This is a genomic window from Microbacterium sp. NPDC089695 (assembly GCF_044749085.1).
Classification (GTDB): domain Bacteria; phylum Actinomycetota; class Actinomycetes; order Actinomycetales; family Microbacteriaceae; genus Microbacterium.
In genome coordinates this window covers 111286-222207 of the sequence record NZ_JBIVHG010000003.1, presented here as the reverse complement: position 1 = coordinate 222207, position 110922 = coordinate 111286, and the positions used below count along the sequence as shown (strand labels likewise).

Genomic DNA, 110922 nt, shown 5'->3' with positions numbered 1-110922 from the left:
TCACGGGCGAGTACCTGGGGAGAGGGGTGGCGGAGTCCCTGGCACGCCGCGCGGAGGCCGATCGTGTCGCGGTGCAGGCGCGAGGTACACGGTGGGGCACTCTGCTCGCGCTCCCCGGCGCGGAGCCGGCGGCCGGTCGCCTCACGGCCCTGGAACAGGGGGCGACGGCGCTCGCATTCGGCTGCCTCGCCGACGACGGCGACGTCGAGTGGTCGCTGCTCGCTCAGCGCGGCGTGATCGACGATCTGCTCGGAGCCCGGTTCACGGATGCCGCCGACATCGCCGCACGGCTCGCGGCAGGAGGGTTCGAGCTCCGGGGGCGACGGTGCCTCGGCGTGGTGGTCGGGGGCGTCGAGTCGATCGCGGCGCTCGCGTATCGCGCCCGGCAGTCGGGACTCGCGGTCGTCGCGGCCCGCGCCGGCGACCACGATGTCGCGCTGCTGTCGGCACCGGCATCCGCGGAGCTCGACGACGCGACGCTGTTGCGGATCGCGGGCTCCGATCGCCCGGTCTTCGCGGGGCCCTACGCCGACGATGTCCCCGGTCTGCTGTCCTCTCTCCGCGCGGCACGCGACCTCGCCGACAGCGAGGGGTCCCGAGGTGGCGCGCGCGTACGACGCGTCGGCGATCGACCGCTCGAAAGACTCGTCGCGACCCTGCGCGATGATCGACGCCTGCACGAGCACAGTGAGCGGATGCTCGCACCGCTGATCCGCTACGACGAAGAGCGCCGTGGAGACCTGCTCGCCGTGCTCGGCGCGCTGCTCGCGCATCCGGGCAACCGCTCGGCGGCGGCATCCGCGAGCCACCTGTCGCGCTCGGTCTTCTACCAGCGGCTCACGCTGATCGCCGACCTCCTGGGCGTCGATCTCGACGACGGCGAGACCCTGGCTGCCCTGCACCTCGCGCTCCTGGCCCGCCGCCGCACACCCGCGAGCGCCTAGCGGCGTCCCCCTGGGCGCCGTCCGCTGCGACACTTCGGGGGCCGACACGCCAGATGTCGCACCGATCCGGCGGTATCGGCTGCGATGTGGCGTGTCGGCCCCCGGAGTGTCCGCCCCGAGACGTCCGACTACAGGACTCCCTGCGCCTCGGTGAGCACGCCGCGCAGGATCTGGCCGATCTCGCGGAACTCCGCGGGCCCGATCGTCAGGGGCGGCGCGAGCTGGATCACGGGGTCGCCGCGGTCGTCGGCGCGGCAGTACAGGCCGGCGTCGAACAGGGCGGACGACAGGAATCCGCGCAGCAGTCGCTCCGCCTCGTCGTCGTCGAAGGTCTCCTTGGTGGCTTTGTCCTTCACGAGCTCGATGCCGAAGAAGTAGCCGTCGCCGCGCACGTCGCCCACGAGCGGCAGGTCGAGCAGCGTCTCGAGCTCGGCGCGGAACAGCGGGGAATTCTCGCGCACGTGGGCGTTCAGCCCCTCCTCGTCGAAGATCGCGAGGTTCTCCAGCGCCACCGCGGCCGACACCGGGTGCCCGCCGAACGTGTAGCCGTGCGGGAACGAGAGGTCGCCGTGCGAGAACGGCTCGTAGATGCGGTCGCTCACGATGGTCGCGCCGATGGGGGAGTATCCGCTCGTCATGCCCTTCGCGCACGTGATCATGTCGGGGACGTACCCGAGACCCGTGCACGCGAACGTGTGACCGAGGCGGCCGAACGCGCAGATGACCTCGTCGGACACGAGCAGCACGTCGTACTTGTCGCAGATCTCACGTACGCGTGCGAAGTAGCCGGGAGGGGGCGGGAAGCATCCGCCGGAGTTCTGCACCGGCTCGAGGAAGACCGCGGCGACCGTCTCCGGACCCTCGAACAGGATCATCTCCTCGATGCGGTTCGCGGCCCACAGGCCGAAGGCCTCGAGGTCGTCGCTCGGCCCGCCCATCTCAGCGGCGCGGTAGAAGTTCGTGTTGGGCACGCGGAAGCCGCCCGGGGTCACCGGTTCGAACATCGCCTTCATGGCCGGGATGCCGGTGATCGCGAGCGCGCCCTGCGGGGTGCCGTGATAGGCGACGGCGCGCGAGATCACCTTGTGCTTGGCGGGCTTGCCCTGCAGCTTCCAGTAGTGCTTGGCGAGCTTGAACGCGGTCTCGACGGCCTCGCCGCCGCCGGTCGAGAAGAACACCCGGTTCAGATCGCCGGGCGCCTCGTCGGCCAGCCGGTCGGCGAGTTCGATCGCGGCCGGATGCGCGTACGACCACAGCGGGAAGAACGACAGCTCGGATGCCTGGGCGGCGGCGGCCTCGGCGAGTCGACGTCGTCCGTGTCCGGCGTTCACCACGAACAGCCCGGCGAGGCCGTCGATGTACTCCTTGCCCTTGGCGTCCCAGATGCGGTGCCCGTCGCCCTTCACGATGATCGGCACGCCGGACTTCTCCATCGTGGACTGGCGTGTGAAGTGCATCCAGAGGTGGTCCTTCGCCATCGCCTGGAGCTCGGGCTCGGACGGGATCGTGCGGTTCGTGCTCATCTGGTCCCCCAGTTGTAGAGCTGCTTCTGCAGCTTGGCGTAGATGAAGGTCTCGGTCGACAGCACGCCGTCGATCGGTCGGATGCTGTCGTTGATGAGTGCGAGGAGGTCCTCGTCGTCTTCGCACACGACCTCCGCGAGGACGTCGAACGAGCCGACCGTGACCACGACGTAGTCGATCGCGGGGATCTCGGCGATGGCCTCGGCGACGACGCGCGTGTCTCCCGAGACGCGGATGCCGATCATCGCCTGTCGGCGGAAGCCCAGCTGCATCGGATCGGTGACGGCGACGATCTGCATGATCCCCGCCTCGGTCAGCCGCTGCACGCGCTGGCGCACGGCGGCTTCGCTGAGTCCGACCTCGCGCCCGATGTCGGAGTACGACCGCCGGCCGTCCTCCTGCAGGAGCTCGATGATGGTCTTCGACACATCGTCCAGAGTGAGGTTCTTCTTCGACGGCGCCATGATGCGATCTTCGCACCGCATCGACGGCTCGGCAACCGATTCCGCAGATCCGACCTTTCCACGGTGCGAAATCGGGAGTCGACTGGGTCAGGAGTCGAGCGGCCCCAACCATGCGCTCGCGGCCGTCGCGTGCGCCGACTCCGGGTCGGAGGGATGGAAGGCGCCCGCGAGCACATCGCGGTAGAGACGGGAGAGCTCGTTCGACGAGAAGTACGAGCCGCCGCCCGCCACGAGCATGGCCTGGTCGACCACGTGCTTCGCCATCGTGATCGCGCGGTGCTTGAGCCCCGACAGGAGTGTGAACCATCGGGCGCCGTTGTCGGCCGCCTCGTCGACGTCGCGGGCGAGCGCCGCGATCTGCGGCGGCAACGCGTCGTAGGCGAGCGCCATGTCGGCGATGCGCCAGCGGATGTCGGGATCCTGGCTGTACGCCGCACCCGACTTCTTCGACCGGCGCGTGTGCGCGGTCTGCACCGCGAGATCGAGCGCGCGGCGCGCGATCCCGGTGTACACCGAGGCGAGCAGGATCTCGAACACCGAGAAGATGCCGAACACGATCGGGTCCGGGTTCGGGCCCGGATCGATCCGCCGCACCACGTGCGCGGCGTCGGCGGTCGCGCCGTGCAGACGCGTGGTCCTGCTCTGCGTCGCCCGCATGCCGAGCGTGTCCCAGTCGTCGCCCGTGACGACGGCATCCGTCCTGTCGACGAATGCGAACACGAGCTTCGGAGCGTCCGGGCTCGTGGTGTCGAGCCCGTGGAGTCCGAGACGCGTCCACACCGGCGCGAGCGACGTGAAGATCTTGGTGCCGGTGAACGAATAGCCGCCGTCGCCTGTGGGCACGGCATCCGTGTCGCTGCCGAACAGCACGAGGTCGTTGCCGCCCTCGCTGATGCCGAACGCGAAGACCTCGCCCGCGACCGCGCCGTCCTGCACGAACTCGAGCCCTGTCACGCCACGGTCGGAGAACACCTTGGCGACGCCCGTCCAGACGAGGTGCATGTTGATCGCGAGGGCCGTCGCGGGTGCGGCGGTCGCGAGACGCTGCTGCAGGATCGCGGCCTCCGCGAGGCCCAGCCCCGCACCGCCGCGCTCGGCCGGCACGAGAATCGAGAGGTATCCGGCCTCGCGCAGTTCCTGCAGATCCTGCTCGGGGAAGGTGTTGTCGCGATCGTGGATCGGCGCGCGCTCGCGGATCCGCTCGATCAGGTCGTCGGGGAGGAACGTCGCGGGGTCGAAGGTCGCGCCGGCGTCGGTCATGCGAGCGCCTCCCGCAGGCGCCGGATCGAGTCCTCGGGGTTGTCGCGATGCAGCGAATGCCCCGCGCCCTCGACCACCGACATCGTGATCTGCGGGTTCGACGCGAGCACCGAGGCCGCGACCTCGCCCGTGAAGATGCTGTAGACCGCCGGATCGGAGCCGATCACATGCGTCGGCACCGTCAGCGCCGCAGCCTCCGCGGTGACGTCCCACGGCGTGTTCTGGGCGCTGGTCTGCTCCACCGCCCAGGCGCTCGTGCGATGCACCGCGTCGACCTTGAGCTCCCAGTCCTGCGGATGCCAGTGCGGATGCTCCTGCTGCACGAGCTCGACGCGGTTGTCGGCGAACGCCCGCTCCTGGCTCTTGCGCACGATCGTCGCATCCCGGCCGCTCACGAGGATCGCTGGGTCGAGCAGCACGAGCCTGCGGGTCCACTCCGGGGATGCCGAGGCCGCGACCGTCGCGGCCGCGCCGCCGAGGGAGTGGCCGATGACGGCATCCCAGGCACCCCCGCCGAAGGGGAGGGTGGCGGCGAGGTCGGCACCGTATGCGTGCACCGTGTAGTCGAGCGCGCGGGGGGCATCGCCGTGACCGCGGAGGTCGATCGCGGTCGCGTGCCAGCCGTCGGCGGAGAGTGCGTCGCCGAGACGCCACATCAGCGCGCCCGATGAGCCGAGGCCGTGCACGAGGAGGACGCGGCGAGGAGACGAGGGTTCGCCCCAGCAGAGGCGGGGGAGCGTGAGCGGCGCAGGCATGCCCTCAGCCTACGACCGCGGACCCGCGCCGGGATCAGTCCAGCGGGGGCAGGTCTCCGTGGGTCGTGAGCACGCGTGCGGCGGCGGCGTGGCCGGCCGAGAGGCGCGCGGCGAGGTCTGCTCCGTCGAGCGTCGCGGCGAGGAAGCCGGCAGCGAACGCGTCGCCTGCGCCGACGGGCTCGACGACCTCGACCCGCGGGGCCGGGACGAAGACGGGCGCATCGTCGCCGGAGTAGGCGGTCGCGCCGACGTCGCCGTCCTTCACGACGAGCAGGCCGCAGTGCGGAAGGTGGGCGCGCACGTCATCCGCCGTCGCGGTGCCCCAGATGCGCTCGGCCTCATCGCGTCCCACGAAGGCGATGTCGGCGGCATCCGCGAGCCGGGCCAGCGTCTCGGCCGCGTCCTCGCGGCTCCACAGCGCACGGCGGTCGTTCACGTCGAACGACACCAGGGCCCCGGCCGCGCGCGCGTCGACGTACAGACGGTCGACCATGTCACGGCACGAGGACGACAGTGCCGGGGTGATGCCGGTCGTGTGCACGATGCGCACCCCGTCGAGTCGCGAGGAGTCGAGGAAGCCGGCGCCCATGAGGGAAGCCGCGGAACCGCGACGGTAGTAGTAGACCGACGAGGACTCGACGCCCGGGTCCTTGAACATCACGCCGGTCGCGGCGGTGTCGTCGGTCTCGACCCACAGCTCGACGCCGCGGCGCTCGAGCTCGGCCTCGATGCGGATGCCGATCGGGTCGGCCCCCAGGCGCGAGGCCCAGGCGGCGCGGTGTCCGGCCGCGACGAGCCCGACCGCGACGTTGCCCTCGGCGCCGGCGATCCCGATCGCGGCGGTCTCGGTCTCGGCCAGCGGGGCGCCGATCGCGGTGACGAGCCCCATGGACTCGCCGACGCAGACGACATCGACGGGAGACCCCGCGCCGGACACGTGCGGGGTGGGGGATGCAGTGCTCATGAAGGGGTGACCGCCAGGGGTTCGGTATCGGGGCGAGGAGCGGCGTCGCGGTGACGCAGGTCGGGGAAGGAGCGGACGAAGACGACGGCGACGAGGAGTCCGACCGCTGCGAAGATCGTAGCGGCCAGGTAGGCGCCGCGGGGGTCGGTGGCGTCGACGAGGAAACCGGCGACGGCCGAACCCGCGGCGGCGCCGATGAGCTGGCCGGTGCCCGTCCAGCCGAACGCCTCGGCGGTCTCGCTGAACTTCACGCTCGCCGAGGTGATCGCGAAGAGAACGGCGAGGGCGGGCGCGATGCCGATGCCCGCGACGATCAGGGTGCCGCCGAGCCAGAAGACGTCGAGCGAGACCATCGTGAGCGCGAGACCCACCGTGACGATGAGCAGACGTCGCGCCATGGCCCAGGGGCCGATCGGGATGTGTCCGAAGGCGAGCCCGCCGGCGAGGCTGCCGACCGAGAAGACTGCGAGCACGAGGCCGGCGGCGAGGCTGCCGTGCTCGAACGTCGCGACCACGCCGACCTCGACCGCAGCGCAGGCGCCGATCAGCAGGAAGCCGATCACGGCGGCGAGCAGTACGGGCGGTTTCAGCACGACCCGACCCAGCGCCGAGCGGCTGCGCGGGATGCGGACACGGCCGACCTCGGGGGAGGCGATGAACCAGGCGGCGCCGCCCACGAGGATGATCGCGACGAGGAGGAGGCCCTCGGTCGTGCCGACCTGGGTCGACACGAGCGTGATGACGACGGGCGCGAGCACCCAGATGATCTCCTGCAGCGAGGCGTCGAGCGAGAACAGAGGCGTGAGCTGGCGGGAGTTCACGAGCTTCGGGTAGATCGTGCGGACCGCGGCCTGGATCGGAGGTGTCGACAGACCGGCGAGGAGGCCGAAGGCCATGTATCCGGGAACGCCGAGGGGGAGGAGCCCCAGCCCGAGCACGGCGAGCACGCAGACGGCGCTCGTGAGGGTCAGCACCCGGCGCATCCCCCACGCGCCCATCCAGCGGCTCGTGATCGGCCCGGCGACGGCCTGACCGACGCTCGTGGCCGCCAGCACGAGTCCGGCGGATCCGTAACTGCCGGTCTGCTGCTCGACGTGCAGGAGGATCGCGAGCGACATCATGCCGCTCGGGAAGCGCGCGGTCAGCTGCGCAGCGATCATGCGCGCCACTCCCGGCGTGCGAAGAAGGTCCCGGTATCCCGCCACGCGTCAACGGTACCGGCAGCGACGGACGCCCGCGGAGGGGGTGTCGGCGCGACACGCCGCGACACGCCGAGAGGTCGATTCCACAGAAAATCGGATGTCGGTGGCCCCTCGTATCGTGCCCCCTGTGGATGGATCTCTCCCAGCATCCTCTCAGCCGCGATTTCTCGCGGTTCGCGACCCCTTCGCCGGGGCTGTCGCCTGTGGAAGAAACGGTGGAGAACCTGTGTTGTAACAGTGGAGAGCGGTGGAAAACTACACGGATGTAACTACTACCCCTTGTGGTCCCTCCGAATGTCGGTCCCCATATGTAGTATTGAGTTCCCGGTGAGGGTCTACCGGAAAACGTCTGATGATGAGCAGGCCAGAGAGAGTTTGAGGGGAAGCAGAATATGTCGATCACGGTCTACACGAAGCCGTCCTGCGTTCAGTGCAACGCGACCTACCGCGCGCTCGACGCGAAGGGCATCGAGTACGAGATCCACGACCTGTCGGTCGACCCGGCCGCTCTCGAGCAGGTCAAGTCGCTCGGCTACATGCAGGCACCGGTCGTCGTCACCGACGAGGACCACTGGTCGGGCTTCCGTCCCGACAAGATCGACGAGCTCGCCTCCCGACTGGCCTGAGCTCCGGCAGCGAAGCGGGGTTGACGAATGACTGCCGTCGCGACCGCTGCACCGCTCCTGGTCTACTTCTCCAGCGTGTCGGGCAACACCGCACGCTTCATCGAGAAGCTGGGTCTCCCCGCCCGGCGCATCCCGCTCCTCCGACAGGAGGAGGAACTCGTCGTCGACGAGCCCTTCGTGCTGGTCACCCCCACCTACGGCGGGGGTGAGGGGCGCGGTGTCGAACGCGGCGCCGTGCCCAAGCAGGTGATCCGGTTCCTCAACGACGAGCGCAACCGGCGCCACATCCGCGGAGTCATCTCTGCGGGCAACACCAACTTCGGCGAGGCGTTCTGCCTCGCCGGTGACATCATCAGCCGCAAGTGCAAGGTGCCTCACTTGTATCGGCTCGAGATCTTCGGCACACAGGACGACGTTGATCGCGTGAGCGACGGATTGGAACGACGGTGGGCAACGCAGTTGAAGAGCACGCAGTGACCGACACGGTGGCTTTCAAGATGAACCCGGCGTACGAGGGGCTGGACTACCACGCCCTGAACGCCATGCTGAACCTGTACGACGCGAACGGGAAGATCCAGTTCGACGCCGACAAGCGTGCGGCGCGGGAGTACTTCCTGCAGCACGTCAACCAGAACACGGTCTTCTTCCACTCCCTCAAGGAGCGCCTCGACTACCTGGTCGAGAAGGAGTACTACGAGCCCGCCGTGATCGAGGCGTACTCGCATGAGTTCATCCAGAAGCTCAACGACCTCGCGTACTCGAAGAAGTTCCGCTTCGAGACCTTCCTCGGCGCGTTCAAGTACTACACGAGCTACACGCTCAAGACCTTCGACGGCAAGCGCTACCTCGAGCGCTTCGAGGACCGCGTCGTGATGACCGCCCTCGGTCTCGCCGACGGCGACGAGAAGCTCGCGGTCGCCCTGGTCGAGGAGATCATCTCGGGCCGCTTCCAGCCCGCGACACCGACCTTCCTCAACGCCGGCAAGGCGCAGCGCGGCGAGCTCGTCAGCTGCTTCCTGCTGCGCATCGAGGACAACATGGAGTCGATCGCCCGCGGCATCAACTCCGCCCTGCAGCTCTCCAAGCGCGGCGGCGGTGTGGCGCTGCTGCTCTCGAACATCCGCGAGGCCGGCGCGCCGATCAAGCAGATCGAGAACCAGTCGTCCGGAATCATCCCCGTCATGAAGCTCCTCGAAGACAGCTTCAGCTACGCGAACCAGCTCGGCGCGCGTCAGGGCGCCGGCGCGGTGTACCTCAACGCGCACCACCCCGACATCATGCGCTTCCTCGACACCAAGCGCGAGAACGCCGACGAGAAGATCCGCATCAAGACGCTGTCGCTCGGCGTCGTCGTGCCGGACATCACGTTCGAGCTCGCCAAGAACGGCGAGGACATGTACCTCTTCTCGCCGTACGACGTCGAGAAGGTCTACGGCGTGCCGTTCGGCGACATCTCGGTCACCGAGAAGTACCGCGAGATGGTCGACGACCCGCGCATCAAGAAGACGAAGATCAACGCGCGAGAGTTCTTCCAGACCATCGCCGAGATCCAGTTCGAGTCGGGCTACCCGTACGTCATGTTCGAGGACACGGTGAACAAGGCGAACCCGATCAAGGGTCGCATCAACATGTCCAACCTCTGCAGCGAGATCCTGCAGGTGAACACGCCGACCACGTACAACGACGACCTGTCGTACGACCAGATCGGCAAGGACATCTCCTGCAACCTCGGCTCGATGAACATCGCGCTGTCGATGGATGCCGACGACCTCGGCCAGACCGTCGAGACCGCGATCCGCGCGCTGAGCGCGGTGAGCGACCAGAGCCACATCCGCTCGGTCCGCTCGATCGAAGACGGCAACGACAAGTCGCACGCGATCGGCCTCGGTCAGATGAACCTGCACGGCTACCTCGCCCGCGAGCACGTGCACTACGGCTCAGAGGAGGGTGTCGACTTCACGAACATCTACTTCTACACCGTGCTGTTCCACGCGCTGCGCGCCTCGAACAACCTCGCGATCGAGCGCAAGCAGGCGTTCGAGGGCTTCGAGGACTCGACCTACGCGTCGGGGGAGTTCTTCGACAAGTACATCGACCAGGCCTGGGTGCCCGCCACCGACAAGGTGAAGGAGCTCTTCGCGGGCAAGCACATCCCGACGCAGGACGACTGGAAGGCGCTCAAGGCGTCGATCCAGGAGCACGGCATCTACAACCAGAACCTGCAGGCCGTGCCGCCGACCGGATCGATCTCGTACATCAACAACTCGACGTCGTCGATCCACCCGATCGCGTCGAAGATCGAGATCCGCAAGGAAGGCAAGCTGGGTCGCGTCTACTACCCGGCCGCGTTCATGACGAACGACAACCTGGAGTACTACCAGGACGCGTACGAGATCGGCTACGAGAAGGTCATCGACACGTACGCCGCGGCCACGCAGCACGTCGACCAGGGCCTGTCGCTGACGCTGTTCTTCAAGGACACCGCCACCACGCGCGACATCAACAAGGCGCAGATCTACGCATGGCGCAAGGGCATCAAGACGATCTACTACATCCGTCTGCGTCAGCTGGCGCTCGAGGGCACCGACATGACCGAGTGCGTCTCGTGCATGCTCTGATCCGCTGATCCGTCGCTGAACCCGAGAAACGAAGAATCATGACTCCCAACCAATCGATCAAGCTGGTCGACAGCGTGCAGGCGATCAACTGGAACCGCATCATCGACGACAAGGACCTCGAGGTCTGGAACCGTCTGGTGAACAACTTCTGGCTGCCCGAGAAGGTGCCGCTGTCGAACGACATCCAGTCGTGGAACACGCTCACCGCCGAGGAGCAGCTGCTCACGATGCGTGTGTTCACGGGTCTGACGCTGCTCGACACGATCCAGGGCACGGTCGGCGCGGTCTCCCTCATCCCCGATGCGATCACCCCGCACGAGGAGGCCGTCTACACGAACATCGCGTTCATGGAGTCGGTGCACGCGAAGAGCTACTCCTCGATCTTCTCGACGCTCGCGTCGACCAAGGAGATCGACGAGGCGTTCCGCTGGTCCACCGAGAATCCGAACCTTCAGAAGAAGGCGCAGATCATCATGGACTACTACCAGGGCGACGACCCGCTGAAGCGCAAGATCGCCTCGACGCTGCTCGAGTCGTTCCTGTTCTACTCGGGCTTCTACCTGCCGATCTACTGGTCGTCGAAGGCGAAGCTCACGAACACGGCCGACCTCATTCGCCTCATCATCCGTGACGAGGCCGTGCACGGGTACTACATCGGCTACAAGTTCCAGAAGGGTCTCGAGAACGAGACCGAGGAGCGCCGTCAGGAGCTGAAGGACTACACCTTCAACCTGCTGTTCGAGCTCTACGACAACGAGGTGCAATACACGCAGGACCTCTACGACGGCGTCGGCCTGACCGAGGACGTCAAGAAGTTCCTGCACTACAACGCCAACAAGGCCCTCATGAACCTGGGCTACGAGGCGATGTTCCCCTCGACCGTCACGAACGTGAACCCCGCGATTCTGTCGGCTCTCTCGCCGAACGCCGACGAGAACCACGACTTCTTCAGCGGTTCGGGCTCGTCCTATGTCATCGGCAAGGCCGAGGCCACGGAAGACGACGACTGGGACTTCTGAGTCGCGCGGATGAACGATGATTTTTGTCAGGAGGTGGAGATGAGTATCGACGAGACGTCGATCGTGCGCGGTGAGGCACGATCGCTGCGTGCCCACGTTTTGCCCACGCTTCATCGACACGCAGTTAGCGCGATGGGAACGTCGCGCTCCCTGGCAACCCACCTGAAGGGTCCCCACGCATCTGTGGGGACCCTTCCTCGTCGTCGCGCCGCATCAGGCGTGCACTCAGATGGGAAGGAGGTGAAGAGTATGACTACGCATATGCCGCAGGGGCCCGATGGGGCCTGGAAGACGGGCCAGCGCGTGCCGTTCGACGGCAACTGGGCCGATCAGTACGGGATGGTCACGCGCCACGAGCGCGGAGCTACGTTCCCGCCGTGCATCGACCGCAAGGGAGAATGCGCGTACCGCTATCTGGTCGAGGCTGTTGCAGCAGCCTGATCCGGTGAGCCATCTTCAAGAGGCACAGACCCCCGACTACGGTCGGGGGTCTTTGTCGTTAGCGGTCAGATTCCTTGCGGTCGATCACAGCGAGAACAACACTGATCATCCTCCACGTATGCCCGGGCTCGCAAACATCCCTGTTCAGGAGGCGTGTCATCACGACACGGCAGCGGAGCGTGCTGCGCTCATAGCCTGGGCGGCGGCCTTGAGGTCGTCGTCGAACAGATCGGCGTAGACGTCGAGCGTCATCGCCGCAGATGCATGGCCGAGCATGCGTTGCACGGCTTTCACGTGCCGACCGACTCCGCCAGGAGGTCCTTGTGCGGGGCCCGCTGTGGCGATGAGTTCGGCGGCGACCGGTGGTCGGGTCTTTCGTGTACCGGTTCCTCGAGCAGATCGCGTCGAGGTGCACGGTCAGCAGTGCGTCACGCGAGATGCGAGCCATGGCCGGGATCCTCCCTCCGGCCGAGAGGTTCGAGTCGACGTCGCGGGTCAGACGCGCGAAACGCGCGATGTCGTAGGTGGGTGAGAGTATCTCGAACCATGACGACTGACGACCTCATTATGCGGGCAACGAATCTGGGCATGGATCATGCTGAGGACGAGCACAACGGGACGCGCGGGGCGAGGCTCTATTCCGGGCGGCAGATCGCCGATGCGCTCGGGGTGACGGAACAGCTCACCGGCGCACGGTACGTCGCTCTACGGGACGCGTACGGAAGTGGATGGAGTTCGTTCTGGTGAGGGTGGAGCAGCTGCTCTCGTTCGAGTCGAAGTAGCCGGGGCACTCACATGCGAAGGGCGAAACCGTCCGCCGCAAGTTTGGGACTTACGCCGGTCCGCTACTACCAGCTGCTGGTCCGTGCGGCGGACTCGATCGAGGGGATCGCCGCGGACCCCCTCATTGCTCGCCAAGTGCGCGACGTCGGCGCTGCTCGCGCGGCCGCCCTCGCACGTCGTGCCGGCAGGGCTGCGTGACACTCCGCCGCGTGCCCACACTTTGCCCACACGGGTACCAATCCGCACCATCGCTTTACTCCGCTTCCGCCGCTTAATATCAAGGGCATGAAGCAGCGACAGGCGTGCGAGACGAGCCACGACTTCTTCTCGGGATCGGGCTCGTCCTACGTCATCGGCAAGGCCGAGGCCACGGAAGACGACGACTGGGACTTCTGAGTCACTCGCACGACACACGAGAGGGGCGGATGCTGCAGCATCCGCCCCTCTCGTCATCCCGCCCGGGTCTCAGCCTTGGCTCTCCTGGAACCAGCCGGTCGCGTGGTAGTCCGCGGTCGACGCCGTGCGATCCACGGTGGGCCGTGCCCACTCCACACCGTTCGCGAGCACGCGGCGCACGTCTGGGTGGTGGTAGACGGGGAAGTCCTGGTCGCCGGGGGAGAAGTAGAACACGCGGCCGTACCCGCGGGTGTAGGTGACTCCCGAGCGGAAGACCTCACCGCCGGCGAACGTCGAGAGGAAGATCGTCTCCTCGGGCTCGGGGATGTCGAAGTGCTCGCCGTACATCTCCTGCGCGGGGATCACGATCGGGTGGGGCACGCCCTGGGCGATGGGGTGACGCGGCGAGATGGTCCAGACGAGCTCTCGCTCACCGTCGCTGCGCCACTTCAGCGCGCACGACGTGCCCATGAGGCGCTGGAAGATGCGCGAGTAGTGGGCGGAGTGGAGGACCAGGATGCCCATGCCCTCGAGCACGTGACGGTGCACCCGGTCGACGACCTCGTCGGACACCTGATCATGGCCGATGTGGCCCCACCAGAGCAGCACATCGGTCTGCGCCAGGGTTTCCTCCGACAGGCCGTGCTGGTCGTCCTGCAGCGTCGCGGTCGTCACGACGACGCGATCGCCGAGCACCCCACGGAGTCCCTCGGCGATGGTCGAGTGGATGCCGTCGGGGTAGTTGCGGAGCGTGGCCTCGTGGCCGGTGGTCTCGTGCAGGTTCTCGTTCCAGACGAGAACCCTGATCGGGGCGTCAGACATGCGCCTGCTCCTTTCGGTCGTCGAGGTCTTCGAATCGCACGGGCACCGTGACGGCCTCGAACAGACCCGTCTCGGCGGATCGCGTGGCCGCCTCCATGAGCGCGATGCTGCCGACGTTGTCGCGACCGTGGTGCCCGGTCGACTCGCCCGTGAGGATGTCATGGGCGAATGCGTGGAGGCTCCCTGCGCGGTCGACGAGTCCGCTCACGGTGAGCGGAAGCGCGCGACGCTCCGGGTTCGCGGCGTCGCGCACCTCGACGACGTCTCCTGCGCCGTCCTCGATCGGCCCGAGCCGGCTGGTGAAGAAGACCTCTCCATCGGAGCCGTCTATCTGCCATTCGCCCGCCCACGCGGTGGGCTCGCCGCGGCTGACCCAGCTGCCGCGGTACGACACGGTGGCGCCGCTGTCGAGCTCGATGATCACGGCGGCGGCGGCCTCGTCGTCGTACTTGCTGAACGACGGTGCAGACGACTTCGCGAACACGGCGCGCGCCTCTTCGCCCGTCACCATCCGGATCAGGTCGAAATGATGGATCGCCATGTCGTGCAGCAGTGGATGGGGGAACCGGTAGTGCGGATGCGTGCCCACGGGCAGGTCGTTGTCCCACTGGCGGAAGTCGATGTTGATCGCGACGACCTCGCCGACGGCCTTGCGCGAGAGCAGGTCGCGCGCCGCCTGAGGGGCGGGGTAGTAGCGGTAGTTCTGGCTCACGTGGATCAGCAGCCCGGCGTCGTCGGCGGTCGCGACGAGGGCCGCTGCCTCCTCGGCCGTGGCAGCGAACGGCTTCTCGACGAGCACGTGCTTTCCGGCACTCAGGGCCTCGCGAGCCAGCGGGGCATGGGTGACGGCCGGTGTCGTCAGGAGGACGGCATCCGCCTCGACCTCATTCAGCGCGGCCGCGAGCGACGCGAAGCCGAGAGTGTCGGGCAGGCCCAGGTCGGCGAGGGCAGCGTTGCGCGTCTTCTCGTCGGGCTCGACGAGTGCCGCGACGGAGATCAACTCCTCGTTCGGCACCACATTCCGCGCCCAGTTTCCGCCCCAACCGCCGAGTCCGACATGGATCAACCTCACCGACACCGTTGTCCTCCTTCATCTCGTCAACCGCTCACCGCTCGCAGGAGTCGCCCACGCACGGATCGCTCCAGTCTAGGAGTGCGAGTCGGAGGTCTCGCGTTCGGAGCGGGCGCGTCACGCCTCGTCGATCACGACGTCGAAGAACGCATCTCGCGGCTGGTCGGGGTCGGGGCCGCCACGCACGCCGGTGTCGAGCGCGTCGATCCGCGCGAGGTCGTCGGCGCTGAGCTCGATGTCGAACACGTCCAGGTTCTCGGCGATGCGGGCGGGGTTCGTGGACTTCGGGATCACCGACCGCCCTTGCTGGATGCCCCAGCGGAGCATGATCTGCGCCGGGCTCTTGCCGTGCGTCCGAGCGATGTCGACGATCGTCGGGTCCTCCATGACGTTGCGGCGCTCGTCGCCCCAGCCGGGGTAGAACGTGATGCCGCCGATGGGCGACCAGGCCTGCGTGAGGATGCCGTGATCCGCGTCGGCACGCTGCACGTCGCGCTGCGCGAAGTACGGGTGCAGCTCGACCTGGTTGACGGCCGGCACCACCGCCGTCTCCTGCAGCAGCTTCTCGAGGTGGTGCGGCATGAAGTTGCTCACGCCGATCGCGCGGACGCGGCCATCGGCGAGCAGCGTCTCCAGCGCACGGTATGCGGCCACGGTCGTGTCGAAACGGGTCGGCGCGGGCTGGTGGAGGATGAGGAGATCGAGGGTCCCGACGCCGAGCTTGCCGGTCGCCTTCTCGAACGCGTGCAGGGTCTGGTCGTAGCCGTAGTCCGACACCCACACCTTGGTCTCGAGGAACACCTCGTCGCGATCGACGCCGGACCGTCGCAGTCCCTCGCCGACCTCGCGCTCGTTGCGATACGCGGCGGCCGTGTCGATGTGCCGATAACCGACGCGCAGAGCTTCCGCGACGGCGGCCGCGGTGTCCTCCGGTGCGCTCTGATAGACACCGAGTCCCAGGGTGGGCATCGTGACGCCGTTATTGAGGGTGAGATCGATCATGGGATGCTCCTGTCGGTTCGTGACATCTCCAGTGAAGCCGCTCCATGCGCCGAACGGGAGTGGCCCGTGTGCCCGGTACTGCCAGAACCTCCCTGAGCGCGCACGGCGCGCGTACCCTCGAGACCATGGATGCCATGGGTCACCGCAGCGAGGTCCGCGAGTTCCTCTCGAGCCGTCGCGACCGCATCACGCCGGACCAGGCGGGGCTGCCCGCTTACGGCGGCAACCGGCGCGTGCCCGGTCTGCGACGTGAGGAGGTCGCCCTGATGGCCGGCGTGAGCGTCGACTACTACACGCGCCTGGAGCGCGGCGACCTGTCCGGCGCCTCGGACGGCGTCCTCGATTCGCTGGCGCGCGCCCTGCACCTCGACGACGCCGAGACCGCCCACCTGTTCGATCTCGCCCGCACCGCGAACGCGTCGCCCACGGCCCGGCGTCCGCGCAAGCGCGCCGACGAGATCCGTCCCAGCATCCAGCGTCTCCTCGAAGCGATCACGGACGCGCCCGCGATGATCCGCAACAACTACTTCGACTACGTCGCCTCGAACCGCCTGGGCCGCGCCCTCTACGCGCCGATGTTCGCCGAGCCCGCGCCCAACAGCGCCCGCTTCGCGTTCCTGAACCCTGCCGCCCCCGACTTCTACCTCGAGTGGGAGAAGAACACGCAGGAGCTCGTCGCGACGATGCGCGGGGAGGCTGGGCGCAATCCCTACGACAAGCGGCTGTCGGATCTCGCGGGAGAACTCTCCACCCGATCCGAACGCTTCCGCACGCTGTGGGCTGCGCACAACGTGCGCTACCACCGCTCAGGGGTCAAGAAGCTGCACCATCCGGTCGTGGGCGACCTCGAACTGACCTACGAGGCGTTCGAGCTCCCCGCCGATCCAGGGCTCACGCTGTCGACCTACACGGCCGAGCCGGGCACGTCCTCGGCTGACGCGCTCGCCCTCCTCGCGAGCCTGGCCGCGACGGACGAGACTCGAGTGACCCGCTAGCCCGCACGTCCTACTTCCGGTGCGCGGCGTAGTACTCCAGCAGCGCCTTCGTCGACGGGTCCTGCGCCTCGACGGCATCCTCGTCGCCGCCGATCGCCGGGGCGATCTGCATCGCGAGCTGCTTGCCGAGCTCGACGCCCCACTGGTCGAAGGAGTTGATGCCCCAGATCGTGCCCTGCGTGAACGTGATGTGCTCGTACAGCGCGATCAGCTGTCCGAGAACCTGCGGGGTGAGCGCGGGGGCGAAGATCGACGTCGTCGGCCGGTTGCCGGCGAACGTACGAGCAGCGACGAGTGCGCCCGTCGTGCCCTCGGCCTCGACTTCGCCGGCGGTCTTGCCGAAGGCGAGCGCCTTGGTCTGCGCGAGGAAGTTCGCGAGGAACAGCTCGTGCACGTCCTGACCGTCGTCGGTGAGGGGGTAGGCCGGGTTGACGAACGCGACGAAGTCGGCGGGGATGAGCCGGGTGCCCTGGTGGATGAGCTGGTAGAACGCGTGCTGGCCGTTCGTGCCGGGCTCGCCCCAGAAGACCTCGCCCGTGTCGGTCGTGACAGGAGTGCCGTCCCAGCGCACGGACTTGCCGTTGGACTCCATCGTGAGCTGCTGCAGATACGCCGGGAAACGGCTCAACTGCTGCGCATAGGGGAGCACGGCGTGCGACTGCGCTCCGAAGAAGTTGACGTACCAGACGTTGAGCAGGCCCATCAGCACGGGGACGTTGCGCTCGAGCGGCGTCGTGCGCACGTGCTCGTCGACCGCGTGGAACCCGGCGAGCAGGTCGCGGAACACCTCGGGGCCGAGGGCGATCGCGAGCGACAGGCCGATCGCGGAGTCGACCGAGTAGCGGCCGCCCACCCAGTCCCAGAAACCGAAGGCGTTGACCGGGTCGATGCCGAACGCAGCGACCTTGTCGAGCGCGGTGGAGACCGCGACGAAGTGGTGAGCCACGGCATCCGTCCGCGAGGCGTCCGAGCCGTCGATCGCACCGGACGCCTCGAGCCCCGCCCACAGCCAGTCGCGCGCGAGGCGCGCGTTCGTGAGCGTCTCGAGCGTCGTGAACGTCTTCGACGCCACGATGAACAGCGTCGTCTCGGGGTCGAGGTCTCCCGTCTTCTGCGCCAGGTCGGTCGGGTCGATGTTCGACACGAAGCGGGCCTCGATGCCGGCATCCGCATACGGTCTCAGTGCCTCGTAGACCATGACGGGGCCGAGGTCTGAACCGCCGATGCCGATGTTCACGACGTGCGTGACCTTCTTGCCGGTGACTCCGAGCCAGTCGCCCCCGCGCACGCGGTCCGCGAAGGCGGACAGCGCGTCGAGCACCGACTGCACGTCGGCATCCACCTCCTGTCCGTCGACGACGAGAGCCGGTGCGGAGTCGGCCGGGCGGCGCAGCGCGGTGTGCAGCACCGCGCGGTCTTCCGTGGTGTTCAGGTGCGCGCCCTCGAGCATCGCGGCGTAGCGCTCGGCGACGCCGGTCTGCTGCGCGAGCCGCACGAGAGACGCGAGCACCTCGTCGGTCACGAGGTTCTTCGACAGATCCACGTGCAGGTCGGCGAGCGGGAAGGAGAACCGCGCCGCACGGCCGGGGTCTTTCGCGAACCAGTCGCGAAGATCGGGGGAGAGCCCCTCGTGGAGAGCCGTGAGCTCGGACCAGGCGGACGTGTGCGTCGGATCGACAGGGGCGGTCATGGCTCCACGCTACTCCCGGAGCGGGCTCCCGGGGCGCAGCGTGACGGCGGGCACGCCTGCAAGCGGAATACCGGTGTTCGGGGTACCTTGTCCCCTATGGGAAGACTGCGTTACGACGGCACCTCCGAGCCGATCCACATCGACGACGAGACCCTGGCCGTGCTCAAGGTGATCATCGGGACGAAGCTGCGCCGGCAGGAGAGCTTCATGATGACGTGGCGCACGATCGAGGGCGGCGACCCCGAGCGCGTCACGGTGTGGGTGCACCCGGCGATCCCGCTGCAGTTCCTGTTCTCGTCGTCCGAGCCTCAGCACATCGAGAAGAAGACGGTGGAGGACATGATGCACTCTCTGAACGCGACCGGCGAGCTCGTGATCGACGAGCTCGCGCGTCTCGAGCCGACCGGTCTCGACAGGGCCTGATTCCGGGCTCACTCCCGCTCTCCGCGCTATTCCGCCGGGAAGCCCTCACCGCGCAGCGCCCGTGCGAGGTGAGCCGCGTTGCGCGCGGCCGTCGCCGTCGCCGAGGCGACCTCCTCCGGCGTCTCGTCGAGGTCTTTGTAGTCGACCGTGTGCATGGCCTCGCCGTTCCAGTACACCGATCCCTGTGCGGCGATCGTGTAGCCGACGTCGTTGAGCGACTGGAAGAGGATGCCGGCGATGTGGTGGGCCCCGTCTTCGTTGCCCACCACCGCGGCGATCGCGACCTTGTCGAAGAGGATCGGGCGACCATCGTCATCCGTCTCCGCGAGTTCAGCGTCGAGGCGCTCGAGCACCCGCTGCGCGACGCTGGAGTGCTGGCCCATCCACGTCGGGGTGACGAGCACGAGGATGTCGGCGTCGAGGACCTTGCGACGCAGTACGGGCCACTCGTCGTCGTCGCCCATGTCGGCCTCGACCCCCGGGCTCAGCGTGTGATCGACGGCGCGGACGAGCTCGCCGCTCACGCCGTGGCCGGAGAGGGCCGTGAGGATCTGCGACGCGAGCAGGTCGGAACTCGACACGTCGGGGGAGGGCTTGAGGGTGCAGGAGATGGCGAGGGCTGTCGGTTGTGCGCTCATGGCCGTCACGAAACCACGAGGTGAGCGCCCGTCCAAGGGCCTTCCGCCGATCGCGCGGCTGCGCTAGCGGCACGCGGCGGAAGCAGGGCGCGGGCGACGGTATCCTGGATGACGGCCGCTACGACAGGAGATCCCGTGATCCTCAGCTTCATCTTCTTCATGATCCTCTTCCTCGGAGGCATCTACCTGATGGGTCTCGCTCAGTCGCTCGAGGACTTCCAGGCGATCGTGTTCACCGGCGGTCTGCTCATCACGATGCTGTCGCTCGCGTTCATGATGCGTCAGGGCGGCTCCGCCACCCGCCGTTCGAACAACTGGTCGGGCAACGCGACCGAGTAACGGCCGCTCGCGCCCCCGCGACCCTCAGCTCCTGGCGGCGAGGCGCGCTTCGAGGTTCGCCTCCACGGCGGGCCATTCGGGCTCGATGATCGAGTACTCGACGCTGTCGCGCAGCGCGCCGTTGCGGTAACGGCTCATCGCGCGCATCACGCCGTCCTGCTTCGCCCCGAGGCGTTCGATCGCCGCCCGCGACTGGAAGTTGACCCACTGCGTCGTGAGCCCGACGCGGAAGACATCGAGCTCCTCGAACGCATGCCGCAGCAGGAGGAGCTTGGACTCGGCGTTGGTGCCGGTGCCGTGCGCCGACGGACGGTTCCACGTGTAGCCGATGTGCAGACGCGGCACGTCGGCGGCGATGTCGTAGAACGAGGTGAGACCGAGCGTGCGCCCGGAGGCGTCGAACGCCGTGAAGGGGATCATCTCGCCCGACTCGAGAAGCCGGAGGCGGCGGTCGATCTCGCCTGCCAGCCCCTCGGGCGACGGCACGGACGTGTACCACGCCCGCTGCCACAGGTCTCCCTCCGTGAGGGCCTCGAGAAGCCCGTCGTGGTGCGCGCGATCGAGCGGTCGCAGCTCGACGAGGCGACCGGTGAGGGTGACGGGCGCGGGGGTGGAGCGGAAGGTCATACCGTCATCCAACCAGCGCCCCCGCGTCGCACCTCACGCCGACACGGCGCGATGCGCCCATTGCCCGGTGCCCAACCGCGGAGCGACGTAGGTCACGTCGCCCACCCGGCGCAGGAGTCGCTGATAGGCGAGCACGAGATCGACGGCCACCCCGAGGTCGAATGCGATGCTCGCAGGGTGCCCTGAGCGCATCGCCTCGGCTTCGGCGTAGGCGTGCGGGGCGATCAGGAGCCGGGCGGCCCATTCATCGGCCCGGCGCTCCTGGCGTGCGCGGATCGCGGGGTCGTCTGTCGGCTCGTGGCCGAGCACGGCGTGACCGAGCTCGTGTGCGATGACGCTGCAGGTCGTACGCGCGCTCATGCCGGGGGAGACGCGGATCGTGGCGCTCGCGGGACGGTAGCCGCCGCGGGACGGCCCCGGCTGTTCGATGAGGCGGAGGCCGTGCTCGTCGAGGAGCCGGAGGAGCTGGTCCATGGGGCCTCCCGAGGCGACGGTCTAGGGGTAGAGGTCGTCGGTGTCGTCGTCGTGCGGGACGGGCGAGTCGAAGGCGACCTCGGATCCATCATGGCGTCGGGTGGGGACATCGGCGCGGAGCGTAAGCGGTGTCACGGGTGCGAGGTGCTCGCCCTCGGCGCGCAGGCGCTCTTCCGCGCGCGTGATCACGTGGTGCGGTGCGATGCCGAGCACGGCGCTGACCGCGTAGACGATCGGGACCGGGATCGCGCGCTTTCCGGTGACGTAGTTGTCGAGCGCGCTGCGAGCGATGCCGATGTCCCGTGCCATTCCGGCGATGCTGCTGCCGGCCGCGGCGATCTCGCCGCGGAGCTGGCGCCCGACTGCCGCATTGAACTCGTCGCCGTCCGCTCGCACATCGCCCTGTGTCGTCACGCGAGTCACGATAGCACCGGATCAGAGCCAGGATGCCGTCATATTGGTGCATGCAGGGCTTGAACGGGCTCGAACGGGGCGTTACCGTCGTCGAATGACTACTGAAGTGCGACGTGTGGTGGCAGGTGCGGTCGCTTCGGAGCTCGAACGACAGGGCCACGAGGCTCGATGGCTCTCGACGCATGCCGGAATCGAAGCAGGCGACCTCGAGCGGGTGCTCCGGAGCCAGCGCGACCTGACGGTCTCCGAACTCGCCCGCATCGCGCGTGCCCTGGAGGTGCCGATCGTCCGGCTCCTGCCCTGACCTCCGCATCGTGCGCGATAGCGTGGAGCGCATGAAGACCATTCCGTTCGGATCCTCCACCGCCCCCGCCGTCGTCGCCGGGATGATGCGCATCGACGACAAGGACGACGCGCAGATCCGCGAGCTCTATGAGGCCGCCCGCACCGCCGGCATCGACTTCTTCGACCACGCCGACATCTACGGCGGGAGCATGCACTTCTGCGAGGACCGCTTCGCCGCGGCGCTCGACCTCGCCCCGTCCGAGCGCGACGAGATCGTGCTGCAGACCAAGTGCGGCATCGTGCCCGCGCAGGGCATGTTCGACTTCTCCTACGACCACATCATGCGTCAGGTCGAGGGGTCGCTGGCCGCCCTGCGCACCGATCGCATCGATGTGCTGCTCCTGCACCGGCCCGACGCCCTGGTCGAGCCGGAAGAGGTCGCCCGCGCGTTCGACGAGCTCGAGGCATCGGGCAAGGTCAGGGCGTTCGGGGTGTCGAACCACACGCCCCGGCAGATCGACCTGCTGCGCACGGCGGTGCGTCAGCCGCTCGTCGCGAACCAGCTGCAGCTGTCGATCACCCACGCGCCGATCATCGCGCAGCCGGTCGCGGCGAACATGGTCGCCGAAGACCAGAGCATCGTCCGCGACGGCGGCGGCATCGTCGAGTACTGCCGCATCAACGGCATCACGGTGCAGGCCTGGTCGCCGTTCCAGGGCGGCTTCTTCACCGGCGTGTTCCTCGGCAACCCCGAGTACGCCGAGCTCAACGCGGTGATCGATCGGCTCGCAGCCTCCTACGGCGTCGAGCCGATCGCGATCGCGACCGCGTGGATCACACGGCACCCCGCGCACATGCAGGTCGTGCTGGGCACCACGACGCCGGAGCGCGTGCGGGATGCCGCGGCCGGAGCCGACATCGACCTCACGCGCGCCGAGTGGTACGAGTTGTTCCGCGCCGCGGGGCACCTCGTTCCCTAGCGCAGGGCGAAGACGAGGGCGTGGGCGGGCGTGGCGTCGTCTACCCTGAACACATGTCGTTCCTGTTCACGCTCCTCGTGATCGCCCTGATGGTCGGCGCGCTGATCGACATCATCCGCCGCGACGATGCGCAGGTGCGGTTCCTGCCGAAGCTCGCGTGGATCGTCATCGTGATCCTGTTGCCGCTGATCGGCAGCCTGCTCTGGTTCGCGATCGGTCGGGAGTACTCCGAGTCGGGGCTGCGGATCCCGCGCATGCGCCGCATGCGCGCCGCTGCGCCGCAGTCGCCCCCGCGTGACGTGCATCCTGTGCGGCCCGCCGACCTCCGCTCGACCGAGGAGCAGATCGCCGACCTCGATCGCGAGATCGAGGAGTGGCGTCTCCGCGCCGAGATCGAGAAGCGCCGACGCGAGAGCGGGGACTCCCCGTCCGATCCCGGGAGTCCTGCGTCCTGACGGCCGGGGAGCGCTAGCTCGCGACCTGCCGATCGAACGACTCGCGCACGGCCTCCTCCAGGGTCGGGTACGAGAACGCGAAACCGGCCGCGGCGAGCCTCTCGGGCAGCACCCACCGGCTCTTGAGCACCAGCTCGGTCTCGGTGCGGATGCCGATGGCGCCGAGCTCCAGCATCCATCGCGGCAGGGGCGGACCGATGCGCACGCCGAGCACTCGGCGCACGGTCGCCATGAACTCGGTGTTGTCGACCGGATGCGGTGCAGCGGCGTTCACGGGGCCGTCGATCCCGGGGGTCCCCTCCAGGAAGTCGATGATGCGGGCGACGTCGTCGATGTGCACCCAGCTGAAGCGCTGACTGCCGCGACGGGCAGCGAACTCGTGCCCGGTGCCCGCGGCCCGGCGTGCTCGACCGATCGGCCACCGGCCGTCGTGCGCGGCCCCGCCGAGGCCGATGCGGGCGAGCGCGCGCAGCGGACCCAGCACGCCGCCGTGGCCGAGCACGATCGCGCTGCGCAGGGCGATGCGTCGCGTGGCCGGCAGGTCGTCGGTGAAGAGCGCGTTCTCCCACGCGGTGGCGACGTCGACCGAGAATCCGCGGCCGATCTCGCCCGTCGACTCGGTCATGGGTCGATCCTCCGCGTGCCGGTAGATCGTGGCCGTCGACGAGTTGACCCACAGCGCGGGAGGAGCGTCGGCGCGGGCGATCGCCGTGCGCAGTGCGGCGGTGGTCTCGAGCCGCGAACGGAAGATCTCGGCGCGGTTCTCCGGCGAGTACCGGCAGTTGACGCTCTTCCCCGCGAGACCGATCACGAGAGTCGCGCCGTCGACCGCGCGCTCGATCCCTGCTCGATCGCCCCAGGCGAGGTCGGCACCCGACCGCGAGATCGTGACCACCTCGCGCCCCGCTGCACGATAGCGCGGCACGAGGTACTGCCCCATGAATCCGCTGGAACCGCCGATCACGACGCGACCGGAACCTCCGCCGGGGGAGTCGGGGAGTGGGGAGGTGCTCATGAGCGCTCGCTCTCGATCGTGTACTCGAAGAAGCCGGTGTACTCGTAGACGCGCCCCAGCAGCGGTGCGTCGATCGTCATCGCCACGTGGTGCCGCTCGCGCTCGTCGTCCCACCGCTCGACCAGTCCGATGCGAGGTCGCAGGAACGCGGGTGCCGTCAGGCGGATCGGACCGAACCGGAGTCCGACACGGCGGATCGTGAGCACCACCGCCTCGTCGTGCACGTCGATGTCGAAGGTCGTGACGACCGTGCGGCGGGGGCCGATCTCATTGCGCAGCACGCCGTCGCGCGTAAGCTCGACCACGTCGGGCATGACCCAGGTGCGCCCGGGGAGGTCGAACCAGCGGGTGGCGACCGCGCGCCCGCCCACCGTGCGGTTCTCGATGCGGAAGGGCACGTCGCGCTCCCACCCGGCGAACGCGACCCCCGCGGCCTCAGCGATGCGGAACAGCGGTCGCAACCAGCGGTGCCGTGACCCGGCGGTCGTGAACACGCCGCGACCCACGCCGACGCTTCCGGCGGGGATCGTCTGGAAATACCACGCGGTCTTCGGATGCAGCTCGCCGATCCGTGCGCCGAGTGCGCGCTCGTACGGCGAGGCCGAGGTGCTCACGCGATCCTACGGCTCGCGCAGACGCACGAGGCGCTCGTGACCGGTCTCCTCGAGCTCGGCGATGTCGCCGCGCGACTTGAGGAAGTCCGAGAACGAGCGGTACCCGAGCGCCTTCTCGCTGAAGGAGGGGTCCATGCGGCGCATGTGGGTCTTGACCGCGGAACTGTGCAGCCACTCGTCGGCATCCGCCTTGTCATGACCGAGGCGCAGCGCCCGCTGCAGCAGCTCGGTCGCCTCGTCCTTCTCCTCGACCTTGGCGGGAGCGGCCTTCGCCCTCCTGGTCGCCTGCCGGGACTTCGTCTTCGCGGCGGGTTCCGCCGACGCCTCGACCGTCGCCTCGGGGACCGTCTCGGGGGCGGCGGCGGGGACAGCGGCCTTGGTCGGGCGCACGACTCCGGGAAGGGAGTCGTAGGCCTCGAACTCGTCGCACGCGGCCGCGAGGGACTTGGCGGTGGAGCCCGCGACGCCCACGCCGATCACGTAGCGCCCGAGGCGCTTGCAGCGCTGGGCGAGGGGAACGTAGTCGCTGTCGCCGGCGACGATCACGACGTGGGTGAGGTCGGGAAGACGGAACATGTCCTCCACGGCATCCACGGCGAGACGGATGTCGGCGCCGTTTTTGGCGTAGGCGGCTGCGGGGAAGAGCTGCACGAGGTCCACCGCACGGGCGACGAGCTGCGAACGGTACTCGGCGTTCACGGGCGACGACCAGTCGGCGTACGCGCGCGTGAGCACGAGCGTCCCGAACGACGACGCGTAGTCGATGATCGCACCGACCTCGATCATGGCGCGCGCGAGCCTCTCGGCGACGTCAGGGTCGCCGGGGTTCTCGGTGATGCGCTGACGGTCCTTGCCGTACGCGTTGCGCCCGTGGACGCGGTCGTACCAGGAGATCACGATGTTATCGAAGTCCAGGTACACCGCCACGCGGGCGTCCGACACCTCAGCCATTGATCGTCCCTTCCTGCGGGTAGCGCACCCCGATCTGCGCGCGGATCTCGTCGAGCGTCCCCATGATCGCCACGCTCTCGGCGAGGGGGAGGATGTCGCCCTCCAGGATGCCGTCGCGGATCAGCCGCTCCGCGGCCATCGCCTGGTACTCCATGCCGCGGCCCGCGACCTCGGACACGTACTCCTCGGCGACCGTGCCGTCGGGCAGCACGACGCGGAACGACGTCGGGGTGTACCAGACGCGATCGATGTCGATGCGCGCCTCGGTGCCGATGATGCTCGCGACGTCGGGGCCGGCCGCCCGCGACGACGAGAGGCTCGTCGAGATCGCGCCGCCGTCGTGCGTCATGATGGTCGCGACCTCGGAGTCGGCGCCGGTCTCGATGAGACGGGCGACCGCCGTGATGGTCTGCGGTGCGCCGAGGATGTCCCAGATGAACGAGATCGGGTAGATGCCGAGGTCGAGCAGCGCGCCGCCGCCGAGCTCGAGGGCGTTGAGCCGGTGGCTCGGGTCGGTCGGGAGCTTCTGCGTGTGGTCGGCCGTGACCGCGCGGATCTCGCCGAGCGTGCCCGCGGCGATGATCTCGCGGATGCGGACCATGTGCGGCAGATACCGCGTCCACATCGCCTCCATGGCGAGGAGTCCGCGTTCGGTCGCGATGCGCTGCAGGTCTTCCGCCTCGGCGCGGGTGAGCGTGAACGCCTTCTCGACCAGCACGTGCTTGCCGGCCTCGAGTGCGAGCTTCGCGTTCTCGTGGTGCATCGGGTGCGGGGTCGAGACGTACACGATGTCGACGTCGGGGTCGGCGACGAGCGCCTCGTAGGAGGCATGCGCGCGGGGGATGTCGAAACGCGCGGCGAACGCATCGGCCGACTCCTGCGAACGCGAGCCCACGGCGACGAGGTCGATGCCCGCGGTGCGCAGATCGGCGGCGAAGGTGTCGGCGATGAAGCCGGTGGCGAGGATTCCCCAACGAAGACCAGTCATGATCTCAGCGTAGAGGGTGCGGAGGCGTGCTCAGGGGACGAGGACGATCTTGCCCGAGGCGGCGCCGGACTCCACGAGTTCATGGGCTCGCGCCGCCTCGGCGAGAGGCAGCTCCGGTCCGAGTTCGATCGTGAAGTCGCCGCTCGCGAGAAGCGCGACGGTCGCGTCGAGGGCTTCGGCGCGCCACGCCAGCTCCTGTTCCGTGAGGGGGATCGGCGAGCCGCCCGAGAAGGCGCGGATGCCGAAGTCGGCCGCATCCGGGCCTCTGACGATCGTGGCGATGCGGTCGCGGTCGGCCACGAGCGCGAGCGAGGTCTCGATCGCCTCATCGGTGCCGGCGCCGTCGAGAGCCACTGTCACGCCCTGGGGTGCGGCAGCGCGCACGCGGTCGATGAGACCGTCGCCGTAGGCCACGGGGATCGCGCCGAGTTCGCGCAGCTGCTCGTGGCGTGCGGGGCTCGCGGTCGCGATCACGGTCGCGCCCCACGCGACGGCGAACTGCACGGCCGCCTGGCCGACCGAGCCGGAGCCGGCGTGCACGAGCAGCACGTCGCCCTCGGTCACACCGAGGGACTTCAGGGCCTGATACGCGGTGCCGGCGGGGATGCCGATGCCCGCGCCCTCCGCGGCGGTGACGGAGTCGGGAAGCGCGGCGAGCCGTTCGACCGGCACGGCGAGCAGGCTCGAGTAAGTGCCGACGGTGTCGCGGATGGCGACGCGATCGCCGACCGCGAAGCCCTCGACCCCGTCGCCGAGCGACTCGATCACACCGGCGCCGTCGAAGCCGACCGCACGCGGCTCGGTGATGGGCGGGGACGGGCGCTTCGCGCTGCGCAGCTTGCCGTCGATCGGATTGACGCCGGCGGCCACGATGCGGACGATCGCCTCCCCGGCGGTCGCGACCGGGTCGGGGGTCTCGATCAGGTGGAGAACCTCAGGTGAGCCGAATTCCGTGTACACGATCGCGCGAGCCATGCAGCCAGGCTATCCCGCATCCCGCACTCACTCATCTCCTGGTCGTTGAGCGAGGAGCGCAGCGACGAGACGAAACGCGCCGAGTACCGCGAAACGTGATGTCGGCATCCCCGAGTACTGTCATCGCGCATGGGGACTGCGTACATCCTGAGATGCGCCGACGGCACGTTGTACGTCGGCAGCACGGTCGATCTGCCTCGGCGTCTCGAGCAGCACGCCGACGGCAGCGGCAGTGCGTACACACGGCGGCGCCTCCCGGTCGAGCTCGTCTGGAGCGAGGAATTCGCACGCATCGACGACGCGTTCGCGTGGGAGAAACGCATCCAAGGATGGAGTCACGCGAAACGCATGGCGTTCGTCAACGGTGGGATCGATGCAGTACGTGGCTGGAGTGCACGCGAGCGGCAGGGGCGTCGAGCGCGGATGTGACGCGTTTCGTCTCGCTGCGCTCGCTCAACGACCGGGGAGTCCGCTCGCTCAACGACCGGGGAGTCCGCTCGCTCAACGACCGGGGAGTCCGCTCGCTCAACGAGCGAGAGCTCCCGCACTCATCTCGCGGCGAGGGCCTTCGTGATGCGCTGCGGGGACACGGGCTGCGCGGTGCCGAGGCGTTGCGCGAACACGCTCACGCGGTACTCCTCGAGCAGCCAGCGGGTCTCGACGAGCGCGGGGGACGCTCCGTCGTCGAGGGGGATCGTGCCCCCGGCATCCGCGTACAGGGTCGACATGCGCTCGAACTCGGACATGCGCGTGCGGTCCTTGCCGGGCTCGTTCGCGAGGGTCTTCAGGCGGTCGAGCATGCCGTCGAGGTATCGCGGCAGGTGCGCGAGGCGTTCGACGCCGGTCGCCGACACGAATCCGGGGTGCAGCAGCCCCGAGAGCTGGGTGCGGATGTCGTTCAGCGGGCCGAGGAGCGCGAGCGAGTTCTGCGACTTGATGCCGCGTTCGACGTCACGCGCCTTCGTGAGGATGCGCGCGACGAGCGAGACGCACGCGAACAGGTCGTCGACGAGCGCCGACGACACGTGCTCCCGCACCCGGGTGAACTCCGCCTCGGTGCGCACGATGCCCGCGGCCTCGTCCGTCGTCTGGTCGATCAGGCGCTGCACCACGGCGGCGCGGCAGTCCTCGATCAGCGCGGATGCCGACGGGTACGGCGACGCGGCGAGGGCGAGCTTCTCAGCGCTGGTGAGATGCTCCTGCACATAGGACGACGGAGAGGGGACTCCGAGCAGAACGAGACGCAGGATGCCGCGGCGCATCGCCACGGCGGCGGCGTCCGCGGTCGCCTCGACCCGCACCGAGACCGTCTTGCCCTGATCGACGATCGCCGGGTACCCGCGCACCACGCCGCCGGCGACCCGGGTGTCCAGCACCTCGGGGAGATCGCCGAACGTCCAGGCGGTGAGTCCGTCCTGCTCGATCGACGCGGTCGCGACCGCGGGGGCGGGAGCCGGGCCGCGCCCGGGGCCCGGTCGCCGCGGCGGCGCCGCGATCGACCGCGCCACGCTGCTGCGGGCGCGGTCGGCGAGATCCGCCTGGAGCGATCCGAGGTCGCGACCGGAGCCGACCACCCGCCCGCGTTCGTCGACCGCACGGAAGTTCATGCGCAGGTGTCCGGGAACGCGCTCGTCCTCGAAATCGTCGGCCGACACGAGCTGATTCGCGAGCGGCTGGATCAGGCGCGCGAGCGCCTCCTTCAGCGTGCGGCCGGGCAGCCCGCCGTGGCCCTCGGGGCCGTCTCCGGCGAGCTCGGCGCCGAACTTGTCGGCCCAGTCCGCGGCGGGCACGACATGCCGACGGATCGCCTTGGGCAAGGCGCGCAGCAGCCCGGTGACGAGCTCAGCGCGGAGCCCAGGCACCTGCCAGTCGAATCCGCGGTCCTCGATCTGGGCGAGCAGCGGCAGCGGGATCACGACGCTCACGCCGTCGTCGGGCGCGCCGGGTTCGAAGCGGTAGGCGAGACCCAGCACCTGGTCGCCCTGGGTCCACCTGGTCGGGAAGTCGCTCTGGTCGGCGCGGCTGTCGTCGTCGATCAGATCGGCCTCACGCATCACGAGGAGCTTCGGTGTCGCGGCGAGCACGTCGCGCCACCACTTCTCGAACGAGCGCACATCGAACACATCGGCGGGGATGCGCTCGTCATAGAAGCGGAAGACGGCCTCGTCGCCGGCCAGGATGTCGCGGCGGCGCTCGCGTTCCTCCAGCTTCTCCAGGCGTCGACGCAGTTCGGCGTTGCTGCGCCAGAACGCGCTCACGCGCTTGTCGATGCGGCTCGGATCCCATTCGCCCTCGACCAGTGCGTGGCGGACGAACAGCTCGCGCGAGGCCGCGCGGTCGATGCGGGCGAACTGCACCCGGCGCCGCGGGACGATCTCCAGTCCGAACAGCGTGACCTTCTCGTACGCGACCGCAGCGCCGGCATCCTTCGACCAATGCGGTTCGGTGACCTGCCTCTTCGCGAGGTCGCCGGCGAGGGCCTCGGCCCACGCCGGGTCGATCGCGGCGACCGTGCGGGCGTAGGTGCGCGACGTCTCGACGACCTCGGCGGCCATCACGGCCCGCGGGCTCTTCTTGCGCAGCGCCGAGCCGGGGAAGATCGAGAACCGGATGCCTCGGGCACCGCGATACTCCGCCTGCCGGCGCTTCTTCGGGTCGAGGCCCTTGCCGGTGTTGCGCTCGTCGAGGATGCCGATCTGCGACAGGAGCCCGGCGAGCAGTGCGCGGTGGACGGCGTCGGGATCGCTGGTGCCGCGGGCGTCCTTGTCCGTGACCAGGCTCCGCAGCTGGCGGTGCACGTCGAACCACTCGCGCACGCGCACATAGTTCAGATGCTCGGAGCGGCACAGGCGGCGGAAGGCGCTCGACCCGAGCTCGCGCTGCTTCTCGCGCAGGTGGTTCCAGAGGTTCAGGATCGAGAGGAAGTCGCTCGTCGGATCGGCGAAGCGCGCGTGCAAGCGGTCGGCCTCGTCGCGAACGCTCTGCGGCGCCTCCTGCGACGGGCGCTCCCGCACGTCCTGGATCGAGAGTCCGGCGACGATCGCCAGGACATCGCGCGCCACCGAGCCCGTCGATGCGCGGCCGGCCTCGACGAGCATGCGCGCGAATCGCGGGTCGATCGGGATGCGGGAGATGTCGCGGCCGATGCGGGTGAGGCGGGGGGAGTCGCGGGAGGTGTCGATCGCCCCCAGTTCGGTGAGCAGGTCGAACGCGGCCTTCACGCCCCGCGAGTCCGGGGGCGTGAGGAACGGGAACGCCGAGATGTCGCCGAACCCCAGCGACAGCATCTGCAGGATGACCGAGGCGAGCGATGTGCGCAGGATCTCGGGCTCGGTGAACTCGGCGCGGCGCTCGAAGTCCTCCTCGCCGTACAGGCGGATGGCGATGCCGTCGCTCGTGCGTCCGGCCCGCCCCGAGCGCTGATTCGCCGAGGCCTGGGAGATCGGCTCGATCGGAAGCCGCTGCACCTTCGAGCGTGCGCTGTAGCGGGAGATGCGTGCGGTGCCGGTGTCGATGACGTAGCGGATGCCGGGAACCGTGAGGCTGGTCTCGGCGACGTTCGTGGCGAGGATGACGCGGCGCCGTACACCGGCCACACGGCTGCGTTCGAACACGCGGTGCTGCTCGGCAGCGGAGAGCCGGCCGTACAGCGGCAGGACCTCGGTGGGCGAACGGTCGTGCGCGTAGGCCCCGCGCACGGCGTCGGCGGCGTCGCGGATCTCCGCCTCACCGGGCAGGAACACGAGCACGTCGCCGGGCGCCTCGCGGTCGAGTTCGCGCAGCGCGGCCACGATCGCCGAGACCTCGTCGACCTCGTTCTGCGCCGCGGCATCGTCGCCCTCGGCATCCGCCTCCTGCGAGCGGTAGCGGATCTCGACCGGGTACGTGCGCCCCGACACCTCGATGATCGGCGCCGGGGTGCCGTCGACCGCGGCGAAATGACGCGCGAAGCTCTCGGGGTCGATCGTCGCCGAGGTGATGACGACCTTGAGGTCGGGGCGTTCGGGGAGGATGCGGGCGAGGTAGCCGAGCAGGAAGTCGACGTTGAGCGACCGCTCGTGCGCCTCGTCGATGATGATCGTGTCGTAGCGGCGCAGCAGACGGTCGCGATTGATCTCGTTCAGCAGGATGCCGTCGGTCATGAGCGCGATGCGCGTCTCATCCGAGACCTTGTCGGTGAACCGCACCTTGTAGCCCACGAGCGTGCCGAGCTCGACCTGGAGCTCTTCCGCCACCCGCTCGGCGATCGTGCGCGCGGCGAGGCGCCGCGGCTGCGTGTGCGCGATGCGCTCGCGGCTCAGCTCGAGGCAGATCTTCGGCAGCTGGGTGGTCTTGCCCGACCCGGTCGCGCCCGCGACGATCACGACCTGATGATCGCGGATGGCGTCGGCGATCTCGTCCCTGGCGGCGCTGACGGGCAGCTCAGGGGGGAACGAGATCACGGGAGAGGACATAGCCCTCCATCGTATGACGGTATGCCGGTCCCGCGGCACGCCCGGGCGGCGGCGCGCGGCCTACTATCGTCGGGTGACCCTCGCCCTCGCCGCCCCCGCGCACTGGTTCCGCACGTTCGGGCGGCCGCCCCGCATCCTCGGCCTCGACGTCGCCCGCGGGCTCGCGATCCTCGGGATGGCGGGAGCGCACATCGGCGAGACGACGCCGTTCGATCCGTTCGACCCCGGAACGTGGCTCGATCTCGTCCATGGACGCTCGTCGATCCTCCTCGCGGTGCTCGCGGGCATCTCGATCGCCCTCATGACGGGACGCGGCGAGATCCCCGATCCGGCCAGGATGCCGAGCATCCGCCTGCACCTGCTCGGCCGCGGCGCCGTCATCTTCGTGATCGGCCTCGCGCTCGAGATGCTGAACACCCCGATCGCCGTGATCCTCACGCTCTACGGGCTGCTCTACGTGGCGGTGATCCCGTTCCTGCGGTGGCGGCCGGGGACGCTCCTCGTCGCATCCGGGATCCTCGCGCTGGCAGGTCCCGCGCTCCTCGCGCTCGTCGGCGTGCTCGCGATGTATCCGTACGGTGCGGGGATCAGCCTGGTGCTGTACGGCTCGTACCCGATCACCGTGTGGCTCGCCTTCGTGTTCGGGGGCATGGCGCTCGGGCGGTTGCGGGTGGAGCGGATCGAGACGGCGGTCGTGGCGCTCGGCGTCGGATTCGGGCTGATGGTCATCGGCTACGGCCTCGGCCTGGTCGGTGCGATCGCGGGGGTGGGGTCGTCGGATGCCGGCATGGGGGCGGGCTCGGCGAGCGGATGGAGTTCGTACCCGGAGGCTCTCGCCGACGCCGATCCGCTCGGTGCTGTGCTCCTCGCGATCTTCGGGGTCGATCCGCACTCGGGCGGCACCGCCGAGATCCTCGGATCGGGCGGGTTCGCGCTCACGGTCATCGCCCTGTGTCTGCTGCTCAGCCGTCCGCTGCGGTGGCCGCTGCTGCCGCTCGGTGCGCTGGGTTCCATGCCGCTCTCGGCATACAGTGCGCACGTGCTGTCGGTCGCGCTCATCGGGGGGCCCGGCGGGTTCTTCCAGAGCAACGCCTTCTGGGGGTGGACGGTGCTCGGCCTTCTGCTCGTCACGACGCTGTGGTCGATGTTCGTGGGCCGCGGACCGCTGGAGCGCCTGGTCGGCCGCGCCGCGATCGCTATGGCGAGTGCGCCGGGCGTCCGCGCCGTCAGATGACGTCGCGTGTCATCGCACGCGACAGGGCGGATGCCCGTGGGTAGCGTCGTCGGCATGACAGCCACCTACCGCGTCGTCGCCGTCTCGGGATCCCTGCACGAGCCGAGCAAGACCACGGCTCTCGTGCGGGCGATCGCCGGGGCCGTCGACGAGCGCGCCGAGGTCGAGATCGAGCTCATCGAGCTGACCGACATCGGTCCGTCTCTCGCCGGAGCGCTGCGTCGCGATCAGCTGCCGCCCGCGGTCGAGGAGAAGCTCGTCGCGATCGAGTCGGCCGACCTGCTGATCGTCGGCAGCCCCGTCTACCGGGCCTCGTTCACGGGCCTGTTCAAGCATCTCTTCGACTTCGTCGGCCAGTACGAGCTCGTCGGCAAGCCGGTTCTGCTCGCCGCGACCGGCGGGGGAGAGCGGCACGCGCTCATCATCGAGCACCAGTTGCGTCCGCTGTTCGCGTTCTTCCAGGCGCTCACGCTCCCGCTGGGCGTGTACGCGAGCGACACCGACTTCGACGGCTACACCATCACGTCCGAGGTGTTGCGCGCGCGCATCGACCTCGCCGCCGACCGCGCCCTCCCGCTCGTCGGCTACGCGGCCAGCCGGCCGACGGAGACCCTGCTCGTCTCCTGAGCGCCGTCGTCTCCACGGGCGTAGCGTGAGGGCATGACGAACCGGCTCGCCGACACGCTCAGCCCGTACCTCCGCGCACACGCCGACAACCCGGTCGACTGGTATCCGTGGGGGCCCGAGGCCTTCGCCGAGGCCGCCCGACGAGACGTTCCGGTGATGATCTCGATCGGGTATTCGACGTGTCACTGGTGCCACGTGATGGCACGCGAGTCCTTCGCGGACCCCGACACCGCGGCGCTCGTGAACCGGGACTTCGTGGCGGTCAAGGTCGACCGTGAGGAGCATCCCGAGGTCGACGGCGCGTACATGGCTGCGGCGTCGGCGTTCACGCAGAACCTCGGGTGGCCCCTCACGGTGTTCGCGACACCCGCGGGCCGCACGTTCTACGCCGGGACGTACTGGCCTCCGGAGGCGCGTCCTCCGCTGCCGGCCTTCCGCGATGTCCTCGCCGCCGTGCACGAGGCGTGGACGGTGCGGCGCGAGCAGGCCGAGGAGTCGGCGGATGCCGTGACCGAGGCACTCCGTCAGGCGGCGGCGACGTCGCCATCCGATCTGCCCGACGCTGCCGCGCTGGCCGCGGCGGCCTCGGCGATCGCACAGCGCGAGGATGCCGTGCACGGCGGTTTCGGCGGTGCACCGAAGTTCCCCGTCGCGACGGTGCTGTCGTTCCTGCAGGCTCCGGTCGTGCGGCGCGACGCCCCGGATGCCGCGGCGGCCGCCGACCGTGCGCTCGCCGCGATGACGGCATCCGCTCTGCACGACGAGGACGGCGGGTTCTTCCGCTATGCCACGCAGCGCGACTGGAGCGTTCCGCACTACGAGCGGATGCTGACCGACAACGCCCAGCTGCTGGATTCGGCGCTCGAGGCGGGCGACGCCGGGACGGCGCGCGGGATCGCGTCGTTCCTGCTGCGCACACTGCGTCGCGTCGACGGCGGCTTCGGTGCCGCGCAGGATTCGGAGTCGTGGATCGACGGCGCGCGCAGCGAGGGCGGCTACTACCTGCGGCCGGTCGACGAGCGAGGCGTGCTGCTTCCGCCCGCGGTCGACGGCAAGGTCATCACGGGGTGGAACGGACTCGCGATCGGCGCTCTCGCCCGCGCCGGTGCCGCGCTCGGCGAGCCGGCCTGGATCGAGGCGGCGGCGGAGGCCGCCCGCCGCGTGCTGCGCGTGAACCGCGACGCGGAGGGGGCGCTGGTGCGGGCATCGCTCGACGGCGTCGCCGCCGCGGCCGCCGCGACGACGGGTGATGCCGCGCTGCTCGCCGACGGGCTGCTCGCGCTCGCCGTCGCGACCGGCGTGGCCGAGTGGGCCGTGCAGGGACTCGGTCTGCTCGACGAGGCGATCGACGGTCTGACGGGTGATCCGCTGCTCGCGGCGCAGGGCATCGCCCACGCTCCGGATCAGACCGACGGCGACCTGCCCTCGAGCGATGCCGCCGTGGCGTCGGCGGCGCTCACCGCCTGGCGGCTCGGCGCGGGAGACCGTTACCGCGACGCGGCCGAGAAGCGGGTGCGCGCGCACGCGACCTCCGCGACGGCGCAGCCCTTCGCGCACGGCAGTCTGCTGCGCGTGGCGGCAGGGCTCATCGAACCGCCTCGGCAGATCGTCGTCGTGACCGACGATGCGCGCGGAGCACTGGCCGAGGTCGCTCGTCGAGCGGACGCCGACGTGATCGCCGTCGTGGGTCCCGCTCAGGCGCAGGCGTTCGAGGACGCCGGTCTCGAGCTCTTCGCGGCCAAGGCGCACGCACGAGAGCAGGCCTTCGACTGCCGGTCGTTCGTGTGCCGCCTGCCGGTCACAGACCCCGAGGACATCGCCCTCGCCCGCTGATCGCTCCGGTCATCCCCGGTTGCGGGGGTGCTCTTTCGCCGTGCGCTCGTTGCCGCGGCGGTAGTCGCCGGTCAGGCGCGCCATCAGCAGCTGCGGATCACCGCTCTCGACGTCGTCGAGGAACCGCGTCGCGCGCTCGCCGCGGAGCACGGTCGCGACCCGTCCGCGATGACGGATGACCACGTCGTCGCCGCGCACCGCGTACTCGAAGCCGGAGGGTTCGCCCATGACTGTCTGTCCTAGACCCAGCCCGGCAACCAGTTGTGCAGCAGCCAGAACTCGTAGGGCACGCTCATCCCCGTCCAGACCGGGTAGTAAAACGCCGAGACGAGCACGACCACTCCCAGGAAGATCAGGACGGCGCGTTCGCCGGAGCGGCGGCGAGGCAGCGGCTCGTTGCGGCGCCCGGCGATCCGCCGCAGCACGACGGCGAGCGCGATCACGAGGAACGGCGCCATCGCGACCGTGTAGAACTGGAAGATCGTGCGCTCGGGGAACATCAACCACGGAATGTAGATGGCGGCGAGGCCGACGAGTGGGAACGTGAGTGCCGGGCCCGGCGTCGGCCGACGAAGGATCCACGCGCGCACCAGGACGTAGACGAGGTAGACGGCGGCGGCGACGCTCGCGTACCAGATGACCGGATTCGGGATCGTCGAGATCACCGCGATGCAGTGGTCCACGCCGCAGGGCGCAGGGTCGGAGTCGACCCAGACCGCGGTGGGACGCAGCAGGAACGGCCATTCCCACGCGGGGCTCGCGTACGGGTGCCCGCGAGTGAGGCCCACGTGGAAGTCGAGGATCGCCTTGTGGTAGTTCCACAGCGCGATCAGGGGGTTCGGATCGCTGTGGCGGGAGTACCCGCCCGACGTGACGAGCCACCCGGTCCAGCTCACGAGGTAGGTGAGGAGGGCGGGGAACACGAGCAGCACGAACGACACGGGCCCTTGGCGGAAGGCGGCGGCAGTGGGCCACAGCACGACGCCCGCACGACGCCGCGCGAGCGCATCCGTCACCACGACGTAGAGTCCGAAAGCGGCGAGCGCGTACAGGCCCGACCACTTGACGGCTGAGGCGGCGCCGAGGGCGACACCCGCCGCGAGAAGCCACGGACGTCGCCACAGCACGCGCCCCCACATCGGGTCGGGGGCGTCGGCGTCCGGCCGTTCGAGCGCGGGGATCGTCTGCTCGCGGTCGTACAGGATGAACAGGGCGCCGAGCAGCAGGAAGAACGTGAGCGGGCCGTCGAGCAGGGCGGTGCGGCTCATCACGATGCTGAGTCCGTCGATCGCGAGGAGGCCGGAGGCGACGGTCGCGACGACGATCGACCCGGTCAGGCGACGGGCGACGAGGTAGACGAGCAGCACGGTCGCGGTGCCGAGCAGGGCGGTCGCGAGACGCCAGCCGACCGTGTTGTCCGGCCCGCCGATCGCCATGCCCAGCGCGATCAGCCACTTGCCCAGCGGTGGGTGCACCACGAAGGACCCGACGTCAGACAGGGGCAGCTTCTGCAGCGTGATGAACGCCTCGTTCGCGCCCTCGCCCCAGGTGCCCTCGTAGCCGAGCGTCCACAGCGACCAGGCGTCCTTGACGTAGTAGGTCTCGTCGAATGCGAGCTGGTGCGGGTGGCCGAGGTTCACGAGGCGCAGCACCGCGGCGACGGCGGTGACCACGAGCGGGGCGAACCAGCGCAGCATCCGGTTCCAGTCGGGATCGCGCAGGATGCGGTCTCGCAGCGCCCCGTAGCGCGTCAGCCGCTCCTCGGGAGGGGGCAGCAGCGGTACGGGCTCGGTCACCGCTCCAGCCTAGACAACGCGCCTAAGCTGGGCGGGTGATCATCCTCGCCGCCACGCCGATCGGAAACCTGGGCGACGTGTCGCGCCGCCTCGTCGAGGTGCTCGAGAACGCCGAGGTCGTCGTCGCGGAGGACACCAGGACGACCGCGCACCTGCTGCGGGCGCTGGCTATTGAGAACCGTCCGCGGCTCATCGCGCTGCACGACCACAACGAGAAGCAGAAGGCCGCCGAGCTCGCAGCCCTCGCCGCCGAGCAGGACGTCGTGGTCGTGAGCGACGCGGGGATGCCGGCGATCAGCGATCCGGGGTACGGCGTCGTCGCCGAGGCCGTCGCACAGGGGGTCACGGTCACCGCGATCCCCGGGCCGAGCGCCGTGCTGATGGCGCTCGCGATCTCGGGTCTGCCGACCGACCGCTTCACGTTCGAGGGGTTCCTGCCTCGCAAGCCCGGCGAGCGGCGTTCGGCCCTCGCGGCGTTGGCGGCAGAACCGCGCACCATGGTCTTTTTCGAGTCGCCGGCCCGTCTCGCAGGCGCCCTGGCCGACATGGGCGCCGCATTCGGCGACGCGCGTCGCATCGCGGTGTGCCGTGAGCTCACCAAGCTCTATGAGGAGGTCCGTCGCGGAACCGCGGCAGAGCTCGTCGAGTGGGCATCCGCCGGTGTCAAGGGCGAGATCGTGGTGGTGGTGGAGGGTGCTCCGCGCGTCGCCGCGTCGCCCGAGAGTGCGCTCGCGCAGGTGCAGGAACTCGTCGCGTCCGGCATCCGCTTGAAGGATGCGTGCGCCGAGGTCGCCGCCGCCACGGGACTCTCGTCGCGGGACCTGTACCAGGCGGCGCTCGCCGCCCGCCACGGATGAGCGCGACGTCCCGCGCGATCGCCGCAGCCTACGACGCGCGTGCCGAGGAGTACACCGCCATCGCGGGCGAGCTCGCGCAGATGGATCCGCGCGACATCGCGACGATCCGGGGCTGGCGCGACGATACGGCCGGCGCGCTGCTGGACGCCGGGTGCGGACCCGGTCACTGGACGGCGTTCCTCGCGGAGGGCGGACGGGAGGCCCGTGGCGTCGACCTCAGTGCGGAGTTCGTCGCGGTCGCGCGGACCCGGCATCCCGGCATCCGGTTCGAGGTGGGGTCCTTCCGCGCACTGCCCGCAGAGGACGCCTCGCTCGCCGGCATCCTCGCCTGGTACTCGCTGATCCACACGCCTCCTGAGGAGGCGCCGCTCGCACTGGCGGAGTTCGCGCGCGTCCTGCGGCCTGCCGGCACGCTCCTGCTCGGCTTCTTCGACGGGGAGCCGGGCGAGCCGTTCGCGCACGCGGTGACCGCGGCGTACTTCTGGTCGGCGGAGGCGCTCGGCGAGATGCTCGCGGACACGGGGTTCGAGGTCGAGTGGAGTGAGATCCGCGACCGCATCCCCGGCGAGATCAGTCGGCGTCCGCACGGGGCTCTTCTCGCTCGCCGCGTCTGATCCTTCCGGCACCCGGGTTACCCTGGTGCACACCCGAGCGAGCGACCGAGGAGGAGTCAGCGTGAGCAGGAAGGCGACGGTCTACGACGTCGCAGACCGGTCCGGGGTCTCGATCGCGACGGTGTCGCGCGTGCTGCGACAGCCGGATGCCGTGCGTCCGGCGACCCGCGAGCGCGTGCTCTCGGCGGTCGCCGAACTCGGCTACGTGCCCAGCGGAAGCGCGCGCGGACTGGCCGAGCGCCGCACGGGCGTGCTCGGCCTGTACTTCCCGGGCTTCGATGCGGCCGAGGACGCACCGATGCTCGACGTCTTCGGTGACCGTCCTGCTCCGCCGTTCACCGTGATGCACGAGTCGGGCGATGCCGTGCCCCAGCCCGCCATGCTGTTCCTCGACGAGGTGCTGCGCGGCGCGGAGCTGGAGGCGTGGAAGCGCGGGTTCGTGCTCATGATCGGCGTGGGACGCGACGACCCCTCCCGCGAGACCGTGCGCGACATCGCCGGCCGGGTGGACGGGCTCATGGTGCTCGCGCAGAGCGTGCCGGACGACGTTCTGGCGCGGCTCGCGCAGCGCATCCCGGTGGTGGTGCTGTCGGGTCCGCCGCGCGGAGACAGCTACGACCATGTGACGGTCAGCAACGCCGCGGCGATGACCGAGCTCACTCGTCTCGTGCTGCGCGACTGCCCGCCCGGCCGGCTCGCGTATCTCGCGGGACCCGAGGATTCCCCCGACGGCGCGCAGCGCTGGGAGGGCTTCACGGCTGCGCTCGCCGAGGTCGGAGCGACCGCCGATGCCGTCACGCTGCTGCGCGGCGAGTTCACGCGTGAGTCCGGACGTCGCGCGGGCGCGGAGCTCATCGAGCGGGGGCTCCCGAGCGCCCTGATCGCGGCGAACGACCAGATGGCGCTCGGCGCGATCGACGCGTTCCGGGCGGCCGGAGTGCGGGTGCCCGACGACGTGCGGGTCACCGGATTCGACGGCATCGAGGCCGCCGCGCTCGCCCGCCCGGCGCTGACGACGGTGCGTCAGCCGATGATCGACCTCGGCCGGGCGGCCGTGCAGCTGCTCGCGCGGCGCCTCGAGCACCCGGACGCCGAGCCGATGACGGTACGGCTGCCGCTGCAGATCCTGGTCAGGGAGAGCTCCCGCGCGTCGTGAGCCGGCGCTCAGGCCCGGTCGTGCAGCGTGATGCGGTAGCCGTCGGGGTCGGCGAACGTGAACGTGCGGCCGAACGGGCCGTCGATCGGCGCCGCCATGATCGGGTGTCCGTCGTCGACGAGGGCGTCGTGGATCGCCTGCACCTCGGTCGCGTGCATCCACAGCGCGGTGCCGACGCCCGGGTGCGGCGGGCCGTCGAGGTCGGTGCCCTCGACGATGTCGCGCAGCGCGAAGGCGATGGGCGTGGTCGTGAAGACGACGGCGTGCGGAGGGCCTGCTGGGGAGCGGACGAGTCCGAGGTACTTCTCGTAGAAGGCCTGGGACGCAGGGAGGTCGCGCACCTGGAGGGAGACGAAATCGGGGCCGGTGACGGGCATGGGCGGAGTCCTTTCGTGTCAGTTATCTGACATTCGACTCTATGTCAGAATACTGACATGCGTCAAGACGGAATCGATCTGGACACTTCCCTCGGCTACCTGCTCAAGGAGGCCTCGAGCGCGCTGCGCGTCGCGATGGAGGAGGTGCTGCGCCCGCTCGGCATGACGGTCACGCACTACTCCTGCCTCGAACTCCTCGCTCAGCGGCCCGGGCTCTCGAACTCCGAGCTCGCGCGGGGTGCCTTCGTGACCCGGCAGTCGATGAACGTGCTGCTGCAGGCTCTCGAGCGCGACGGATTCGTCACGCGACCTGACGAGGCCCCGGTCGGCAAGGCGCTGCCCGCGCGCCTCACGCCACGGGGGCGGCGCAGTCTGGAGCAGGCCAGTGCCGCGATCCGCGGCGTCGAGCAGCGCATGCTCGCAGGCCTCTCGGCGGATGATCGAGATGCCGCGCTCCGCAGTCTCCGGAGCATGGTCGACGCCCTGCGCGCCGGCCGCTAGGGCGCGCACCCCTCGCGCGAGGGGTTGCATTCCCCAAATGTATGCGCTTACACTCGGTGATGCGGCTCCGGTCGCAGGGTGTTCCGACGTGCGGAACCCCTTCATGACACAGACGACATGAGGTGGCAGCGTGGCGAAGACGCACATGCTCCGACGCTGGCGGAGAGCCGCGATCGTTGGCCTGGCGGCAGCGGCCGTCGTGCTCAGCGGATGCAGCATCCAGATCAGCTCGCAGCCCGATCCCTCCATCGGCGATGACACCATGCTCATCAACGCCGACAAGGGCAACCCGTTCTTCACGCGGAACTTCAACCCGTATCTGACGAACACGCGTACGGCGTCGCGGTGGATCTACGAACCGCTGATCCTCGTGAACCCGCTCGACAACTCGCTCAACCCGTGGCTCGCGAGCGAGTGGTCGCAGCCCGACGCCCGCACCGTCGTCATGACGATCCGCGACGACGTCGAGTGGTCGGACGGCGAGAAGCTCACGCCAGACGACGTGGCGTTCACCTTCCAGCTGCTGAAGGACAACCCCTCGCTCGACATCAAGGGCGCGTGGCAGCACCTCGAGAGCGTCGAGGTCGACGGCGACGACGTGATCATGCACCTGCAGAGCGACGACGCCCCCGCGCTCCCGATCCTCGGGCTCACCATGATCGTTCCCGAGCACATCTGGGCGGATGTGAAGGATCCCGGCACCTTCCGCAACGAGGATCCGGTCGGCACCGGACCCTTCGTGCTCGGCAACTACAACGACCAGCAGTACTCGGTGGACAAGAACCCCGATTACTGGCAGGCCGACAAGATCGAGATCGAGCACATCATCCTGCCCTCGACCAACACCCAGCTCGACACCGTGACGCGCGGCTACGACTGGTCGTACTCGTTCATCTCCGACGTCGAGGGCACCTGGGGCGCCGCGAGCCCGAACAACGAGTGGTGGTTCCCGCCTGTCGGCGTGATCGCGCTGCTGCCGAACCTCGAGGTCGCGCCCTTCGACGACGTGAACGTGCGCCGCGGCATCGCGCTCGCGCTCGACCGCGAGGAGATCGCCGAGACGGCATCCGAGGGGTACATGGAGCCCGCAGGGCAGACCGGCCTCATCCTCCCCAACCAGGAGGAGTACCTCGACCCGTCGATCCCCGACGGGGGAATGATCACGCAGGATGCGGATGCCGCGCTCGCGGCCTTCGCGGAGTCGGGCTACACGCTCGACGGCGACCGCCTCGTGGGCCCCGACGGCGAGCAGCTCGAGTTCTCGCTCACCACCGCCAACGGCTACTCGGACTGGACGCGCGCCGCGCAGGCCGTGCAGCGGCAGCTCGCCGCGGTCGGCGTGAAGGTCAGCCTGAAGCTGCCGCAGCCCGCCGGCTACCAGAGCGCGATCAGCAACGGCGACTTCGAGATGGCGATCGGCGGCATGGGCGGCGGCGACGTCTACCAGGCCTACAACAACCTGCTGTCGAGCCAGTTCTACGTCCCGTCCGGGGAGGCCACGGCCAACAACTTCGAGCGGTACCAGTCCGACGAGGTCGACGCGCTGCTCGCCGAGTACCGCGAGACGATCGACCCCGCGCGGCAGACCGAGATCACGTACGAGCTGCAGAACGTCGTGTACGACGAGCTCCCGGTGATCGGGCTCTACTACGGCGGGAGCTGGGGGCTGTTCAACGACGCCAAGTTCACGGGCTGGCCCTCGGCCGACGATCCGTACATGATCCCGCAGAACTACGACTCCGCGCCGCTCATGATCTTCACGAGGCTCGAGCGCGTGAAGGGAGACGACCAGTGAAGTACGTCCTGCAGAAGGTCGGACTGTTCGTGCTCACGCTGTGGGCCGCCGTCACCCTGAACTTCTTCCTCCCGCGCATGATGCCCGGGTCGCCCGCCGACGCGGCCATCGCGAAGCTCGCGCAGAACGGCCCGGTGTCGGATGCGACGCGAGCGGCGATCGAGGCGCAGCTCGGCGTGCCCACCGGTTCGCTGTGGGATCAGTACGTGTCGTACCTCGGACAGGTCGTGCGGCTGGACTTCGGCGTCTCGTACACGTTCTACCCGCAGAGCGTGTCGAGCATGGTCTCGACCGCCCTGCCGTACACGATCGGCCTGGTCGGCATCGTCACGATCCTCGCGTTCGTGATCGGCACGCTGATCGGCGTGACCGCAGCCTGGCGCCGCGGCACCTGGCTCGACTCCCTGCCCACGCTGACCGGATCGTTCCTCAGCACCTTCCCGTACTTCTGGACGGCGCTGCTGCTGCTGTTCTTCCTCGGGTACGTGCTGCACTGGTTCCCGACCACCGGCGCGTACGCCGCGACGACGACCCCCGGCTTCACGGGCGACTTCATCGCCGACCTCGCGCGGCACGCGGTGCTCCCGGCTCTGACGATCCTGCTCACTTCGCTCGGCGGCTGGATCATCGGCATGCGCAACGCGATGATCAACACGCTCGGTGAGGACTACGTGACGTTCGCGGAGGCGAACGGCCTGCGCGGTCGTACGATTGCGCTCCGCTACGCCGCCCGCAACGCGATCCTGCCGAACCTCACCGGCTTCGGGCTCACGCTCGGCGGCGTCGTCGGCGGATCGATCCTCGTCGAGCAGGTGTTCCAGTACCCCGGTATCGGATACCTCCTCTTCAACGCCGTGATCGGGCAGGACTACCCGCTCATGCAGGCGCTGTTCCTGATGATCACCGTGAGCGTGCTCATCGCCAACTTCCTCGTGGACATCCTCTACGGGGTTCTCGACCCGAGGACTCGCCGATGACTACAACCATGAACGTCAAAGTCCCGACCGACCGCATCGCGGCGCCCAGCCCGTGGCGCTCGTTCGGCCGCATGGTGGGCACGCTGTGGGCCAACGGCAAGGCCCGGCTCGGCCTCATCATCCTCGGACTCTTCGTGCTGATCGCGGTGTTCGCGCCGCTGCTGGCGCCCTACGGCCCCAAGGACAACTCCTTCGAGCGCAACGCCGACGCCTCGGCCGCGCACTGGCTGGGGACGACCGCCGCGGGTGAGGACGTGCTGAGTCAGCTCATCTACGGATCGCAGATCAGCCTGCTGGTCGGCCTCGCCGCCGGCATCCTCTCGACCATCGTCGCCGTGCTGATCGGCCTCAGCTGGGGGTACATGCGCGGCTTCGCGGGCGAGGTCGTCGGGTTCATCGTGAACCTGTTCCTCGTGATCCCCGGGCTCCCGCTCATGATCGTGATCGCGGCCTACCTGCAGAACGGCGGCATCCTCATGATCATCGCGGTCATCGTGGTGACCGGCTGGGCATGGGGCGCGCGCGTGCTGCGCAGCCAGACGCAGTCGCTGCGCGGCAACGACTTCGTCACCTCGGCGCAGTTCTCCGGCGACAGCCGGGCCCGCATCGTGTTCCGCGAGATCCTGCCGAACATGACGTCGATCATCGCGGGCACGCTCTTCGGGGCGGCGACCGCGGCGATCCTCGCGGAGGCGGGGCTCGAGTTCCTCGGTCTCGGCGACTCCAGCATCGTCAGCTGGGGCACCATGCTCTACTGGGCGCAGAACTCCAACTCCCTGCTCACGGGGCAGTGGCTGCTGCTGTTCGCCCCCGGTCTGTGCATCGCACTGTTGGCGCTGAGCCTCACACTCATCAACTTCGGCGTGGACGGCATCTCCAATCCGCGCCTGCGCGAAGGGAAGGGGCGATGAGCGCCATGACCACGAGTGACATCCTCCTCGACGTGCAGGACCTCTCGGTCGAGTACGCCTCGCCCGGGGCGACGCCCGTCACCGCCGTCGACAGCGTCTCGTTCTCGCTGCGTCGCGGTGAGTTCGTCGGACTCGTCGGCGAGTCAGGGTCGGGCAAGTCGACGCTCGGCTTCGCGCTCACGCGGCTGCAGAAGCCGCCGGCGCGCATCAGCGGCGGGCGCATCCTGTTCGGCGGGCGCGACATCCGCGAGCTGGATGCCGAGGAGCTGCGCCGTCAGCGCCAGGGCGGTTTCGCGATGGTGCTGCAGTCGGGTATGAACGCGCTGAACCCCGTGCGCACGGTCGGCAACCACTTCCGCGACATCTTCGCCGCGCACGGCCACGTGCCGACGGGGGAGCGCGAGGCCAGGGCACGCGAGCTGATCGGCAAGGTCGGGCTCGACCCCGCGGTGCTCTCGCGCTACCCGGGCGAGCTGTCGGGCGGCATGCGTCAGCGCACGTCGATCGCGCTGGCTCTGTCGCTGGAGCCCCAGCTCATGGTGTTCGACGAGCCGACCACGGCGCTCGACGTGCTCGTGCAGCACGCCGTCATGGACACGATCAAGGAGCTGCAGCACTCCGAGCATTTCACCGCCATCCTGATCAGTCACGACCTCGGCATCGTGCTCGAGGCCACCGACCGGGTGATGGTCATGCACGAGGGGCGGATCGTCGAGGACGCCCCGAGCCTCGACATCCTGCAGCGCCCGCAGGACGAGTACACGCGGATGCTGTTGAGCCATTACGCCGACCCGCGCGCCGAGTCCATCTCGATCCCGGGGTTCGTCGACCTGGGTACGCGTCGTCGCGAGGGCACCTCCCGCACCGACGTGACCGAGACCGTGCCGACCGTGTCGCAGCGCGACACCCGTCGAGCGGATGCCGCGATCGTGCTCGACGGCGTGACCAAGCGCTACGCTCCGCCGCGCCGAGGCGAGAAGCCGGTCGTGGCGGTCGACGACGTGTCGTTCCGGCTCGAGCCCGGTGAGGCGCTCGCGCTCGTGGGTGCATCCGGCTCGGGCAAGTCGACGCTCGCGAAGCTCATCACGGGTGTCGAGAAGCCGACCGAGGGGAGCGTGCGCTTCGGCGACGTCGATGTCGCGTCGCTGGGACGCAAGGGGCTGCGCGATCTGCGCAAGGACGTGCAGATGGTGTTCCAGGATCCCTATGCCGCGCTCAACCCGCTGCACACGGTCGAGTACGCCCTCAGCCGCCCGGTGCGCAACTACACCTCGCTGCGCGGTGCGGAGGCGCGGGCGCGCGTGCTCGAACTGCTCGAGACCGTGGGCCTGACCCCCGTCGAGCAGTTCGCTGCCAAACTGCCGCACCAGCTCTCCGGCGGCCAGCGTCAGCGCGTCGTGATCGCGCGTGCGCTCGCGAGCGACCCGCAGGTGCTGATCGCCGACGAGCCGGTGTCGATGCTCGACGTCTCGCTGCGCGCCGGCGTGCTCGCGCTGCTCGAAGACCTGCGTGAGCGCTGGGGCATCAGCATGCTCTACATCACGCACGACCTGCTGAGCGCACGTCTCGTGACCGAGAACATCCTGGTTCTCAACAGCGGACGCGTGGTCGAGCGCGGCGAGACGGCCGAGGTGCTGCAGCATCCGGAGGACCCGTACACGGTCCAACTGCTGGATGCCGTGCCCAACCCCGCACGCATCTCGCGATAGAGAAACACCCGCACGATCGAAAGGAGCACTCGTGCTCACCTTCCCTGACGGCTTCCTCTGGGGCGCGGCGACCGCCGCCCACCAGGTGGAGGGGAACAACACGACCAGCAACTGGTGGACCATGGAGCACGCTCCCGGCTCGCCGATGGTGGAGCCCTCGGGCGACGCTGCCGACCACCTGCACCGCTATCCGGAGGACATGGGCCTGCTCGCCGCCGCAGGCCTCAACTCGTATCGCTTCTCGGTGGAGTGGGCACGCATCGAGCCGGAGCGCGGGTTCATCTCGCGGGCGATGCTCGACCACTACCGCCGCATGATCGACACCGCGCTCGGGCTCGGACTCGACCCGACCGTGACGCTCATGCACTTCACGGTGCCGCAGTGGTTCCAGAAGGACGGCTTCTGGCGCGCCTCCGACGCGGTCGACCTGTTCGCCCGCTACGTCGAGACGGTCCTGCCGATCCTCGACGACGTGACCTACGTGTGCACGATCAACGAGCCGAACATCGCCGCGATGCTCGCCGGGGGAGAGGATGCCGCGAACCTCGTGGCCTACGGCCTGCCCGACCCCGACCTCGCGGTCGCCGACACGCTGCTCGACGCGCACCACCGCGCCTCCGAGATCCTGCACTCGCGCTCCGGCATCCAGGCGGGATGGACGATCGCCACGCAGGCGTTCCACTCCACGGGCGAGCCGGGAGCCGACGAGATGCTCGCCGAGTACGGCGACCCGCGCGATCACTGGTACCTCGAGCAGTCGGCGGGAGACGACTTCGTCGGGGTGCAGGCGTACACGCGCACGTTCATCGGTCCGGAGGGTCCGCGACCGGTCTCGCCCGACGTCGAGACCACGCTGACCGGCTGGGAGTTCTTCCCCGAGGCACTCGAGATGGGCGTGCGCAGCGCCTGGGAGCGCAGCGGCGGGGTCCCGGTGCTCGTGACCGAGAACGGCATCGCCACCGGCGACGACACCAGGCGCATCGCCTACACGCAGGGCGCGCTCGAAGGCCTGCACCGGGCGATCGCCGACGGCATCGAGGTGCGCGGCTACCAGCACTGGAGCGCGCTCGACAACTACGAGTGGGCGAGCGGCTACCGGCCGACCTTCGGGCTGATCGGCTTCGACCGCGAGACGTTCGCGCGCTCGCCCAAGCCCTCGCTCGCCTGGCTCGGCGAGGTCGCCACGCGCAACGGCCTCTGAGGGGTTCACGCGGGGTTACGCTCGGTCAATGGCCCACGTCATGACCGCGCGTCGCCGCGTCCGCCTCCGCGCGGCGGCGGCCGGGCTGAGCGCGGCCGTGCTCGCGGTCGGCGCCGGCGAACTCGTCGCGGCGATCGTGGAGCCCGCGGCCAGTCCGGTCGCCGTGATCGGCAGCGGACTGATCGACCTCGCGCCCGCCTGGGCGAAGGACACCGCGATCGCGCTGTTCGGCACCGGTGACAAGGCCGCGCTGATCACGGGCATCGCGATCGTGCTCGCGGCGGTCGCGGCGCTGTCCGGCATCCTGGAGGCTCGTCGAGCGGGCATCGGCGCGGTCGTGCTCGGCGCCCTCGGGGCGCTCGCTCTCGTGGTCGCGATGACCAGACCGGGCGCCGGCCCTTTCGCGTGGCTCCCCGGCCTCGTGGCGGGTGTCGTCGCGGTGGTCGCGCTGCGGCTGCTGATGCGCGTGGTGAAGCCGATCCCTTACCTCCGCGCCGAGCCCGAGGAGCGACGGCGATTCCTGCTCTGGACGGCGGGGGTCGCCGCCGCGGGCGTCGCGGCGCTCATTGTGGGAAACGTCGCGCGCGGCGCGACCAGGTCGATCGAGGCGGTCCGCGCCGCCCTCCGGCTGCCGTCGGCCGCACGACCGGCGGCTCCGGTGCCTGCGAGCGCCGACCTCGGCATCCCGGGGCTCGCCCCGATCGTGACGCCCAACGCCGACTTCTACCGCATCGACACCGCGCTGATCGTTCCGCGCATCGACCCGGCCGACTGGCGGCTGCGCATCCACGGCATGGTCGACCGCGAGATCGTGGTGACGTGGGACGAGCTGCTGGCGCTCCCGATGCAGGAGTCGTACGTGACGCTCGCGTGCGTGTCGAACGAGGTGGGCGGGTCGCTGATCGGCAACGCCCGCTGGCTCGGTCATCCCGTCCGCGAGCTGCTCGCGCGGGCGGGGGTCGACGCCGATGCCGACATGGTGCTCTCCACCTCGTCCGACGGCTTCACGGCATCCACGCCGATCGAGGCGCTCACCGACGACCGCGACGCTCTGCTCGCAGTCGGCATGAACGGCGACCCGCTGCCGATCGAGCACGGCTTCCCGGTGCGGATGGTCGTGCCCGGGCTCTACGGGTACGTGTCGGCGACCAAATGGGTCGTCGACCTCGAGGTGACGCGCTTCGATCGTGCGACGGCGTACTGGACGACGCGGGGATGGTCGGACCGCGGTCCGGTCAAGCTCCAGTCGCGCATCGACGTGCCGCGCCGCGGTCAGAGCATCGACCCCGGGGACGCCGTGATCGCGGGCATGGCGTGGCAGCAGCACGTCGGCGTCGAGGGCGTCGAGGTGCGCGTCGACGGCGGCGCCTGGCAGCGGGCCGAGGTCGCGAGTCCGATCTCGGCGGACACCTGGGTGCAGTGGCGGCTTCCGTGGACGGCGACGACCGGATCGCACAGCATCGAGTGTCGCGCGGTGAGCACCGACGGCGACACGCAGACCTCGCAGCCGGCGGCGCCCGCGCCCGACGGTGCGCAGGGGTGGCATCGCATCGACGTGGCCGTCGGCTGAGCGCGTAACCCCCGGTCATACGACGCCTAGAATTGCTCCATGCCCGCAGGCGAATCCTTCTACATCACGACGCCCATCTACTACCCGTCCGACGTGCCTCACATCGGCCACGGGTACACCTCGGTGGCGGTCGACGCGCTCGCGCGCTGGCACCGCCAGGGCGGCGACGACACCTGGATGCTGACGGGCACCGACGAGCACGGCCAGAAGATGCTGCGTGCCGCGGCGGCGAACGGCGTGACCCCGCAGGAATGGGTCGACAAGCTGGTGACCGAGGCCTGGTTCCCGCTCCTGAAGACGCTCGACGTCGCGAACGACGACTTCATCCGCACCACGCAGGAACGGCACGAGGAGCGCGTCAAGAAGTTCGTGCAGGCGATCTACGACCGCGGCTACATCTACGCCGGCGAGTACGAGGCGCTGTACTGCGTGGGCTGCGAGGAGTTCAAGCCGGAGTCGGAGATCCTCGACGGCACGGGTCCCTTCGAGGGCCTCAAGGTGTGCGCGATCCACTCGAAGCCGCTCGAGCTGCTGCAGGAGAAGAACTACTTCTTCAAGCTCAGCGAATTCCAGGAGCGCCTGCTCGAGCTGTACAAGACCGAGCCCGACTTCATCCGTCCCGAGTCGGCGCGCAACGAGGTCGTCTCGTTCGTGCGGCAGGGCCTCAAGGATCTCTCGATCTCCCGCTCGGCGTTCGACTGGGGCATCGAGGTGCCGTGGGACCCGTCGCACGTCATCTACGTGTGGGTCGACGCGCTGCTGAACTACGCCACGGCGGTCGGCTACGGCGACGACCCCGAGACCTTCGACCGTCGCTGGCCGGCGTACCACGTGGTGGGCAAGGACATCCTGCGCTTCCACGCCGTCATCTGGCCGGCCATGCTGATGGCCGCGGGTCTCGACGTGCCCAAGGGCGTGTTCGCGCACGGGTGGTTGCTCGTGGGCGGCGAGAAGATGTCGAAGTCGAAGCTCACCGGCATCGCGCCGACCGAGATCACCGACGTCTTCGGCTCGGACGCGTACCGGTTCTACTTCCTGTCGGCGATCGCATTCGGCCAGGACGGCTCGTTCTCTTGGGAGGATCTCGCCGCGCGCTACCAGGCCGAGCTCGCGAACGGCTTCGGCAACCTCGCGTCGCGCACGACCGCGATGATCGAGAAGTACTTCGAGGGCATCGTGCCGCCGCCGGCCGAGTACCAGGAGCAGGATCTGGTCGTCCAGCGCCTCGTCGCGCGCGCGACGTCGGACGCGGATGCCGCGATCGAGCAGTTCCGCATCGATGAGGCGATCCGCGCGATCTGGACGGTCGTCGACGCCCTGAACGGCTACATCACCGCGAACGAGCCGTGGGCGCTGGCCAAACAGGCAGCGGGCGGGGACGACGAGCGGCGCGAACGCCTCGGCACCGTGCTGTACACGTGCGCCGAGGGGCTGCGTGCCCTCGCCGTGCTGCTCTCGCCGGTGATGCCGCAGTCGACCGAGAAGCTGTGGATCGCGCTCGGTGCGGCCGAGACGCTCGGGCGCGTGCAGGATCAGCCGATCCGCGAGGCGGGCGCCTGGGGGCAGCTGAAGCCCGGCACGAGCGTCAACGGTCTCGCACCGCTGTTCCCGCGGGTGGAGCAGGCCTGACCGCGGCCCGCGCCGGAGACTCCATGCCTGAGACCTACGTGCAGCGCCGGGACGGCGACGGGCGCAAGGACCTGCGGTACCCCGCGGCTCCCGAGCCTCTCGCCGTGCCGGTGTACGACAATCACGCGCACCTCGAGATCCTCGACGGGGATGAGCCGTTGTCGCTGGCCGAGCAGCTCGACCGCGCGGAGGCCGTGGGTATCGCCGGTGTCGTGCAGGCCTCGGGCGACATCGAGTCCTCGCGATGGGCGGTCGAGGCCGCCGCATCCGATCGTCGTGTGCTCGCGGCCGTGGCGATCCATCCCAACGACGCCCCGGCGTACGCCGAGCAGGGGCGTCTGGACGAGGCGCTCGCGGTGATCGACGAGCTCGCGGCGCACCCGCGCACGCGCGCGATCGGCGAGACGGGGCTCGACTTCTTCCGCACCGAGCCCGAGCGCAGGGATCCGCAGTTCGCGTCGTTCGAGGCGCACATCGCGCTCGCGAAGAAGCACGGCATCGCGATGCAGATCCACGACCGCGATGCGCACGATGCCGTGCTCGAGACCCTGGGTCGCGTGGGCGCTCCCGACACGACCGTGTTCCACTGCTTCTCGGGCGACGCCGCGATGGCTCGGCTCTGCGCGGATGCCGGATACCACCTGTCCTTCGCCGGCAACGTGACGTTCAAGAACGCCCAGAACCTGCGCGATGCGCTCGCGGTGACCCCGCTCGACCGCATCCTCGTCGAGACCGATGCGCCGTTCCTGACGCCGACCCCGCTGCGCGGACGCCCCAACGCGCCCTATCTCGTGCCGATCACGGTGCGCTTCATGGCCGCCGAGCTGGGCATCGACGTCGACGAGCTGTGCGGGCAGCTCGCCGCCAACACCCTGCGCGTCTACGGCTCCTTCGACTGACGGTCGTCTGCCAGACGCTCGTGCCACCACGCGCTCCACTGCGCGCGGATGTTCTCGACGCGGTCGGGGGCGAGGTCGTAGAGGCTGAGCAGCACCATCGTGGCGCGGGTCGCGGGGTCGTGACTGATGATCGCGAGTCCGGGACCCCAGGCGTCGACCGCGAGCCCGGTCTGATGCGCGGAGCGGAACCACACCGTGCGCGAGGCGCTGCCATCGGGGAAGGCGTCGAGTGCAGTGGACGGATCGTCCGCGAGCAGTCCGCGTAGCACCACGGTGTGCCGTGTGCCCTTCGGGTGCCGTTCGACCGCGAAGCGCAGCTGGTGCAGGAACGTCGTCCATCCCTCGGTGATGTCGTCGTAGTAGGCATCCCACTCCGGGTCGCCTGAGGGCTCTGCTCGGGTCAGCGTGACGCGCGTTCCGCCGTCGACCTCCTCGACGTCCACACGATCGCCGCCGTTCAGAACGAGAGCGCCGTCGCCCACCTCGACGTCGGTGAAGTAGATCGTCTCGATCTCCTGGTCGAGGCTGCCGTCGGGGCCGCCGTCGAACTCCCATCCGTGCCAGTGGCGGATGCGGTCGCGATCGCGGAGCGCGTCCCACACCTGATCGGGCGGCGCGGCGATCGTGACCCGGATGCGCGGGGTGTCAGTCATCGTGGTCTCCTTCGTTCGTTCGTTCCGACGGGGGCACCTTCGCCGGCGCGGGTGCGGGATGCCCGCCGGCGATGAGCCGGTAGGGGCGTCCGCCTTCGGTGTCGTGCTCGGTCGCGAGTCGTCGGACCACGTCGGCGAGTTCCTCGGCGAAACGGTGCGCGGCGTCGGGGCCGGCGAAGCGCACGTCCGCCTCGATCGTGAAAGTGAGCAGGCGTTGTCCTGCCTCATCCGCCGCTGCCTGCATCCGGGCGACGTCCCGGACGGTCTGGGATGCGACATCGACGAGGCGCTCGGCGGCGTAGTGGTCCTGGATGTCGGCGAAGGCTCGACCGACGACGGCCGGGTCGACGACGACCGCCTCGTCGCGGGCGCGGAACACGCGCTCCACGAAACCGCGACGACGCCGTTCCTCGACCAGGTCGACGAGGCCGGCCTTCTCGAGTTCCTTGAGGTGGTAGTTGACCCGCTGCCGCGGAAGGTCGAGGATCTCCGCCAGTCGGCTCGCCGACGCGGGCTCACGGAGGTGCGCGAGCAGGGTGCGCCGCACCGGTGAGAGGGCGGCGCGGATCACCTCCGGCTCGTCGAGATATCTCATGGGGATGAGTCTGCTAATTGACAAGAAGATTTGTCAATAGGGGGGAGCGGATCGGCGTTATCCAGGGGGTAGGGGACAATGGACATATGACCGTCACACTGCTCGGCGCCACCGAGATCCGCCGCCTCGCCGCCGAGCTCGATGTCACCCCCACCAAGAAGCTCGGTCAGAACTTCGTGGTCGACGCCAACACCGTGCGCAAGATCGTGCACGCTGCGCGCGTGCAGCCGGGGGAGCGCGTGGTCGAGGTGGGGCCGGGCCTCGGATCGCTGACCCTCGCGATCCTCGAGGCCGGGGCATCCGTCACGGCGGTCGAGATCGACCACAGGCTCGCCGCCCGGCTGCCGCAGACGGTCGTCGAGCACGGGGTCGAGGCCGAGCGGCTCACGGTCGTGGATGCCGATGCGCTGCGGGTGACCGAGCTCCCGGGGGAGCCGTCGGTGCTCGTCGCCAACCTGCCGTACAACGTCTCGGTGCCGGTGCTGCTGCACTTCCTCGAGACGTTCCCGTACCTGCAGCGCGGCGTGGTGATGGTGCAGGCCGAGGTCGCCGAGCGCCTCGCGGCGAAGCCGGGGTCGAAGATCTACGGATCGCCGAGCGTGAAAGCGGCCTGGTACGGCGACTGGAAGCTCTCAGGAACCGTCTCGCGCCAGGTGTTCTGGCCCGTGCCCAACGTCGACAGCCTGCTCGTGGGCTTCGACCGCTCCGAGGGCGAACGCGGCTCGGAGGATGAACGACAGCGCACGTTCGCGATCGTGGATGCCGCGTTCAACCAGCGTCGGAAGATGCTGCGGCAGGCGCTCTCGGGGCTGCTCGGCGGCTCGGCCGCCGCATCCGCGGTGCTGGTCGCCGCGGGCGTTGCGCCCACCGCGCGCGGCGAAGACCTCACCGTCGACGACTACCAGCGTGTTGCGCAGGAGGTCGCCCGGGTCGGCGACCGCGTCAGCACGGACTAATCTGGCACCGTGACCACCGACTCTCCGCGCTTCCGCCCCGACGTCCCCGAACTCCACCGCCCGTATGCCGCCGACGAGGGCCGCTACCAGCAGTTCGCCTACCGCCAGGTCGGCTCGTCCGGCCTGTACCTGCCGCCGATCTCGCTGGGGCTGTGGTGGAACTTCGGCGACAACATCCCGCTCGACAATCAGCGAGCGCTGCTGCGCCATGCGTTCGATCGCGGCATCACGCACTTCGACCTGGCGAACAACTACGGCCCGCCGTACGGCTCCGCCGAGAAGAACTTCGGGCGCATCTTCGCCGAGGACTTCCGCCCGTACCGTGACGAGCTCATCATCTCGTCGAAGGCCGGATGGGACATGTGGCCCGGGCCGTACGGCGATTTCGCGAGCCGCAAGTACATCCTCGCGAGCGCCGAGCAGTCGCTCACCCGCATGGGGCTCGACTACGTCGACATCTTCTACTCGCACCGCGTCGACCCGGTGACGCCCATCGCCGAGACGATCGGCGCGCTCGACACCCTCGTTCGTCAGGGCAAGGCGCTCTACGTGGGCATCTCCTCGTACAGCGCCGAGCGCACGGCCGAGGCCGTCGCGGTCGCGAAGGATCTGGGCACGCCGCTCGTCATCCACCAGCCGGCGTACTCGATCCTCAACCGCTGGGTCGAAGACGGCCTGACCGAGACGCTCGAGCAGTCGGGTGTCGGGGCGATCGCGTTCACGCCGCTCGCGCAGGGTCTGCTGACCGACAAGTACCTCGGCGACGGCACCGCCGATCGCGCTCAGAAGCGCGGCTCGCTGCCGGATGCTCCGCTGAGCGATCAGGCGGTGCAGGTGCTGCGCTCGCTGAACGAGGTGGCGCAGAACCGCGGTCAGTCGCTCGCCCAGCTCGCACTGCAGTGGACCCTGCGCAACCCGGTCGTCGCCTCGGCGCTGATCGGCGCCTCGCGGCCCGCACAGCTCGATGAGAACATCGCCGCCGTGAACGGGCCCGCGTTCACCGACGACGAGCTCGCCCGCATCGACGAGCTGTCGGGCTCGATCGACGTCGACCTGTGGTCCACCTCCACGGAGCTCTGACAACCCCGCCATGACCTTCGCCGCCTCCATCGAATCCGTGCACGTCCGGGCCCCGGGCAAGATCAACGTGTACCTCGGTGTGGGCGGCCGGCATGACGACGGGTATCACGCGCTCGCGACGGTGTTCCAGGCGGTGTCCCTGTACGAGGACGTCATCGCGCGGCACGCCGACGACTTCTCGATCACGGTGTCGGGCGTCGACGACCCCGACACCGTGCCCCTCGACGACCGCAATCTCGCGATGCGCGCCGCGAAGCTGCTCGCCTCGGCGGCGGACTACGGCGGCGGGGTGGCGCTCGAAGTGCGCAAGAGCGTTCCGGTCGCCGGGGGGATGGGCGGAGGCTCCGCGGACGCGGCTGCGGCGCTCGTGGCGTGCGACGCGCTGTGGGGCACCGGATTCTCCACGACCCGTCTGAACGAGCTTGCCGCACGACTCGGCGCAGATGTCCCCTTCGCGCTGCACGGCGGCACCGCGGTCGGAACGGGACGGGGAGACCAGCTCAACCCGGCACTGGCCGGCGGACGCTTCGATTGGGTGCTGGTGCCGAGCGCGCACGGACTGTCGACCCCGCTCGTCTACGCGCGCCTCGATGCCCTGCGCGACGACGAGGGGGCGCTCGCCGACGATCCGCCGCTGTCGCTCGATGTGCCGATCCCGGTGCTCCAGGCGCTGCGGTCGGGTGACCCCGAGCTGCTCTCGGAGAGCATCTACAACGACCTGCAGGAGGCGGCGCTGCACGAGCGCCCCGAACTCGAGACGACGATCCTGCGCGGCATCCACGCGGGCGCGCTGCAGGGGATCGTCTCGGGGTCTGGCCCCACGGTCGCGCTGCTGTGCGCCGATCCCGGAGCGGCCCGCGTCGTGCAGGACACGCTGCGCGATCACGGCATCGAGTCCCTCCACGTGCACGGTCCGGTGCCGGGCGCGCGGATCATCGGCTGACCCCGCCGGAGTGCTCTCGCGGCGTCTCCGACGTGCCTCCGACGTGCGCGGACCGTTCAGGAGAGCCATAATGGTGTGACGATGTGACCGTGCACATGCGAGGAGGCCTGTGATGTCCACTGCCTCCGATCGTGCCCGCTCCCCGAGCATCCGCGACGTCGCGCGACTCGCCGGCGTCTCGCACCAGACGGTGTCGCGCGTGCTCAACGACCACCCCAGCATCCGCCCGGAGACGAAGGCGAAGGTGCTCGACGCGATCGCGGTGCTCGACTACCGGCCGAATCTCGCGGCGCGCGCCCTCGTCACGAGCAGGTCGAACATGCTCGGCATCCTGTCGGCGACCGTGGGGGAGTTCGGGCCGACCTCGTCGATCGCGAGCATCGAGGAGGCAGCGCGCGAAGAGGGGTACTCGGTCTCGACGCTGAACCTTCCCGCGACGTCCCCCGAGGCCATCGGGAGCGCGGTCCGCCAGCTGGCCCGCGAACAGGTCGACGGGATCGTCGTGCTCGCCCCGCAGGTGCGGGTGTTCCACGTGCTGCGGGGTATGGCCGTCGACTTCCCCTTCGTGACGCTGCAGACCGCATCGGGCTCGGACGGCGTCAGTCTCTCTGCGGATCAGGTCGCGGGGGCGCGCGCCGCCACCGAGCACCTGATCCGACTCGGGCACACCGACATCCTGCACCTCGCCGGGCCGCAGGACTGGATCGAGGCCGAATCGCGGATGCGGGGCTATCTCGACGCCCTGCGGGAGGCGGATCTGCCGACGTTCCCGCCGATCCGTGGGGACTGGACGGCGGACTTCGGCTACTTCGCCGGGCAGGAGCTGTCGCGCCGGCGGGACTTCACGGCCGTGTTCGCCGCGAACGACCTGATGGCGATCGGGCTCATGCATGGTTTCCGGGATGCCGGCATCCGCGTTCCCGACGACGTCAGCGTGGTCGGGTTCGACGACATCCCTGTGGCGCCGCACGTCGCTCCGACGCTCACGACCGTGCACCAGGACTTCACCGAGCTGGGGCGCAGGGCGGTCAGGATCCTGCTCGCACAGATCCGTGGCGAGCAGGCGCCCGTGTACGGCCCGGTGCAGGCGACGCTGCGTGACCGGGAGTCCGCCGGCCCGCACGTCGCCCGCGTGTCACGGTAACGACACGAATTCTCGCGGCGGACTTGACATCGCTCCGTGGACGGGAGTTACATATACCAATGTGAACGGTCACATCGCACGTGACCGCACGTAGCGAGGAAGATCCGTGAGCACCACAGCAACGTTGCCGGTCGTGTCAGGCCCCATCCTGGAGATGCGCAGCATCACCAAGGAGTTCCCGGGCGTCAAGGCACTGTCTGACGTCTCGATCACCGTCCGCGCCGGAGAGATCCACGCCATCTGCGGGGAGAACGGCGCCGGGAAGTCGACCCTCATGAAGGTCCTCTCCGGCGTGTACCCCTACGGCTCCTACGACGGCGACATCCTGCTGTACGGCGAGGAGCAGCGGTACAAGGACATCGCCGCGAGCGAGCAGGCCGGCATCGCGATCATCCACCAGGAGCTCGCGCTGATCCCGGAGCTCTCCGTCACCGAGAACATCTTCCTCGGCAACGAGATCCGCAGCTTCGGCCGCATCGACTGGCAGGCGCAGCGACAGCGCGCCACCGAGCTGCTCGCCCGCGTCGGCCTCAAGGAGGATCCGGACGTCGCGATCAAGACGCTCGGCGTCGGCAAGCAGCAGCTGATCGAGATCGCGAAGGCGCTCAACAAGGACGTCAAGCTGCTGATCCTCGACGAGCCGACCGCCGCGCTGAACGAGAACGACTCCCAGCACCTGCTCGACCTGATCCTCGGCCTCAAGGCCAAGGGCATCGCGTCGATCATGATCAGCCACAAGCTCAACGAGATCGAGCAGATCGCCGACGAGATCACGATCATCCGCGACGGTCGCACGGTCGAGACACTCGACATCTCGCGCGGCGAGATCAACGAGGACCGCATCATCCGCGGCATGGTGGGCCGCTCGCTCGAGAGCCGCTACCCCGACCGCACTCCCGAGATCGGCGAGGTGTTCTTCGAAGCCAAGGACTGGTGGGTGCAGCATCCCACCGTCTCCGAGCGCATGGTCGTCAAGGGCTCGAGCATCAACGTGCGGCGCGGTGAGGTCGTGGGCATCGCGGGTCTCATGGGCGCGGGGCGCACCGAGTTCATGATGAGCCTGTTCGGACGCTCGTACGGGAACTTCCAGTCGGGCACGATCGTCAAGGACGGCCAGGAGGTCGTCATCCCCGATGTGCCCTCCGCGATCAAGCACGGCCTGGCCTACGTGAGCGAGGACCGCAAGGTGCTCGGACTCAACCTGCTCGACACGATCAAGCGCTCGGTCGTCTCGGCCAAGCTGTCGAAGATCACGCACCGCGGGGTCGTCGACGAGCGGGAGGAGTTCTCGGTCGCGGAGCGCTACCGCAAGGCGCTGCGCATCAAGACCCCGTCGGTCGAGGAGGGCGTCGGTAAGCTGTCCGGCGGAAACCAGCAGAAGGTCGTCCTCGCGAAGTGGATGTTCACCGATCCAGACCTGCTGATCCTCGACGAGCCGACCCGAGGCATCGACGTCGGAGCCAAGTACGAGATCTACGCGATCATCAACGAGCTCGCGTCCCAGGGCAAGGGCGTCATCGTGATCTCCAGCGAGCTGCCGGAGCTGCTCGGCATCTCCGACCGCATCTACACCGTCTTCGAAGGTCGGGTCACCGACTGCATCCCCGCCGACCAGGCCACACCCGAGGCCCTCATGCGCAGCATGACCTCCGCGACCCAGAAAGCATCCGCATGACCACCGACCTCACGACCACGAAGCGCGGCTTCCACTTCGGCGACATCCGCAAGATGTTCGGGAGCAACGGCACCTCGACGCTGCGCCAGTTCGGCATCCTCGGCAGCCTGATCGTCATCATCGTGCTGTTCGAGATCTTCACGCTGCTGCGCAACGGTCCGAACGGCGCGACGCTGACGCCGGGCAACGTGATCAACGTCATCAACCAGTACTCGTTCATCCTGATCCTGGCGATCGGCATGGTGATGGTGATCATCATGGGGCACATCGACCTGTCGGTCGGTTCGGTCGCGGCGTTCACCGGCATCATCGTCGCGAAGTCGATGGCCGAGTGGAACCTCCCCTGGCCGCTCGCGATCGTGCTCGGCCTGGGCGTGGGAGCTCTGGTCGGAGCGTGGCAGGGGTTCTGGGTCGCGTACGTCGGGGTCCCGGCGTTCATCGTGACCTTGGCAGGCATGCTGTTCTTCCGCGGAGCGCAGCAGTGGATCGGCGATGCGCAGACGATTCCGGTGCCCAAGGGGTTCCAGTACATCGGCACCGGTTACCTGCCCGAGGTGGGACTGCCTCTGCCGTTCAACGTGCCGACCATGATCCTGGCTCTGCTCGGTGTCGCCTGGCTGATCTTCTGGGAGATCCGCACCCGCCGCATCCAGCACAAGATGGGCTCCGAGAGCGCGCCCGTGTGGGTCAGCACGGTCAAGGTCGTGCTGCTGTCGATCGTCGTGCTCGCGGCCGGCTGGATGTTCGCGACCGGTCGTCCCGGCACGAGCTTCCCCGTCCCCGGCATCATCCTGCTGGCGCTCGTCATCATCTACTCGTTCGTGACCCGCAACACCGTGTTCGGCCGCCACATCTACGCCGTCGGCGGCAACCGACAGGCCGCGCGCCTGTCGGGTGTGAAGGACCGCTGGGTCGACTTCTTCGTCATGATGAACATGTCGGTCATGGCGGCGCTCGCCGGAATGATCTTCGTCGCCCGCTCGCAGGCATCCGGACCCAACGACGGCACCGGCTGGGAGCTCGACGCGATCGCCTCGGTGTTCATCGGTGGCGCCGCCGTCGCCGGCGGCATCGGCACCGTGATCGGCTCGATCATCGGTGGTCTCGTCATGGCCTTCCTCAACAACGGCCTCGCGCTGCTCGGCCAGGGCGCCGACGTCGTCTCGATGATCAAGGGCCTCGTGCTCCTCATCGCGGTCGGCATCGACGTCTGGAACAAGCAGCAGGGCCGCCCCTCGATCATCGGCTTCATGACCCGCCGCTTCCGCCAGCAGGAGGCCGCGACCGAGACGTTCGAGCCCAACAAGACCTATCAAGCCCCACCCGTCGACAAGACGAGCGGAAAGTAAGCGGTTCCTCAAGCGCACAGCACGCGCCGGATCCGTCACACATCAGAGAAAGAGATCACATGAAGAAGATCATCGTCACCGCGACAGCGCTCGTCGCGACGGCTGCCTTCGCGCTCACCGGCTGCTCGGCCGAGCGTGGCGGCGACACGGGATCGGGAGGCGAGGAAGCCGCTGCGGGCTTCGCCGCCGACGCCACGATCGGTGTCGCGCTGCCTGACAAGACCTCGGAGAACTGGGTCCTGGCGGGTCAGCTGTTCACCGACGGACTGGAGAAGGCCGGCTTCAAGGCCGACGTCCAGTACGCCCCGGCCACCAACACGGTCGCCGAGCAGCAGAACCAGATCCAGGCCATGGTCACCAACGGCGCCAAGGTCATCATCATCGGCGCGAAGGACGGCAAGCAGCTCGCGACCCAGGTGCAGGCGGCCAAGGATGCCGGCGCCTACGTGATCGCGTACGACCGCCTCATCGAGAACACCGACGCACTCGACTACTACGTCGCGTTCGACAACTTCAAGGTCGGAAACCTGCAGGGCCAGGCCCTGCTCGACGGTCTCGCCGAGCGTGCGGGCCACGACGCTCCGTACAACATCGAGCTGTTCTCGGGCTCGCCGGATGACGCCAACTCGAAGGTCTTCTTCGACGGCGCCATGGAGGTCCTGCAGCCGAAGATCGACGACGGCACGCTGAAGGTCGTCTCGGGTCAGACGGAGCTCGCCCAGACCGCGACCGAGGGCTGGCTCGCCGAGAACGCCCAGAACCGCATGGACACGCTGCTCACCGGCTCGTACAGCGGTGACACTGTGCTCGACGGCGTCCTCTCGCCGAACGACACGCTCGCCCGCGCCATCATCACCTCGGTGCAGCAGGCCGGTCGTCCCGTCCCGGTCGTCACGGGTCAGGACTCCGAGGTCGAGTCCGTGAAGTCGATCATGGAGGGCATCCAGTACTCCACGATCAACAAGGACACCACGCTGCTCGTCGCGCAGGCCATCAAGATGGTCGGCGAGCTTCAGAAGGGCGAAGAGGTCGACGTCAACGACACCGAGTCCTACGACAACGGCTCCAAGGTCGTCCCGTCGTACCTGCTCGACCCGGTGATCGTCACCAAGGAGAACGCAGCCGACGCGTACGCGAACGTCCCGAGCCTGCTCGAGATCGTGAAGTCGTACCAGTAAGCACGTTGTGCAGTGCGGGAGCCGTCCGGGTCGTCAGACCCGGGCGGCTCTTCCGCGTTGACTCTTGTGTTGTTCTCGTGTTGACGGCGCGTGTGGTCAGCAGTCGGCAACGGGTGTGGTGATTGCAGCATCCAGGACGAGCTTGCGGTGTTCGACGATGAACCTCAGTTCGACCCGCTGCGCATCGGGTACGTCGCCGTAGGGAGCGGTCGCGCCCGTCGCCCCTTCGAACGCGACGGTCGACGTGTCAAGGCATGCCATCGCCGCGATGGATCCGTCGGATCGGATGTCGAGGACCTCGAATCGCTCGATGCTGATCTCTCCGAACATCGTGAGCTCGTGGGCGTGAGCGAACGTCAGCTGGGCTGAATCTGTCACCTGCATGTTCTCGCTCGTGAGTCCGCCGAAGAGTACCCATGAGGTCGGGTCGCGAAAGTCGACGTCGTTCATCGCCTTCGTGTACGACCGGTAGACCTGTTCGGCTGCCTCGGCTGCCTCGGCTGCCTCGGCTGGATCGGTGTTCTCGGTGTTCTCGGCGACCTCGGTGGGCGTTGTCACGGGCTCCCCTCTGGACGCGAGTGTGCATCCCGACAGGGTGAGCGTGACGGCGGCAGCGATGGCGAGCGTGAGCCCGGCGCCGATCGCGGTGAGCCGAGGCGATCGTGTCGCGGATGGTGTTCGGATGTCGTGAAGTGCGGTCATCGCGCCACGGTAGAGGCGAGGTGGGGTGGGGTGGGGTCGTGACGGCGTTTTCCGCAGGGATCGTGAGGTAAACGGGGATCGACGTGAGTGTGGAGAGCGAGTCGTACGCGCCGACGTATGTTTCAGGAAGCGCGCGTTAGAGCGGCGTTGTCAGAACGGCGCGAGGTCTGTCGCCGCCGAGGTGAACGTGACGGTGTTCTGTGGCGGCGGCGTGTCGATGTAGGTGCGCCCCGTGGGACTGGTCCACTCGAGAACACCGCCGTTCCGTTGTTCGACGTGCCACGGGGAGTGGTGCTTCAGCACGTGGTGCCGTCGGCAGAACTGCGCGAGGTTCGTGTCTCGCGTCTCTCCGCCGGTGGCGGCGTCGTGATTGTGATCGAGGTCGCACTTCCGTGCGGCGATCCCGCACGCGGGGAATCGACACCGTCGATCTCGCGCCCGTAGGTGTCGTCGAAGATGCTCACTCGGCCGGTAGCGGTCGACAGCGAGCATCTGACCGGTGATCGGGTGGGTGAGTACGCGGTCCCATCCGCTCGCCGTGCCCGCGAGGACCCGAGCCGTCTCGGCATCGACCGGCATGACTCCGTCGAGCTCCGCTGGCGGGAGCGCCGGGCTCGTCGCGCGTGGATCGAAGGAACCATCGAGGGGCGTGTCCGTGAGAGCGGTGGCGATGTCGGTCTGCGTGTCGTCGCTCTGCGCGTCTTCGACCTGCGACTCGCGGGCAGGATCTCCGCTCGACTGGGGGCGATCTTCAAGGAGCGTCAGCACGGGCACAGTGATCTCGACGCGCGCGCGGATCGCGCCCAGCATCCCATCGGCGGTGTCGTGGCCGCTCGGCGTTCCCGTGAGCAGGAGATCTGTCAACAGGTCGGCGCGGATCTCGTCGACCGTGCGCTCGTCGACCGCGCTCGTGCCCTGGCCTGCGCTCTCGCGGGCCAGACGCCTGTTCTCGTCGCGCACCGCGTGCGCGGCCTGCGAGAGGCGGTCGAACATGCCGTGCACCAGCACGGCCGGGGCGTGCACGTGCAGTGCGGCCATGCCGTCGTCGCCGTCGGTCATCCAGACGCGGCGCGTCGCTCGAGCGTCTCGATGCCGTTCATCGATCGATCGCGTGAGGAAGCGCTCCGCCACGCGACGGGCCAGCGGACGCAGCCGGTTCGGGGACTCCTCCTCGGCGAGGGGGACCATGATCGCGGCATACGCCTCACGGTCGACGTCGTCGACCAGGTGCGAACCGGCATCGACGATCACCCGCGAGTGCGCGGGGCTGATGCGGCCGGCGCCCTGCGCGGCCCACACGGTCGGGAAGAGGTCGACGAGGAGCGAGGCGTCCGCCATGCGGCGCTCGATCGTCCGATCGCTCACGCGTTGCACCGCGCCCAGCTCTGCCGCGACCGACCGGATCGCATGATCTCCGCGGTCGGGGTGATCTCCCTGTCGCGCGATATCCATTGCCAATCGGTTTGCCAGCGCGAGAAGTCCGTCGCGTGCGGCATGCATCGACGAGATCGTCCGTTCCGCAGCATCCATCGTCGCGACGAGATCCGCGAGAGCGGTCATCTGCGCGTCGGTCGCGTCGATCAGTGCTGTCATGAGAACAGCCAATCATCGACCGCCGACATTCGAACAAAAATTCGAACAGATTTGTCCCGTACGCCGATATGCGAGTAGTGAACCGCTCCGAGCCGCACCGACGCGACCGTACCCTGTCACCCGCGCTTACGCGGCGAGGTGCATCCGTCCGCCCTGCGTGCCGTAGATCGCTTCGCCGACTCAGGACACTGGCTGACCGAGGAGAACCCCGACGCCGTCGTCCGTGAGATCCTCGACGCGGTGGGGCGATGAGCATGTCATCCGCCGCCGTCACTTCAGGGAGGATGCGATGACGCACCGTCACAAGACCGATTCCGGCGTCACGACGCGCGACGACCTCGAGGCGCGCATCGAGCAGTGCCGGACGCTGATCCTCGGCAGCCTCGACGGGCTGACGGAGGAACAGGCGCGCGAGATCGTCGTCCCCGGCAGGCCGTCGGTGCTCGGGGTCGTGCGACACACGGCGTACGTCGAGGGGGTGTGGTTCGGCGAGGCGATCACGGGTCGTCCGCGGGCCGAGCTCGGGCTCTCGGTGGCGACCGCGAACTCGTGGAAGACCCGGAAGGCCGACACGATCGCGTCGGTGACCGCGCACTGCCGCGAGATCCACGAGCACGCGCGCGCGAACCTCGCAGGGCTCGACCTCGACGACGTCGTGACGGGGCGTCATCCGCGCACGGTGCTCAGCCTCTACACGCACGTGCTCGACGAGCTCGCCTGGAACACGGGCCAGCTCGACATCCTCCGGGCGCTCGCCGAGACCCGCTGACGCCGGCCGGACCAACGCCCCGCCCGACTACCCTGGAAGACGCTATGGCACATCTTCTGGGGGCTGAGGCCCTGCATCTCGAATACCCGACGAGAGTCGTGTTCGACTCCGTGACCCTCGGCATCGAGGAAGGCGATCGCATCGGCATCGTCGGCCGCAACGGCGACGGTAAGTCGAGCCTGCTCGGGATGCTGGCGGGGCGCAAGGAGCCGGACTCCGGCCGCGTCACGGTGCGCGGCGGCACGACGATCGGCGTGCTCGACCAGGCCGACACGCTCGACGACGACCTCACGATCGCCCAGGCCGTCGTGGGCGACACCCCCGAGCACGAGTGGGCCGGCGACGCCCGCATCCGCGACGTGATCGAGGGACTTCTGTCCGAACTGCCCTGGGATGCCCGCATCGGCTCCCTCAGCGGAGGGCAGCGGCGCCGCGTCGCGCTCGCCGCCCTGCTCGCGGGCGACTGGGACGTCATCGCGCTCGACGAGCCCACCAACCACCTCGACGTCGAGGCCATCACCTGGCTCGCCGGTCACCTGAAGAAGCGCTGGCCCGCGAACTCCGGCGCCCTGCTCGTCGTGACCCACGACCGGTGGTTCCTCGACGAGATCTGCACCGAGACCTGGGAGGTGCACGACCGCATCGTCGAGCCCTTCGAGGGCGGCTACGCGGCGTACATCCTGCAGCGCGTCGAGCGCGACCGCATGGCCGCCGCGACCGAGGCGAAACGGCAGAACCTCGCGCGCAAGGAGCTCGCGTGGCTGCGCCGCGGAGCCCCCGCCCGCACGAGCAAGCCGAAGTTCCGCATCGACGCGGCGAACGAGCTCATCGCGGATGTGCCGGAGATCCGCGACAAGGTCTCCCTGCAGTCGCTCGCGGTGTCGCGGCTCGGCAAGGACGTCGTCGACCTCCTGGATGTGGGGGTCGCGTACCCGGTCGAGGGCGGCGGCACGAAGCGCGTGCTCAGCGACGTGGAGTGGCGCATCGCGCCGGGTGAGCGCACCGGCATCCTGGGCGTCAACGGCGCAGGCAAGTCGACCCTGCTCGGTCTCATCGCGGGCACGGTCGAGCCGACCGAGGGGCGCGTCAAGCGCGGCACCACGGTCAGGGTCAAGACGCTCACGCAGCGTCTCGACGAGCTCGAGCAGCACTGGAACGACCCGGTGCGCGTCGTGATCTCCGGGCTGCGGACCTCGTACACGATGGGTGCGGGATCGAAGGCGCAGGATCTCACGCCCGGGCAACTGCTCGAGCGGCTCGGCTTCTCGTCGGCGCAGCTCTCGACCCCGGTCAAGGACCTCTCCGGCGGTCAGCAGCGCCGGCTGCAGCTGTTGCTCGTGCTCCTCGACCAGCCGAACGTGCTGATCCTCGACGAGCCCACGAACGACATGGACACCGACATGCTCGCGGCGATCGAGGACCTCCTCGACTCGTGGTCGGGCACGCTGCTGGTCGTGAGTCACGACCGGTACTTCCTGGAGCGCGTGACCGACCAGCAGTACGCGATCCTGGGCGGCCACCTGCGTCACCTCCCCGGCGGGGTCGACGAGTACCTGCGTCTGCGGCACCTGCAGGATGCGGCACCCGCGGCGGCACCCACGGCGTCGGAAGCGGATGCCGTGCCGGCGACGCCCGGACTGGACGGCGCCGCGCTGCGCGCCGCGCAGAAGGAGGTCTCGGCGCTGGAGCGTCGCATCCAGAAGCTCACGCAGCAGGTCGACACGGCCAAGCATGCGCTCGCGGAGCACGACCAGTCGGACTATGCCGGGCTGGGGGAGCGGATGAAGAAGATCGGCGAGCAGGAGGCCGAGATCGAAGAGCTCGAGCTGCGCTGGTTCGAGCTCACCGAGCAGATCGGCTGACCGGGACGACACGCCAGGGGAGAGAGTTAGGTTTGGCTACCCTAAGTGGCTGCGGTTAGGGTCGAAGGAATCCCGTTCGACGACAGAAATGGTCATGCCGTGAATCGCCGCCTCGCCCTCGCCGCCCTCGTCTCCGCCTCCGCGCTGCTGCTCGCCTCCTGCGCATCCGCGGACGTCTCGGGAGAACCTGCTGCCGCGGACGGCGACGGCGTCACACTCGTGCACCCCTCGATCGAGGGCCTCGAGATCGCCTTCGACGCGCAGCCCGAGAACATCGTCATGGACTGCTACGCCTACAGCTCGCTGCACGAGTACGGCATCGAGCCGGTCGCCCTGTTCGGCTACGGGTGCGACAACCCGTTCGTGATGGGCGACGCCGACATCAGCGACATCCCGGTCGTCGGGAAGGACGGCGAGATCGATGTCGAGGAGCTGGCCGAGCTGCGGCCCGACGCGATCGTCGGACAGGGCACGGCCGACGGGTGGCAGTGGTTCGACGAGGACGTCAACGCGCAGATCACGCGCGTCGCGCCCTTCGTGGCGCTGCCCGGCGGCGACACGATCGACGGTCGCATCGCCGACACCCGCGAGATCGCCGACTTCTTCGGCGGCGATGTCGCTTCCGAGGAGATCCTCGCCTCCGACGAGGACCTGGAGGCCGCGAAGGAGGCGGTCCGCGCCGCGACCGCCGACAGCGGCCTCAACATCATGCTCACGAGCCCCACCAAGGAGATGCTCTACACGGGCGTCGGATTCGCGCAGGCCGATCTGCTCGAAGAGCTCGGCGCCACGATCGTCGGCGCCGACGCCCCCGCGACGGGCAACCCCTGGGGCCAGGTCGCGTGGGAGGATGCCTCGACCTACCCGGCCGACATCCTTCTGATCGAGGGCTACAACGACGACTTCTCCTTCTCGGCCGAGCTGTGGGACGCCCTGCCCGCCGTCACTGCCGACCAGCTCGGCGCGTGGAGCTCGAAGGGCGCCATGACCGCCTCCACCTACGCGCAGTGGCTGAACGACGTCGCCGACCTCGTCTCGGCATCCGCGAAGGTCGTCTGATCCCCTCCCACCTGACGATCTGATGTCGCAGGTCTCGCTCGCAGAGCCGCGCCTCGACGGGGAGCACTCCGGTGCTCCCCGTCGCTGGGTCGGTCTCGTCCCGCTCCTGATCCTCTGCGTGCTCGCGCTCACCGCCAGCATGCTCGTGGGGTCGCGCGCGGTCGCCCCCGACGCCGTGCTGCACGTTCTCCTGCATCCCGACCCCGATGACGCGATCTCGCAGACCGTCTGGTTCTCCCGCGTGCCCCGCACGGTGCTGATCCTGGTCGCGGGGGCGGCACTGGGAGTCGCCGGGGCCCTCATGCAGGCCGTCACCCGCAACCCGATGACCGATCCCGGCATCCTCGGCGTGAATGCCGGGGCCTCGTTGGCGGTCGTCGTGGGGTTGGCCTTCTTCGCGGTGACCGACATCTCGCAGTACATGTGGTGGTCGTTCGTCGGAGCGATGCTGACCTCGGTGCTCGTCTTCGTGATCGGCAACACCGGAGCCGCGCGCGGCAACCCCGTGCGGATGACGCTGTCGGGCGTCGCTCTCGGGGCTGTGCTATCGGGGTTCAGCTCGGCCGTGCTGCTGTCGAACTCCGAGGTGCTCGAGCGCATGCGCGGCTGGTCCGCCGGCACGACGGCATCCCAACCGCTCGACGCGACGATGGCGATCGTGCCCTTCATCGTCGCGGGTCTCGTGATCGCGATGCTCAGCTCCCGATCACTCGATGTGCTGTCGCTCGGTGAGGCGTCGGCCGTCGCGATGGGCGCCCACCCGAACCGCATCCGTCTCGTCGCCCTCGTGGCGATCGCTCTGCTCGCCGGCGGCGCGACCGCCGCTGCCGGCCCGATCGGCTTCCTCGGTCTCCTCGCCCCGCACGTCGCCCGCATGATCGTCGGTCCCCATCAGGGCTGGATCATGGCCTACTCGGTGCTCATCGCGCCGATCGTCCTGGGGTTCGCCGACGTGCTCGGGCGCATCATCACGGCGGGCGAGGTGCCGGTCGGCGTCGTCACGGCGTTCATCGGCGCTCCCGTGCTCATCTGGATGGTCCGGCGCTTCCGGGTCTCGGAGGTGTGACGCATGACCGATCTCGACTTCGGCCGAAGGATGCTCCGGGTCGGCCCACCCGGCCGTCCGCTGATGCTCGTCGACGCTCGCTCGCTGAGCGTGTGCGCGGTGCTGTGGATCGCGACGGCGGCGCTCGCCGTGTTCGCGGTGTTCTCCGGGTCGGCGCAGATCACCTTTCCCGAGGCGATCGCCGCTCTCATCGGCCGCGGCGACGACTACACGACCATGGTCGTGCTGGAGTGGCGGGCGCCGCGCATCGTCCTGGCCGTGCTGCTCGGCACGTGTCTCGCGATGAGCGGCGCGATCTTCCAGAACCTCACCGGCAACCCGCTGGGATCGCCCGACGTGATCGGCTTCCAGACCGGCTCGTACACCGGCGCGCTCGTCGTGATGCTGCTGCTCGGCGGCGGGTCGGCGGCAGTCATGGGAGGGGCGCTGGCGGGCGGGGTGGTCACGGCGTTCCTCGTGTTCCTCCTCGCCTCCCGGCGCGGGGTCGTGCGCGGAGTGCGGCTCATCATCGTCGGCATCGGGGTGAGCGCGATGCTCGCCTCCGTCAACGTGTGGATCCTGTTGAACGCGACCGTGGAGGATGCGATCATGGCCGGCCTCTGGGGCGCGGGCAACCTCTCGGGGGTCTCGTGGCCCACGGTCGCGATGACCCTCGGCGGTTCCGGTGTGTTCATCCTCGGCGCTCTCGCCCTGAGCCGTCCGATGCGTCTCATGCAGATCGGCGTGCCGTTCGCGACCGCACTGGGGCAGAACGTCCGGCTGGTGCAGGTGGCCGCGATCGTCGTGGGCGTCGGACTCACGGCCCTCGCGACCGCGACCGTCGGGCCGATCTCGTTCATCGCGCTCGCCGCCCCGCAGATCGCGCGCCGGATCGTGCGCTCCGACGGACTCGCGCTGGGTCCGACCGCTGCGGTCGGATCGCTGCTGCTGCTCCTCGCCGACGTCGTCGCCCAGCGCATCCATCCCGATTCGCCGCTCCCGGTCGGCATCGTGACCGTCTCGATCGGCGGACTGTACTTCCTGTGGCTGCTCCTGAGAGAGGGAAAGAGAAGATGACCCGTCTGACCGTCGCGGAGGCCGCGCTCGGCTATGCCGATCGGATCGTCTGCGAGGAGGTGTCCGTCGAGATCCCCGACGGCGCCTTCACCGTGATCGTCGGGCCGAACGCGTGCGGCAAGTCGACGCTGCTCAAGAGTCTCACCCGGCTGCTGGAGCCCGCGCGCGGGCGCGTGCTGCTCGACGGCGAGAGCCTGCACCGGCTCCCGACCAAACAGGTCGCGCGCGAGGTCGGGCTCCTGCCCCAGGGGCCCGTCGCCCCCGACGGCATCCGCGTGATCGACCTCGTGTCGCGCGGGCGCTACCCGCATCAGAAGCTCTTCTCGCCGTGGTCGCCGGAAGACGAGGCCGCGGTCGCCGGGGCCATGGACGCCACCGGCATCCGGCACCTGTCCGGTCGCCTGGTTGACGAGCTGTCCGGTGGGCAGCGACAGCGCGTGTGGATGGCGGTGGCACTCGCCCAGCGGACGCCGATCCTGCTGCTCGACGAGCCGACGACGTACCTCGACCTCAGTCACCAGATCGAGTTGCTGGAGCTCTGCCGATCGTTGAACCGGACGCAGGGCCACACGCTCGTCGCGGTGCTGCACGACCTGAACCAGGCCGCGCGGTACGCCGATCACATCGTCGCGATGAAGGACGGAGCGGTCGTCGCGGCCGGTCGACCCGATGAGGTCATCACCGAGTCGCTCGTGGCGCACGTGTTCGGGCTGGACGCCCGGGTGATCCCCGATCCCGAATCGGGGAGCCCGCTCGTGGTTCCGCGCTGGTCGCACGGCTGAGAGAGGAATATCCTTCTCCCATCTGCGTTGGGAGACAGGGATGGAAGGCCTCGAAGTAACCGTCCTGATCGGACTCACGATCCTCGTCGGAGCACTGCTCGCGCCTCGCGTGCGCCTCGCGCTCCCTCTCGTCCTCGTCATCCTCGGTCTCGCGCTCGGCTTCGTGCCGCAGCTGCGTGAGATCCAGCTGCCGCCCGAGACCGTGCTGCTGCTGTTCCTCCCGGTGATGCTGTTCTGGGAGAGCCTCACGACCTCCCTGCGCTCGATCCGCCGGGATTTCCGATACATCCTGCCCATGAGCACGCTGCTCGTGGTCGCGTCGGCGTTCGCGGTCGCCGGCATCGGGCTGCTGTTCGGCATGCCGTGGGAGACCGCCCTGATCCTCGGCGCCGCGGTCGCGCCGCCGGACGCCACGGCGGTCGCGGCCCTCGGCCGCCTGCTGCCCCGGCGCATGTTTATGAAGCTCAAGGCCGAGAGCCTGACGAACGACGGCACGGCGCTCGTGCTCTACGCGATCGCGGTGTCGCTCGCGCTCGGCGGCAACGTCACGCCGCTGTCGGTGACCATGTCGGTGTTGATGTCGTACCTGGGCGGCGTCGCGGCCGGCGTCATCATCGCCGTGCTCGGCTACCTCCTGCTGCGGAGCTCCTCGTCGACCGCCGTCATCAACGTGACCCTGCTGCTCATCCCGTTCTCGGCGTTCCTGCTCGCGGAGATCGTGCACGCGTCGGGCGTGCTCGCCGTGGTCGTGGCCGGGCTGATCGTCGCCTACGTCTCGCCGCGCGTGACGACCGCGTCGTCGCGGCGCCAGGCCGACGCCGCGTGGCCGTTCGGGGTGTTCCTCCTCAACGGCGCCCTGTTCGTGCTGATCGGTCTCGAGGTGCAGTACGTCGCGCACGAGATCTCGGGGGCCGAGATCGGCCGCCTCGTGCTCATCACGCTCGCGGTGTGGGCGGTGCTGCTCGTCGTCCGCTACGTGTTCCAGTTGCTGAATGTGCTGCAGCGGCAGACCGGTCCACGACCGGCCCGCGGGGCACGCGCACGGGCACGGGCCGTGTCGACCGTCGCGGGCATGCGCGGGGCGGTGTCGCTCGCGATCGCGCTGTCGGTGCCGGCGTCCGCCGCCACGGGCGGAGAGATCGCCGGGCGCGACGAGATCGTGTTCGTGACCGCCGGCGTGATCCTGTTGAGCCTGCTCGTGCAGGCCCCGCTGCTGCCGGCGATCGTGCGCTGGGCGCGGTTCCCGGTCGACCATGTCGAGGCCGAGGAGTACGAGCTCGCGGAGCGCACGATCTCGGGAGCCGCGCTCTCGGCGATCGACGATCTCGCGGTCGAGCACGGCATCGGTCAGGAGGTGCGCGACCGCGTGCGGGCCGAGGGCTACCAGATGCTGGAGTTCTCGAACGCGAAGGCGCTCGCGCGCGAACAGGCGATCGTGGATGCCGAGGCGAAGGCGCTCGACGACCTCCTCGACGAACCCGATCCGCTGGGCGCGGCGGGCACGGCCGGTGCGAGCACCATCGGGGGAGGGGATGCGGGGTCTGCCGCGTCTCCTGGCCGCGAGCTCACGGACGACGACGGCTCCGCCGCCGAGGGCGAGGTGCGGACGCTGCAGATGATCGCCACCTCGACCGACGTCGACGTCATGCAGCGGTCGCCGCTGCTGCGCCATGAGGAGCACACGCGACTCAAGCTCGCCCTCCTGGAGCGCAAGCGGGAAGTGCTGCTGGGCCTCCGCCGCTCGGGTACGGTCGACGACCTCGTCGTGCGCCGTATCTCCGCCCGGCTCGACCTCGAGCAGGTGAGGCTGCAGGGCATCGAGGAGTTCGACTGACGCGGCATGACCCGCTGTGACGCTCTGTGACGCCTGACTGTCGGGTCGTCGAGCGGCCTGCCTACCGTAGTCGAGTCCCCGCAGAAAGAGGAAGCACCCGTATGTCCCGCCGCACCACCTCCGTCATCGCCGCGCTCGCCGCGGTCCCGCTCTTCGTCGCCCTGTCGGGCTGCGCCACCGCATCGTCCGACGCCGGCTCCGGCGACTCCGGATCCGCGGACGAGACTGTCAAGATCGGCGTGGTCAGTAAGGGCGACGCGCAGTGGGCCCCGTTCGTCGAGGCCGCCGCCGAGGAGGGCATCACAGTCGAGCTCGTCGACTTCGGCTCCTACGAGCAGCCGAACCCCGCACTGAGCGAGGGCGAGATCGACCTCAACCAGTTCCAGCACATCGTGTACCTGGCCGAGTACAACAACGCCTCGGGCTCCGACCTCACGCCGATCGGGTCGACCGCGATCTATCCGCTCGGCCTGTACTCGACGAAGTACGACGACGTCGACGACATCCCCGAGGGCGAGACCGTCGCCGTTCCTGATGACGCTTCGAACCAGGCGCGCGCGCTCAACGTGCTGCAGCAGGCCGGGCTCGTCGAGCTCAAGGACGGCGGTACCCCGTACTCCGACCTCGCGCAGGTCGACACCGACACGTCGAAGGTCAAGATCACCGCGCTCGAGGCCGCGCTGATCCCGACCTCCCTGCCCGATGTCGCCGCAGCGATCATCAACAACGACTTCGTCGAGGACGCCGGTCTGACGTTCGACGATGCGATCGCGCAGGACGATCCCGAGGACCCGAACGCGCTACCGTACGTCAACATCTTCGCCGCACGCGCCGAGGACTCCGACAACGAGACCTACCTCAAGCTCGTCGAGATCTTCCAGACGAACGAGGACGTCCAGGCAGGCCTTCAGGAGTCTTCCGGCGACATCGCCCTTCCTCTCCAGGTCCCTGCCTCCGATCTCGTAGCCTCGCTCGCGAAGGTGCAGAAGGAAGCCGACGCCAAGAAGTGACTCGGCGCGGGGTGAGACCCGCCCCGCGTGATGCGAGAGAATCGGGTGGCGCCTCGCGCGTCACCCGATTCGTCGTTCACCGCCGCACGCGACCTCCCACCGACACACCGAACCCGGAGCATCCATGCCGATCGTGAGCCTGAACGCCGTGTCCAAGGCGTATCCGTCCCGCACCGCGGGGGAACCCGAGGTCATCGCCGTCGACGACGTCACCCTCGAGATCGAGAAGGGCGACGTCTTCGGCATCATCGGGTACTCGGGCGCAGGCAAGTCGACTCTCGTGCGTCTCATCAACGCGCTCGAACCCGCCACGAGCGGCACGATCCACGTGGGCGACGTCGACATCACCGCGCTGTCGGAGAGCGCCCTGCGGAAGGTGCGCGGCGGCATCGGCATGATCTTCCAGCAGTTCAACCTCTTCTCGTCGCGCACCGTGAAGGCGAACGTCGCCTACCCGTTGAAGCTCGCCGGCTGGTCGAAGGCCGACATAGAGCAGCGCGTGACCGAGCTCCTCGCGTTCGTCGGGTTGTCCGACAAGGCGAAGGCGTACCCCGAGCAGCTGTCCGGCGGGCAGAAGCAACGCGTCGGCATCGCCCGTGCTCTCGCCACGAAGCCCGCGATCCTCCTCGCCGACGAGGCCACCAGCGCACTCGACCCGCAGACGACGCACGAGGTGCTCGACCTCCTGAAGCGCGTGAACCGGGAGCAGGGCGTCACGATCATCGTCATCACGCACGAGATGGACGTGATCCAGACCATCGCGACCAAGGTCGCGGTCATGGAGCGCGGGCGCGTGATCGAGCAGGGCGACGTGTTCGAGGTGTTCTCGGCACCGCAGAACCCGGCCTCACAGCGCTTCGTGGGGACAGTCGTGAAGGGCGTCCCCTCGCCCGCCGAGCTGGCGGTGCTCCGCGAACGCCACGCCGGCAGGATCGTGACCCTCTCTTTCCGCGACGGCGACTCCTCGCAGGCGCAGGTCTTCGTCGAGCTCGCCGCCGCCGGGCTCGACTTCGAGCTCGTGTACGGCGGCATCAACGACATCCGCGGGCGGGCCTTCGGGCATCTGACGCTAGCGATACGCGGTGACGGCGCCGCGATCGACCGCACGCTCGCGACGATCGGCGAACGCGTCGATGTCACGGAGCTCGCCGGAGAGGAGGCCCGCTGATGGATCGCCTGATCGAACTGGGCCCGGAGTTCTGGTCCGCCGCCCTCGAGACGCTCTACATGACGACCTTCGCGCTCGTGCTCGGCGGGGTGCTGGGGCTCGTGATCGGCGTCATCCTCTACGTCACACGCCCCGGTGGGCTGATGCAGAACCGCGTCGTGGCGGCGATCGCGAACCTCGCCGTGAACTTCTTCCGACCCATCCCGTTCGTGCTCTTCGTCGCGGTCGCGCAGCCCTTCGCGCGGGCCGTGGTCGGCTCCGGGATCGGGACGACGGCCGGCGCCTTCATCATCGGCATCGCGGCGGCCTTCGCGATCGGCCGCATCGTCGAGCAGCATCTCGTGTCGGTCTCGCCCGGGGTCATCGAGGCGGCGAAGTCGATGGGCGCGAGCCCGCTGCGCATCCTCTTCACGGTCGCGATCCCGGAGTCCCTCGGACCGCTCATCCTCGGCTACACGTTCGTCGTCGTGGCGCTCATCGACATGACCGCGATGGCCGGTCTGATCGGCGGCGGTGGCCTCGGCGCCTTCGCGCAGATCTACGGCTTCCGTCAGTTCGAGCCCGTCGTGATGTGGGCCGCGATCGTGCTCATCGTCGTGTTCGTGCACCTCGTGCAGCTGCTGGGTGCGCGCCTGGCCCGGAAGGTCATGCGCCGCTGACGGCGGGCACTCGTCAATCGGGCGAAACTCTTCGTCACGGAGCGTTCCGCTACCGGTACGCTTCGAACGCCTGCCACCGGTAGGCGTTCGATACGAACGGAGTACGAAATGAAGATGGACCGGAGTACCAAGAAGGCGGCGCGCCGGGGGGTTGCTGGAGCCGCAGCGACGCTGGTGATCGCCTCGGGGATGCTTCTGGCAGTGCCGTTGAGCGCAAGTGCCACGGAGCTACGAGGACCGTTTGCGAGTCGCGGACAATGTGCGTCGTCGGCGCAGCTCGACGCGGTGAACGGTTGGAGTGTCGGGACCTGTTTCCAGTTCTTCGGGCAGAAGGAGTGGCGCTACTACCGCGACTGAGCGATCGCTCGATCTGAATGCACGGGGATTCGCGAGCGCGACCCCGTGCATTCTTTTTCTCTACCCGGTCGGTGCGAAGTCGAGCGTCCGTCGCGTCGCGAACACCCGGTCCTCGCCGCTCAGCGGATCGACGAAGTGCAGCTCGCGTGCGAGCAGCTGCAGCGGACGCGCGAAATCGTCGGGCGCCTCGGGGAGCAGCTCGGGGTAGAAGCCGTCGTGCAGGATGCCGAGGCCGAGAGCGGCGAGGTGCACCCGCAGCTGGTGCATCTTGCCGCTGTGCGGGCGCAGCAGCGTGTGCACGACCCGGTCGTCGGCGTGCAGCACCTCGATCAGCGTCTCCGAGTTCGGCTCGCGCTCGTCCTCGACCCGCACACGCACCTCGCCGCGGTGCTTCACGATGTGGTTGCGGTAGACGAGCGGGTAGCCGTCGGCATCCCACTCCGCAGGCCGTGCCGAGACCGCCTCGTAGACCTTCCGCACCTCGCGCTTCTCGAACATCAGCTGATACGCGCCGCGCGTCGCGGGGCGAGCGGAGAACATGAGCAGCCCCGCGGTTGCACGGTCCAGGCGGTGGATGGGCGCGAGGTCGGGGTTGTCGAGCAGGTTGCGCAGTCGCACGAGCGCCGAGTTCTGCAGGAACCGGCCGCCCGGCGTCGTGGGGAGGAAGTGCGGCTTGTCGATCACGACGAGGTCGTCGTCGCGATGCAGCACCTCGATCGCGAAGGGGATCTCGCCCTCGACCGGCGGCTCGCGGTAGTACCAGACGAACTCCTCCGCGCCGAGCGGGGCGTCCCGGCTGACGGGCGAGCCGTCGCGGGCCACGATCTCGCCGCGGTCGAACCGCACGAGCAGGCGCTCGGGGTCGAGGTGGAAGAAGCGCTCGATCATGTACGCCGCGATCGTCGGCCATTCTCCGCGCAGCGGCACGTGCAGACGGGTCGCTCCGACGCCGTCGCGCACCGGGAGAGGAGAGGGCATGCCCATTCGTGTCAGCCTATTCGACGCGGCGCCGCTGTTCGTCGTCAGGCGGCTCGGGCGAACCGCGACCGGTACTGCTGCGGCGACAGGCCGATGCGATCGCGGAAGTGCTTGCGCAGGGCCGCGCCGGTCGCGAAACCCGAGCGGGCGGCGACGTCGTCGATCAGGAGGTCGGTCGTCTCGAGCAGCTCTCGTGCCCGGTCGACCCGCGCATCCGCGAACCAATCGCCCACGGTGCGGCCGGTCTCGGCGCGGAACCGCCGGGTCAGCGTGCGCACGCTCACCCCGAAACCCGCCGCGACAGCCGCGAGCGACAGCGGCTCCTCGATGCGCGCCGACAGCCAGGCCTGGATGTCGCTCGCAGATCCTGCGGCCGTGGCGGGAACAGGGGGCCGGGCGATGAACTGCCGCTGACCTCCGCCGCGATGCGGTGCCGCGAGCGTCGCCTGTGCGACCCGGGCCGCGACCGCGGCGCCGTGGTCGGTGGCGATCAGATGCATGGTCGCGTCGACCGCGGCCGATGCGCCTGCCGCCGTGAGCACGGACCCTGCGTCGACGAACAGCTCGTCCTCGCGGAGGCGGACCTGCGGGAACCGGCGGCCGAATTCGTCGGATGCGCACCAGTGCGTGGTCGCCTCCCGGCCGTCGAGCAGCCCGGCGGCGGCGAGGGTGAAGGCTCCGGTGCAATAGCTCACGATGCGGCGATCGGCGTACTGTGCGAGGCCGATCGGGTCTCCCGAGGTCTCCGCGCCGCTCCACGGTGGGACGATGATCGTGTCCGCCGTGTCGAGGGCTCTGCGGTCGGCCGCGGGAGACACCGCGAAGTCGGCGTTCGTCGGCACCGGCATCCCGTCGAGCGTGCACGTCGTGACGGAGTACAGCGGCTCGCCGCCTTTCTCGGCGGCGCGGAAGAACCGCGCCGGCACGCCGAGCTCATACGGGAAGACACCGGGCAGGGCCACGACCACGATCGAATGCATGGCTCTATCGTGACATATGTTGTCCATCCGGTCACTGGTCTCTTCGCTGCTCCGCCACGATGCTGGAACAGCGGCGCCGCTTCAGGACGCCGCTCGAACAGGAAGGCAGCGCCGTGCGCTCAGCGAAGTACTCCGGTCCCGGCCCCGCGGCCCAGGTCATCTCCCTCATCGACGTCGACGCACCGACCCCCGGGCCGGGCGAGGTGCTCTTGCAGGTCGGAGCCGTCGGCCTCAACCCCGTCGACGTGAAGATCCGCGCCGCGGCGACCGACTTCGGCGTCATCCGCTACACCGACCTGCCGGGGTGGGACGTCGCGGGTACCGTGACCGCGGTCGGCCAGGGCGTCGAGGGCTGGAGCGTCGGCGACCGCGCCTTCGCGCTCGCGGCCTTCCCCGCGGCGGCGCACACCCTGGCCGAGTACGCCGTGGTCGCGGCATCCGACATCGCCCTCGTGCCGCGCGCATGGAGCACGGCGCAGGCCGGCGCCGCACCGCTCGCAGCGCTCACCGCATGGCAGGCGCTCGAGGCCGCCGATGTGCGCGACGGACAGCGGGTCCTGGTGCTGGGCGGTGCGGGCGGCGTGGGCCACCTGGCGATCCAGCTCGCCGCTGCACGCGGCGCCACCGTCGTCGCGACCGCGAGCCCCGCCAAGCACGATCTCGTCCGCTCGTGGGGAGCAGGCGAGGTCATCGACTACCGCGACGAGCAGCGCCTCGCAGAGATCGCCCGGGTCGACGCCGTGATCGTCACGGTCGACGACACCCTCCCGCCTCGTGGTGCGGTGGCCGACGGCACGGCGGTCATCACCATCACCGGACTCTCGGCCGCCCAGCGCGGGCAGCTGCAGGAGTGGGGTGCCGCACCGGTCGAGCGCATCCTCGTGCACGCGGACGGACCGCAGCTCGCCGAGATCGCCGCTCTCGCGGATGCCGGACGCGTGACGCCGCACCTGGATGCGACCTTCCCCCTCAACGACCTCGCCGCGGCCCACGAGCGGGTCGAAACGGGCCGGGCGACCGGCAAGGTCGTCGTGGTCGTCGATCCCGAGGTCTGACCGAGGGGGACGCCTGATCTCAGGCGTCGAAGCTCAGACTCAATTTGCGCAGCAGCCCCGCCAGCCGGTCGCGGTCGCCCCGGGACAGGCCCTGGAGCAGGTCGTCCTCGACGTCGACGAGGCGGGTGATCGCGGCGTCGACACGGATCCGGCCGTCGTCCGTGAGCGTCACCAGCACGCTCCGGCCGTCGGCCGGGTCGGCCTCCCGCCGCACGAAGCGGCGTCCGACGAGACGATCGATCCGGTTCGTCATGGTCCCGCTCGAGACGAGCGTCTGCTGCAGCAGCTGCTTGGGGGAGAGCTGGAAGGGCGAGCCCGAGCGGCGCAGCGCCGACAGCACGTCCCACTCCCAGGGCTCGAGGTCGCTGCGGCGGAACACATCGCGCCGCGCGCGGTCGAGCAACCGCGTGAGGCGGTCCATGCGCGACAGCACCTCGAGCGGCGAGAAGTCCAGATCCGGCCGCTGGGTGTTCCACGCGCCGACGATCCGGTCGACCTCATCCGCCTGGCTCATCCGACCATTATCGCGGGAGCGGGGTCGAGATCGCCGGAAGCACCGAGGCGGACGTGGCAGACTTGACCCGCGGCCTCCTCGGGGCGCCGCGGTCCGCCGTGGTGTAATGGCAGCACGACAGCCTTTGGAGCTGTGAGGTCTAGGTTCGAGTCCTGGCGGCGGAGCATGACGGGTAACAACAGCAGCGCCGGTGACGGCCTCGCCATCATCATCCTCGCCGCGGGTCAGGGCACGCGCATGAAGTCGCGCCTGCCGAAGGTCCTGCATCCGATCGGCGGGCGACCGCTCGTCGGCCACGTGCTCACCACGGCCGCTCGCCTGAGCGCCGCGCACGTCGAGGTGGTCGTGCGGCACGAGCGCGACCAGGTCGTCGCGGCGCTCGCCGAGAGCTACCCCGACGCGGTCTTCGTCGACCAGGATGACGTACCAGGCACGGGCCGCGCCGTGCAGGTCGCGATCGACGCGCTGCCCGCCGAGTTCGACGGCGACGTGCTGGTGCTGTCCGGCGACGTGCCCCTGCTCGAGGTCGACACGCTGCGCGCGCTCATCGACGGCCACCGTGCCGCCGCCGCGGCCGCGACGCTTCTCAGCGCCCGCCTCGACGACCCCACCGGATACGGTCGGGTCATCCGTGACGCGGCCGGGGCCGTGCAGCGCATCGTCGAGCAGAAGGACGCCTCGGCCGACGAGGCCGCCGTGACCGAGATCAACGCCGGTGTGTACGTCTTCCGCGCTCCCGATCTGCGCACGCAGCTCGCCCGCGTCACGCAGGACAACGCGCAGGGGGAGATGTACCTGACCACGGTGATCGAGCTGCTGCGCGCCGACGATCAGCGGGTGGCGGCCGAGATCGCGGTCGACACCGCCTCCACGTTCGGCATCAACGACCGCATCCAGCTCGCCGAAGCGGGCCGGGTGCTCAACGACCGGATTGTGCGCCACTGGCAGCGCGAGGGCGTCACGGTCGTCGACCCGGCGACGACGTGGATCGACGACGACGCCGTGCTCGCGCCGGATGTCACCGTGCTCCCGAACACGCAGATCCTGCGCGCCACGAAGATCGGCGCCGGCGCGATCATCGGCCCCGACACCACGCTCGTCGACTGCGAGGTGGGGGAGGATGCGATCGTCCGCCGCAGCGACGCGACGCTCGCCGTGATCGGCGCCGAGGCGACCGTCGGCCCCTTCTCCTTCCTCCGCCCGAACACCGTGCTCGGGGCGAAGGGCAAGATCGGCGCGTACGTCGAGACCAAGAACGCCGAGATCGGCGAGGGCAGCAAGGTCCCGCACCTCTCGTACGTCGGCGACGCGACGATCGGCCGCGGCGTCAACCTCGGCGCCAGCACGATCACGGCCAACTACGACGACGTCAACAAGCACCGCACGGTCGTCGAGGACGAGGTGCACACAGGCTCGCACACGACCCTGGTCGCGCCCGTTAGGCTGGGTGCAGGCGCCAAGACAGGTGCCGGAGCCGTCGTCCGCAAGGACGTCCCCGCCGGTGCTCTCGCGATGAGCGTCGCCCCCCAGCGCAACATCGACGGCTGGGTCGAGAACAACAGGGCAGGCACGGGTGCGGCGGATGCCGCCGCCCGGGCACGAGCGGCGGAGTAGGCGGACCCGATGGCGCGCAAGAAGAAGACAGTCGACCTCGACCGGGACAACGGCATCGCGCCGGGCCTCGTCGCCAAGACCAAGAAGCGGCTCGTCGTCGCGGGCGGACGCTCGCACCCCGAACTGACCGCGGCCGTCGCCGCAGCCCTCGGCACCGAGGTCGTGCCCACCGAGCACCGCACGTTCGCCTCGGGCGAGATCTACGCGCGGTTCGAGGTCTCGATCCGCGGGTGCGACCTGTTCCTCATCCAGACGTTCGGCGAACCGGTCAACGAGTGGCTCATGGAGACGCTCATCATGATCGACGCCGCCAAGCGCGCGTCCGCGAAGCGCATCACGGTCGTCGCGCCGTACTATCCTTATTCGCGTCAGGACAAGAAGGGCCGAGGACGCGAGCCGATCAGCGCGCGCCTCGTCGCCGACCTGCTCAAGACCGCGGGTGCCGACCGCGTAATGAGCGTCGACCTGCACGCCGCGCAGATCCAGGGCTTCTTCGACGGCCCCGTCGACCACCTGTTCGCGAAGCCCGTGCTGCTCGAGCACTTCCAGCGCACGCTGAGCCCGGCCGACCGCGAGATCCTCACGGTGGTCTCGCCCGACATGGGCCGTGTCCGTGTCGCCGACACGTGGTCGGACAGCCTGGGCGCCCCGCTCGCGATCATCCACAAGCGCCGCGATCCCAAGGTCGCGAACCAGGTGTCCGTGCACGAGATCGTCGGCGCGGTCGAGGGGCGCACCTGCCTCCTCGTCGACGACATGATCGACACCGGCGGCACGATCGTCAAGGCCGCTCAGGCTCTCAAGGCGAACGGTGCGCACCGCGTCATCGTGGCCGCGACGCACGCGATCTTCAGCGATCCGGCATCCGAGCGCCTGCAGGACGCGTCGATCGACGAGGTCGTCATCACCGACACGATCCCGCTGACGGAGTCGCGTCGGTGGGAGAACCTCACGATCCTCCCGATCGCGCCGCTGCTCGCGCGCGCGATCCACGAGGTCTTCGAGGACGGCTCGGTCACCAGCATGTTCGGCGGCGACGCGTAGCCGGGGCTTAGGCGACGCTTACCTCGGGCACAGCCCGTCCATAGCCGCGATGCCTACGGTCGATGCAACGACATGCAGTCGTCTCGACACAGCCGGAGGACCACCATGATCCGCACGACCGTACCGACCACTGTCCGCAAGGGCTCCGCCCTCATCGGCGTCGCAGGACTCCTCGTTCTCGCAGGGTGCTCGGGCACCGCCGACGCCGAGTCCTCGACGGACGATGGAGCCGACACGAGCACCGAGTCGACCGACACCGGGGCCGCGAGCGGCGACTACCAGGACGGCACCTACACGGCCGACGGGTCGTACCAGACGCCCGAGACTGTCGAGTCGATCTCGGTCACGCTCACGATCGCCGACGGCGTCGTGGAGTCGGTCGAGGTGACCGGCGACCCGCAGGCCCGCGAGACCGAGCAGTACCAGGGGCAGTTCATCGACGGCATCTCGGACGAGGTCGTCGGCAAGAACCTCGACGACCTGAACGTGAGCCGCGTTGCGGGATCGTCGCTCACGAGCGGCGGCTTCAACCAGGCGGTCGAGTCGATCAAGGAGCAGGCCGCGGCCTGACCCGCGGAGGCCGCGATCATGGCGATCTGGCGCTTCGACGCGATCGGCACTCGGTGGGAGATCGAGACGACGGACGAGCTCGATGCCGCCCGTCGCGAGGCCGTGACCGCCGAGATCGAGCGCTTCGACCGTGAGTGGTCGCGGTTCCGCGGCGACTCCGGCGTGACCGGGCTCGGCCGCGAGGGCGGGACGCTCGCATCGATCGACGCCGGAGCAATCCTCGACGCGTACCGCACCGCGTCCGACGCGACGCACGGCGCCGTGAACCCGCTCGTCGCCGAGAGCCTCGTGGCGCTCGGGTACGACGCGGAGTACTCGCTCGTCGCGGGGGAGCCCGTCGCGGCGGCCGCGCGGTGGACGGAAGCGCTGCGGTGGACGGACGCCGAGGTCACGGCATCCGCGCCCGCGCTGCTCGACATCGGCGCACTCGGCAAGGGCCGCCTCGTCGACCTCGTCGCGGACGTGCTGGCCGACATGCCGGGCGGCCTGGTGGTGGATGCCGGCGGCGACATGCGCATCCGGGGACGCGCGGTGCGCGTCGGGCTCGAGCATCCCTACGACGCGACGAAGGCGATCGGCGTGGCGGAGGTGCAGGATGCTGCGCTCTGCGCCTCGGCTGTGAACCGGCGCGCGTGGGGCGACGGGCTCCATCACGTGCTGGACGCGCGCACGGGCGTACCGGTGCGCACGTGGGCGGCGACCTGGGCGCTCGGCGCCGACGCGATGCACGCGGATGCCGTCGCGACAGCCCTCTTCTTCGACGGCGGCCCCGACCTCGCAGCCCACTGGGGTGTGCAGTGGGTGCGCATGTCGACCGACGGGCGCGCCGAGCGCTCGCCCGAGTGTCCGATCGAGCTCTTCACGGCACGATCCTGACCCGACATCCCGCCCATCCTCGACGTAGGGAAGAGTAGACCCGTGATCACCTCCTTGACCGCTCTCCGGCAGCGGGTCCTCGCGCTCCTCGGCGGCATCTCGATGTACCGACTGGTGCTGTTCGCCCTGCTCCTCCTCGCGGGGATCGCGATCGTGCTCTCTGCTCTCGGCGTGATCGTGTCGCCCACGCCGCTCGAGATCGTCGCGTCGTTCGCGGTGCTCGCCGTCGTCATCTCTGTGGTCGACGCCGCGGCCCAGCGCATCCTGCGGCTGCCGTGGCGCATCGAGTCGTCGCTCGTCACCGCGCTCATCCTCCTGTTCGTGCTGCGCCCGGGCATCGAGGTCACGGCGTTACTCGGCCTCGCGATCGCGGGTGCCGTCGCGAGTCTGTCGAAGTACCTGATCGCGTGGCGCGGGCGGCACATCCTCAACCCCGCCGCGTTCGGCGCCGCGGTCGTGTCGATCCTCGGAGCGTTCGGCGCGTTTGAATGGCTGGGCACCTCGTCGTCGTGGTGGGTCGGTACGCCGTCGCTGTTCATCCCGGTCGCGGTGCTGGGGCTCGCCGTGCTGTGGCGCACCGAGAAGGTCCGGGTCGTCCTGGTCTTCCTCCTCGTCGCTATCGCCGTCTCGGTGCTGCGCCAGGGCGTGCAGGCGCAGGAGTTCGCGATCGCCTTCGATCTCGGCACGGCGCTCTCGTTCGCGGTCCTGCAGTCGCCGTTCCTCTTCCTGGGGGCGTTCATGCTCTCGGAGCCGCTGACGATGCCGCCGCGCCGGTGGCAGCAGTTCTCCGTCGCGGCCCTCGTGGGCGTGCTCGCCGGTTGGCCGATCGCCATCGGCACGCTGTTCACCCTCGGCCAGGAGCGCGCGCTCCTGATCGGCAACCTGCTCGCCTTCGCCTTCGCGGTGCGCGGCTCGGTGCGCCTCGTGCTCGAGAAGCGGCGGTTCATCACCCCTACCGCGCAGGAGCTCACGTTCCGGGCGCGGGGCAAGGTGCGCTTCCTGCCCGGACAGTATCTCGAACTCGACGTTCCGCATCACAAGCCCGACGCTCGCGGCACGCGACGGGAGTTCAGCATCGTCTCGGCGCCGGCCGATCTGCCGACTCTGCGCATCGCCTACAAAGACGGCGATCAGCAGCATCCGTCGAGCTACAAGCGCGCGCTCGCTGCCGCGCAGCCGGGCGCCACCCTCGCGGTCACCGGTACGTGGGGTGACTTCCTGCTCCCACGCTCCGAGACGCCCGTGCTCATGGTGGCGGCCGGGATCGGCGTGACCCCGTTCGTGTCGCAGCTGCGTCAGCTCCAGAGCACGGGACAGCATCGCGACGTCGTGCTGGTGTACGTCGCGTCGGCGAGCGACGAGCTCGCGTTCCGCGACGAGCTCACCGCGACCGGCGCCCGCGTCGTCGTGTTCACACGCGACGAGCCCGCCGACCTTCCCGCGCACTGGACATGGGCGCAGGGGGTACGCCTCGACGCCGAGGGGCTCGAGCGCTGTGTCCCCGACCTCGGTCTCCGGCACGCGTACATCTCGGGTCCGCCGCGGCTTATCGCCGACCTCGCCCCGGCGCTGCAGAAGGCCCGGTCGCTCACGACCGACGCCTTCGCCGGGTACTGAGCCGGACGCCCGACGCGTCGGGTTGGGCCGGGCCGGGCATCCCGTGTCGGCCGCGCGGCCCATCTGCCGGACTGCCGCACATTCGGCCGCAGGATAGTGCCGAATCGCTCCTGCAGGCGTGCCGCGGTCCTGCAGATGTGTCCCGAGCGCGCGCTGATCAGGCCTCGGCGGCGTCGGTGGCGGCTCCCGGGCTGATGGGGATCCGCACCGTGAAGGTCGTGTCGCCGGGTTCGCTGCTCACGGTGATCCGGCCACCGTGGCCCTCGACGATCGCCTTCGCGATAGCGAGTCCGAGGCCGGTGCCCCCGGTCTGCCGCGCCCGCGAGGTGTCGGCGCGGGCGAACCGCGCGAAGAGCTCCTCGCGCACGCTCGGGTCGATCCCGGGGCCGTCGTCGTGCACGCGCAGTACGGCGTCGCCGCCTTCCCGACTCACGCTCAGAGTGATCTCGGTGCCGGCAGGGGTGTGCGTACGCGCGTTCGCGAGCAGATTCGCGACCACCTGGTGCATGCGGCCGGCGTCTCCCATCACCACGATCGGCTCATCGGGCACCTCGATGCTCCAGTCGTGGTCGACGGCGGTCGGCCGGGCGTCGGAGAGCCCCTCGAGCGCGAGTTGCGTGAGGTCGACGGTGCCGTAGACGAGCTCGCGCCCCTCGTCGAGTCGCGCGAGCAGCAGCAGGTCCTCGACCAGTCTCGTCATGCGCAGCGACTGCGCCTGGATGCGCTCGAGTGACGTCGTGGTTCCCTCGATGGCCGCGGCACCCTGCTGCTGGCCGAGCGCGCGCAGCGACAGCTCGGAGTACCCGCGGATCGACGCGAGCGGGGTGCGCAGCTCGTGGCTCGCATCGGCGACGAAGCGCCGCATCCGCTCCTCGTTCTTCTGCCGGGCGGCGAGCGAGCTGTTCACGTGGTCGAGCAGCTTGTTGAGGGAGGCGCCCACGAGTCCCGTCTCGGTGCGCGGGTCGGCCTCCGACGCCGGCACGCGTTCGGTGATCTGCACCTCGCCCCGGTCGAGGGGCTGGTTGGCCACACGCGTCGCGGTCGCCGCGACGGCCCGCAGCGGTCTCAGACTCACGCGGATCGTGATCGCTGTCGTCAGGGCGAGGAGGATCAGGCCGCCGATCGTCGCGAGGACGATGACCGTGAGAAGGGTCGTGAGCTGGTTCTGGATGTCGGCACGGGGGAGTCCCGTGACGACGTTCGCGCCGTTGGCCGCCTTCTGCGCCACGACCATGTACGAACCGAAGTCCTGCAGCACGACGGTGCCGCGCGGTTCTCCGCCGAGCGCGGCATCGATCCGCTGCAGGTCGGCGTCGTCCAGCGCCTGCGACACCCCGCCCCATTCGCCGCGCGTGTCGGGGAACACGACGCCGCTCGTGCCGCCCTCCGTGCTCGACACTGCGAGCAACAGGCCCGGCACGTTCGCGTTGTGGGTGTCGAGGATGTTGTCGATCGTGGCGTACTGCGCCGGGATCTGACTCACCCACTGCGTCACCTGCGACGAGTAGCTGTTGAGTCGCACCGCGAGCTGCGTCTCCAGCGTCGCGCCGAGGGTCGCGCTCGTGATGACGGCGACGATCACGAGGATGAGCGAGACGAACCCGATGACGGCGCTCATCAGGCGCGCCTGCAGGCTCATCGGACGTCGCGTCATCCTCGTGGAGCTCACTGCGGAGCCTTGATCATGTAGCCGACGCCGCGCACGGTGTGCAGGAGCGGGGTGCGTCCGGCGTCGATCTTCTTGCGCAGGTACGAGATGTAAAGCTCGACGACCGACGACTTGCCGCCGAAGTCGTAGCTCCACACACGGTCGAGGATCTGCGCCTTCGACAGCACGCGCCGCTCGTTGCGCATGAGGTAGCGGAGGAGCTCGAACTCGGTGGCGGTGAGTTCGATCTCGGTGCCGTCGCGCACGACCTCGTGGCTGTCCTCGTTGAGCGTGAGGTCGGCGACGCGCAGGATCGACTGACCGTCGTCGGCGGTCGCATGGCCGGTGCGGCGGATGATGGCGCGCAGACGCGCGATGACCTCCTCGAGGCTGAACGGCTTGGTGACGTAGTCGTCGCCGCCGGCGGTGAGTCCCGCGACGCGGTCGCCGACGGCATCCTTGGCCGTGAGGAAGAGGACGGGTACGAGGTTTCCCGCCTCACGCAGGCGCCGCAGCACCGACATGCCGTCGAGGTCGGGCATCATGATGTCGAGCACGAGGGCGTCGGGTTCGAACTCCCGAGCGACCTGCAGGGCCTCGAGGCCGGACGACGCCGTGCGCACCTCCCATCCCTCCATCCGGAGGGCCATGGCCAGCAGGTCCGTGAGCATCTGCTCGTCATCGACGGCGAGGATGCGCAGCGGGGAGCCGTCGGGGCGGCGCAGTTCGGGCAGGTCGTTGGTCATGCGACTATTCTGCGGAATCTCCTATGCGATTTCTATGGAGTCTCTTATGTGTTCTCTGTGAAGCGTGAACCATAGGATCCTCATCGATCTCGCCTCGATCCTGCATACGCACGCTCCCTACCGTCAGGATCACCCCGCGACCGTCGCGGCGGAAGGAGAGACATGTACGGGACGTATCTGCGGCGCGAGTTGGCCGGCCGCACGAAACAGACGGTGATCGTCGCGACGGGACTCGCGATCGCGATCGCCCTGGTCATCATCGTGAACGCGCTCACCGCCGGAGTGCGGGATGCGCAGGCGCAGGCGCTGGAGTCCGTCTACGGGATCGGGACAGACCTGACCGTCACCGGCGCTGCGGCAGAACCGGGAGAGGGCGGCGGGCAGCGGTTCGATTTCGGTGCCGACGACGGCACCACGGACGGCGACACGACCACGCTGAGCCAGTCGATGCTGCGGGCGGACTTCATGCGCGGCACCCTGGACGCCTCGACGCTCGAGACCGCGTCGTCGGTCGACGGCGTCTCCGCGGCTGCGGGCGCCCTGAGCCTCACGAACTCGACGTTCTCGGGCGAGCTGCCGAGCGGCGGATTCCCGCAGAGCGACGGCGGGGCCACGCAGGAGGACGGCGCGGCGCCCTCTCAGGGCGAGGCGCCACCCCACGGCGGCGGATCGTTCGACGTCGACTCCTTCACGGTGCTCGGCATCGACCCGGGCGTGACGACCGTCGGTCCGCTCGCCTCCGTCTCTGTGAGCGACGGCCGCGCACTCGACGCCGACGACGCGGGATCGCTCGTCGCTCTCGTCGACGCGACGTACGCGACCACGAGCGACCTCGCCGTCGGCGACACGATCGACGTGGCCGGCTCCGACGTCGAGATCGTCGGCATCGTCGCGTCCACATCCGACGCCGCCGACACCGCCGCGAACGTGTACCTGCCGCTCGACACGGCGCAGGAGCTCTCCGGGACGGGCGACGTGATCTCCACGATCTACGTGCAGGCTGAGTCCGCCGAAGGCATCGACGCGGTGCAGACCGCACTCGCCGAGGCGCTTCCGGACGCCACCATCACCTCGCAGTCCGAGCTCGCCTCCACGGTGTCCGGGTCGCTGTCGAGCGCGACCTCGCTCATCACGAGCCTGGGCACCTGGCTGTCGATCATCGTCCTCGCCGTCGCCGTGCTGCTCTCCGTGCTGCTCACGCTGTCGGGTGTCTCCCGGCGCACGCGCGAGTTCGGCACCCTCAAGGCGATCGGCTGGTCGAACGGACGGGTCGTCCGACAGGTCGCGGGGGAGTCGATGGTGCAGGGCCTGATCGGCGGCGCAGCCGGGCTCGTGCTCGGCCTCTCCGGGATCCTCGCGATCAACCTCATCAAGCCCACTGTCGCTGCGGCGGCGACCGGAGCGCAGGAGGGTGGTCCCGGCGGGATGGGAGGCGGCCCGATGGGCGGTGGGAACGGCGGGATGTTCGCGCAGCAGACGACCGACATCGTGCTGCAGGCCCCGCTGACCATCGGCGTCCTCGTCGCCGCGGTCGGACTCGCCGTCCTCGGCGGGCTCGTCGCCGGCGCGTTCGGCGGATGGCGCGCGGCTCGACTCAGCCCCGCCGAAGCCCTGCGGTCCGTGGCATGAGGGCTGTGCCCGCGGCAGCACCGGAGATCGCACAATCACTCGACATCACGCAATCACCCGACATCGCAGAGGAGAAGTCCATGACCATCACCGACACCGCACGGGCTGGGGTCCCCTCGGGGGACCCCGTGCCCGTCTACCGCGCCGAGAACGTCACCCGCACATACACGCAGAAGGGGCGGGTCGTGAAGGCCCTCACCGGCGTCGACCTCCTGATCCATGCGGGCGAGTTCGTCACGATCCAGGGACCGACCGGAGGCGGCAAGTCGACGCTGTTGCAGCTCCTCGGAGCGCTCGACGCGCCGACCTCGGGGTCACTGCGACTCGGCGACATCGAGCTCGCCTCGGCCTCCGCCCGCGAGCTGGGCCGCATCCGCGCCGAGGAGATCGGCTTCGTGTTCCAGGGCTTCAACCTGATCCCGACGCTCACGGCGGCCGAGAACGTCGACATGGCGCTCGAGCCCTCGGGGCTCGGCAAGGCCGAGCGCGCCGCCAGGGTCGCGGAGGCACTCGCCCACGTCGGGCTCGCCGATCGCGGCATGCACCTGCCGACCGAGCTCTCCGGCGGACAGCAGCAGCGCGTCGCGATCGCTCGCGCCATCGTCAAGCGTCCTCGGGTGCTGCTGGCGGACGAGCCGACGGGCAACCTCGATGAGAGCATGCGCGACGAGATCCTCGATCTCCTCGCCCGGCTGTGCGCCGAGGGGATCACGATGATCGTCGTGACGCACGACTCCGCCGTGGCGCGTCGGGCGACCAGACGACTGCGCCTGGCGCAGGGACGGGTGACCGACATCACCCGTTGAGGCACGACGAAGGCCCCGGCTACAGCAGCCGGGGCCTTCGTCTCATCGGGGAGGACGCGTCAGTGCGTGTCCTCGGCCTCGATCTCGGTGCGGTCGCCCGACCACTGGGTGTGGAAAGTGCCGGGCTTGTCGATGCGCTTGTAGGTGTGCGCGCCGAAGAAGTCACGCTGGCCCTGCACGAGGGCCGCGGGCAGGCGGTCGGCGCGGATGCCGTCGTAGTACGACAGCGACGACGAGAACGCCGGGGCGGGGATGCCGGACTGTGCCGCGGTCACGACGACTCGGCGCCAGGCGGCCTGGCCGCGGGTGAGGGCCTCGGCGAAGTACGGCGCGGTCATGAGCACGGGCAGGCCGGGCTCTGCCGCGTACGCGTCGGCGATGCGGTTGAGGAACTGGGCGCGGATGATGCAGCCGCCACGCCAGATCTTCGAGATCGCGCCGAGGTCGATCTTCCAGTCGTACTCGGCGGCGCCCGCGCGGATCTCGTCGAAGCCCTGCGAGTAGGCGACGATCTTCGAGGCGTAGAGCGCCAGGCGCACATCCTCGATGAACGCGTCGACGTCGTCAGGGGCGACCGTGAACGCCTCGTCGGGTCCCGGGAGGGAGCCCGCGACCGCGCGCTGCTCCGGGTGCGAGGAGAGCGAGCGGGCGAAGGTGGCCTCGGCGATGCCCGAGACGGGGACGCCGAGGGAGAGAGCGGTCTGCACGGTCCACGCGCCCGTGCCCTTGGCGCCGGCCTGGTCGACGATCACGTCGACGAGGGGCTTGCCCGTGGCGGCATCGACCTGGCGGAGAACCTCGGCCGTGATCTCGATCAGGTACGACTCGAGCTCGCCGCGGTTCCACTCGGCGAAGATCTCGGCGATCTCGGCGGGCGTCCTGCCCGTGCCGCGGCGGATGAGGTCGTACGCCTCGGCGATGAGCTGCATGTCGGCGTACTCGATGCCGTTGTGCACCATCTTGACGAAGTGGCCGGCGCCGTCGTGGCCGACGTGCGTGACACAGGGCTCGCCCTCGGCGACCGCGGCGATGGACTTCAGGATCGGGCCGAGCGTGACCCAGGACTCGTCCGAGCCGCCGGGCATGATCGACGGGCCGGTGAGGGCGCCCTCCTCGCCGCCGGAGATGCCGGCGCCTACGAAGTTCACACCCGTCTCGCGGACGGCCTTCTCGCGGCGGATCGTGTCGGGGAAGTACGCGTTGCCGCCGTCGACGATGATGTCGCCGGGCTCGAAGACCTCGAGCAGGGAGTCGATCACGGCATCCGTGGGGCGACCGGCCTTGACCATGATGATCGCGGTGCGCGGCTTCTGCAGGCTGTCGGCGAACTCCTGGTAGGTCTTCGCGGGGATGAAGCCGGCCTCGGGGTGCTCGGACACGAGCGTCTCGGTCTTCTCGTAGCTGCGGTTGAAGATCGCCACCGTGTTGCCCTCGCGGCTGGCGAGGTTGCGGGCGAGGTTCGAACCCATGACGGCGAGTCCGACGACTCCGATGTTGGCTGATGCTTCGGGCACAGAGGGCTCCTCGATCGTGAAGGTTGGGATGCCTCCAGATTATCGCGGCGGGAGCCGGGGGGCCGCGCGTGTGTCTCCGTCAGTCCTTGCGGTATCCCGAGCGCCCGAGCGAGAAGAGCGCTGCGAACGTCGTGACGGCGGCGCACACGGTCATCGCGCCGATGACCCAGGCGATCACGTGAGAGAAGAAGGCGCCGTCGAGCATGAGAGTGACTCCGTGTTCTGTGTGTGGAACGGTGTCCCCAGCCTATCGGGTGGTTTGGTACGATGAGGGGAGTACCTCGGCGAGGGATGCTTCTGCGCGTGCGCAGTCATCCGTTATCGACGCGGCGAAGCGAGCCCGGTGGCTTTCCTCACGTGTCTGCGTTCGAGTACGAATCCCAGACCACCGCGCAGCCTCGTTGCGCGCCCCGAAGGAGAACCCATGTCTGAAGACACCAAGGTCGTCGCCGAGCTCCGCGAGAGCTTCGGCAAGGGCTTCGCCCGTCGCCTCCGCGCCGCCGGCAAGATCCCCGCCGTCATCTACGGTCACGGCACCGAGCCCGTGCACGTCGCCCTGCCCGGCCACCAGGTCTCGCTCATCATCCGCCGTGCGAACGCGCTGCTCGAGCTCGACATCGCCGGCAAGGAGCAGCTCGCGCTGGTCAAGGATGTCCAGAAGGACCCGGTGCACCAGATCATCGAGCACATCGATCTCCTCGTCGTGAAGAAGGGCGAGAAGGTCACGATCGACGTTCCCGTCGTCCTCACGGGCGAGCCCTTCGCCGGCACGATCGCCAACCTCGACGCGACCACGCTGTCGCTCGAGGTCGAGGCCACGCACATCCCGCAGAACATCGAGGTCTCGGTCGAGGGACTCGAAGAGGGTGCGCACATCACCGCTGCCGACGTCACGCTGCCCAAGGGTGCGACGCTGCTGACCGACGCCGAGACGCTCGTCGTCGCGGTCTCCGTGCCGGTTCTCGAGCTCGAGAGCGATGCGGACGCCGAGACCGAGGAGCCCGCCGAGGGCGAGACCGAGGCCGAGGCCGCCGAGGAGGACGCCGCGGAGTGATCTCCGCCGGCGCAGCACACCGCTGACTGCTCCACAGAGGGGGCGCGAGCAGATCGCGCCCCCTCTGTCGTATCCTGACCCGGGACCGCGCGTCCCGGCATCCGAGAGGACGAGGACATGGCATCCACCTGGCTGGTGGTCGGGCTGGGAAATCCCGGCCCGCGCTACGAGACCACGAGGCACAACATCGGCCAGATGGTGGTCGACGAGCTCGCCGCACGCCGCGGGGAGTCGTTCCGCGAGCACAAGGGCGGCGCCCGTGTCGTGGAGACCTGGCTGCGGCCCGGCGGAGACAAGATCGTCCTCGCCAAGCCGAACACGTTCATGAACACCTCGGGTACGCCGGTGGCCGCTCTCGCCCGGTTCTACTCGGTGCCGGCGGAGCAGGTCGTCGTCGTGCACGACGAGCTCGACATCCCGTTCGACACGGTCAAGCTCAAGACCGGAGGCGGTCACGGCGGGCACAACGGCGTGCGTGACATCGCGCGCGCTCTCACGACCCCGGACTTCCCTCGGGTGCGAGTCGGGATCGGGCGTCCGGTGGGTCGTCAGGACCCGGCCGACTGGGTGCTGTCGCCGTTCGGCAAGGACGAACGAGCGAACCTGCCGATCCTCGTGTCCGACGGTGCGGATGCCGTCGAGCTGCTCGTCGCCGAGGGTCTGCTCGCGGCGCAGCAGAAGCACCACGCCCCGCGCTGAGGGTGGGCGACGTCCGACGGGTGCGTGGTCAGGGAGCGATGCTGCCGGCGGCGATCCCGATCGACATCGCGAGGATCAGTGCGACCCAGAACACGATGGGTCCGAGACCCGCGACGACGAGTGCGCCGACGCCGGCGCCGCGTCCCTGTCGGCGGCGGATGGCGATGATCCCGAGCACGATCGCGGCGATCCCGAGGATCGTCCCGACCCAGAACGAGACCTCGGCCCACAGCACCTGATCGCGTGCGGGGGAGAGGGATGCCAGGAAATCGGGGTCGCTCGTGTCGATGCCGGCGGGGAGGCGCTGGCCGATCTCGACTCCCGCCGCACCCGCGATGATCGGCGTCACCACGGCGGCCACGATCGCGAAGACCAGAGCCAGGATGCCGAGGAGCGACGACCGCTTCTCGACCGGCTGCGGAACCTGATAACCGCTCGCCGGGAGCCCGTTGGCCGGGGCCGTGTACCCGCCCACGGGCACCTGGTACGCCCCGGGCGGCGGCGCCTGCGGGCCGGCGTACGACGGGGGCGCGAGCGGAGCGCCGTACGCAGGAGGAGGTATGGGCGGCCCGGCGTAGACGGGCGGGGTCGGAGCGTTCGTGTTCGTGTTCGCGTACGCGGGCGGCACGGGCGCAGCCGCATACCCGGGAGGAACCGGCGGGGCAGGAGCGTCTGCCGACGGAACGGGGGGAACGGCGTCGGACGAGGGCTGCTGCGGATCGCTCACGCCCCCATCCTAAGACGAGGGCGCGACATCGACCCGGTCAGACGCGGCGCAGCAGTCCGACCCGATCGTAGACGGCGGCGAGGGTCGCGTCGGCGACGGCATCCGCGCGCGCGGCGTTCGCGGCGAGGATGCGATCGAGCTCGGCGGGATCGGCGAGCAGCTCCAGAGCGCGTGCCCGCACCGGTTCGAACTCGTTCACGACGACCTCGGCGAGGCCCTTCTTGAAGTCTCCGTAGCCACGGCCCGCGTACTCGTCTTCGATCGCGGGCACCTGACGACCGGAGAGCGCGGCGTAGATGGTGAGCAGGTTCGACACCCCGGGCTTGTTCTCGCGGTCGAACCGCACCGAGCCCTCGTTGTCGGTCACGGCCCGCATGATCTTCTTGGCGGACTTCGCGGGGTCGTCGAGCATCCAGAGCACGCCCGCATCGCTCTCCGCGGACTTGGACATCTTCGACGTCGGGTTCTGCAGATCGTAGATGCGCGCCGTGTCCTTCTGGATGACGGGTCGCGGGACGACGAACGTCTCCCCGAAGCGGGAGTTGAACCGCTCGGCCAGGTCGCGCGTGAGCTCGACGTGCTGCTTCTGATCGTCGCCGACGGGCACGACGTCGGTCTGGTAGAGCAGGATGTCGGCGGCCATGAGGACCGGATAGGTGAACAGCCCCACGCTCGTGGCATCGGCGCCGTAACGAGCCGACTTGTCCTTGAACTGGGTCATGCGCCCGGCTTCGCCGAATCCCGTGATCGTGGAGAGGATCCACGCGAGCTCCGCGTGTGCGCGGACGTGCGACTGCACGTAGAGAGTCGACTGCGAGGGCTCGATGCCGGCGGCGATGTACTGCGCGGCCGTGCGACGCGTCTTCTCGCGCAGCTCTGCCGGGTCCTGCGCCACGGTCAGCGCGTGCAGGTCGACCACTGAGAAGTACGCGTCGTACGACGTCTGCAGCTCTCGCCACTGCAGGAGCGCGCCGATGTAGTTGCCGATCTGGAGGGAGTCGGCGGAGGGCTGCATTCCGGAGTAGAGGCGAGGCTTGGTCACGTCATCAATCCTATGGGGCGGTCGGCGGCGGAGACGCCGCCGGGCTCTCAGTACGTGTAGTCGACGACCACGGGGGCGTGGTCGCTCCACCGCTGGTCGTAGGCGTCGGCGCGGGCCACGTGATAGGCCGTGACGCGCTCGGCGAGCGCCGGGGTCGCGAGGTGGTAGTCGATGCGCCATCCGGAGTCGTTGTCGAACGCCTGGCCGCGCATCGACCACCACGTGTAGGGGCCGTCGACCTCGCCGTGGAAGCGGCGACCGACGTCGACCCAGCCGAGACCGGTGCCGGTGGTGCCGTCGACGCCCTCGACGGTCTCGCCCGCCGGGCCGAGGAAGCGGTCGAAGTACGCGCGTTCGCGGGGAAGGAACCCGGCCTTCTTGCGGTTGCCGCGCCAGTTCTTGATGTCGAGCTCGCGATGGCCCACGTTGAGATCGCCCGTCACGAGGGCGAGCGCGTCGTCCTGACCGAGCTCGGCGAGCCTGGTGCCGAACGCATCGAGGAACTTCCACTTCTCGTCCTGCTTCGGGGTGTCGGCCTCACCCGAATGGACGTAGGCGCTCACGATCGTCAGCGGGCGGTCGCCGATCAGGAAGTCGGCCTCGATCCAGCGCCCCTTCGAATCGAAGTCGTCGGGCCCGAAGGCGGTGCGGGACGCCAGCGCGGGGGTTCTGCTCGCGATGGCCACGCCGGCGCGTCCCTTCGCGGTCGCCTCGTCGTGCACGAACGTCCAGCCGGGCAGGGCGGCCTCGAGATGCTCGTCCTGCCCGCGGACCTCCTGCAGGGTGAGCACGTCGACATCCGCGACGTCGAGCCACGAGCTCATCCCGTTGCGAGCCGCCGCTCGGATCCCGTTGACATTGACCGAGGCGATACGCAGATGAGGCATGGATCAAGCCTAACGAGCACCGCCGACATCGTCGGACGGGCGATCCCGTTCCGCGCGCAGACGCTGGATGAACGTCGGGACGGGATCCGGCAGAGGCGGTGCCGACGCCTCGAGGTCGGTGAGGTCGGACTCCGCCTGCCGCACGGCATGAGCCGCGGCCCACGACCGGTACCACGGGGCGTCCTCGCGCGCCGACCGAGCGGCATCCAGTCTGATCTGCGCCGCGGCGACGAGCGTGCGATGCTCATCGGCGCGACGCTGCGCGTCCGAGCGGTGCGTGAGGGGCAGATCGCGGTCGCGCGCCGATACCGCGATCCACGACGACGCGACCAGCATCACCACGCCGTTCACGCGGAACCACAGCAACAGGCCGATGAAGATCGCGAACGTGGCCAGCAGCGGATTGCTCGGCGTGTAGCTCAACAGGAATCCCGCGCCGTACTGCAGGACCGTCATGGCCCCGCCGCCGAGCAGCGCCCCGGGCCAGATGGTGCGCCAGGCCAGCGACGTGCCGGTGAGGAACCGCACCATGGCGGCCAGGGCGCCCGACAGGAGCACGAACGACACGACGACCGTGCCGAGGCGGATGCCGAAGGTCACCCCTCCCGACCACGCGTCCCATCCGACCAGGCCGAGCACCCAGTTCAGGGCGGCCGCGCTCGCCGAGCTCAACAGCGACCCCGCCAGGAGCGCGACCCCGAAGATCAGAGCGGCGAGGAGGTCGCGCGCCTTGAGCACGACGTAGTTGCGCAGGTCGGGCGGGAGCCCGAAGATGTCGCGCGTGGCGCGTCGCGAGAACGTCACCCACCCGATGGCCGTCCAGATCACGGTGCCGAGCGCGATGAGACCGGTGATGCTGAGGACGCCGGTCGTGCTCGCGGCGATCTCCTGCACCTGGTCGGGGGTGAAGAGGCCGCCCTCCGCCCGGATGAGGTTCGGTATGTAGCTGTTGATCACGACGATCAATGCATCGACGGCCTCTTCGCTGGCCCCGAGCCACAGGCCGGCGACGGCGAACGCCAGATAGATCGCCGCGAAGATCGCGAACAGCGCCTGGTAGCTCACGCCGGCGGCGAGGAGGAAGCCGTTGTGCTGCAGGAAGTGCCGCCACACGCGCACCGGGAAGAGGGCCATCGTCCGCCGCGTCAGCGAGGTCGCACGTTCGACCGCGGCATCGATGCGCCCGGATTCGGGCTCGGCGGCTGCACGATCGGGGTCCGGCACGTCACCACCCTATCGGCGCCTCACGGCCCGAGCGGGCCGGGGAACGCCAGAAGGCGGCCTCCCGCAGGGGAGACCGCCTTCTCGGAGCGAGCGGGACGTCAGGGGCGACCGCGCAGCACGGCCTGCTTGACCTCGGCGATGGCCTTCGTGACCTCGATGCCGCGAGGGCACGCCTCGGAGCAGTTGAAGGTCGTGCGGCAGCGCCACACACCCTCCTTGTCGTTGAGGATGTCGAGACGCACGGCGGCGTTGTCGTCGCGCGAGTCGAAGATGAAGCGGTGCGCGTTCACGATCGCCGCGGGGCCGAAGTACTGGCCATCGGTCCAGAACACGGGGCACGAAGAGGTGCACGCGGCGCACAGGATGCACTTGGTCGTGTCGTCGAAGATCTCGCGGTCGGCGATCGACTGCGTGCGCTCCTTGCCCTTCTCGGGCACCGAGTTCGCGACGAGGAACGGCTGCACTTCGCGGTACGACGCGAAGAACGGCTCCATGTCGACCACGAGGTCCTTCTCGAGCGGGAGGCCCTTGATCGCCTCGACGTAGATCGGCTTCGAGATGTCGAGGTCCTTGATCAGCGTCTTGCAGGCGAGGCGGTTGCGGCCGTTGATGCGCATGGCGTCGGAGCCGCAGATGCCGTGGGCGCAGGAGCGGCGGAACGTGAGCGAGCCGTCGACCTCCCACTTGATCTTGTGCAGCGCGTCGAGCACGCGATCGGTGGAGTACAGCTCCACGTCGTAGTCGACCCAGTGCGGCTCGGCGTCGACCTCGGGGTCGAACCGGCGGATGTTGAAGGTGACGATGAAGGACTGGATGCCGGTGTCCTCCGTGACCTCCGCGGGGGCCTCGGCGAGTGCGTTCGACATTCTCAGTACTTCCTCTCCATCGGCGGGTAGTTCAACTCGCCCTGCTCGTTCTTGGTGAAGACGACGGGCTTCCAGCCGAGCTTGATGTGGTCGCTCGGGTCGGAGGAGTGCGGGTCGCCCGTGAGGTACGCCATGGTGTGCTGCATGTACTTCTCGTCGTCGCGCTTCGGGAAGTCGTCGCGCATGTGGCCGCCGCGGCTCTCCTCGCGGTTCTGCGCCGCGTACACGACGACCTCGGCGATGTCGAGGAGGAAGCCCAACTCGACGGCCTCGAGGAGGTCGGTGTTGAACCGGTGGCCCTTGTCGTCGACGTGCACGTTCTTGTAGCGCTCGCGGAGCTCCGCGATGACGCCCAGCACGTGCTGAAGCGATTCGTGCGTGCGGAACACCTGCGCGCCCTTGTCCATCTCGTCCTGCAGCGTCTTGCGCAGCACGGCGATGCGCTCGGTGCCCTGGTTGTTGCGCAGGCCCTCGAGCATGTCGGACACGAACGCGGCCGGGTTCTCCGGCAGCGGGACGAACTCGGCGGTCTTCACGTACTCGACCGCGTTGCGGCCGGAGCGCTTGCCGAAGACGTTGATGTCGAGCAGCGAGTTGGTGCCCAGGCGGTTGGCGCCGTGCACCGAGACGCACGCGCACTCGCCGGCGGCGTAGAGTCCGGGGACGACCGTGTCGTTGTCGGCGAGGACCTCGCCGGCGTTGTTGGTCGGGATGCCGCCCATCGCGTAGTGCGCCGTGGGCATCACCGGGACCGGCTCGACCACGGGGTCGACGCCGAGGTACGTGCGGGCGAACTCGGTGATGTCGGGGAGCTTGGTCTCGAGGACCTCGGCGCCCAGGTGCGTGCAGTCGAGCAGCACGTAGTCCTTGTGGGGGCCGGCGCCGCGGCCTTCCGCGACCTCCTGCACCATGCATCGCGCGACGATGTCACGCGGGGCGAGGTCTTTGATGGTGGGTGCGTAGCGCTCCATGAACCGCTCGCCAGAGGCGTTGCGAAGGATCGCGCCCTCGCCTCGAGCGCCCTCGGTGAGGAGGATGCCGAGACCGGCGAGACCGGTCGGGTGGAACTGGAAGAACTCGAGGTCCTCGAGCGGGAGTCCCTTGCGCCACACGATGCCCACGCCGTCGCCCGTGAGGGTGTGCGCGTTCGATGTGGTCTTGAAGATCTTGCCGAAGCCGCCGGTCGCGAAGATCACGGCCTTCGACTGGAAGACGTGCAGCTCACCCGTCGACAGGTCGTAGGCGACCACGCCCGCGATCTGGGTCTTGCCCGCGGCATCCTTCACCGTGATCAGGTCGAGCACGTAGAACTCGTTGAAGAAGTTGATGCCCAGCTTGACGCAGTTCTGGAACAGCGTCTGCAGGATCATGTGCCCCGTGCGGTCGGCCGCATAGCAGGCGCGACGCACCGGGGTCTTGCCGTGCTCCGCCGTGTGGCCGCCGAAGCGGCGCTGGTCGATCTTGCCCTCGGGCGTGCGGTTGAAGGGGAGGCCCATGTTCTCGAGGTCGATGACCGCGTCGATGGCCTCCTTCGCGAGGATCTCCGCGGCATCCTGGTCGACGAGGTAGTCGCCGCCCTTGACGGTGTCGAAGGTGTGCCACTCCCAGCTGTCCTCCTCGACGTTCGCGAGGGCTGCGGCCATGCCGCCCTGCGCCGCCCCGGTGTGGGAGCGGGTCGGGTAGAGCTTGGAGATCACGGCGGTCTTGGCGCCGGGGCCGGCCTCGATCGCCGCGCGCATTCCGGCGCCGCCGGCGCCCACGATGACGATGTCGAACTGGTGGTAGTGCACGCCGTCGCGCACGAAGGAGTCCTGGGTCTCGGTGGTCACTTCTCGTATGCCTTCTCTTCTACTTGCCCAGCGTCTGGCACTGTTCCCACAGCGTGCTCGACTCGGTCACTCCGAGGCACGGGTCGAACGTGAAGACGACGAGCGTGCCGAGGAGGATGAGCAGAGCCGCGGCGAGGCCGAGAGCCCAGACGAGCGCCTTGCGCGCGGTGGTGTTCGTGACGTAGTCGTTGACGATCGTGCGCATGCCGTTCGCGCCGTGGATCAGTGCGAGCCACAGCATGATGACGTCCCACCACTGCCAGAACGGCGTGGCGAACTTGCCGGCGATGAAGGCGAAGTCGAGGGCGTGGATGCCCTCGCCGACCATGAGGTTGATGAAGAGGTGGCCGAAGATGAGGATCACGAGGAAGACCCCGGAGACCCGCATGAAGAGCCACCCCCACTTCTCGAGGTTGACCCCACGGCGGCGACGGGCGGGAGCGGCGAGAGTCTGAGCGGTCATCAGTGTCCTCCTCCGGTGCCGAAGCCGGCGAACGCGAGCATGAGGTGACGCGGCACGAAGCCGGCCATGATGATGCCCCAGACGAGCAGCACACCCCAGAAGAGCTGGCGCTGGTACTTGGCGCCCTTCGACCAGAAGTCGACCGCGATGATCCGCAGCCCGTTCATGGCGTGGAACACGATTCCGGCGACGAGCACGACCTCGCCGAGCGCCATCACCGGGTTCTTGTATGTGCCGATCACGGCGTTGTACGCCTCGGGGGACACCCTGATGAGCGCCGTGTCGAGCACGTGCACCAACAGGAAGAAGAAGATGGCGACTCCGGTGATGCGGTGAAGCACCCACGACCACATGCCTTCGCGGCCCCGGTAGAGGGTGCCGCGGGGGGTCTTGGACGTGGTTTCCGAAATCGACGGTGTCAAGCGAGCGCTTGTGGACACGGTCGTCCTCCCTGGATCGATGTCACTCGGTCGCGTGCGCTGCTCTCGTCCAGGGGTGACCCTGCCGGGGCCAGGCATGCCCGATCGACGTCCATCCTATTCCTGCGGGATGCCTGTGGGCGACGAAGGGGACCCTAAGTGCCTGAAGGCATCCCGCAGAAGAGTCAGCCGATCTGGCTCATGACGTTCCAGCCGCTACCGATCACACGACTCGAGAGGAACCCGCCGCGGCCGTTGCCCGGATACAGCAGCAGGTCGCCCGTCGACGACCGCGCGATCACGTCGGGAGCGCCGTCGCCGTCGATGTCTCCGGCGCCGTGGATCGACGTCAGCGACCCCCATCCGCTGCCGATCCGCACCGGCGTCCCCCATCCGCCCGATCCGGTCGAGGGGTACAGCCAGAGGCTGCCGTCGGCCGAGCTGCGCGCGATGAGGTCGCCACGGGAGTCGCCGTTGAAGTCGCCGGCGTGAGAGATGGAGTTGAGCGAGCTCCACCCGTTGCCGATCTTGACGCCGCGACCCGACAGCCAGCCGCCGCGTCCGTTGCCGGCGTACACGTAGAGATCGCCCGTCGTGGTGCGGGCGATCACGTCGGGGAGTCTGTCGCCCGTGAAGTCGAGTCCGCCGATCAGTTGGGCGAATCCGCCCCAGCCGCTGCCGATCTGCACCGGGGGGAGGAGTCCGCCCCGCGAGTCGCCGGAGTGGAGGATGAGACCGCCGGCGTCGTCGACCCGCGCGAGGTCGGCATTGCCGTCGCCCGTGAAGTCGCCGAGCGTCGTGAACGGCGTGTCGCCCCAGTACGGGTCGACGGTGATCGCAGCGCGGAACGTGCCGGTTCCGGTTCCGGGGTAGATCGCGAGAGAGCCTCCGGTGCTCAGCGCGACGACGTCGCCCTTACGGTCGCCGGTCAGGTCGCCGGCCCCGCCGGGCAGCTGCCGCACGGGCGAGCCGATTCCGAAGACCTGGACCCAGTAGGTGCGGTAGCAGGTGCCGGTCGCGTAGCCGACGCCGAGACCGGTGTACCGGCTGTCGAGGATGTTGGCGCGGTGTCCGGACGAGTTCATCCAGGCCGTGACGACCGCGCTCGCGTCGGGTTGTCCCGCTGCGATGTTCTCGCCGCTCGCGCTCCATCCGGATGAGGCGATGCGCGCGCTGCGCCACGAGGCGGTGCTGTGCTCGAACGTGCACGAGTTCGCCAGGTACCTGGCCCACTCCGCCGCGGCCGCGTCGAGAGCCGGGTCGGAGACGAGGGGACGCAGTCCGGCCTGGGTGCGCTGAGAGTTCGTGAGGGAGAAGACGTCGCCCGCGGGACCGCTCGCGGCGGTCGCCGTCGTGGGGACGACGGCGGCGGCGACGGTGAGGGAGAGGGCGAGGAGGAGGACGAGGGTCGCGGGGATTCGCCGGCGCTGGGGAAGACGCCGACCGGGGGTGGGGATCATGGCAGCACCATAGTGGGCGCGGAAGGCCGCCCGCAGAATTCTTCACACCACGGTTACGCTGGCTGCATGAGCCAGCCGATCCCTGACTTCTACGCTGTCATCCCCGCAGGGGGGATCGGCAGCAGGCTGTGGCCGCTGTCGCGCGCCGACGCTCCCAAGTTCCTGCACGACCTCACGGGGTCGGGGCATTCCCTTCTGCGCGACACGTGGGACCGCCTCGAGCCGCTCGCCGGCGCCGATCGGATCGCCGTCGTGACGGGGCGGGCGCATCGCGCCGCGGTGGAGGCGGAGCTGCCCGGCATCCCCGATCTCAACGTCTTCCTGGAGTCCGAGCCCCGCGAGTCCGCCGCGGCGATCGGCCTCGCGGCCGCGATCCTGCACCGCCGCGACCCCGACGTCATCATCGGGTCGTTCAGCGCCGACCACGTGATCCGCGGCACGAGGGTGTTCGAGTTCGCCGTGCGTGACGCTGTCGAGGTCGCGCGCGAGGGGTACATCTGCACGATCGGCATCTCGCCGACCGAACCCGCCGTCGGCTTCGGATACATCAAGCGGGGCCCGGAACTCGTGGTCGACCGTGCACGCGAGGCGGCGCTCGTCGAGAGCTTCGTAGAGAAGCCCGACCTCGAGACCGCCAAGGCGTACTTCGCCGGTCGCGACCACCTCTGGAACGCCGGCATGTTCATCGCGAAGGCGAGCGTCCTGCTCGACGAGCTCGCCGCCAACGAGCCCGAGCTGCACGCCGGTCTCGTCGAACTCGCCGAGGCCTGGGACGACCGCGAACGGAGAGGGCCGGCGGTCGACCGCATCTGGCCGGGCCTGAAGAAGATCGCGATCGACTACGCGGTCGCGGAGCCCGCTGCGAAGCGCGGTCGCCTCGCCGTGGTGCCCGGGCACTTCGACTGGGACGACGTCGGCGACTTCGCCTCGCTCACGAAGCTCATCACGAACGGCCGCAAGGGCGACCTCGCGGTGCTCGGGCCGAAGGCCCGGGTGCTGACGGATGCCGCGAGCGGCATCCTCGTCAGTCAGACGTCCCGCGTGATCAGCCTGGTGGGCGTGCAGGACATCGTCGTCGTCGACACGCCCGACGCCCTGCTCGTCACCACCGTGGAGAATGCACAGCGCGTCAAGGGCGTGGTCGAGTCGCTCAAGCTCACGGGGCGCGGCGACGTGCTCTGATGAGCACCCGGACGTGCTCATGTGTCGCTCAGATTTCAGGTTCGTAACCATTCACCGAAGCCGCCCGGTCGGGCGTGCGCAAATGCTGAAACAGTAGGTAACTTTGATCGATCCGCGAGGGCCGCGGGTTCGTTGAGGGAGGCATGAGTTGACCATCTCCACCACCAAGAAGCTGCTCGGCGCCACCATCGCCGCCGGCGTCGTCTTCGCTCTCGCCGGCTGCGGCCAGGCTCCGGCCGAGTCCGGCGGCAACGGAGGCGGCGACGCCGCATCCGACTTCCTGCCCTGCCTCGTCTCCGACGCCGGCGGCTGGAACGACAAGTCGTTCAACCAGTCCGCCAAGGAGGGCATGGACCGCGCAGCGGACACCCTCGGCGTGAAGCCGCTCGAGTTCGAGTCGGCGAACGACAACGACTACGCGCCGAACCTCGAGACCGCGGTCTCCGAGGGCTGCTCGCTCATCGTCTCGGTCGGCTTCAAGCTCTCGGCCGCGACCGTCGAGTCCGCTCTCGCGAACCCGGAGATCGACTACGCGATCATCGACGACTACGCCGACAACGACTTCGACGGCACGACCGACGCGCCGAACATCAAGCCTCTCGTGTTCGACACGGCACAGGCGGCGTACCTCGGTGGGTACGCCTCGGCCGCATGGTCCGCCGCGAGCGGTGTGAACAAGGTCGGCACCTTCGGCGGCATGCAGATCCCGTCGGTCGCCGTGTTCATGGACGGCTTCGAGCTCGGCGTCGAGAAGTACAACGAGGACAAGTCGGCAGCCGTGCAGGTCTTCGGCTGGGACGTCGCGACGCAGGAGGGCTCCTTCACGGGCGGCTTCGACGCGAACGACACGGCCAAGCAGACCGCGCAGGGCGTGCTCGACCAGGGCGTCGACGTCATCCTCCCGGTCGGCGGTCCGATCTACCAGAGCGCTGCGGCCGCCATCAAGGACAGCGGCAAGGACACCCTCATGGTCGGTGTCGACAGCGACCTCGCCGTCGCCGACGAGAGCGTCGCCGACGTCACTCTCTTCTCGATCATGAAGGCGATCGACGTGGCCGTCGAGGACGCGACCATCGCGGCCTCCGAGGGCGACTTCGACCCGGCACCCTACGTGGGCACGCTCGAGAACGAGGGCGTCAAGCTCTCGGGCTTCGGCTCGTTCGAGTCGCAGCTGCCCGACGGGCTGCTCGACGAGATCGCTGCCCTGCAGGAGCAGATCATCGCCGGTGACATCACGGTGGAGTCCCCGAACTCCCCGTAAGTCGCAGCAGGTCCAGGGCGGGGCGAGTGGAGCAAGCGGCCACTCGCCCCGCGCCGTGGACGGACCACCGTCCCCGGGCGCGCGGAACTCGCACCGACGCGCCCGAGACTCTACGGACACTTCTGGATAAGGTGCAGATATGAAGCTCGAACTTCGCGGCATCACCAAGCGATTCGGTAGCCTCGTGGCCAACGACCACATCGATCTGGTGGTCGAGCCGGGGCAGATCCACGCTCTGCTCGGTGAGAACGGCGCAGGCAAGTCCACGCTCATGAACGTCCTCTACGGCCTCTATCAGGCCGACGAGGGGGAGATCCTCCTCGACGACGTCGTGCAGCGCTTCCGCGGTCCCGGCGACGCCATGAACGCCGGCATCGGCATGGTGCACCAGCACTTCATGCTGGTCCCCGTCTTCACGGTCGCCGAGAACGTCATGCTCGGCCACGAGCAGACCAAGGGCGTCGGACGCCTGGACATCGCGAAGGCCCGACAGCACGTGCGCGACGTCGCCGCGCGCTTCGGCTTCGACATCGACCCGGACGCCATCGTCGGCGACCTCCCGGTCGGCGTCCAGCAGCGCGTCGAGATCATCAAGGCTCTGTCGCGCGACGCGAAGGTGCTCGTGTTCGACGAGCCGACGGCCGTGCTGACGCCGCAGGAGACGGACGAGCTCATGGGCATCATGCGGCAGCTCCGTGCGGAGGGCACCGCGATCGTCTTCATCACCCACAAACTGCGAGAGGTCCGCGAGGTCGCGGACACCATCACCATCGTGCGCCTCGGCCGCATCGTCGGCGAGGCGTCGCCGACCGCGAGCAACGCCGAACTGGCCTCGCTCATGGTCGGTCGCGCGGTCGAGCTGACGGTGCAGAAGGATGCGCCGCGCCTGGGCGACGGCGGCCTCGAGATCGAGGGGCTGCGCGTGCTCACGCCCTCCGGAGCGATCGTCGTCGACGACGTCGACCTGACCGTGCGTCCCGGCGAGGTGCTCGCGATCGCGGGAGTGCAGGGCAACGGCCAGACCGAGCTCGTCGAGGCCATCGTCGGCCTCGCGGCCCGCGTCGAGGGATCGATCACGCTCGACGGCACGCAGCTCGTGGGTCGGAGCGTGCGCGCGATCCTCGACGCCGGCGTCGGGTTCGTGCCCGAGGACCGCAACGAGGACGGACTCGTCGGCGGCTTCTCGGTCGCCGAGAACCTCATCCTCGACCGCTCCGACGACGAGGCGTTCAGTCGAGCCGGCACGATCCGCCGAGCGGCGCTCGAGGAGTTCGCGAAGGAGCGGATCACCGAGTACGACATCCGCACGCAGGGACCGCACACCCCCGCGGGCACGCTGTCGGGCGGCAATCAGCAGAAGGTCGTGATCGCCCGGGAGATGAGCCGCGAGCTCCGACTCCTCGTCGCGGCGCAGCCCACGCGTGGCGTCGACGTCGGGTCGATCGAGTTCATCCACAAGCGCATCATCGAGACGCGCGACGCGGGCATCCCCGTCGTGGTCGTCTCCACCGAGCTCGACGAGGTCGCAGCTCTCGCAGACCGCATCGCGGTCATGTACCGAGGAACCATCGTCGGCATCGTGCCGGGCGACACCCCGCGTGAGACGCTGGGACTGATGATGGCGGGCGCCGCCGAAGGAGAGGCAGCCGCATGAGCGGGACCACACCCGGAGCCGAGGATGTCACGAAGGGTCTGCCCGCCGAGCAGCTCCCGCGTGCGATCGGACCGCTGATGGGCGACGTCCCTCCGCCGCCGCGCGGCAACGTCATCCTCAAGGAGATCCTGCGCGGCAGCGCCGTCTCGACGATCCTCGCGATCTTCCTCGCACTCGTCGTCGGCGGCATCCTCATCGCCTTCACGAACGAACGCGTGCAGGAGGCGTCCGGCTACTTCTTCGCCCGCCCCGGCGACACGATCGCGGCGGCGTGGCAGGCGGTCTACAACGGCTACGAGGCCCTCTTCCGGGGCGCGATCTTCAACGCGCGCGGCGCCGACTTCGCCGCCCAGATCCGCCCGCTCACCAACACGCTCGGCTTCGCCGCACCGCTCATCGCCGCGGGTCTCGGCGTCGCGCTGGCGTTCCGCGTCGGCCTGTTCAACATCGGCGCACGCGGACAGATGCTGTTCGGCGTCGGCATCGCCGGCCTGCTCACGTTCGGGCTCGACCTGCCGATCTGGCTGCACATCCCCGTGACGCTGATCGCCGGCATCGCCGGAGGTGCGCTGTGGGGTGCGATCGCCGGACTCATCAAGGCCAGGACCGGCGCGCACGAGGTGATCCTCACGATCATGCTCAACTACGTGGCGTACTACCTGCTGCTGTGGATGATCCGCACGCCCGGACTGCTGCAGAAGCCCGGTACGAACCAGGCGCTCGGCTCTCCCACTCCGGAGACGGCGCAGTTCCCCGAGCTGTTCGGACCGAAGTTCCCGCTGCTCGACCTCGGGTTCGTGATCGTGATCCTCGCGACGCTGCTCGTGTGGTGGCTGATCGAGCGGTCGTCGCTCGGCCTGCGCATGCGCGCCGTCGGCGAGAACCCGCACGCCGCGCGCGCCGCGGGCATCAGCGTGCAGCGCGTGTACGTGTACGCCATGCTGTTCGCGGGCGGTCTCGCCGGTCTCGCCGGCATGAACCAGCTGCAGGGCGCCGTCACCACCGGCATCACCGAGACCATCGACGCCGGCATCGGATTCGACGCGATCACGGTGGCGCTCCTCGGTCGCAGCCGTGCGTGGGGCACGTTCGCCGCCGGCATCCTCTTCGGAGCGCTCAAGGCCGGTTCGTTCTCGATGCAGGCGCAGGACATCCCGGTCGACATCGTGCTCGTCGTGCAGTCGCTCGTCGTGCTCTTCATCGCCGCGCCGCCGCTACTGCGCGCCGTGTTCTGCCTGCCGAAGTCCGACCTCGAGAAGGCGGCCAAGGCGAGAGCCAAGGCCGCGAAGAAGGCGGTGGCCGCATGATGTCGCTCGTCCAGACCGAAGCCGCTGACGGCACGGTGCAGCTCGCCACGGTGCGCGAGCGCCACCTCAAGGCGCCGATCGTCTTCGCCGCAGCCACCGTGCTCCTGGCGCTGCTGTTCCTGCTGGTGCCGCGCAGCGGAACGAGCTCGTTCCGTCTCAGCGACCAGTCGTCGGCGCTCGCGCTGCCCGACGTGGAGCTGCCCACCGGACCCACCATCTGGGTCGTCGTCGGCATCCTCGTCGTGCTCACGATCGCGGCGTTCCTGCGGGCCTGGAGCTACCGCAGGGCGTCGCTGTGGATCGCGGCCGGCTTCGGCGGCATCGCGGTCTTCGGCTTCCTGGTGTGGGCGGGAGCGGGCGGCCTCGTCCCCGTGACCAGCCTGCTGTTCGGCGCCGTGTCGCTGTCCGTCCCGCTCGTGTTCGGCGCCCTCGGCGGTGTGATCGGCGAGCGCGCCGGTGTCGTGAACGTCGCGATCGAGGGGCAACTGCTGCTCGGTGCATTCTCGGCGGCACTGCTGTCGAGCATCACGGGCAGCCCGTTCATCGGTCTGCTCGGCGCCATGATCGGCGGCGTGCTCGTCGCGAGCGTCCTCGCCGCCTTCGCGATCAAGTACCTCGTCGAGCAGGTCATCGTCGGCGTCGTGCTGAACGTGCTCGTGAGCGGTCTCACCGGCTTCCTCTACGGGGCGCTCCTGGCCCCGAACGAAGCCGAGCTGAACACGCCCGTGCGCTTCACCCGCATCGAGATCCCGGTGCTCAGCGACATCCCGATCATCGGGCCCGTGCTCTTCAACCAGACGTTCATCGTGTACCTCATGTTCATCACGGTCGCCGTGGTCGCGTGGGGGCTGTACCGCACGAAGTGGGGTCTGCGTCTGCGCGCGGTCGGCGAGCACCCGCAGGCCGCCGACACGGTCGGCATCAAGGTGAACTCGACTCGGTTCTGGAACGTCCTGCTCGCGGGTGCGATCGCCGGGATCGGCGGTGCGTACTTCACGCTCGTCTCCGTGCCTCAGTTCGGCAAGGACATGACGGCGGGTCTCGGCTTCATCGCCCTCGCCGCCGTGATCTTCGGGCGCTGGGATCCGATCCGCGCGACGCTCGCGGCGCTCCTGTTCGGGTTCGCGACGAACCTGCAGAACCTGCTGTCGATCCTGAAGACGCCGATCCCCGGCGAGTTCATGCTCATGCTGCCGTACGTGGTGACGCTGCTCGCGGTCGCCGGCTTCGCGGGACAGATCCGCGGACCTGCAGCGAGCGGCAAGCCGTACATCAAGTCCTGACACCCCGAGGAGTCGACAGCACATGACCGACATCGACTGGGACGAACTGCGCCAGGTCGCGATGGATGCCATGACCAAGGCGTACGCCCCCTACTCGCGCTACCGCGTGGGAGCGGCGGCGCTGGTCGGCGACGGCCGCATCGTGGCCGGCTGCAACGTCGAGAACGCCTCGTACGGCGTGACGCTGTGCGCCGAGTGCGCGCTGGTCGGCGACCTGCACATGTCGGGCGGCGGGCAGCTCGTCGCCTTCGTGTGCGTCAACAACGACGGACAGACCATCATGCCGTGCGGACGCTGCCGTCAGCTGCTGTTCGAGCACGCGATGCCCGGGATGCTGTTGGAGACCGTCTCCGGCATCCGCACGATCGACGAGGTGCTGCCCGACGCGTTCGGGCCGCGCGACCTGGAGGACGCCCGATGACCGTAGAGCCTTTCGACGCGGTGGACGTGATCCGCGCCAAGCGCGACGGGGGAGCGGTCGCCGAGCCGGCCCTGCGCTGGATGGTGGACGCGTACACCCGCGGCTACGTGTCGGACGCGCAGATGGCGTCGTTCGCGATGGCCGTGTTCCAGCGCGGCATGGAGCGCGACGAGATCCGCGTGCTCACGGATGCGATGATCTCGACGGGCGAGCGCATGAGTTTCGCGAGCCTGGGCAAGAAGACCGTCGACAAGCACTCGACCGGCGGCGTCGGCGACAAGATCACCCTCCCGCTCGCTCCGCTCGTGGCCGTGTTCGGCGTGGCCGTGCCGCAGCTGTCGGGCCGGGGGCTCGGGCACACCGGTGGCACGCTCGACAAGCTCGAGTCGATCCCCGGCTGGCGTGCGGCCCTCAGCAACGAGGAGATGTTCGCGCAGATGCAGAGCGATGTCGGCGCGGTCATCTGCGCCGCCGGCTCCGGGCTCGCGCCCGCCGACAAGAAGCTCTACGCGTTGCGCGACGTGACCGGAACGGTCGAGGCGATCCCGCTGATCGCGTCGAGCATCATGTCGAAGAAGATCGCGGAGGGCACCGACGCCCTGGTGCTCGACGTGAAGTTCGGCTCCGGCGCCTTCATGCAGGACATCGAGCGCGCCCGCGAGCTGGCCCGGACGATGGTCGCGCTCGGCACCGACTCGGGCGTCGCGACCACCGCGCTGCTCACCGACATGAACGTTCCCCTGGGCTTCGCGATCGGCAACGCGAACGAGGTCCGCGAGTCGGTCGAGGTGCTCGCCGGAGGCGGGCCCGCCGACGTGCGCGAGCTGACGGTGGCCCTGGCTCGCGAGATGCTCGCACTCGCCGGCCAGCCCGATGCCGACGTCGAGGCCGCCCTCGACGACGGGCGCGCGATGGACAGCTGGAAGGCGATGATCCGCGCGCAGGACGGCGATCCGGATGCCGTGCTCCCGACCGCCCGTGAGACGCACGTGGTCACGGCCCCGGCCGACGGCGTCGTCACCCGCATGGACGCGCTGCCCTTCGGTGTCGCGGCCTGGCGTCTGGGCGCCGGACGCGCACGCGCCGAGGATCCCGTGGTGTTCGAGGCCGGCATCGACCTGCACGCCAAGCCGGGCGATCGCGTCACCGCCGGCCAGCCGCTGTTCACGCTCTCGGCCGCCGACGAGGCGCGGTTCCCCCGCGCCTTGGAGGCCCTCGAGGGGTCGTGGGAGATCGGCGATCGGGCACCGGAGACGGGGCCGATCGTGCGCGAGCGCATCACGGCCTGAGCACATCGCGGATCGCACCCGGAGCGGTAGCCTGAGAGCTGCGGATCCGCGACCGAGAGGAACCCCCATGTCGATCGACGCGAACGGCGACGTCACCATCCAGGGAATGTCGCTGCGCGCCCTGCCGAAGGTGTCGCTGCACGACCACCTCGACGGCGCCGTGCGCCCCGCCACGATCATCGAACTCGCCGACGCGATCGGACTCGACGTGCCGGCGAGCGACCCTCGCGCGCTGGGGAGATGGTTCACGAAGACGAGCGACTCGGGGTCGCTCGTCGAGTACCTCAAAACCTTCGAGCTGACGACGGCGGTGATGCAGACCCGCGAGGGGCTCACCCGCATCGCTCGCGAGTTCGTCCAGGATCTCGCGAAGGACGGCGTGATCTACGGGGAGGTCCGCTGGGCACCCGAACAGCATCTCGCCCGCGGGCTCTCGCTCGAGCAGACCGTGGATGCCGTGCAGCAGGGCATCGAGGAGGGCGAGGACGCCGCTGACCGCGCCGGGCACAGCATCCGGGTCGGACAGCTCCTCACGGCGATGCGGCACACCGACCGCTCGCGCGAGATCGCAGAGCTCGCGGTGTCGTACCGAGGTCGGGGCGCGGTCGGCTTCGACATCGCCGGGCCCGAGGACGGCTTCCCGCCGTCGGACCACCGCGCGGCGTTCGACTACCTCGCCGAGAGCTTCTTCCCGGTCACGGTGCACGCCGGCGAGGCGGCCGGACTCGCGTCGATCCGCTCCGCACTGCTCGACGGCCGTGCGCTGCGCCTCGGACACGGCGTGCGGATCGCGGAGGACCTGCAGGTCGTCACCCAGGAGGGCGACGAGGTGCAGGTGCAGTTCGGCGATCTCGCGCGCTGGGTGCGCGACCGGGAGATC

The 110922-nt window shown here is 69.3% G+C and carries 109 protein-coding genes and 1 tRNA gene (2 of these 110 cut by a window edge); 67 read left to right on the top strand and 43 right to left on the bottom strand.

Annotated elements, in window-relative coordinates:
- Positions 1 to 944, top strand: partial view of a PucR family transcriptional regulator ligand-binding domain-containing protein gene (locus ACIPYT_RS15675; RefSeq protein ID WP_401076280.1) — the 3' portion only. The gene continues 595 nt to the left of window position 1, outside the view; only the last 944 of its 1539 coding nucleotides appear in the window; its start codon lies beyond the left edge, outside the window; it ends in the stop codon at positions 942 to 944.
- Between the two features lie 128 nt (positions 945 to 1072).
- Here ACIPYT_RS15675 and ACIPYT_RS15670 read toward each other — a convergent pair whose 3' ends face one another.
- The 6 genes from ACIPYT_RS15670 to ACIPYT_RS15645 form a co-directional block, all read right to left on the bottom strand.
- A complete protein-coding gene (locus ACIPYT_RS15670; protein WP_401076277.1) occupies positions 1073 to 2467 on the bottom strand; it encodes an aspartate aminotransferase family protein in 1395 nt (464 codons plus the stop codon).
- Complete coding sequence (locus tag ACIPYT_RS15665) at positions 2464 to 2931, bottom strand: Lrp/AsnC family transcriptional regulator (RefSeq protein WP_401076274.1); 468 nt, start codon at positions 2929 to 2931, stop codon at positions 2464 to 2466. Before ACIPYT_RS15665 ends, ACIPYT_RS15670 begins: the two co-directional genes overlap by 4 nt.
- Before the next feature lie 87 nt (positions 2932 to 3018).
- On the bottom strand, positions 3019 to 4191 hold the full coding sequence (locus ACIPYT_RS15660; RefSeq protein ID WP_401076271.1) for an acyl-CoA dehydrogenase family protein: 1173 nt from the start codon (positions 4189 to 4191) through the stop codon (positions 3019 to 3021).
- The gene (locus ACIPYT_RS15655) at positions 4188 to 4946 is read right to left on the bottom strand and encodes an alpha/beta fold hydrolase (RefSeq protein WP_401076269.1); all 759 of its coding nucleotides are present in this window, start codon (positions 4944 to 4946) and stop codon (positions 4188 to 4190) included. The genes ACIPYT_RS15660 and ACIPYT_RS15655 overlap by 4 nt, the downstream gene beginning before the upstream one ends.
- Positions 4947 to 4980: 34 nt before the next feature.
- Positions 4981 to 5910 carry a sugar kinase gene (locus tag ACIPYT_RS15650; protein WP_401076266.1) on the bottom strand — a complete coding sequence of 310 codons (930 nt, stop codon included), beginning with the start codon at positions 5908 to 5910 and terminating at the stop codon, positions 4981 to 4983.
- On the bottom strand, positions 5907 to 7115 hold the full coding sequence (locus tag ACIPYT_RS15645) for an MFS transporter (RefSeq protein ID WP_401076263.1): 1209 nt from the start codon (positions 7113 to 7115) through the stop codon (positions 5907 to 5909). Before ACIPYT_RS15645 ends, ACIPYT_RS15650 begins: the two co-directional genes overlap by 4 nt.
- A gap of 389 nt (positions 7116 to 7504) precedes the next feature.
- On the opposite strand from ACIPYT_RS15645, the gene nrdH reads away from it, so the two are divergent.
- The 7 genes from nrdH to ACIPYT_RS15610 all read left to right on the top strand — a co-directional run bounded on the left by nrdH (position 7505) and on the right by ACIPYT_RS15610 (position 12797).
- Positions 7505 to 7738, top strand: a complete 234-nt coding sequence (nrdH, locus tag ACIPYT_RS15640) for a glutaredoxin-like protein NrdH (RefSeq protein WP_401076261.1) — start codon at positions 7505 to 7507, stop codon at positions 7736 to 7738.
- A 27-nt stretch (positions 7739 to 7765) separates the two neighbouring features.
- Complete coding sequence (gene nrdI / locus ACIPYT_RS15635; protein WP_401076258.1) at positions 7766 to 8215, top strand: class Ib ribonucleoside-diphosphate reductase assembly flavoprotein NrdI; 450 nt, start codon at positions 7766 to 7768, stop codon at positions 8213 to 8215.
- 20 nt (positions 8216 to 8235) lie between these two features.
- On the top strand, positions 8236 to 10356 hold the full coding sequence (gene nrdE / locus ACIPYT_RS15630) for a class 1b ribonucleoside-diphosphate reductase subunit alpha (RefSeq protein ID WP_401076362.1): 2121 nt from the start codon (positions 8236 to 8238) through the stop codon (positions 10354 to 10356).
- A gap of 38 nt (positions 10357 to 10394) precedes the next feature.
- Positions 10395 to 11375, top strand: coding sequence for a class 1b ribonucleoside-diphosphate reductase subunit beta (gene nrdF, locus ACIPYT_RS15625; RefSeq protein ID WP_401076255.1), 981 nt, complete (start codon positions 10395 to 10397; stop codon positions 11373 to 11375).
- A 39-nt stretch (positions 11376 to 11414) separates the two neighbouring features.
- Positions 11415 to 11816, top strand: coding sequence for a hypothetical protein (locus ACIPYT_RS15620; RefSeq protein WP_401076252.1), 402 nt, complete (start codon positions 11415 to 11417; stop codon positions 11814 to 11816).
- 546 nt (positions 11817 to 12362) lie between these two features.
- Positions 12363 to 12563 carry a hypothetical protein gene (locus ACIPYT_RS15615; RefSeq protein ID WP_401076249.1) on the top strand — a complete coding sequence of 67 codons (201 nt, stop codon included), beginning with the start codon at positions 12363 to 12365 and terminating at the stop codon, positions 12561 to 12563.
- Positions 12564 to 12611: 48 nt separating this feature from the next.
- Positions 12612 to 12797, top strand: coding sequence for a DUF3263 domain-containing protein (locus tag ACIPYT_RS15610; protein WP_401076247.1), 186 nt, complete (start codon positions 12612 to 12614; stop codon positions 12795 to 12797).
- A 267-nt stretch (positions 12798 to 13064) separates the two neighbouring features.
- On the opposite strand, the gene ACIPYT_RS15605 is transcribed toward ACIPYT_RS15610, so the two are convergent.
- The 3 genes from ACIPYT_RS15605 to ACIPYT_RS15595 all read right to left on the bottom strand — a co-directional run bounded on the left by ACIPYT_RS15605 (position 13065) and on the right by ACIPYT_RS15595 (position 15891).
- Entirely contained in the window at positions 13065 to 13817 is a 753-nt protein-coding gene (locus ACIPYT_RS15605) for a ThuA domain-containing protein (RefSeq protein ID WP_401076244.1), read from the bottom strand.
- Complete coding sequence (locus ACIPYT_RS15600; RefSeq protein ID WP_401076241.1) at positions 13810 to 14889, bottom strand: Gfo/Idh/MocA family protein; 1080 nt, start codon at positions 14887 to 14889, stop codon at positions 13810 to 13812. Before ACIPYT_RS15600 ends, ACIPYT_RS15605 begins: the two co-directional genes overlap by 8 nt.
- Positions 14890 to 15006: 117 nt before the next feature.
- A complete protein-coding gene (locus tag ACIPYT_RS15595; protein ID WP_401076239.1) occupies positions 15007 to 15891 on the bottom strand; it encodes an aldo/keto reductase in 885 nt (294 codons plus the stop codon).
- A gap of 134 nt (positions 15892 to 16025) precedes the next feature.
- Here ACIPYT_RS15595 and ACIPYT_RS15590 point away from each other — a divergent pair, with 134 nt between their 5' ends.
- On the top strand, positions 16026 to 16886 hold the full coding sequence (locus tag ACIPYT_RS15590; RefSeq protein ID WP_401076359.1) for a helix-turn-helix transcriptional regulator: 861 nt from the start codon (positions 16026 to 16028) through the stop codon (positions 16884 to 16886).
- Positions 16887 to 16896: 10 nt separating this feature from the next.
- Here ACIPYT_RS15590 and pgi read toward each other — a convergent pair whose 3' ends face one another.
- Positions 16897 to 18576: a glucose-6-phosphate isomerase gene (gene pgi, locus ACIPYT_RS15585; protein ID WP_401076236.1), complete on the bottom strand. Its 1680-nt coding sequence runs from the start codon at positions 18574 to 18576 to the stop codon at positions 16897 to 16899.
- 96 nt (positions 18577 to 18672) lie between these two features.
- Between pgi and ACIPYT_RS15580 the strand changes: the two genes are divergently transcribed.
- Positions 18673 to 18999 carry a hypothetical protein gene (locus ACIPYT_RS15580; RefSeq protein WP_401076233.1) on the top strand — a complete coding sequence of 109 codons (327 nt, stop codon included), beginning with the start codon at positions 18673 to 18675 and terminating at the stop codon, positions 18997 to 18999.
- 26 nt (positions 19000 to 19025) lie between these two features.
- On the opposite strand, the gene ACIPYT_RS15575 is transcribed toward ACIPYT_RS15580, so the two are convergent.
- Entirely contained in the window at positions 19026 to 19637 is a 612-nt protein-coding gene (locus tag ACIPYT_RS15575; protein ID WP_401076230.1) for a flavodoxin family protein, read from the bottom strand.
- A 135-nt stretch (positions 19638 to 19772) separates the two neighbouring features.
- Between ACIPYT_RS15575 and ACIPYT_RS15570 the strand changes: the two genes are divergently transcribed.
- A complete protein-coding gene (locus tag ACIPYT_RS15570) occupies positions 19773 to 19976 on the top strand; it encodes a hypothetical protein (protein ID WP_401076228.1) in 204 nt (67 codons plus the stop codon).
- A gap of 24 nt (positions 19977 to 20000) precedes the next feature.
- Here ACIPYT_RS15570 and ACIPYT_RS15565 read toward each other — a convergent pair whose 3' ends face one another.
- Genes ACIPYT_RS15565 through ACIPYT_RS15555 form a run of 3 tightly spaced genes read right to left on the bottom strand, consistent with a single transcriptional unit; the run spans position 20001 to position 21491 of the window.
- A complete protein-coding gene (locus ACIPYT_RS15565; protein WP_401076225.1) occupies positions 20001 to 20603 on the bottom strand; it encodes a GNAT family N-acetyltransferase in 603 nt (200 codons plus the stop codon).
- A gap of 33 nt (positions 20604 to 20636) precedes the next feature.
- The gene (locus ACIPYT_RS15560) at positions 20637 to 21077 is read right to left on the bottom strand and encodes an ImmA/IrrE family metallo-endopeptidase (protein ID WP_401076222.1); all 441 of its coding nucleotides are present in this window, start codon (positions 21075 to 21077) and stop codon (positions 20637 to 20639) included.
- A 21-nt stretch (positions 21078 to 21098) separates the two neighbouring features.
- Positions 21099 to 21491: a helix-turn-helix domain-containing protein gene (locus ACIPYT_RS15555; protein WP_401076219.1), complete on the bottom strand. Its 393-nt coding sequence runs from the start codon at positions 21489 to 21491 to the stop codon at positions 21099 to 21101.
- Positions 21492 to 21585: 94 nt separating this feature from the next.
- Here ACIPYT_RS15555 and ACIPYT_RS15550 point away from each other — a divergent pair, with 94 nt between their 5' ends.
- The 3 genes from ACIPYT_RS15550 to ACIPYT_RS15540 are packed head-to-tail and all read left to right on the top strand — an operon-like array spanning position 21586 to position 23211.
- Positions 21586 to 21795, top strand: coding sequence for a hypothetical protein (locus tag ACIPYT_RS15550; protein WP_401076217.1), 210 nt, complete (start codon positions 21586 to 21588; stop codon positions 21793 to 21795).
- 31 nt (positions 21796 to 21826) lie between these two features.
- Entirely contained in the window at positions 21827 to 22756 is a 930-nt protein-coding gene (locus ACIPYT_RS15545) for an aldo/keto reductase family oxidoreductase (RefSeq protein ID WP_401076214.1), read from the top strand.
- A gap of 53 nt (positions 22757 to 22809) precedes the next feature.
- Entirely contained in the window at positions 22810 to 23211 is a 402-nt protein-coding gene (locus ACIPYT_RS15540; protein ID WP_401076212.1) for a PLD nuclease N-terminal domain-containing protein, read from the top strand.
- Positions 23212 to 23224: 13 nt separating this feature from the next.
- On the opposite strand, the gene ACIPYT_RS15535 is transcribed toward ACIPYT_RS15540, so the two are convergent.
- The 5 genes from ACIPYT_RS15535 to ACIPYT_RS15515 are packed head-to-tail and all read right to left on the bottom strand — an operon-like array spanning position 23225 to position 27754.
- Positions 23225 to 24226 carry an epimerase gene (locus tag ACIPYT_RS15535; RefSeq protein WP_401076209.1) on the bottom strand — a complete coding sequence of 334 codons (1002 nt, stop codon included), beginning with the start codon at positions 24224 to 24226 and terminating at the stop codon, positions 23225 to 23227.
- Positions 24223 to 24840 carry a DUF4166 domain-containing protein gene (locus tag ACIPYT_RS15530; RefSeq protein ID WP_401076206.1) on the bottom strand — a complete coding sequence of 206 codons (618 nt, stop codon included), beginning with the start codon at positions 24838 to 24840 and terminating at the stop codon, positions 24223 to 24225. Before ACIPYT_RS15530 ends, ACIPYT_RS15535 begins: the two co-directional genes overlap by 4 nt.
- Positions 24841 to 24846: 6 nt before the next feature.
- A complete protein-coding gene (locus ACIPYT_RS15525; protein ID WP_401076204.1) occupies positions 24847 to 25791 on the bottom strand; it encodes an NYN domain-containing protein in 945 nt (314 codons plus the stop codon).
- Positions 25784 to 26779, bottom strand: coding sequence for a Gfo/Idh/MocA family protein (locus ACIPYT_RS15520; RefSeq protein WP_401076201.1), 996 nt, complete (start codon positions 26777 to 26779; stop codon positions 25784 to 25786). Before ACIPYT_RS15520 ends, ACIPYT_RS15525 begins: the two co-directional genes overlap by 8 nt.
- Positions 26780 to 26809: 30 nt before the next feature.
- Positions 26810 to 27754 carry a zinc-binding alcohol dehydrogenase family protein gene (locus ACIPYT_RS15515; RefSeq protein WP_401076199.1) on the bottom strand — a complete coding sequence of 315 codons (945 nt, stop codon included), beginning with the start codon at positions 27752 to 27754 and terminating at the stop codon, positions 26810 to 26812.
- Between the two features lie 129 nt (positions 27755 to 27883).
- On the opposite strand from ACIPYT_RS15515, the gene ACIPYT_RS15510 reads away from it, so the two are divergent.
- Entirely contained in the window at positions 27884 to 28183 is a 300-nt protein-coding gene (locus tag ACIPYT_RS15510) for a GIY-YIG nuclease family protein (RefSeq protein WP_401076196.1), read from the top strand.
- A gap of 119 nt (positions 28184 to 28302) precedes the next feature.
- On the opposite strand, the gene hrpA is transcribed toward ACIPYT_RS15510, so the two are convergent.
- Positions 28303 to 32208, bottom strand: a complete 3906-nt coding sequence (hrpA, locus tag ACIPYT_RS15505; protein ID WP_401076193.1) for an ATP-dependent RNA helicase HrpA — start codon at positions 32206 to 32208, stop codon at positions 28303 to 28305.
- Between the two features lie 73 nt (positions 32209 to 32281).
- On the opposite strand from hrpA, the gene ACIPYT_RS15500 reads away from it, so the two are divergent.
- From ACIPYT_RS15500 to ACIPYT_RS15490, 3 genes are read left to right on the top strand one after another with little or no spacing between them, the layout of a single operon-like run.
- Entirely contained in the window at positions 32282 to 33442 is a 1161-nt protein-coding gene (locus ACIPYT_RS15500; RefSeq protein WP_401076191.1) for a heparan-alpha-glucosaminide N-acetyltransferase domain-containing protein, read from the top strand.
- Positions 33443 to 33496: 54 nt separating this feature from the next.
- Entirely contained in the window at positions 33497 to 34069 is a 573-nt protein-coding gene (msuE, locus tag ACIPYT_RS15495; RefSeq protein ID WP_401076188.1) for an FMN reductase, read from the top strand.
- Between the two features lie 33 nt (positions 34070 to 34102).
- Positions 34103 to 35902, top strand: coding sequence for a thioredoxin domain-containing protein (locus ACIPYT_RS15490; protein WP_401076186.1), 1800 nt, complete (start codon positions 34103 to 34105; stop codon positions 35900 to 35902).
- Positions 35903 to 35911: 9 nt separating this feature from the next.
- Here ACIPYT_RS15490 and ACIPYT_RS15485 read toward each other — a convergent pair whose 3' ends face one another.
- The gene (locus ACIPYT_RS15485; protein WP_401076183.1) at positions 35912 to 36130 is read right to left on the bottom strand and encodes a hypothetical protein; all 219 of its coding nucleotides are present in this window, start codon (positions 36128 to 36130) and stop codon (positions 35912 to 35914) included.
- 11 nt (positions 36131 to 36141) lie between these two features.
- Positions 36142 to 37698: a dolichyl-phosphate-mannose--protein mannosyltransferase gene (locus tag ACIPYT_RS15480; RefSeq protein ID WP_401076181.1), complete on the bottom strand. Its 1557-nt coding sequence runs from the start codon at positions 37696 to 37698 to the stop codon at positions 36142 to 36144.
- A 35-nt stretch (positions 37699 to 37733) separates the two neighbouring features.
- On the opposite strand from ACIPYT_RS15480, the gene rsmI reads away from it, so the two are divergent.
- The 3 genes from rsmI to ACIPYT_RS15465 all read left to right on the top strand — a co-directional run bounded on the left by rsmI (position 37734) and on the right by ACIPYT_RS15465 (position 40325).
- The gene (rsmI, locus tag ACIPYT_RS15475) at positions 37734 to 38555 is read left to right on the top strand and encodes a 16S rRNA (cytidine(1402)-2'-O)-methyltransferase (protein WP_401076178.1); all 822 of its coding nucleotides are present in this window, start codon (positions 37734 to 37736) and stop codon (positions 38553 to 38555) included.
- Entirely contained in the window at positions 38552 to 39169 is a 618-nt protein-coding gene (locus tag ACIPYT_RS15470; RefSeq protein WP_401076175.1) for a class I SAM-dependent methyltransferase, read from the top strand. Before rsmI ends, ACIPYT_RS15470 begins: the two co-directional genes overlap by 4 nt.
- A 61-nt stretch (positions 39170 to 39230) precedes the next feature.
- Positions 39231 to 40325, top strand: a complete 1095-nt coding sequence (locus ACIPYT_RS15465) for a LacI family DNA-binding transcriptional regulator (protein WP_401076173.1) — start codon at positions 39231 to 39233, stop codon at positions 40323 to 40325.
- Between the two features lie 8 nt (positions 40326 to 40333).
- Here the strand turns inward: ACIPYT_RS15465 and ACIPYT_RS15460 are convergent, their stop codons facing one another.
- Complete coding sequence (locus tag ACIPYT_RS15460; protein ID WP_401076170.1) at positions 40334 to 40702, bottom strand: VOC family protein; 369 nt, start codon at positions 40700 to 40702, stop codon at positions 40334 to 40336.
- 57 nt (positions 40703 to 40759) lie between these two features.
- On the opposite strand from ACIPYT_RS15460, the gene ACIPYT_RS15455 reads away from it, so the two are divergent.
- The 9 genes from ACIPYT_RS15455 to ACIPYT_RS15415 all read left to right on the top strand — a co-directional run bounded on the left by ACIPYT_RS15455 (position 40760) and on the right by ACIPYT_RS15415 (position 51894).
- The gene (locus ACIPYT_RS15455; RefSeq protein WP_401076168.1) at positions 40760 to 41203 is read left to right on the top strand and encodes a MarR family winged helix-turn-helix transcriptional regulator; all 444 of its coding nucleotides are present in this window, start codon (positions 40760 to 40762) and stop codon (positions 41201 to 41203) included.
- A gap of 130 nt (positions 41204 to 41333) precedes the next feature.
- On the top strand, positions 41334 to 42998 hold the full coding sequence (locus tag ACIPYT_RS15450; RefSeq protein WP_401076165.1) for an ABC transporter substrate-binding protein: 1665 nt from the start codon (positions 41334 to 41336) through the stop codon (positions 42996 to 42998).
- Entirely contained in the window at positions 42995 to 43975 is a 981-nt protein-coding gene (locus tag ACIPYT_RS15445; RefSeq protein WP_401076162.1) for an ABC transporter permease, read from the top strand. Before ACIPYT_RS15450 ends, ACIPYT_RS15445 begins: the two co-directional genes overlap by 4 nt.
- Positions 43972 to 44886, top strand: coding sequence for an ABC transporter permease (locus ACIPYT_RS15440; RefSeq protein WP_401076159.1), 915 nt, complete (start codon positions 43972 to 43974; stop codon positions 44884 to 44886). Before ACIPYT_RS15445 ends, ACIPYT_RS15440 begins: the two co-directional genes overlap by 4 nt.
- Before the next feature lie 5 nt (positions 44887 to 44891).
- Positions 44892 to 46595, top strand: coding sequence for an ABC transporter ATP-binding protein (locus tag ACIPYT_RS15435; protein WP_401076156.1), 1704 nt, complete (start codon positions 44892 to 44894; stop codon positions 46593 to 46595).
- 31 nt (positions 46596 to 46626) lie between these two features.
- A complete protein-coding gene (locus tag ACIPYT_RS15430) occupies positions 46627 to 47796 on the top strand; it encodes a glycoside hydrolase family 1 protein (protein ID WP_401076154.1) in 1170 nt (389 codons plus the stop codon).
- 28 nt (positions 47797 to 47824) lie between these two features.
- The gene (locus ACIPYT_RS15425) at positions 47825 to 49366 is read left to right on the top strand and encodes a molybdopterin-dependent oxidoreductase (protein WP_401076151.1); all 1542 of its coding nucleotides are present in this window, start codon (positions 47825 to 47827) and stop codon (positions 49364 to 49366) included.
- 39 nt (positions 49367 to 49405) lie between these two features.
- Positions 49406 to 50995, top strand: coding sequence for a methionine--tRNA ligase (gene metG, locus ACIPYT_RS15420; protein ID WP_401076149.1), 1590 nt, complete (start codon positions 49406 to 49408; stop codon positions 50993 to 50995).
- Positions 50996 to 51018: 23 nt separating this feature from the next.
- Positions 51019 to 51894 (top strand): TatD family hydrolase, encoded by an 876-nt coding sequence (locus tag ACIPYT_RS15415; protein WP_401076147.1) that lies wholly within the window; start codon positions 51019 to 51021, stop codon positions 51892 to 51894.
- Here the strand turns inward: ACIPYT_RS15415 and ACIPYT_RS15410 are convergent.
- Positions 51876 to 52547, bottom strand: coding sequence for an SRPBCC domain-containing protein (locus tag ACIPYT_RS15410; protein ID WP_401076144.1), 672 nt, complete (start codon positions 52545 to 52547; stop codon positions 51876 to 51878). The genes ACIPYT_RS15415 and ACIPYT_RS15410 overlap by 19 nt on opposite strands.
- Positions 52540 to 53142, bottom strand: a complete 603-nt coding sequence (locus tag ACIPYT_RS15405) for an ArsR/SmtB family transcription factor (RefSeq protein ID WP_401076141.1) — start codon at positions 53140 to 53142, stop codon at positions 52540 to 52542. Before ACIPYT_RS15405 ends, ACIPYT_RS15410 begins: the two co-directional genes overlap by 8 nt.
- An 86-nt stretch (positions 53143 to 53228) precedes the next feature.
- On the opposite strand from ACIPYT_RS15405, the gene rsmA reads away from it, so the two are divergent.
- From rsmA to ACIPYT_RS15370, 7 genes are all read left to right on the top strand, one after another.
- Complete coding sequence (gene rsmA / locus ACIPYT_RS15400) at positions 53229 to 54098, top strand: 16S rRNA (adenine(1518)-N(6)/adenine(1519)-N(6))-dimethyltransferase RsmA (protein WP_401076138.1); 870 nt, start codon at positions 53229 to 53231, stop codon at positions 54096 to 54098.
- A gap of 9 nt (positions 54099 to 54107) precedes the next feature.
- A complete protein-coding gene (gene mgrA, locus ACIPYT_RS15395; protein ID WP_401076136.1) occupies positions 54108 to 55178 on the top strand; it encodes an L-glyceraldehyde 3-phosphate reductase in 1071 nt (356 codons plus the stop codon).
- A gap of 10 nt (positions 55179 to 55188) precedes the next feature.
- Positions 55189 to 56121 (top strand): 4-(cytidine 5'-diphospho)-2-C-methyl-D-erythritol kinase, encoded by a 933-nt coding sequence (locus ACIPYT_RS15390; protein WP_401076134.1) that lies wholly within the window; start codon positions 55189 to 55191, stop codon positions 56119 to 56121.
- Between the two features lie 112 nt (positions 56122 to 56233).
- Entirely contained in the window at positions 56234 to 57265 is a 1032-nt protein-coding gene (locus ACIPYT_RS15385) for a LacI family DNA-binding transcriptional regulator (RefSeq protein ID WP_401076131.1), read from the top strand.
- A gap of 154 nt (positions 57266 to 57419) precedes the next feature.
- Positions 57420 to 58940 carry a multiple monosaccharide ABC transporter ATP-binding protein gene (gene mmsA, locus ACIPYT_RS15380; RefSeq protein WP_401076356.1) on the top strand — a complete coding sequence of 507 codons (1521 nt, stop codon included), beginning with the start codon at positions 57420 to 57422 and terminating at the stop codon, positions 58938 to 58940.
- A complete protein-coding gene (gene mmsB / locus ACIPYT_RS15375) occupies positions 58937 to 60289 on the top strand; it encodes a multiple monosaccharide ABC transporter permease (RefSeq protein ID WP_401076128.1) in 1353 nt (450 codons plus the stop codon). Before mmsA ends, mmsB begins: the two co-directional genes overlap by 4 nt.
- Positions 60290 to 60348: 59 nt before the next feature.
- Complete coding sequence (locus tag ACIPYT_RS15370) at positions 60349 to 61467, top strand: substrate-binding domain-containing protein (RefSeq protein ID WP_401076126.1); 1119 nt, start codon at positions 60349 to 60351, stop codon at positions 61465 to 61467.
- A 96-nt stretch (positions 61468 to 61563) separates the two neighbouring features.
- Here ACIPYT_RS15370 and ACIPYT_RS15365 read toward each other — a convergent pair whose 3' ends face one another.
- A complete protein-coding gene (locus ACIPYT_RS15365) occupies positions 61564 to 62169 on the bottom strand; it encodes a hypothetical protein (protein WP_401076123.1) in 606 nt (201 codons plus the stop codon).
- 150 nt (positions 62170 to 62319) lie between these two features.
- A complete protein-coding gene (locus tag ACIPYT_RS15360; protein ID WP_401076120.1) occupies positions 62320 to 63762 on the bottom strand; it encodes a DUF222 domain-containing protein in 1443 nt (480 codons plus the stop codon).
- 289 nt (positions 63763 to 64051) lie between these two features.
- Here ACIPYT_RS15360 and ACIPYT_RS15355 point away from each other — a divergent pair, with 289 nt between their 5' ends.
- From ACIPYT_RS15355 to ACIPYT_RS15305, 11 genes are all read left to right on the top strand, one after another.
- The gene (locus ACIPYT_RS15355) at positions 64052 to 64531 is read left to right on the top strand and encodes a DUF664 domain-containing protein (RefSeq protein ID WP_401076117.1); all 480 of its coding nucleotides are present in this window, start codon (positions 64052 to 64054) and stop codon (positions 64529 to 64531) included.
- Positions 64532 to 64575: 44 nt separating this feature from the next.
- Positions 64576 to 66393 carry an ABC-F family ATP-binding cassette domain-containing protein gene (locus ACIPYT_RS15350; RefSeq protein ID WP_401076114.1) on the top strand — a complete coding sequence of 606 codons (1818 nt, stop codon included), beginning with the start codon at positions 64576 to 64578 and terminating at the stop codon, positions 66391 to 66393.
- Between the two features lie 99 nt (positions 66394 to 66492).
- Entirely contained in the window at positions 66493 to 67452 is a 960-nt protein-coding gene (locus tag ACIPYT_RS15345) for an ABC transporter substrate-binding protein (RefSeq protein WP_401076112.1), read from the top strand.
- A gap of 22 nt (positions 67453 to 67474) precedes the next feature.
- Complete coding sequence (locus ACIPYT_RS15340) at positions 67475 to 68518, top strand: iron chelate uptake ABC transporter family permease subunit (protein WP_401076109.1); 1044 nt, start codon at positions 67475 to 67477, stop codon at positions 68516 to 68518.
- Between the two features lie 3 nt (positions 68519 to 68521).
- Positions 68522 to 69574 (top strand): FecCD family ABC transporter permease, encoded by a 1053-nt coding sequence (locus ACIPYT_RS15335; protein ID WP_401076107.1) that lies wholly within the window; start codon positions 68522 to 68524, stop codon positions 69572 to 69574.
- Positions 69571 to 70356, top strand: coding sequence for an ABC transporter ATP-binding protein (locus tag ACIPYT_RS15330; RefSeq protein WP_401076104.1), 786 nt, complete (start codon positions 69571 to 69573; stop codon positions 70354 to 70356). The genes ACIPYT_RS15335 and ACIPYT_RS15330 overlap by 4 nt, the downstream gene beginning before the upstream one ends.
- Positions 70357 to 70396: 40 nt before the next feature.
- Positions 70397 to 72190, top strand: coding sequence for a Na+/H+ antiporter (locus ACIPYT_RS15325; protein WP_401076101.1), 1794 nt, complete (start codon positions 70397 to 70399; stop codon positions 72188 to 72190).
- A 101-nt stretch (positions 72191 to 72291) separates the two neighbouring features.
- On the top strand, positions 72292 to 73200 hold the full coding sequence (locus tag ACIPYT_RS15320; protein ID WP_401076098.1) for a MetQ/NlpA family ABC transporter substrate-binding protein: 909 nt from the start codon (positions 72292 to 72294) through the stop codon (positions 73198 to 73200).
- Positions 73201 to 73324: 124 nt separating this feature from the next.
- Positions 73325 to 74368: a methionine ABC transporter ATP-binding protein gene (locus ACIPYT_RS15315; protein WP_401076095.1), complete on the top strand. Its 1044-nt coding sequence runs from the start codon at positions 73325 to 73327 to the stop codon at positions 74366 to 74368.
- A complete protein-coding gene (locus tag ACIPYT_RS15310; protein ID WP_401076093.1) occupies positions 74368 to 75027 on the top strand; it encodes a methionine ABC transporter permease in 660 nt (219 codons plus the stop codon). Before ACIPYT_RS15315 ends, ACIPYT_RS15310 begins: the two co-directional genes overlap by 1 nt.
- Before the next feature lie 108 nt (positions 75028 to 75135).
- On the top strand, positions 75136 to 75384 hold the full coding sequence (locus ACIPYT_RS15305; RefSeq protein ID WP_401076090.1) for a hypothetical protein: 249 nt from the start codon (positions 75136 to 75138) through the stop codon (positions 75382 to 75384).
- Positions 75385 to 75444: 60 nt separating this feature from the next.
- Here the strand turns inward: ACIPYT_RS15305 and ACIPYT_RS15300 are convergent, their stop codons facing one another.
- Positions 75445 to 76362 carry a pseudouridine synthase gene (locus ACIPYT_RS15300; protein WP_401076087.1) on the bottom strand — a complete coding sequence of 306 codons (918 nt, stop codon included), beginning with the start codon at positions 76360 to 76362 and terminating at the stop codon, positions 75445 to 75447.
- 44 nt (positions 76363 to 76406) lie between these two features.
- Positions 76407 to 77342 carry a GlxA family transcriptional regulator gene (locus tag ACIPYT_RS15295; protein ID WP_401076085.1) on the bottom strand — a complete coding sequence of 312 codons (936 nt, stop codon included), beginning with the start codon at positions 77340 to 77342 and terminating at the stop codon, positions 76407 to 76409.
- A gap of 113 nt (positions 77343 to 77455) precedes the next feature.
- Here ACIPYT_RS15295 and ACIPYT_RS15290 point away from each other — a divergent pair, with 113 nt between their 5' ends.
- A complete protein-coding gene (locus ACIPYT_RS15290; protein ID WP_401076083.1) occupies positions 77456 to 78397 on the top strand; it encodes an NADP-dependent oxidoreductase in 942 nt (313 codons plus the stop codon).
- A gap of 19 nt (positions 78398 to 78416) precedes the next feature.
- Here ACIPYT_RS15290 and ACIPYT_RS15285 read toward each other — a convergent pair whose 3' ends face one another.
- The gene (locus tag ACIPYT_RS15285) at positions 78417 to 78911 is read right to left on the bottom strand and encodes a MarR family winged helix-turn-helix transcriptional regulator (RefSeq protein ID WP_401076080.1); all 495 of its coding nucleotides are present in this window, start codon (positions 78909 to 78911) and stop codon (positions 78417 to 78419) included.
- Between the two features lie 92 nt (positions 78912 to 79003).
- On the opposite strand from ACIPYT_RS15285, the gene ACIPYT_RS15280 reads away from it, so the two are divergent.
- The 6 genes from ACIPYT_RS15280 to ACIPYT_RS15255 all read left to right on the top strand — a co-directional run bounded on the left by ACIPYT_RS15280 (position 79004) and on the right by ACIPYT_RS15255 (position 84632).
- Positions 79004 to 79075: transfer RNA gene (locus ACIPYT_RS15280), tRNA-Gln, on the top strand.
- A 1-nt stretch (position 79076) separates the two neighbouring features.
- Entirely contained in the window at positions 79077 to 80525 is a 1449-nt protein-coding gene (gene glmU / locus ACIPYT_RS15275) for a bifunctional UDP-N-acetylglucosamine diphosphorylase/glucosamine-1-phosphate N-acetyltransferase GlmU (protein WP_401076077.1), read from the top strand.
- Between the two features lie 9 nt (positions 80526 to 80534).
- Positions 80535 to 81569: a ribose-phosphate diphosphokinase gene (locus ACIPYT_RS15270; protein WP_401076075.1), complete on the top strand. Its 1035-nt coding sequence runs from the start codon at positions 80535 to 80537 to the stop codon at positions 81567 to 81569.
- A 105-nt stretch (positions 81570 to 81674) separates the two neighbouring features.
- Positions 81675 to 82139: an FMN-binding protein gene (locus tag ACIPYT_RS15265; RefSeq protein ID WP_401076072.1), complete on the top strand. Its 465-nt coding sequence runs from the start codon at positions 81675 to 81677 to the stop codon at positions 82137 to 82139.
- Between the two features lie 18 nt (positions 82140 to 82157).
- Entirely contained in the window at positions 82158 to 83015 is an 858-nt protein-coding gene (locus ACIPYT_RS15260) for an FAD:protein FMN transferase (protein WP_401076069.1), read from the top strand.
- A 42-nt stretch (positions 83016 to 83057) separates the two neighbouring features.
- Positions 83058 to 84632 (top strand): FAD-dependent oxidoreductase, encoded by a 1575-nt coding sequence (locus ACIPYT_RS15255; RefSeq protein WP_401076066.1) that lies wholly within the window; start codon positions 83058 to 83060, stop codon positions 84630 to 84632.
- Between the two features lie 157 nt (positions 84633 to 84789).
- On the opposite strand, the gene ACIPYT_RS15250 is transcribed toward ACIPYT_RS15255, so the two are convergent.
- Positions 84790 to 86271 (bottom strand): sensor histidine kinase, encoded by a 1482-nt coding sequence (locus ACIPYT_RS15250; RefSeq protein WP_401076354.1) that lies wholly within the window; start codon positions 86269 to 86271, stop codon positions 84790 to 84792.
- Positions 86272 to 86297: 26 nt separating this feature from the next.
- Positions 86298 to 87026, bottom strand: coding sequence for a response regulator transcription factor (locus ACIPYT_RS15245; protein ID WP_050722766.1), 729 nt, complete (start codon positions 87024 to 87026; stop codon positions 86298 to 86300).
- A gap of 162 nt (positions 87027 to 87188) precedes the next feature.
- Here ACIPYT_RS15245 and ACIPYT_RS15240 point away from each other — a divergent pair, with 162 nt between their 5' ends.
- Together ACIPYT_RS15240 and ACIPYT_RS15235 are read left to right on the top strand one after the other, a co-directional pair.
- Positions 87189 to 88655, top strand: coding sequence for an ABC transporter permease (locus tag ACIPYT_RS15240; RefSeq protein ID WP_401076062.1), 1467 nt, complete (start codon positions 87189 to 87191; stop codon positions 88653 to 88655).
- An 80-nt stretch (positions 88656 to 88735) separates the two neighbouring features.
- Positions 88736 to 89461, top strand: coding sequence for an ABC transporter ATP-binding protein (locus ACIPYT_RS15235; RefSeq protein WP_401076060.1), 726 nt, complete (start codon positions 88736 to 88738; stop codon positions 89459 to 89461).
- Positions 89462 to 89520: 59 nt separating this feature from the next.
- On the opposite strand, the gene gndA is transcribed toward ACIPYT_RS15235, so the two are convergent.
- On the bottom strand, positions 89521 to 90975 hold the full coding sequence (gene gndA / locus ACIPYT_RS15230; protein WP_401076057.1) for an NADP-dependent phosphogluconate dehydrogenase: 1455 nt from the start codon (positions 90973 to 90975) through the stop codon (positions 89521 to 89523).
- 79 nt (positions 90976 to 91054) lie between these two features.
- Positions 91055 to 91180 carry a hypothetical protein gene (locus ACIPYT_RS15225; RefSeq protein WP_401076055.1) on the bottom strand — a complete coding sequence of 42 codons (126 nt, stop codon included), beginning with the start codon at positions 91178 to 91180 and terminating at the stop codon, positions 91055 to 91057.
- A 219-nt stretch (positions 91181 to 91399) separates the two neighbouring features.
- Between ACIPYT_RS15225 and ACIPYT_RS15220 the strand changes: the two genes are divergently transcribed.
- Entirely contained in the window at positions 91400 to 92029 is a 630-nt protein-coding gene (locus ACIPYT_RS15220) for a 50S ribosomal protein L25/general stress protein Ctc (RefSeq protein WP_401076052.1), read from the top strand.
- A gap of 117 nt (positions 92030 to 92146) precedes the next feature.
- Positions 92147 to 92728, top strand: coding sequence for an aminoacyl-tRNA hydrolase (pth, locus tag ACIPYT_RS15215; protein WP_401076050.1), 582 nt, complete (start codon positions 92147 to 92149; stop codon positions 92726 to 92728).
- Positions 92729 to 92756: 28 nt separating this feature from the next.
- Here pth and ACIPYT_RS15210 read toward each other — a convergent pair whose 3' ends face one another.
- The 9 genes from ACIPYT_RS15210 to ACIPYT_RS15170 form a co-directional block, all read right to left on the bottom strand.
- Positions 92757 to 93455 (bottom strand): hypothetical protein, encoded by a 699-nt coding sequence (locus ACIPYT_RS15210; RefSeq protein ID WP_401076047.1) that lies wholly within the window; start codon positions 93453 to 93455, stop codon positions 92757 to 92759.
- Between the two features lie 37 nt (positions 93456 to 93492).
- Positions 93493 to 94497 carry a tryptophan--tRNA ligase gene (gene trpS / locus ACIPYT_RS15205; RefSeq protein WP_401076044.1) on the bottom strand — a complete coding sequence of 335 codons (1005 nt, stop codon included), beginning with the start codon at positions 94495 to 94497 and terminating at the stop codon, positions 93493 to 93495.
- Positions 94498 to 94544: 47 nt separating this feature from the next.
- Positions 94545 to 95384, bottom strand: a complete 840-nt coding sequence (locus tag ACIPYT_RS15200; RefSeq protein WP_401076041.1) for an exodeoxyribonuclease III — start codon at positions 95382 to 95384, stop codon at positions 94545 to 94547.
- Between the two features lie 9 nt (positions 95385 to 95393).
- Entirely contained in the window at positions 95394 to 96608 is a 1215-nt protein-coding gene (locus ACIPYT_RS15195) for a YihY/virulence factor BrkB family protein (protein WP_401076038.1), read from the bottom strand.
- Positions 96609 to 96706: 98 nt separating this feature from the next.
- On the bottom strand, positions 96707 to 97474 hold the full coding sequence (locus tag ACIPYT_RS15190; protein WP_401076036.1) for a succinate dehydrogenase iron-sulfur subunit: 768 nt from the start codon (positions 97472 to 97474) through the stop codon (positions 96707 to 96709).
- A 2-nt stretch (positions 97475 to 97476) separates the two neighbouring features.
- Positions 97477 to 99303 carry a succinate dehydrogenase flavoprotein subunit gene (gene sdhA, locus ACIPYT_RS15185; protein WP_401076033.1) on the bottom strand — a complete coding sequence of 609 codons (1827 nt, stop codon included), beginning with the start codon at positions 99301 to 99303 and terminating at the stop codon, positions 97477 to 97479.
- A 19-nt stretch (positions 99304 to 99322) separates the two neighbouring features.
- Positions 99323 to 99766, bottom strand: a complete 444-nt coding sequence (locus ACIPYT_RS15180; RefSeq protein WP_401076030.1) for a succinate dehydrogenase hydrophobic membrane anchor subunit — start codon at positions 99764 to 99766, stop codon at positions 99323 to 99325.
- Positions 99766 to 100206 carry a succinate dehydrogenase, cytochrome b556 subunit gene (gene sdhC / locus ACIPYT_RS15175; protein WP_401076027.1) on the bottom strand — a complete coding sequence of 147 codons (441 nt, stop codon included), beginning with the start codon at positions 100204 to 100206 and terminating at the stop codon, positions 99766 to 99768. Before sdhC ends, ACIPYT_RS15180 begins: the two co-directional genes overlap by 1 nt.
- 164 nt (positions 100207 to 100370) lie before the next feature.
- Positions 100371 to 101645 carry an FG-GAP-like repeat-containing protein gene (locus tag ACIPYT_RS15170; RefSeq protein WP_401076024.1) on the bottom strand — a complete coding sequence of 425 codons (1275 nt, stop codon included), beginning with the start codon at positions 101643 to 101645 and terminating at the stop codon, positions 100371 to 100373.
- A gap of 66 nt (positions 101646 to 101711) precedes the next feature.
- Between ACIPYT_RS15170 and ACIPYT_RS15165 the strand changes: the two genes are divergently transcribed.
- The 8 genes from ACIPYT_RS15165 to ACIPYT_RS15130 all read left to right on the top strand — a co-directional run.
- Entirely contained in the window at positions 101712 to 102827 is a 1116-nt protein-coding gene (locus ACIPYT_RS15165; RefSeq protein WP_401076021.1) for a mannose-1-phosphate guanylyltransferase, read from the top strand.
- 148 nt (positions 102828 to 102975) lie between these two features.
- Positions 102976 to 104088: a BMP family protein gene (locus tag ACIPYT_RS15160; protein ID WP_401076018.1), complete on the top strand. Its 1113-nt coding sequence runs from the start codon at positions 102976 to 102978 to the stop codon at positions 104086 to 104088.
- 139 nt (positions 104089 to 104227) lie between these two features.
- Positions 104228 to 105742, top strand: coding sequence for an ABC transporter ATP-binding protein (locus tag ACIPYT_RS15155; protein WP_401076015.1), 1515 nt, complete (start codon positions 104228 to 104230; stop codon positions 105740 to 105742).
- Entirely contained in the window at positions 105739 to 107049 is a 1311-nt protein-coding gene (locus tag ACIPYT_RS15150; protein WP_401076012.1) for an ABC transporter permease, read from the top strand. Before ACIPYT_RS15155 ends, ACIPYT_RS15150 begins: the two co-directional genes overlap by 4 nt.
- Positions 107049 to 108332, top strand: coding sequence for an ABC transporter permease (locus ACIPYT_RS15145; protein ID WP_401076351.1), 1284 nt, complete (start codon positions 107049 to 107051; stop codon positions 108330 to 108332). The genes ACIPYT_RS15150 and ACIPYT_RS15145 overlap by 1 nt, the downstream gene beginning before the upstream one ends.
- Positions 108333 to 108354: 22 nt before the next feature.
- Entirely contained in the window at positions 108355 to 108753 is a 399-nt protein-coding gene (locus tag ACIPYT_RS15140; protein ID WP_401076009.1) for a cytidine deaminase, read from the top strand.
- Positions 108750 to 110042 (top strand): thymidine phosphorylase, encoded by a 1293-nt coding sequence (locus ACIPYT_RS15135; protein WP_401076007.1) that lies wholly within the window; start codon positions 108750 to 108752, stop codon positions 110040 to 110042. The genes ACIPYT_RS15140 and ACIPYT_RS15135 overlap by 4 nt, the downstream gene beginning before the upstream one ends.
- 67 nt (positions 110043 to 110109) lie before the next feature.
- Positions 110110 to 110922 carry the 5' portion of an adenosine deaminase gene (locus ACIPYT_RS15130; protein WP_401076004.1) on the top strand. 303 nt of this gene lie beyond the right edge of the window, so the window shows 813 of its 1116 coding nt (coding positions 1–813); its start codon is at positions 110110 to 110112; its stop codon lies beyond the right edge, outside the window.

What these genes read in the sequence shown, in the direction of transcription:
- ACIPYT_RS15665 (WP_401076274.1), bottom strand. Translation starts at nt 2,931, where the DNA reads ATGGCGCCGTCGAAGAAGAACCTCACTCTGGACGATGTGTCGAAGACC.
- ACIPYT_RS15590 (WP_401076359.1), top strand. Translation starts at nt 16,026, where the DNA reads ATGGGTCACCGCAGCGAGGTCCGCGAGTTCCTCTCGAGCCGTCGCGAC.
- ACIPYT_RS15595 (WP_401076239.1), bottom strand. Translation starts at nt 15,891, where the DNA reads ATGATCGATCTCACCCTCAATAACGGCGTCACGATGCCCACCCTGGGA.
- ACIPYT_RS15540 (WP_401076212.1), top strand. Translation starts at nt 22,810, where the DNA reads ATGTCGTTCCTGTTCACGCTCCTCGTGATCGCCCTGATGGTCGGCGCG.
- ACIPYT_RS15460 (WP_401076170.1), bottom strand. Translation starts at nt 40,702, where the DNA reads ATGCCCGTCACCGGCCCCGATTTCGTCTCCCTCCAGGTGCGCGACCTC.
- ACIPYT_RS15265 (WP_401076072.1), top strand. Translation starts at nt 81,675, where the DNA reads ATGATCCGCACGACCGTACCGACCACTGTCCGCAAGGGCTCCGCCCTC.
- ACIPYT_RS15560 (WP_401076222.1), bottom strand. Translation starts at nt 21,077, where the DNA reads ATGGACCAGCTCCTCCGGCTCCTCGACGAGCACGGCCTCCGCCTCATC.
- nrdE (WP_401076362.1), top strand. Translation starts at nt 8,236, where the DNA reads ATGAACCCGGCGTACGAGGGGCTGGACTACCACGCCCTGAACGCCATG.
- ACIPYT_RS15580 (WP_401076233.1), top strand. Translation starts at nt 18,673, where the DNA reads ATGGGAAGACTGCGTTACGACGGCACCTCCGAGCCGATCCACATCGAC.
- ACIPYT_RS15385 (WP_401076131.1), top strand. Translation starts at nt 56,234, where the DNA reads ATGTCCACTGCCTCCGATCGTGCCCGCTCCCCGAGCATCCGCGACGTC.
- nrdI (WP_401076258.1), top strand. Translation starts at nt 7,766, where the DNA reads ATGACTGCCGTCGCGACCGCTGCACCGCTCCTGGTCTACTTCTCCAGC.
- ACIPYT_RS15620 (WP_401076252.1), top strand. Translation starts at nt 11,415, where the DNA reads ATGAGTATCGACGAGACGTCGATCGTGCGCGGTGAGGCACGATCGCTG.
- ACIPYT_RS15315 (WP_401076095.1), top strand. Translation starts at nt 73,325, where the DNA reads ATGCCGATCGTGAGCCTGAACGCCGTGTCCAAGGCGTATCCGTCCCGC.
- ACIPYT_RS15135 (WP_401076007.1), top strand. Translation starts at nt 108,750, where the DNA reads ATGACCGTAGAGCCTTTCGACGCGGTGGACGTGATCCGCGCCAAGCGC.
- ACIPYT_RS15415 (WP_401076147.1), top strand. Translation starts at nt 51,019, where the DNA reads ATGCCTGAGACCTACGTGCAGCGCCGGGACGGCGACGGGCGCAAGGAC.
- mmsB (WP_401076128.1), top strand. Translation starts at nt 58,937, where the DNA reads ATGACCACCGACCTCACGACCACGAAGCGCGGCTTCCACTTCGGCGAC.
- ACIPYT_RS15260 (WP_401076069.1), top strand. Translation starts at nt 82,158, where the DNA reads ATGGCGATCTGGCGCTTCGACGCGATCGGCACTCGGTGGGAGATCGAG.
- ACIPYT_RS15155 (WP_401076015.1), top strand. Translation starts at nt 104,228, where the DNA reads ATGAAGCTCGAACTTCGCGGCATCACCAAGCGATTCGGTAGCCTCGTG.
- ACIPYT_RS15335 (WP_401076107.1), top strand. Translation starts at nt 68,522, where the DNA reads ATGACCGATCTCGACTTCGGCCGAAGGATGCTCCGGGTCGGCCCACCC.
- ACIPYT_RS15350 (WP_401076114.1), top strand. Translation starts at nt 64,576, where the DNA reads ATGGCACATCTTCTGGGGGCTGAGGCCCTGCATCTCGAATACCCGACG.
- nrdF (WP_401076255.1), top strand. Translation starts at nt 10,395, where the DNA reads ATGACTCCCAACCAATCGATCAAGCTGGTCGACAGCGTGCAGGCGATC.
- ACIPYT_RS15285 (WP_401076080.1), bottom strand. Translation starts at nt 78,911, where the DNA reads ATGAGCCAGGCGGATGAGGTCGACCGGATCGTCGGCGCGTGGAACACC.
- ACIPYT_RS15490 (WP_401076186.1), top strand. Translation starts at nt 34,103, where the DNA reads ATGACGAACCGGCTCGCCGACACGCTCAGCCCGTACCTCCGCGCACAC.
- ACIPYT_RS15250 (WP_401076354.1), bottom strand. Translation starts at nt 86,271, where the DNA reads ATGAGCCTGCAGGCGCGCCTGATGAGCGCCGTCATCGGGTTCGTCTCG.
- ACIPYT_RS15355 (WP_401076117.1), top strand. Translation starts at nt 64,052, where the DNA reads ATGACGCACCGTCACAAGACCGATTCCGGCGTCACGACGCGCGACGAC.
- rsmA (WP_401076138.1), top strand. Translation starts at nt 53,229, where the DNA reads ATGACCGTCACACTGCTCGGCGCCACCGAGATCCGCCGCCTCGCCGCC.
- ACIPYT_RS15180 (WP_401076030.1), bottom strand. Translation starts at nt 99,766, where the DNA reads ATGACCGCTCAGACTCTCGCCGCTCCCGCCCGTCGCCGCCGTGGGGTC.
- ACIPYT_RS15150 (WP_401076012.1), top strand. Translation starts at nt 105,739, where the DNA reads ATGAGCGGGACCACACCCGGAGCCGAGGATGTCACGAAGGGTCTGCCC.
- ACIPYT_RS15270 (WP_401076075.1), top strand. Translation starts at nt 80,535, where the DNA reads ATGGCGCGCAAGAAGAAGACAGTCGACCTCGACCGGGACAACGGCATC.
- ACIPYT_RS15310 (WP_401076093.1), top strand. Translation starts at nt 74,368, where the DNA reads ATGGATCGCCTGATCGAACTGGGCCCGGAGTTCTGGTCCGCCGCCCTC.
- ACIPYT_RS15470 (WP_401076175.1), top strand. Translation starts at nt 38,552, where the DNA reads ATGAGCGCGACGTCCCGCGCGATCGCCGCAGCCTACGACGCGCGTGCC.
- ACIPYT_RS15550 (WP_401076217.1), top strand. Translation starts at nt 21,586, where the DNA reads ATGACTACTGAAGTGCGACGTGTGGTGGCAGGTGCGGTCGCTTCGGAG.
- ACIPYT_RS15300 (WP_401076087.1), bottom strand. Translation starts at nt 76,362, where the DNA reads ATGCCCTCTCCTCTCCCGGTGCGCGACGGCGTCGGAGCGACCCGTCTG.
- ACIPYT_RS15295 (WP_401076085.1), bottom strand. Translation starts at nt 77,342, where the DNA reads ATGCATTCGATCGTGGTCGTGGCCCTGCCCGGTGTCTTCCCGTATGAG.
- ACIPYT_RS15535 (WP_401076209.1), bottom strand. Translation starts at nt 24,226, where the DNA reads ATGAGCACCTCCCCACTCCCCGACTCCCCCGGCGGAGGTTCCGGTCGC.
- ACIPYT_RS15455 (WP_401076168.1), top strand. Translation starts at nt 40,760, where the DNA reads ATGCGTCAAGACGGAATCGATCTGGACACTTCCCTCGGCTACCTGCTC.
- ACIPYT_RS15320 (WP_401076098.1), top strand. Translation starts at nt 72,292, where the DNA reads ATGTCCCGCCGCACCACCTCCGTCATCGCCGCGCTCGCCGCGGTCCCG.
- ACIPYT_RS15390 (WP_401076134.1), top strand. Translation starts at nt 55,189, where the DNA reads ATGACCTTCGCCGCCTCCATCGAATCCGTGCACGTCCGGGCCCCGGGC.
- ACIPYT_RS15200 (WP_401076041.1), bottom strand. Translation starts at nt 95,384, where the DNA reads ATGCCTCATCTGCGTATCGCCTCGGTCAATGTCAACGGGATCCGAGCG.
- msuE (WP_401076188.1), top strand. Translation starts at nt 33,497, where the DNA reads ATGACAGCCACCTACCGCGTCGTCGCCGTCTCGGGATCCCTGCACGAG.
- ACIPYT_RS15525 (WP_401076204.1), bottom strand. Translation starts at nt 25,791, where the DNA reads ATGGCTGAGGTGTCGGACGCCCGCGTGGCGGTGTACCTGGACTTCGAT.
- ACIPYT_RS15660 (WP_401076271.1), bottom strand. Translation starts at nt 4,191, where the DNA reads ATGACCGACGCCGGCGCGACCTTCGACCCCGCGACGTTCCTCCCCGAC.
- ACIPYT_RS15435 (WP_401076156.1), top strand. Translation starts at nt 44,892, where the DNA reads ATGACCACGAGTGACATCCTCCTCGACGTGCAGGACCTCTCGGTCGAG.
- ACIPYT_RS15365 (WP_401076123.1), bottom strand. Translation starts at nt 62,169, where the DNA reads ATGACCGCACTTCACGACATCCGAACACCATCCGCGACACGATCGCCT.
- ACIPYT_RS15610 (WP_401076247.1), top strand. Translation starts at nt 12,612, where the DNA reads ATGCGAAGGGCGAAACCGTCCGCCGCAAGTTTGGGACTTACGCCGGTC.
- ACIPYT_RS15520 (WP_401076201.1), bottom strand. Translation starts at nt 26,779, where the DNA reads ATGACTGGTCTTCGTTGGGGAATCCTCGCCACCGGCTTCATCGCCGAC.
- glmU (WP_401076077.1), top strand. Translation starts at nt 79,077, where the DNA reads ATGACGGGTAACAACAGCAGCGCCGGTGACGGCCTCGCCATCATCATC.
- ACIPYT_RS15370 (WP_401076126.1), top strand. Translation starts at nt 60,349, where the DNA reads ATGAAGAAGATCATCGTCACCGCGACAGCGCTCGTCGCGACGGCTGCC.
- ACIPYT_RS15145 (WP_401076351.1), top strand. Translation starts at nt 107,049, where the DNA reads ATGTCGCTCGTCCAGACCGAAGCCGCTGACGGCACGGTGCAGCTCGCC.
- ACIPYT_RS15565 (WP_401076225.1), bottom strand. Translation starts at nt 20,603, where the DNA reads ATGACCTTCCGCTCCACCCCCGCGCCCGTCACCCTCACCGGTCGCCTC.
- ACIPYT_RS15190 (WP_401076036.1), bottom strand. Translation starts at nt 97,474, where the DNA reads ATGTCGAACGCACTCGCCGAGGCCCCCGCGGAGGTCACGGAGGACACC.
- metG (WP_401076149.1), top strand. Translation starts at nt 49,406, where the DNA reads ATGCCCGCAGGCGAATCCTTCTACATCACGACGCCCATCTACTACCCG.
- ACIPYT_RS15605 (WP_401076244.1), bottom strand. Translation starts at nt 13,817, where the DNA reads ATGTCTGACGCCCCGATCAGGGTTCTCGTCTGGAACGAGAACCTGCAC.
- ACIPYT_RS15360 (WP_401076120.1), bottom strand. Translation starts at nt 63,762, where the DNA reads ATGACAGCACTGATCGACGCGACCGACGCGCAGATGACCGCTCTCGCG.
- ACIPYT_RS15615 (WP_401076249.1), top strand. Translation starts at nt 12,363, where the DNA reads ATGACGACTGACGACCTCATTATGCGGGCAACGAATCTGGGCATGGAT.
- ACIPYT_RS15515 (WP_401076199.1), bottom strand. Translation starts at nt 27,754, where the DNA reads ATGGCTCGCGCGATCGTGTACACGGAATTCGGCTCACCTGAGGTTCTC.
- ACIPYT_RS15225 (WP_401076055.1), bottom strand. Translation starts at nt 91,180, where the DNA reads ATGCTCGACGGCGCCTTCTTCTCTCACGTGATCGCCTGGGTCATCGGC.
- ACIPYT_RS15545 (WP_401076214.1), top strand. Translation starts at nt 21,827, where the DNA reads ATGAAGACCATTCCGTTCGGATCCTCCACCGCCCCCGCCGTCGTCGCC.
- ACIPYT_RS15410 (WP_401076144.1), bottom strand. Translation starts at nt 52,547, where the DNA reads ATGACTGACACCCCGCGCATCCGGGTCACGATCGCCGCGCCGCCCGAT.
- ACIPYT_RS15340 (WP_401076109.1), top strand. Translation starts at nt 67,475, where the DNA reads ATGTCGCAGGTCTCGCTCGCAGAGCCGCGCCTCGACGGGGAGCACTCC.
- ACIPYT_RS15485 (WP_401076183.1), bottom strand. Translation starts at nt 36,130, where the DNA reads ATGGGCGAACCCTCCGGCTTCGAGTACGCGGTGCGCGGCGACGACGTG.
- nrdH (WP_401076261.1), top strand. Translation starts at nt 7,505, where the DNA reads ATGTCGATCACGGTCTACACGAAGCCGTCCTGCGTTCAGTGCAACGCG.
- ACIPYT_RS15305 (WP_401076090.1), top strand. Translation starts at nt 75,136, where the DNA reads ATGAAGATGGACCGGAGTACCAAGAAGGCGGCGCGCCGGGGGGTTGCT.
- ACIPYT_RS15325 (WP_401076101.1), top strand. Translation starts at nt 70,397, where the DNA reads ATGGAAGGCCTCGAAGTAACCGTCCTGATCGGACTCACGATCCTCGTC.
- ACIPYT_RS15220 (WP_401076052.1), top strand. Translation starts at nt 91,400, where the DNA reads ATGTCTGAAGACACCAAGGTCGTCGCCGAGCTCCGCGAGAGCTTCGGC.
- ACIPYT_RS15235 (WP_401076060.1), top strand. Translation starts at nt 88,736, where the DNA reads ATGACCATCACCGACACCGCACGGGCTGGGGTCCCCTCGGGGGACCCC.
- ACIPYT_RS15330 (WP_401076104.1), top strand. Translation starts at nt 69,571, where the DNA reads ATGACCCGTCTGACCGTCGCGGAGGCCGCGCTCGGCTATGCCGATCGG.
- ACIPYT_RS15240 (WP_401076062.1), top strand. Translation starts at nt 87,189, where the DNA reads ATGTACGGGACGTATCTGCGGCGCGAGTTGGCCGGCCGCACGAAACAG.
- ACIPYT_RS15670 (WP_401076277.1), bottom strand. Translation starts at nt 2,467, where the DNA reads ATGAGCACGAACCGCACGATCCCGTCCGAGCCCGAGCTCCAGGCGATG.
- ACIPYT_RS15245 (WP_050722766.1), bottom strand. Translation starts at nt 87,026, where the DNA reads ATGACCAACGACCTGCCCGAACTGCGCCGCCCCGACGGCTCCCCGCTG.
- ACIPYT_RS15425 (WP_401076151.1), top strand. Translation starts at nt 47,825, where the DNA reads ATGGCCCACGTCATGACCGCGCGTCGCCGCGTCCGCCTCCGCGCGGCG.
- ACIPYT_RS15510 (WP_401076196.1), top strand. Translation starts at nt 27,884, where the DNA reads ATGGGGACTGCGTACATCCTGAGATGCGCCGACGGCACGTTGTACGTC.
- ACIPYT_RS15655 (WP_401076269.1), bottom strand. Translation starts at nt 4,946, where the DNA reads ATGCCTGCGCCGCTCACGCTCCCCCGCCTCTGCTGGGGCGAACCCTCG.
- ACIPYT_RS15140 (WP_401076009.1), top strand. Translation starts at nt 108,355, where the DNA reads ATGACCGACATCGACTGGGACGAACTGCGCCAGGTCGCGATGGATGCC.
- ACIPYT_RS15165 (WP_401076021.1), top strand. Translation starts at nt 101,712, where the DNA reads ATGAGCCAGCCGATCCCTGACTTCTACGCTGTCATCCCCGCAGGGGGG.
- ACIPYT_RS15575 (WP_401076230.1), bottom strand. Translation starts at nt 19,637, where the DNA reads ATGAGCGCACAACCGACAGCCCTCGCCATCTCCTGCACCCTCAAGCCC.
- hrpA (WP_401076193.1), bottom strand. Translation starts at nt 32,208, where the DNA reads ATGTCCTCTCCCGTGATCTCGTTCCCCCCTGAGCTGCCCGTCAGCGCC.
- pth (WP_401076050.1), top strand. Translation starts at nt 92,147, where the DNA reads ATGGCATCCACCTGGCTGGTGGTCGGGCTGGGAAATCCCGGCCCGCGC.
- ACIPYT_RS15405 (WP_401076141.1), bottom strand. Translation starts at nt 53,142, where the DNA reads ATGAGATATCTCGACGAGCCGGAGGTGATCCGCGCCGCCCTCTCACCG.
- mmsA (WP_401076356.1), top strand. Translation starts at nt 57,420, where the DNA reads ATGCGCAGCATCACCAAGGAGTTCCCGGGCGTCAAGGCACTGTCTGAC.
- ACIPYT_RS15440 (WP_401076159.1), top strand. Translation starts at nt 43,972, where the DNA reads ATGACTACAACCATGAACGTCAAAGTCCCGACCGACCGCATCGCGGCG.
- ACIPYT_RS15650 (WP_401076266.1), bottom strand. Translation starts at nt 5,910, where the DNA reads ATGAGCACTGCATCCCCCACCCCGCACGTGTCCGGCGCGGGGTCTCCC.
- pgi (WP_401076236.1), bottom strand. Translation starts at nt 18,576, where the DNA reads ATGACCGCCCCTGTCGATCCGACGCACACGTCCGCCTGGTCCGAGCTC.
- ACIPYT_RS15170 (WP_401076024.1), bottom strand. Translation starts at nt 101,645, where the DNA reads ATGATCCCCACCCCCGGTCGGCGTCTTCCCCAGCGCCGGCGAATCCCC.